At 31.3% G+C, this 115,343-nt stretch carries 118 protein-coding genes, 3 tRNA genes, 1 other RNA gene and 2 pseudogenes (2 of these 124 cut by a window edge); 51 read left to right on the top strand and 73 right to left on the bottom strand.

The features are described 5' to 3' along the window. The 3 genes in view from AAH949_RS02955 to AAH949_RS02945 are tightly spaced (at most 10 nt apart) and all read right to left on the bottom strand, a layout consistent with a single transcriptional unit that may run on beyond the window. A protein-coding gene (locus tag AAH949_RS02955) for an ArsS family sensor histidine kinase (RefSeq protein ID WP_348518933.1) crosses the window boundary here: on the bottom strand, positions 1-120 show its start. 1,125 nt of this gene lie to the left of the window's left edge; the window shows 120 of its 1,245 coding nt (coding positions 1-120); the start codon lies at positions 118-120; its stop codon lies off the left edge, out of view. Beyond that, positions 117-791, bottom strand: coding sequence for a response regulator transcription factor (locus tag AAH949_RS02950; protein ID WP_134238408.1), 675 nt, complete (start codon positions 789-791; stop codon positions 117-119). Before AAH949_RS02950 ends, AAH949_RS02955 begins: the two co-directional genes overlap by 4 nt. Before the next feature lie 10 nt (positions 792-801). Continuing rightward, complete coding sequence (locus AAH949_RS02945; protein ID WP_348518932.1) at positions 802-2,220, bottom strand: DegQ family serine endoprotease; 1,419 nt, start codon at positions 2,218-2,220, stop codon at positions 802-804. 185 nt (positions 2,221-2,405) lie between these two features. On the opposite strand from AAH949_RS02945, the gene AAH949_RS02940 reads away from it, so the two are divergent. Genes AAH949_RS02940 through AAH949_RS02900 form a run of 9 tightly spaced genes read left to right on the top strand, consistent with a single transcriptional unit; the run spans position 2,406 to position 11,538 of the window. Then, positions 2,406-3,302, top strand: a complete 897-nt coding sequence (locus tag AAH949_RS02940) for a J domain-containing protein (protein ID WP_348518931.1) — start codon at positions 2,406-2,408, stop codon at positions 3,300-3,302. Positions 3,303-3,313: 11 nt separating this feature from the next. Beyond that, positions 3,314-3,682, top strand: a complete 369-nt coding sequence (locus tag AAH949_RS02935) for a helix-turn-helix transcriptional regulator (protein WP_134238411.1) — start codon at positions 3,314-3,316, stop codon at positions 3,680-3,682. 3 nt (positions 3,683-3,685) lie between these two features. Next, positions 3,686-5,308, top strand: coding sequence for a cation:proton antiporter (locus AAH949_RS02930; protein ID WP_348518930.1), 1,623 nt, complete (start codon positions 3,686-3,688; stop codon positions 5,306-5,308). Positions 5,309-5,316: 8 nt separating this feature from the next. After that, positions 5,317-6,768, top strand: coding sequence for a potassium/proton antiporter (locus tag AAH949_RS02925; protein WP_348518929.1), 1,452 nt, complete (start codon positions 5,317-5,319; stop codon positions 6,766-6,768). Beyond that, entirely contained in the window at positions 6,755-7,093 is a 339-nt protein-coding gene (locus AAH949_RS02920) for a hypothetical protein (protein ID WP_134238414.1), read from the top strand. The genes AAH949_RS02925 and AAH949_RS02920 overlap by 14 nt, the downstream gene beginning before the upstream one ends. Continuing rightward, positions 7,086-7,706 carry an HAD family hydrolase gene (locus tag AAH949_RS02915; RefSeq protein ID WP_134238415.1) on the top strand — a complete coding sequence of 207 codons (621 nt, stop codon included), beginning with the start codon at positions 7,086-7,088 and terminating at the stop codon, positions 7,704-7,706. The genes AAH949_RS02920 and AAH949_RS02915 overlap by 8 nt, the downstream gene beginning before the upstream one ends. Before the next feature lie 57 nt (positions 7,707-7,763). Next, positions 7,764-9,764, top strand: a complete 2,001-nt coding sequence (glyS, locus tag AAH949_RS02910) for a glycine--tRNA ligase subunit beta (protein WP_134238416.1) — start codon at positions 7,764-7,766, stop codon at positions 9,762-9,764. After that, on the top strand, positions 9,761-10,576 hold the full coding sequence (locus tag AAH949_RS02905) for a M23 family metallopeptidase (protein WP_348518928.1): 816 nt from the start codon (positions 9,761-9,763) through the stop codon (positions 10,574-10,576). The genes glyS and AAH949_RS02905 overlap by 4 nt, the downstream gene beginning before the upstream one ends. Next, a complete protein-coding gene (locus AAH949_RS02900; RefSeq protein ID WP_348518927.1) occupies positions 10,576-11,538 on the top strand; it encodes an SAM-dependent methyltransferase in 963 nt (320 codons plus the stop codon). The genes AAH949_RS02905 and AAH949_RS02900 overlap by 1 nt, the downstream gene beginning before the upstream one ends. Here AAH949_RS02900 and AAH949_RS02895 read toward each other — a convergent pair. Beyond that, on the bottom strand, positions 11,519-12,535 hold the full coding sequence (locus tag AAH949_RS02895; RefSeq protein ID WP_134238419.1) for a bifunctional 3,4-dihydroxy-2-butanone 4-phosphate synthase/GTP cyclohydrolase II: 1,017 nt from the start codon (positions 12,533-12,535) through the stop codon (positions 11,519-11,521). The genes AAH949_RS02900 and AAH949_RS02895 overlap by 20 nt on opposite strands. Before the next feature lie 119 nt (positions 12,536-12,654). Here AAH949_RS02895 and AAH949_RS02890 point away from each other — a divergent pair. Together AAH949_RS02890 and AAH949_RS02885 are read left to right on the top strand one after the other, a co-directional pair. Further along, positions 12,655-12,729: transfer RNA gene (locus AAH949_RS02890), tRNA-Gln, on the top strand. A gap of 14 nt (positions 12,730-12,743) precedes the next feature. Then, positions 12,744-12,819: transfer RNA gene (locus AAH949_RS02885), tRNA-Met, on the top strand. A 745-nt stretch (positions 12,820-13,564) separates the two neighbouring features. Here AAH949_RS02885 and pyrF read toward each other — a convergent pair. The 5 genes and pseudogenes from pyrF to AAH949_RS02860 all read right to left on the bottom strand — a co-directional run. After that, a pseudogene (gene pyrF, locus AAH949_RS02880) lies at positions 13,565-14,233 on the bottom strand (orotidine-5'-phosphate decarboxylase); the annotation flags it as partial. After that, positions 14,234-14,632, bottom strand: coding sequence for a transcription antitermination factor NusB (nusB, locus tag AAH949_RS02875; RefSeq protein ID WP_134238422.1), 399 nt, complete (start codon positions 14,630-14,632; stop codon positions 14,234-14,236). Between the two features lie 8 nt (positions 14,633-14,640). Next, positions 14,641-15,105 carry a 6,7-dimethyl-8-ribityllumazine synthase gene (gene ribH / locus AAH949_RS02870; protein WP_134238423.1) on the bottom strand — a complete coding sequence of 155 codons (465 nt, stop codon included), beginning with the start codon at positions 15,103-15,105 and terminating at the stop codon, positions 14,641-14,643. A 12-nt stretch (positions 15,106-15,117) separates the two neighbouring features. Next, positions 15,118-15,924 carry a 3-deoxy-8-phosphooctulonate synthase gene (gene kdsA / locus AAH949_RS02865; RefSeq protein WP_134238424.1) on the bottom strand — a complete coding sequence of 269 codons (807 nt, stop codon included), beginning with the start codon at positions 15,922-15,924 and terminating at the stop codon, positions 15,118-15,120. Beyond that, positions 15,921-16,838 (bottom strand): DMT family transporter, encoded by a 918-nt coding sequence (locus AAH949_RS02860; RefSeq protein WP_134238425.1) that lies wholly within the window; start codon positions 16,836-16,838, stop codon positions 15,921-15,923. Before AAH949_RS02860 ends, kdsA begins: the two co-directional genes overlap by 4 nt. A 102-nt stretch (positions 16,839-16,940) precedes the next feature. On the opposite strand from AAH949_RS02860, the gene der reads away from it, so the two are divergent. From der to AAH949_RS02835, 5 genes are read left to right on the top strand one after another with little or no spacing between them, the layout of a single operon-like run. Further along, entirely contained in the window at positions 16,941-18,320 is a 1,380-nt protein-coding gene (der, locus tag AAH949_RS02855) for a ribosome biogenesis GTPase Der (protein ID WP_348518926.1), read from the top strand. Continuing rightward, positions 18,310-18,804, top strand: coding sequence for a shikimate kinase (locus AAH949_RS02850; protein WP_134238427.1), 495 nt, complete (start codon positions 18,310-18,312; stop codon positions 18,802-18,804). The genes der and AAH949_RS02850 overlap by 11 nt, the downstream gene beginning before the upstream one ends. After that, positions 18,801-19,760 (top strand): tryptophan--tRNA ligase, encoded by a 960-nt coding sequence (gene trpS, locus AAH949_RS02845; protein WP_348518925.1) that lies wholly within the window; start codon positions 18,801-18,803, stop codon positions 19,758-19,760. The genes AAH949_RS02850 and trpS overlap by 4 nt, the downstream gene beginning before the upstream one ends. A gap of 11 nt (positions 19,761-19,771) precedes the next feature. Beyond that, a complete protein-coding gene (gene serS / locus AAH949_RS02840) occupies positions 19,772-21,007 on the top strand; it encodes a serine--tRNA ligase (RefSeq protein ID WP_348518924.1) in 1,236 nt (411 codons plus the stop codon). 9 nt (positions 21,008-21,016) lie between these two features. Then, positions 21,017-23,413, top strand: a complete 2,397-nt coding sequence (locus AAH949_RS02835) for a tetratricopeptide repeat protein (protein WP_134238430.1) — start codon at positions 21,017-21,019, stop codon at positions 23,411-23,413. Positions 23,414-23,454: 41 nt separating this feature from the next. Here the strand turns inward: AAH949_RS02835 and AAH949_RS02830 are convergent, their stop codons facing one another. From AAH949_RS02830 to AAH949_RS02820, 3 genes are all read right to left on the bottom strand, one after another. Then, on the bottom strand, positions 23,455-24,084 hold the full coding sequence (locus tag AAH949_RS02830) for a hypothetical protein (RefSeq protein ID WP_134238431.1): 630 nt from the start codon (positions 24,082-24,084) through the stop codon (positions 23,455-23,457). 136 nt (positions 24,085-24,220) lie between these two features. Next, positions 24,221-24,578: a transfer-messenger RNA gene (gene ssrA, locus AAH949_RS02825) on the bottom strand. A 1-nt stretch (position 24,579) separates the two neighbouring features. Continuing rightward, positions 24,580-24,990: a histidine phosphotransferase gene (locus tag AAH949_RS02820; RefSeq protein WP_348518923.1), complete on the bottom strand. Its 411-nt coding sequence runs from the start codon at positions 24,988-24,990 to the stop codon at positions 24,580-24,582. Positions 24,991-25,079: 89 nt separating this feature from the next. Between AAH949_RS02820 and ruvB the strand changes: the two genes are divergently transcribed. Together ruvB and AAH949_RS02810 are read left to right on the top strand one after the other, a co-directional pair. Continuing rightward, entirely contained in the window at positions 25,080-26,090 is a 1,011-nt protein-coding gene (ruvB, locus tag AAH949_RS02815; RefSeq protein ID WP_134238433.1) for a Holliday junction branch migration DNA helicase RuvB, read from the top strand. A gap of 9 nt (positions 26,091-26,099) precedes the next feature. Further along, positions 26,100-27,143: an AI-2E family transporter gene (locus AAH949_RS02810; RefSeq protein WP_134238434.1), complete on the top strand. Its 1,044-nt coding sequence runs from the start codon at positions 26,100-26,102 to the stop codon at positions 27,141-27,143. Here the strand turns inward: AAH949_RS02810 and AAH949_RS02805 are convergent. From AAH949_RS02805 to lgt, 7 genes are read right to left on the bottom strand one after another with little or no spacing between them, the layout of a single operon-like run. Then, positions 27,135-27,809 carry a tetratricopeptide repeat protein gene (locus tag AAH949_RS02805; protein WP_348518922.1) on the bottom strand — a complete coding sequence of 225 codons (675 nt, stop codon included), beginning with the start codon at positions 27,807-27,809 and terminating at the stop codon, positions 27,135-27,137. The two genes, AAH949_RS02810 and AAH949_RS02805, sit on opposite strands and share 9 nt — an antisense overlap. Then, positions 27,806-29,635, bottom strand: coding sequence for a dynamin family protein (locus AAH949_RS02800; protein WP_348518921.1), 1,830 nt, complete (start codon positions 29,633-29,635; stop codon positions 27,806-27,808). The genes AAH949_RS02805 and AAH949_RS02800 overlap by 4 nt, the downstream gene beginning before the upstream one ends. After that, entirely contained in the window at positions 29,625-31,820 is a 2,196-nt protein-coding gene (locus AAH949_RS02795; protein ID WP_348518920.1) for a dynamin family protein, read from the bottom strand. Before AAH949_RS02795 ends, AAH949_RS02800 begins: the two co-directional genes overlap by 11 nt. Before the next feature lie 33 nt (positions 31,821-31,853). Then, a complete protein-coding gene (locus AAH949_RS02790; protein ID WP_134238437.1) occupies positions 31,854-32,579 on the bottom strand; it encodes a fumarate reductase iron-sulfur subunit in 726 nt (241 codons plus the stop codon). Beyond that, a complete protein-coding gene (locus AAH949_RS02785) occupies positions 32,572-34,563 on the bottom strand; it encodes a fumarate reductase flavoprotein subunit (protein ID WP_134238438.1) in 1,992 nt (663 codons plus the stop codon). Before AAH949_RS02785 ends, AAH949_RS02790 begins: the two co-directional genes overlap by 8 nt. After that, positions 34,544-35,332 (bottom strand): fumarate reductase cytochrome b subunit, encoded by a 789-nt coding sequence (locus tag AAH949_RS02780; protein WP_134238439.1) that lies wholly within the window; start codon positions 35,330-35,332, stop codon positions 34,544-34,546. The genes AAH949_RS02785 and AAH949_RS02780 overlap by 20 nt, the downstream gene beginning before the upstream one ends. A gap of 53 nt (positions 35,333-35,385) precedes the next feature. Next, positions 35,386-36,210 (bottom strand): prolipoprotein diacylglyceryl transferase, encoded by an 825-nt coding sequence (gene lgt, locus AAH949_RS02775; RefSeq protein ID WP_134238543.1) that lies wholly within the window; start codon positions 36,208-36,210, stop codon positions 35,386-35,388. A 102-nt stretch (positions 36,211-36,312) separates the two neighbouring features. Between lgt and AAH949_RS02770 the strand changes: the two genes are divergently transcribed. Beyond that, positions 36,313-37,215, top strand: a complete 903-nt coding sequence (locus AAH949_RS02770; protein ID WP_348518919.1) for a hypothetical protein — start codon at positions 36,313-36,315, stop codon at positions 37,213-37,215. Here the strand turns inward: AAH949_RS02770 and AAH949_RS02765 are convergent, their stop codons facing one another. Genes AAH949_RS02765 through AAH949_RS02740 form a run of 6 tightly spaced genes read right to left on the bottom strand, consistent with a single transcriptional unit; the run spans position 37,216 to position 41,351 of the window. After that, positions 37,216-37,740 carry a hypothetical protein gene (locus AAH949_RS02765; RefSeq protein WP_134238441.1) on the bottom strand — a complete coding sequence of 175 codons (525 nt, stop codon included), beginning with the start codon at positions 37,738-37,740 and terminating at the stop codon, positions 37,216-37,218. It lies immediately after the preceding gene. After that, complete coding sequence (locus AAH949_RS02760; protein WP_348518918.1) at positions 37,730-38,266, bottom strand: hypothetical protein; 537 nt, start codon at positions 38,264-38,266, stop codon at positions 37,730-37,732. The genes AAH949_RS02765 and AAH949_RS02760 overlap by 11 nt, the downstream gene beginning before the upstream one ends. Then, positions 38,263-39,192 (bottom strand): hypothetical protein, encoded by a 930-nt coding sequence (locus AAH949_RS02755; RefSeq protein ID WP_134238443.1) that lies wholly within the window; start codon positions 39,190-39,192, stop codon positions 38,263-38,265. The genes AAH949_RS02760 and AAH949_RS02755 overlap by 4 nt, the downstream gene beginning before the upstream one ends. Positions 39,193-39,194: 2 nt before the next feature. Beyond that, entirely contained in the window at positions 39,195-39,830 is a 636-nt protein-coding gene (locus AAH949_RS02750; protein WP_348518917.1) for a lysophospholipid acyltransferase family protein, read from the bottom strand. Continuing rightward, positions 39,814-41,073 carry a tRNA (N6-isopentenyl adenosine(37)-C2)-methylthiotransferase MiaB gene (miaB, locus tag AAH949_RS02745; protein ID WP_348519178.1) on the bottom strand — a complete coding sequence of 420 codons (1,260 nt, stop codon included), beginning with the start codon at positions 41,071-41,073 and terminating at the stop codon, positions 39,814-39,816. The genes AAH949_RS02750 and miaB overlap by 17 nt, the downstream gene beginning before the upstream one ends. 35 nt (positions 41,074-41,108) lie before the next feature. Next, positions 41,109-41,351 (bottom strand): HP0268 family nuclease, encoded by a 243-nt coding sequence (locus tag AAH949_RS02740; RefSeq protein ID WP_134238446.1) that lies wholly within the window; start codon positions 41,349-41,351, stop codon positions 41,109-41,111. A 133-nt stretch (positions 41,352-41,484) separates the two neighbouring features. Here AAH949_RS02740 and nusA point away from each other — a divergent pair, with 133 nt between their 5' ends. Continuing rightward, entirely contained in the window at positions 41,485-42,576 is a 1,092-nt protein-coding gene (gene nusA / locus AAH949_RS02735; RefSeq protein ID WP_348518916.1) for a transcription termination factor NusA, read from the top strand. Between the two features lie 176 nt (positions 42,577-42,752). Here the strand turns inward: nusA and AAH949_RS02730 are convergent, their stop codons facing one another. The 6 genes from AAH949_RS02730 to msrP all read right to left on the bottom strand — a co-directional run bounded on the left by AAH949_RS02730 (position 42,753) and on the right by msrP (position 46,936). Further along, positions 42,753-43,028: a type II toxin-antitoxin system YafQ family toxin gene (locus AAH949_RS02730; protein WP_348518915.1), complete on the bottom strand. Its 276-nt coding sequence runs from the start codon at positions 43,026-43,028 to the stop codon at positions 42,753-42,755. Further along, the gene (locus AAH949_RS02725) at positions 43,003-43,332 is read right to left on the bottom strand and encodes a hypothetical protein (protein ID WP_348518914.1); all 330 of its coding nucleotides are present in this window, start codon (positions 43,330-43,332) and stop codon (positions 43,003-43,005) included. The genes AAH949_RS02730 and AAH949_RS02725 overlap by 26 nt, the downstream gene beginning before the upstream one ends. Positions 43,333-43,438: 106 nt before the next feature. Beyond that, the gene (locus AAH949_RS02720; RefSeq protein ID WP_348518913.1) at positions 43,439-43,729 is read right to left on the bottom strand and encodes a hypothetical protein; all 291 of its coding nucleotides are present in this window, start codon (positions 43,727-43,729) and stop codon (positions 43,439-43,441) included. Between the two features lie 152 nt (positions 43,730-43,881). Further along, positions 43,882-45,222, bottom strand: a complete 1,341-nt coding sequence (locus AAH949_RS02715) for a major outer membrane protein (RefSeq protein ID WP_348518912.1) — start codon at positions 45,220-45,222, stop codon at positions 43,882-43,884. A 257-nt stretch (positions 45,223-45,479) separates the two neighbouring features. Next, entirely contained in the window at positions 45,480-46,046 is a 567-nt protein-coding gene (locus AAH949_RS02710) for a sulfite oxidase heme-binding subunit YedZ (RefSeq protein WP_348518911.1), read from the bottom strand. Next, positions 46,046-46,936, bottom strand: coding sequence for a protein-methionine-sulfoxide reductase catalytic subunit MsrP (msrP, locus tag AAH949_RS02705; RefSeq protein WP_348518910.1), 891 nt, complete (start codon positions 46,934-46,936; stop codon positions 46,046-46,048). Before msrP ends, AAH949_RS02710 begins: the two co-directional genes overlap by 1 nt. A 45-nt stretch (positions 46,937-46,981) precedes the next feature. On the opposite strand from msrP, the gene AAH949_RS02700 reads away from it, so the two are divergent. Next, on the top strand, positions 46,982-47,320 hold the full coding sequence (locus tag AAH949_RS02700) for a hypothetical protein (protein ID WP_348518909.1): 339 nt from the start codon (positions 46,982-46,984) through the stop codon (positions 47,318-47,320). 333 nt (positions 47,321-47,653) lie between these two features. Here AAH949_RS02700 and AAH949_RS02695 read toward each other — a convergent pair whose 3' ends face one another. From AAH949_RS02695 to gltX, 24 genes are all read right to left on the bottom strand, one after another. Further along, positions 47,654-48,046 carry a hypothetical protein gene (locus AAH949_RS02695; protein WP_348518908.1) on the bottom strand — a complete coding sequence of 131 codons (393 nt, stop codon included), beginning with the start codon at positions 48,044-48,046 and terminating at the stop codon, positions 47,654-47,656. A gap of 107 nt (positions 48,047-48,153) precedes the next feature. After that, the gene (locus tag AAH949_RS02690; protein ID WP_348518907.1) at positions 48,154-48,489 is read right to left on the bottom strand and encodes a hypothetical protein; all 336 of its coding nucleotides are present in this window, start codon (positions 48,487-48,489) and stop codon (positions 48,154-48,156) included. A gap of 29 nt (positions 48,490-48,518) precedes the next feature. Continuing rightward, positions 48,519-48,752 (bottom strand): hypothetical protein, encoded by a 234-nt coding sequence (locus tag AAH949_RS02685; RefSeq protein WP_348518906.1) that lies wholly within the window; start codon positions 48,750-48,752, stop codon positions 48,519-48,521. 335 nt (positions 48,753-49,087) lie between these two features. Beyond that, positions 49,088-49,549: a hypothetical protein gene (locus AAH949_RS02680; protein WP_348518905.1), complete on the bottom strand. Its 462-nt coding sequence runs from the start codon at positions 49,547-49,549 to the stop codon at positions 49,088-49,090. 102 nt (positions 49,550-49,651) lie between these two features. After that, positions 49,652-49,726, bottom strand: a tRNA-Asn gene (locus AAH949_RS02675). Between the two features lie 66 nt (positions 49,727-49,792). Beyond that, positions 49,793-50,707: a radical SAM protein gene (locus AAH949_RS02670; protein ID WP_134238455.1), complete on the bottom strand. Its 915-nt coding sequence runs from the start codon at positions 50,705-50,707 to the stop codon at positions 49,793-49,795. Further along, positions 50,704-51,726, bottom strand: a complete 1,023-nt coding sequence (gene hemE / locus AAH949_RS02665; RefSeq protein WP_348518904.1) for a uroporphyrinogen decarboxylase — start codon at positions 51,724-51,726, stop codon at positions 50,704-50,706. The genes AAH949_RS02670 and hemE overlap by 4 nt, the downstream gene beginning before the upstream one ends. A 9-nt stretch (positions 51,727-51,735) precedes the next feature. Beyond that, positions 51,736-52,242 (bottom strand): YqhA family protein, encoded by a 507-nt coding sequence (locus AAH949_RS02660; protein WP_134238457.1) that lies wholly within the window; start codon positions 52,240-52,242, stop codon positions 51,736-51,738. Between the two features lie 10 nt (positions 52,243-52,252). Next, a complete protein-coding gene (locus AAH949_RS02655) occupies positions 52,253-53,272 on the bottom strand; it encodes an aspartate-semialdehyde dehydrogenase (RefSeq protein ID WP_348518903.1) in 1,020 nt (339 codons plus the stop codon). 10 nt (positions 53,273-53,282) lie between these two features. Then, on the bottom strand, positions 53,283-54,569 hold the full coding sequence (locus tag AAH949_RS02650) for a sigma-54 dependent transcriptional regulator (RefSeq protein ID WP_348518902.1): 1,287 nt from the start codon (positions 54,567-54,569) through the stop codon (positions 53,283-53,285). A 92-nt stretch (positions 54,570-54,661) separates the two neighbouring features. Continuing rightward, complete coding sequence (locus AAH949_RS02645; protein ID WP_134238460.1) at positions 54,662-55,114, bottom strand: hypothetical protein; 453 nt, start codon at positions 55,112-55,114, stop codon at positions 54,662-54,664. Next, the gene (flgP, locus tag AAH949_RS02640; RefSeq protein ID WP_134238461.1) at positions 55,090-55,602 is read right to left on the bottom strand and encodes a flagellar assembly lipoprotein FlgP; all 513 of its coding nucleotides are present in this window, start codon (positions 55,600-55,602) and stop codon (positions 55,090-55,092) included. Before flgP ends, AAH949_RS02645 begins: the two co-directional genes overlap by 25 nt. A 62-nt stretch (positions 55,603-55,664) precedes the next feature. Then, positions 55,665-58,262 (bottom strand): DNA gyrase subunit A, encoded by a 2,598-nt coding sequence (gene gyrA, locus AAH949_RS02635; protein WP_348518901.1) that lies wholly within the window; start codon positions 58,260-58,262, stop codon positions 55,665-55,667. Positions 58,263-58,304: 42 nt separating this feature from the next. Continuing rightward, positions 58,305-58,880 (bottom strand): ComF family protein, encoded by a 576-nt coding sequence (locus AAH949_RS02630; protein WP_348518900.1) that lies wholly within the window; start codon positions 58,878-58,880, stop codon positions 58,305-58,307. Further along, on the bottom strand, positions 58,877-59,515 hold the full coding sequence (gene mapA, locus AAH949_RS02625; protein WP_348518899.1) for an outer membrane lipoprotein MapA: 639 nt from the start codon (positions 59,513-59,515) through the stop codon (positions 58,877-58,879). Before mapA ends, AAH949_RS02630 begins: the two co-directional genes overlap by 4 nt. A gap of 57 nt (positions 59,516-59,572) precedes the next feature. Beyond that, the gene (lpxD, locus tag AAH949_RS02620) at positions 59,573-60,532 is read right to left on the bottom strand and encodes a UDP-3-O-(3-hydroxymyristoyl)glucosamine N-acyltransferase (RefSeq protein ID WP_134238465.1); all 960 of its coding nucleotides are present in this window, start codon (positions 60,530-60,532) and stop codon (positions 59,573-59,575) included. After that, complete coding sequence (gene ilvN / locus AAH949_RS02615) at positions 60,529-60,993, bottom strand: acetolactate synthase small subunit (protein WP_134238466.1); 465 nt, start codon at positions 60,991-60,993, stop codon at positions 60,529-60,531. Before ilvN ends, lpxD begins: the two co-directional genes overlap by 4 nt. Then, positions 60,990-62,693: an acetolactate synthase large subunit gene (locus tag AAH949_RS02610; protein WP_134238467.1), complete on the bottom strand. Its 1,704-nt coding sequence runs from the start codon at positions 62,691-62,693 to the stop codon at positions 60,990-60,992. The genes ilvN and AAH949_RS02610 overlap by 4 nt, the downstream gene beginning before the upstream one ends. A gap of 91 nt (positions 62,694-62,784) precedes the next feature. Beyond that, positions 62,785-64,161 (bottom strand): replicative DNA helicase, encoded by a 1,377-nt coding sequence (locus AAH949_RS02605; RefSeq protein WP_134238468.1) that lies wholly within the window; start codon positions 64,159-64,161, stop codon positions 62,785-62,787. Between the two features lie 118 nt (positions 64,162-64,279). Beyond that, positions 64,280-65,647, bottom strand: a complete 1,368-nt coding sequence (gdhA, locus tag AAH949_RS02600) for an NADP-specific glutamate dehydrogenase (protein WP_348518898.1) — start codon at positions 65,645-65,647, stop codon at positions 64,280-64,282. Between the two features lie 452 nt (positions 65,648-66,099). Then, the gene (locus AAH949_RS02595; protein ID WP_134238470.1) at positions 66,100-66,774 is read right to left on the bottom strand and encodes an MqnA/MqnD/SBP family protein; all 675 of its coding nucleotides are present in this window, start codon (positions 66,772-66,774) and stop codon (positions 66,100-66,102) included. A 9-nt stretch (positions 66,775-66,783) separates the two neighbouring features. Further along, the gene (gene upp / locus AAH949_RS02590; RefSeq protein ID WP_348518897.1) at positions 66,784-67,410 is read right to left on the bottom strand and encodes a uracil phosphoribosyltransferase; all 627 of its coding nucleotides are present in this window, start codon (positions 67,408-67,410) and stop codon (positions 66,784-66,786) included. Next, positions 67,407-68,642: a malic enzyme-like NAD(P)-binding protein gene (locus tag AAH949_RS02585; RefSeq protein WP_348518896.1), complete on the bottom strand. Its 1,236-nt coding sequence runs from the start codon at positions 68,640-68,642 to the stop codon at positions 67,407-67,409. Before AAH949_RS02585 ends, upp begins: the two co-directional genes overlap by 4 nt. Beyond that, positions 68,639-70,033: a glutamate--tRNA ligase gene (gltX, locus tag AAH949_RS02580; protein ID WP_134238473.1), complete on the bottom strand. Its 1,395-nt coding sequence runs from the start codon at positions 70,031-70,033 to the stop codon at positions 68,639-68,641. Before gltX ends, AAH949_RS02585 begins: the two co-directional genes overlap by 4 nt. Positions 70,034-70,097: 64 nt before the next feature. Here gltX and AAH949_RS02575 point away from each other — a divergent pair, with 64 nt between their 5' ends. After that, entirely contained in the window at positions 70,098-70,919 is an 822-nt protein-coding gene (locus AAH949_RS02575; protein ID WP_134238474.1) for a hypothetical protein, read from the top strand. Positions 70,920-70,962: 43 nt separating this feature from the next. Here the strand turns inward: AAH949_RS02575 and AAH949_RS02570 are convergent, their stop codons facing one another. Together AAH949_RS02570 and accB are read right to left on the bottom strand one after the other, a co-directional pair. Beyond that, positions 70,963-72,294 carry an acetyl-CoA carboxylase biotin carboxylase subunit gene (locus AAH949_RS02570; protein WP_134238475.1) on the bottom strand — a complete coding sequence of 444 codons (1,332 nt, stop codon included), beginning with the start codon at positions 72,292-72,294 and terminating at the stop codon, positions 70,963-70,965. A 1-nt stretch (position 72,295) separates the two neighbouring features. Next, positions 72,296-72,748: an acetyl-CoA carboxylase biotin carboxyl carrier protein gene (accB, locus tag AAH949_RS02565; protein WP_348518895.1), complete on the bottom strand. Its 453-nt coding sequence runs from the start codon at positions 72,746-72,748 to the stop codon at positions 72,296-72,298. A 144-nt stretch (positions 72,749-72,892) separates the two neighbouring features. Here accB and dcd point away from each other — a divergent pair, with 144 nt between their 5' ends. From dcd to pseH (AAH949_RS02530), 7 genes are all read left to right on the top strand, one after another. After that, positions 72,893-73,453, top strand: a complete 561-nt coding sequence (gene dcd / locus AAH949_RS02560; protein WP_134238477.1) for a dCTP deaminase — start codon at positions 72,893-72,895, stop codon at positions 73,451-73,453. Between the two features lie 59 nt (positions 73,454-73,512). Beyond that, positions 73,513-74,517, top strand: coding sequence for a UDP-N-acetylglucosamine 4,6-dehydratase (inverting) (pseB, locus tag AAH949_RS02555; protein ID WP_348518894.1), 1,005 nt, complete (start codon positions 73,513-73,515; stop codon positions 74,515-74,517). Next, on the top strand, positions 74,518-75,648 hold the full coding sequence (pseC, locus tag AAH949_RS02550) for a UDP-4-amino-4,6-dideoxy-N-acetyl-beta-L-altrosamine transaminase (protein ID WP_348518893.1): 1,131 nt from the start codon (positions 74,518-74,520) through the stop codon (positions 75,646-75,648). It abuts the gene before it with no gap. Positions 75,649-75,726: 78 nt separating this feature from the next. Further along, a complete protein-coding gene (gene pseF / locus AAH949_RS02545; protein WP_134238482.1) occupies positions 75,727-76,425 on the top strand; it encodes a pseudaminic acid cytidylyltransferase in 699 nt (232 codons plus the stop codon). Then, positions 76,409-77,230, top strand: a complete 822-nt coding sequence (gene pseG / locus AAH949_RS02540; RefSeq protein WP_348518892.1) for a UDP-2,4-diacetamido-2,4,6-trideoxy-beta-L-altropyranose hydrolase — start codon at positions 76,409-76,411, stop codon at positions 77,228-77,230. The genes pseF and pseG overlap by 17 nt, the downstream gene beginning before the upstream one ends. Further along, the gene (pseH, locus tag AAH949_RS02535) at positions 77,227-77,685 is read left to right on the top strand and encodes a UDP-4-amino-4,6-dideoxy-N-acetyl-beta-L-altrosamine N-acetyltransferase (RefSeq protein ID WP_134238484.1); all 459 of its coding nucleotides are present in this window, start codon (positions 77,227-77,229) and stop codon (positions 77,683-77,685) included. The genes pseG and pseH (AAH949_RS02535) overlap by 4 nt, the downstream gene beginning before the upstream one ends. A 36-nt stretch (positions 77,686-77,721) precedes the next feature. Next, on the top strand, positions 77,722-78,867 hold the full coding sequence (gene pseH, locus AAH949_RS02530; protein ID WP_348518891.1) for a UDP-4-amino-4,6-dideoxy-N-acetyl-beta-L-altrosamine N-acetyltransferase: 1,146 nt from the start codon (positions 77,722-77,724) through the stop codon (positions 78,865-78,867). Positions 78,868-78,898: 31 nt separating this feature from the next. On the opposite strand, the gene AAH949_RS02525 is transcribed toward pseH (AAH949_RS02530), so the two are convergent. The 7 genes from AAH949_RS02525 to AAH949_RS02495 are packed head-to-tail and all read right to left on the bottom strand — an operon-like array spanning position 78,899 to position 85,332. Continuing rightward, entirely contained in the window at positions 78,899-79,462 is a 564-nt protein-coding gene (locus AAH949_RS02525) for a prepilin-type N-terminal cleavage/methylation domain-containing protein (RefSeq protein ID WP_348518890.1), read from the bottom strand. Positions 79,463-79,471: 9 nt separating this feature from the next. Continuing rightward, positions 79,472-80,479 (bottom strand): tRNA (adenosine(37)-N6)-threonylcarbamoyltransferase complex transferase subunit TsaD, encoded by a 1,008-nt coding sequence (gene tsaD / locus AAH949_RS02520; RefSeq protein WP_348518889.1) that lies wholly within the window; start codon positions 80,477-80,479, stop codon positions 79,472-79,474. After that, complete coding sequence (locus AAH949_RS02515) at positions 80,476-81,864, bottom strand: M99 family carboxypeptidase catalytic domain-containing protein (protein ID WP_348518888.1); 1,389 nt, start codon at positions 81,862-81,864, stop codon at positions 80,476-80,478. The genes tsaD and AAH949_RS02515 overlap by 4 nt, the downstream gene beginning before the upstream one ends. Before the next feature lies 1 nt (position 81,865). Continuing rightward, the gene (gene dxr, locus AAH949_RS02510) at positions 81,866-82,945 is read right to left on the bottom strand and encodes a 1-deoxy-D-xylulose-5-phosphate reductoisomerase (RefSeq protein WP_348518887.1); all 1,080 of its coding nucleotides are present in this window, start codon (positions 82,943-82,945) and stop codon (positions 81,866-81,868) included. Then, positions 82,942-83,670: a phosphatidate cytidylyltransferase gene (locus AAH949_RS02505; protein WP_348518886.1), complete on the bottom strand. Its 729-nt coding sequence runs from the start codon at positions 83,668-83,670 to the stop codon at positions 82,942-82,944. The genes dxr and AAH949_RS02505 overlap by 4 nt, the downstream gene beginning before the upstream one ends. A 13-nt stretch (positions 83,671-83,683) precedes the next feature. Further along, complete coding sequence (locus AAH949_RS02500) at positions 83,684-84,025, bottom strand: hypothetical protein (protein WP_348518885.1); 342 nt, start codon at positions 84,023-84,025, stop codon at positions 83,684-83,686. Between the two features lie 2 nt (positions 84,026-84,027). Further along, entirely contained in the window at positions 84,028-85,332 is a 1,305-nt protein-coding gene (locus AAH949_RS02495; RefSeq protein ID WP_348518884.1) for an NFACT family protein, read from the bottom strand. Between the two features lie 88 nt (positions 85,333-85,420). Here AAH949_RS02495 and AAH949_RS02490 point away from each other — a divergent pair, with 88 nt between their 5' ends. From AAH949_RS02490 to AAH949_RS02480, 3 genes are read left to right on the top strand one after another with little or no spacing between them, the layout of a single operon-like run. After that, positions 85,421-85,828 carry a hemerythrin family protein gene (locus AAH949_RS02490; protein WP_348518883.1) on the top strand — a complete coding sequence of 136 codons (408 nt, stop codon included), beginning with the start codon at positions 85,421-85,423 and terminating at the stop codon, positions 85,826-85,828. A gap of 4 nt (positions 85,829-85,832) precedes the next feature. Next, entirely contained in the window at positions 85,833-86,399 is a 567-nt protein-coding gene (locus AAH949_RS02485) for a molybdenum cofactor guanylyltransferase (protein WP_348518882.1), read from the top strand. Next, positions 86,396-87,388: a phospholipase A gene (locus AAH949_RS02480; protein WP_134238494.1), complete on the top strand. Its 993-nt coding sequence runs from the start codon at positions 86,396-86,398 to the stop codon at positions 87,386-87,388. The genes AAH949_RS02485 and AAH949_RS02480 overlap by 4 nt, the downstream gene beginning before the upstream one ends. Here AAH949_RS02480 and nrfD read toward each other — a convergent pair. The 6 genes from nrfD to AAH949_RS02450 form a co-directional block, all read right to left on the bottom strand. Beyond that, positions 87,385-88,347, bottom strand: coding sequence for an NrfD/PsrC family molybdoenzyme membrane anchor subunit (gene nrfD / locus AAH949_RS02475; RefSeq protein ID WP_348518881.1), 963 nt, complete (start codon positions 88,345-88,347; stop codon positions 87,385-87,387). The genes AAH949_RS02480 and nrfD overlap by 4 nt on opposite strands. Beyond that, positions 88,344-88,913, bottom strand: a complete 570-nt coding sequence (locus AAH949_RS02470) for a 4Fe-4S dicluster domain-containing protein (RefSeq protein WP_134238496.1) — start codon at positions 88,911-88,913, stop codon at positions 88,344-88,346. The genes nrfD and AAH949_RS02470 overlap by 4 nt, the downstream gene beginning before the upstream one ends. Before the next feature lie 6 nt (positions 88,914-88,919). After that, positions 88,920-91,193, bottom strand: coding sequence for a thiosulfate reductase PhsA (phsA, locus tag AAH949_RS02465; RefSeq protein WP_348518880.1), 2,274 nt, complete (start codon positions 91,191-91,193; stop codon positions 88,920-88,922). A gap of 182 nt (positions 91,194-91,375) precedes the next feature. After that, a complete protein-coding gene (locus AAH949_RS02460; protein WP_208335063.1) occupies positions 91,376-92,068 on the bottom strand; it encodes a potassium channel family protein in 693 nt (230 codons plus the stop codon). Between the two features lie 34 nt (positions 92,069-92,102). Then, positions 92,103-92,387, bottom strand: a complete 285-nt coding sequence (locus AAH949_RS02455) for a hypothetical protein (RefSeq protein WP_348518879.1) — start codon at positions 92,385-92,387, stop codon at positions 92,103-92,105. A gap of 197 nt (positions 92,388-92,584) precedes the next feature. After that, entirely contained in the window at positions 92,585-92,842 is a 258-nt protein-coding gene (locus tag AAH949_RS02450; protein ID WP_348518878.1) for a hypothetical protein, read from the bottom strand. Between the two features lie 562 nt (positions 92,843-93,404). Between AAH949_RS02450 and polA the strand changes: the two genes are divergently transcribed. From polA to motB, 3 genes are read left to right on the top strand one after another with little or no spacing between them, the layout of a single operon-like run. Then, a complete protein-coding gene (polA, locus tag AAH949_RS02445; RefSeq protein ID WP_348518877.1) occupies positions 93,405-96,044 on the top strand; it encodes a DNA polymerase I in 2,640 nt (879 codons plus the stop codon). A gap of 10 nt (positions 96,045-96,054) precedes the next feature. Then, positions 96,055-96,828, top strand: coding sequence for a flagellar motor stator protein MotA (motA, locus tag AAH949_RS02440; RefSeq protein ID WP_348518876.1), 774 nt, complete (start codon positions 96,055-96,057; stop codon positions 96,826-96,828). 9 nt (positions 96,829-96,837) lie between these two features. After that, a complete protein-coding gene (gene motB / locus AAH949_RS02435; protein WP_348518875.1) occupies positions 96,838-97,584 on the top strand; it encodes a flagellar motor protein MotB in 747 nt (248 codons plus the stop codon). A gap of 3 nt (positions 97,585-97,587) precedes the next feature. Here motB and flhB read toward each other — a convergent pair whose 3' ends face one another. Both flhB and AAH949_RS02425 read right to left on the bottom strand, forming a co-directional pair. After that, a complete protein-coding gene (flhB, locus tag AAH949_RS02430) occupies positions 97,588-98,664 on the bottom strand; it encodes a flagellar biosynthesis protein FlhB (protein WP_134238503.1) in 1,077 nt (358 codons plus the stop codon). Between the two features lie 123 nt (positions 98,665-98,787). Then, complete coding sequence (locus AAH949_RS02425) at positions 98,788-99,384, bottom strand: peroxiredoxin (RefSeq protein ID WP_134238504.1); 597 nt, start codon at positions 99,382-99,384, stop codon at positions 98,788-98,790. 285 nt (positions 99,385-99,669) lie between these two features. Here AAH949_RS02425 and AAH949_RS02420 point away from each other — a divergent pair, with 285 nt between their 5' ends. From AAH949_RS02420 to AAH949_RS02345, 16 genes and pseudogenes are all read left to right on the top strand, one after another. Beyond that, on the top strand, positions 99,670-99,954 hold the full coding sequence (locus AAH949_RS02420; RefSeq protein WP_134238505.1) for a 4Fe-4S binding protein: 285 nt from the start codon (positions 99,670-99,672) through the stop codon (positions 99,952-99,954). A gap of 166 nt (positions 99,955-100,120) precedes the next feature. Then, on the top strand, positions 100,121-100,534 hold the full coding sequence (ndk, locus tag AAH949_RS02415; RefSeq protein WP_134238506.1) for a nucleoside-diphosphate kinase: 414 nt from the start codon (positions 100,121-100,123) through the stop codon (positions 100,532-100,534). Continuing rightward, on the top strand, positions 100,534-100,890 hold the full coding sequence (locus AAH949_RS02410) for a hypothetical protein (protein ID WP_134238507.1): 357 nt from the start codon (positions 100,534-100,536) through the stop codon (positions 100,888-100,890). The genes ndk and AAH949_RS02410 overlap by 1 nt, the downstream gene beginning before the upstream one ends. 9 nt (positions 100,891-100,899) lie before the next feature. Then, the gene (rpmF, locus tag AAH949_RS02405; protein ID WP_002858674.1) at positions 100,900-101,046 is read left to right on the top strand and encodes a 50S ribosomal protein L32; all 147 of its coding nucleotides are present in this window, start codon (positions 100,900-100,902) and stop codon (positions 101,044-101,046) included. 6 nt (positions 101,047-101,052) lie between these two features. Then, on the top strand, positions 101,053-102,039 hold the full coding sequence (plsX, locus tag AAH949_RS02400) for a phosphate acyltransferase PlsX (protein ID WP_348518874.1): 987 nt from the start codon (positions 101,053-101,055) through the stop codon (positions 102,037-102,039). Then, positions 102,014-103,021, top strand: a complete 1,008-nt coding sequence (locus tag AAH949_RS02395; protein WP_134238509.1) for a beta-ketoacyl-ACP synthase III — start codon at positions 102,014-102,016, stop codon at positions 103,019-103,021. Before plsX ends, AAH949_RS02395 begins: the two co-directional genes overlap by 26 nt. 77 nt (positions 103,022-103,098) lie before the next feature. Next, positions 103,099-103,311, top strand: coding sequence for a 30S ribosomal protein S21 (gene rpsU / locus AAH949_RS02390; protein WP_009649620.1), 213 nt, complete (start codon positions 103,099-103,101; stop codon positions 103,309-103,311). Between the two features lie 625 nt (positions 103,312-103,936). Then, complete coding sequence (locus AAH949_RS02385; RefSeq protein WP_348518873.1) at positions 103,937-104,539, top strand: UPF0323 family lipoprotein; 603 nt, start codon at positions 103,937-103,939, stop codon at positions 104,537-104,539. 9 nt (positions 104,540-104,548) lie between these two features. Next, positions 104,549-105,715: a glutathionylspermidine synthase family protein gene (locus AAH949_RS02380; protein ID WP_134238511.1), complete on the top strand. Its 1,167-nt coding sequence runs from the start codon at positions 104,549-104,551 to the stop codon at positions 105,713-105,715. A 40-nt stretch (positions 105,716-105,755) separates the two neighbouring features. Then, positions 105,756-106,688, top strand: a complete 933-nt coding sequence (locus AAH949_RS02375) for a D-2-hydroxyacid dehydrogenase (protein WP_134238512.1) — start codon at positions 105,756-105,758, stop codon at positions 106,686-106,688. Beyond that, the gene (locus AAH949_RS02370) at positions 106,678-107,169 is read left to right on the top strand and encodes a YajQ family cyclic di-GMP-binding protein (RefSeq protein ID WP_134238513.1); all 492 of its coding nucleotides are present in this window, start codon (positions 106,678-106,680) and stop codon (positions 107,167-107,169) included. The genes AAH949_RS02375 and AAH949_RS02370 overlap by 11 nt, the downstream gene beginning before the upstream one ends. A gap of 12 nt (positions 107,170-107,181) precedes the next feature. Next, a complete protein-coding gene (locus AAH949_RS02365) occupies positions 107,182-107,655 on the top strand; it encodes a hypothetical protein (protein WP_348518872.1) in 474 nt (157 codons plus the stop codon). A gap of 8 nt (positions 107,656-107,663) precedes the next feature. Then, the gene (locus AAH949_RS02360) at positions 107,664-109,391 is read left to right on the top strand and encodes an ATP-binding protein (protein WP_348518871.1); all 1,728 of its coding nucleotides are present in this window, start codon (positions 107,664-107,666) and stop codon (positions 109,389-109,391) included. Between the two features lie 119 nt (positions 109,392-109,510). Then, the gene (locus AAH949_RS02355; protein WP_348518870.1) at positions 109,511-110,872 is read left to right on the top strand and encodes a DASS family sodium-coupled anion symporter; all 1,362 of its coding nucleotides are present in this window, start codon (positions 109,511-109,513) and stop codon (positions 110,870-110,872) included. Positions 110,873-111,052: 180 nt separating this feature from the next. Next, positions 111,053-111,958 carry a hypothetical protein gene (locus tag AAH949_RS02350; protein WP_348518869.1) on the top strand — a complete coding sequence of 302 codons (906 nt, stop codon included), beginning with the start codon at positions 111,053-111,055 and terminating at the stop codon, positions 111,956-111,958. Next, positions 111,943-113,139 (top strand): annotated as a pseudogene (locus tag AAH949_RS02345) (autotransporter outer membrane beta-barrel domain-containing protein); the annotation flags it as partial. The gene AAH949_RS02350 and the pseudogene AAH949_RS02345, both read left to right, overlap by 16 nt. Positions 113,140-113,756: 617 nt before the next feature. Here AAH949_RS02345 and lepA read toward each other — a convergent pair. Further along, positions 113,757-115,343 carry the 3' portion of a translation elongation factor 4 gene (gene lepA / locus AAH949_RS02340; RefSeq protein ID WP_348518868.1) on the bottom strand. Its footprint extends 204 nt past the window's final position, so 1,587 of the gene's 1,791 nt are visible here — the last part of the coding sequence; its start codon lies off the right edge, out of view — the gene reads right to left on this strand; its stop codon occupies positions 113,757-113,759.

Here is a 115,343-nt window from a genome sequence, read left to right as displayed (position 1 = left end):
TAGCTCTTTGGTGTAATTTTGTTGATCATACTCTATAAGCCATAAAAATGCTAGTATCACACTGACACTAGCAAAAATAAAAATAAAAGTAATGAGATAAAAAATAGAAGATTTATTCATTGAACAAGTTTATAACCTATACCACGAATCGAATGTATATACTTTGGAGTTTTAGGATCGTCGCCCATTTTTTGTCTAATACGGCTAATAATCACATCAATGCTTTTATTGCTTGAATCTTCACTAATAGATGAACAATTATACACAAGTTCCTCGCGACTTACAACCCCACCTTCTTTTTTAATCAAATAACTCAAAATATCAAATTCAGCATTAGTAAGATTGATCTCTTGTCCCTTCATAGTAATAACATGTTTAAACTGATCATAAACCAAGTCTTTTGTTGCTTTTGCTACTGTTGATTTGGTATTTGAAATGCGTCTTAAATGACTCTTAATACGTGCTTGAAGTTCTTTTGGATTATAAGGCTTAGGAAGATAATCATCAGCACCCAGATCCAAAGCATTTACCTTATCTGTAATATCATGCCTAGCACTAGAAATTATAATAGGCGTATCGTATTTTTTTCTAATTTCCTCACACACTTCAAGCCCATCAAGTCCGGGCAAAGAAAGATCTAAGATAATGAGTTGATACTCCTTTAAAGCAAGCTTTGAAAGCCCTATATAAGGCTCATGAGCGATATCTACTTTCATATCAAATTGTTCAAGATATTCACTAATGATTTCTGCTAATTCTAAATCATCTTCTATCATTAAAATATTAACCATAATTTTCCTTTTATTTTAAAATAAGCAATTGGGCATAGCCATCTCTATAAATCCAAATTTTAGCCGGAGTATTTTTAGCAAGTTTATTCAAAGCTTGCTCTAATTCTTTTAAATTTTTAATCTCAGTTTGCTCAACAGCAATGATAAGATCTCCCGCTTTAAAACCAAGCTCAAAGGCTTTAGATTTTTGCGCAACCTCAACCACTACAACCCCATTAATATTAGTTGGAATTTTTAGTCTCGATCTTAAATTCGCATCAAGTTCGTGAAGTTTCAAGCCTTGTATCACATCTTTTACAATACCTGAACTATCTTTATCGCCTTTAAGAACAAAACTTGTCGTATTGATATTTCCATCTCTTTCATAGCTTACAGTAAGTTTTTTATTTGGTTCTAAAGTGCCAATATAATTTTTTAAATCTGTAGGATTTTTAATGGTTTTTTCATTCACTTTAAGCACCAAGTCTCCTCTTTTTAAGCCACCTATATCCGCAGAAGATCCTTTTTCTACGCTAGTAATTAACGCACCTTCTTGATTTTTATATACTTTTTTAGAATCTTTAGATAAAGCAGCAATAGTAACACCTAAAATTCCTCTTTCTACTTTACCCTTTTCTATAAGTTTTTTCGCTATATCTTTTGCCATATTAGAAGGGATAGCAAAGCCTATGCCATTATTTCCTCCCCCGCGAGAAAGAATAGCAGAATTAATCCCCACTAAATATCCCCTACTATCCACTAAAGCACCACCTGAATTCCCAGGATTAATAGAAGCATCAGTTTGGATAAAATTTTCATATTGATTCAAACCAATATTATTTTTATTAAGTGCTGAAATAATCCCGCTTGTAACGCTACTACCGACACCAAAAGGATTTCCCAAAGCAAATACTACATCTCCTTCCATCAACTCATCAGAATCAGCAAAAGTAACCGCTGAAAGATTATTGGCTTCAATTTTAATCACCGCCAAATCTGTCTTTGGATCTGTTCCTATTAATTTTGCTTTATACTCTATGTCGCTATCAGGCAAGCTTACATTAATCACATCAGCATTTTCAACCACATGATTATTGGTAATAATATAACCATTATCAGAAATAACCACACCAGAGCCTAAAGAATTCACAACTTCTTTATTGGGTTTGTTTTGAGGTTGCGGAAAATTAAAACCGAAAAATTGTTTAAAATATGGATCATTAAAAAAATCTTCAATACCTAGCTGATTTGATCTAGTAACCGTTCTTGAAGTAGAAATATTCACAACCGATTTTTTAACATCTTTAATAGCATTATGATAAGATAAAACACCAGAATTTTGTCCATTTGCATCAATGCGTTCCACTTTAGAATCTGCTTCATTAAAAGCAATATTTGCCGCAAAAAGACAACTTGCTATCGTGGTTGATAAAATTATTTTTTTTAACATAATTCATCCCTTTTCAAAATAGTTTTTGAATTAAAAGTATAAAATTTGTAATTTACCAAATTGTAAATGAATTAGATAAAAACTTGAGTGATAAAAATTTATAAAACTTGATTGACTAAGACTAAAGTTTTTAGTATAATACTTCGATCAAAAAACGATAATTTAACTAAAAAAGGTAAAAAAATATGAGTAGTAGTTTATATGAAACCCTAGGAGTTTCAAAAAATGCTAGTGCTGATGAAATAAAAAAAGCCTATAGAAGATTGGCACGCAAATATCATCCAGATATTAACAAAGAAAAAGGTGCAGAAGAAAAATTTAAAGAGATAAATGCCGCTTATGAAATTTTAAGCGATCCGCAAAAAAAAGCCCAATATGATCAATATGGCGACTCTATGTTTGGAGGACAAAGTTTTCATGATTTTTCAAGAAGTGCAGGAGGAGCGGATATTAATGATATTTTAAAAAATCTTTTTGGGGGAGGCTTTGGTGGTTTTAATTCAAGGGGTTTTGGTGGCGGCTTTAAATCTGGCTTTGGGGGTTTTTCAAATTCGGGTTTCGAAAGTGATTTTGAACAAGATTTAAACTTAAATACAAAAATCAAAATTCCTTTCAATACCGCTGTTTTAGGTGGAGAATACAGTTTTTCTTATCAAGGGGAAAATATTAAAATAAGAATCCCACATGGCATCAAAAACGGAGAAAAATTAAGAGCGCGCGGCAAAGGCAAAAAATCTTATGGACAAAGTGGAGATTTAATTATCCAAGTAGAGATTGAAGAAAGTGAAATTTACAAACGAGAAGATGATGATTTATATCAAAAAATAGACATTTCTTTAAAAACCGCACTTTTTGGTGGAAAAATCACAATAAATACCCTTAAAGAAAATAAAAAAGAAGCCACCATAACTGTAGCTCCAAATTCTAGAAATGGACAAAAAATTCGCCTTAAAGGCTATGGGGTGCAAAATAGAAAAAACGATATTTACGGGGATATGTATTTGATTTTAAATATTATTTTGCCTGATATAACAAAACTCGATCCTGAGCTTATTAGAATGCTAGAAAGTAAACTACCTTAAAGGAGTAAAATATGGAACACAATTATGATGAACCTGTGTATTTAATCAGTATAGTTTCTAAGGTTTTAAACATCCATCCTCAAACTCTTAGACAATACGAAAGAGAAGGTTTAATCGAACCAAGTAGAACTGATGGGAAAATAAGACTTTATTCTCAAAGAGATATTGATAAAATCAAACTCATTTTGCGTCTTACTAGAGATATGGGGATTAATTTAGCCGGCGTTGATGTTATTTTAAAACTTAAAAATCAAATCAATGAATTTGAACTTTTGATTGATGAATTACGCCTAGAGCTTGATAAAAGAGATGGCAAAACAAGATCTGTTGTTAAGCATAAAAATAGCTTTGATTTAATTTTTTATGAAGAAAAAAAGTAAAGTATGGAAAATTTTTTACAAGTTTTTTTAGTTGCTACATCTTGTGCTATTATTTTAAATGTTATTTTTAAAAAATTTGAAATTCCTACTATTATTGGTTATATAGTAACCGGAGTCGTGATTTCTTCTTTGTATAATTTTCAAAATAGCACAGAACTTTCACATATTGCTGAATTTGGTATAGTTTTTTTAATGTTTACCATAGGGCTTGAATTTTCTTTTAAACATTTACTTGCTATGAAACAAGAGGTATTTTTAAATGGAAGTTTACAAGTTCTTATTTGTGGATTAGTCTGTTCTTTTGTAGCTTTAGGAATTTTAGGTTTAAATGAAAAAATATCCATTATCATAGGACTAAGCTTGGCTCTTTCTTCAACAGCAGTAGTTTTAAAAATTCTAAATGACAATGGCGATATTAACGAGCAATATGGCAGAAAAGCCTTAGGAATTTTACTTTTTCAAGATATAGCTGTAATTCCATTATTATTGCTTGTAGATATTTTTTCAACTGAAAATAGCGACATTTCACAACTCTTACTTACAACCTTCATCAGTGTTTTATTGCTATTATTATTGCTTTATTTAATCGGAAAATATCTAATCGACAGGGTTTTTCGCTTTGTTATTAAAGCATCATCGCAAGAAATTTTTATTGCAACCATTTTATTTATTGTAATTGGTGCGAGTTTTTTAGCACACTATTTTGGCTTTTCATATTCTTTAGGGGCATTTATTGCGGGCGCTTTGATAGCAGAAACACGGTATAAGCACAAAATAGAAGCAGATTTGGTGCCTTTTAGAGACTTGCTCTTAGGTTTATTTTTTATTACTGTTGGAATGCAGATTAATTTTGAAGTTGTATTTCAAAACTGGTTTTTAATTGGCATTTTAGTTATACTGATTTCTTTTATTAAATTTGGTGTTGTTTATGGCTTATTAATTTTATATACAAAAAAAAGAATAGCATTTAAAACCGCATTTGCTATTTCGCAAATTGGCGAATTTGCATTAGCAATTTTTTCACTTTTACAAGGAAGGGAACTCATAAATTTAGAAACAGCCCAAATTCTCATTGTGGTTTCGATTATCACTATGATTCTAACGCCCTTTATCCTCAACAATATTAAAAAAATCGCTAATGTTGTAGAAGATAAGTCCAATACAGAACTAAACCCTTTATCTTTTTCAAAACCCACCATTAAAGATCACATTGTAATTTTTGGATATGGTCGTTTGGGACAAGAAGTAGTACAAAGGATCAAAAATACAGGTGTGCCTTATTTGGTTTTGGAAAGTGATTTAAATTTGGTTGAATTAGGAATCAGTCGTGGAGAAAATATCTGCTTTGCCAACGCAGCTCAAGAAGAAACGCTTAAAATTGCAAATATCGAGCAATGCTCAGTTGTAGTGATAACTGTTGGAAATGAAGCAAAACTTGATATGCTTTATCAAAGCATTGCAAATTATCCAAAACCTATACAAACCATAGTTTTAACCAGTGGAAATTTAGAAAAAATACTTTTTTCCAATGCCAATAATTTCACTCATATCATAAAAGCCGAACAAGCTTTGGCTAGAACGCTAGTCCAAGAAGCCTTAGAGTGCAGAATTCAAAAAAGTAATTAGGAGAATTTTTGCAAGATTATGTTTTGATTTTATCTGTTTTATTTCTTTTTTGCGTCGCTTTTAGTAAATTTGGCGATAAATATGGCATCCCTGCCTTGCTTATTTTTATTTTTGTAGGTATGTTTGCAGGGAGTGATGGCATAGGTGGAATTTATTTTGATAATGGAAAAATCGCTCAAGATATCAGCATGCTTTGTCTAATCCTTATACTTTTTTCTGGAGGATTTGACACGACTTTTAAATTCATCAAGCCCATCTTAAAAGAAGGTATAATCTTAGCCACTTTAGGTGTTGTATTAACAGCTTTTATCATCAGTTTATTATGCTATTATACTTTAGATTTTAAATTTTATGATGCCTTATTATTGGGTGCGATTATCAGCTCAACTGATGCGGCAGCAGTTTTTGCTATCATGCGTTCTAAAGGCTTGAAACTTAAAAACAATATCACACCCCTGCTCGAGCTAGAAAGCGGAAGTAATGACCCTATGGCGATTTTTCTTACCATTACTATTATTGAAATCATTACTTTGGGCACTTTACCTAGCATAGGAACATTTTTATTTATCTTTTTAAAACAATTTGGCTTGGCTTTGGTATGTGGTTATATTTTTGGCATTAGCATGCCTTTTATTATTAATAAGCTGAAATTTAACTACTGGGGCTTATATCCTGTTTTTACCCTAGCTTGGATTTACCTTACCTTTGTTTTAAGTGAGAAAATAGGTGCTAATGGATACTTAAGTGTTTATTTGCTAGGAATTTTTGCAAATAGCAAAGAATTTGTGTATAAAAAAGGACTTATTGGATTTTTTGAAGGTACAGCTTGGATTGCTCAAGTTGTAGTCTTTTTAACCTTAGGACTTTTGGTTTTTCCTTCTGAGTTGCCAAATGTTGCTTTATTAGGCTGCATCATTGCTTTTTTTATCATGTTTTTTGCAAGACCTATAGCGGTATTTTTATGTCTTGTATTTTTTAAAAAATTTAACTTCAATGAAAAAATTTTCATCTCATGGGTAGGCTTAAGAGGGACTGTGCCTATCATACTTGCCACCTACCCTTTGGCTGCAGGTATAGCAGACTCTCATTTTATTTTCAATATAGTTTTTTTCATCGTTTTAACTTCCATTTTAATTCAAGGAATTACTCTTAATCCACTTGCAAAATTACTTAAAATCATAGAAGAAGAAGAGATAATGCAAGCTAGCAATATACCTATTTCATATAACATTTTAAAACAATACACCCTAAAAGAAAATTCGCCAATTATTGGTAAAAACATAGCTGAACTTGCCTTAGATGAAAATTTCATAATCTTACTTGTAAAAAGAAATGGAGAATATATCAAAGCGAGTGGTTCTTTGATTTTTGAAGATAAAGATTTATTGCTCGTACTTTGTGATGATTTAAATCTTTACAAAAACACCCTAGAAAGTTTTAATGCCCATGAAAAAAAATGAAAAATTTGATCGTGTACGCTATGTAAGAAATTTAGAAAAATTTGCTAATTCTGCAAGCTCTGCGTTAAAAAGAGAAGATTATGATGAAAAACTTTTTCAAGAAAGAATGCTAAAAAACGCACAAAATTTCAACAAAACCCCTGCTGTAGTTTTAAATTCAAGCTATACAAAAGAACTTGAAAATTTTGTTAATGCTTGCTTAGACTTTAAATTCAGCAAAAATGAACTTTTGACAAAAGCTAATAATCTTGATAAACTCAAAAAACAACAAAGCTATAAAAAAGATAAACACAAAAACAAATTTAAGGAAGAAAATTATGATTAATATTATTTTTGATATGGATGGAACGCTAATTGATAGTGCTAATGCTATCACACAAGCAGTGAATGAAATTCGCAATGAGTTGGGTTTGGAGGCTTTAGAAAGATCTTATATTATGAATATAGTTAATACTCCTAATTTAGATTGGGCAAAAATATTGTATGGTTTTAATGAATTTAATCATCAAAGTTTTAAAGAAGGCTATGAAAAATATTTTTTAAAACACTACAAGCAAAGTGTTGTGCTTTTTGAAGGCGTTAAAGATGTGCTTGAATTTTGTAAAAATAAAAACTGTTATCTTGCTATAGCCACTAATGCTCCACAAAGTTCCTTAAACCCTATCTTAGAAAAGCACGAAATCATGCCTTATTTTCACAAAATTCTTGGAGTAAATTTTGACATAGAGCCAAAACCAAGTCCCATGATGGCAAATCTCATAAAAGAACAAGCTTGGTATGAAAAAAGTATTTTCATTGGAGATAGCAAAAAAGATGAAGAATGCGCTCTTAATGCTAAAATGCCTTATTTGCAAGCAAAATGGTATGAAGAAAAAAGCAAAGAAAATGAATTTAGCAACGCTAAAGAGTTAATTGAGCTTATCAAAAATTTAATGTAGGCTTAAAAAAAACTAGTATAGAATAATGCGTTTAATTCCACATATAAAGAGAAAATTATGGATAATAAAACTTTACTCATAGAAATTGGCGTTGAAGAACTTCCTGCTATCCCTTTACTTAAAGAACTTCCAAATATCAAAAACAAATGGCAAGAACTCTTAAAACAATATCATTTAGAAAGCGAATTTGAATTTTTTTATACTCCGAGACGCTTGGTGCTTTTTCATTCTGATTTTAAAGAAAAACAAGATAATAACTTTATTGAAATCATCGGAGCACCAAAAGCCATAGCTTATAAAGATGGAAAACTTACCAATGCTGGACTTAGCTTTTTAGAAAAGGCTGGTATTAGCGAAAATGAGCTTGATTTTAAAGAAATTAAAGGTAAAGAAGTTTTATATCATCAAAAAGAAATCATCGGACTTGCAAGCACTCAAATTTTGGGCGAAATGATAGAAAAATTCATCAAAAGCCTTCATTTTGGCAAAAGTATGCGTTGGGGTGATAAAGACTTTGAATTTATCAGAGCCATAAGATCTTTAGCTTGTATTTTTAGCGATCAATTAGTGGAATTTGAAATTTTTGGGGTTAAAAGCGCCAAAAAGACTTTTGTGCATAGAAGCGTGAGTTATGATTTAATGGAATTTAAAAACACTCAAGATTATTTTGTGCTTTTAGAAAAAAATTATGTTTTATTAGATCCAAAAAAAAGAGAAGAAAAAATTTTAAAAGATTTTAAATTCATCGAAGAAACGCAAAAAATTACCATCGCTCAAGATGATGAATTGCTCGCAGAAGTTGTGGCAATTACTGAATATCCTAAAGCACTTTTAGGCAATTTCGAAAAAGAATTTTTAGAAATTCCAAGCGAAGTTATCATCACTTCAATGAGAGATAATCAACGCTATTTTGCGGTTTTTAACAACAATAATTTAAGCAATCATTTCATTGTTGTTAGTAACGCAGTGTGCGAGGATTACTCAAAAGTCATACATGGCAATGAAAGAGTCTTGCGTGCAAGATTAAGCGATGCTATGTTTTTTTGGCAAAATGATTTAAAACACGGGCTAGAACCAAGCAAACTTTCTAAAATGACTTATTTTGAAGGCTTAGGAAGTATGCAAGATAAAAGTGAACGCGAAAAAGAAGTTGCTAAAATTTTATGTGAAATGTATCGCAACGACAAAAAAGAAGAAATTCTAAAAGCAATAGAATACGCAAAAGCGGACTTAGACACTCAAATGGTTTATGAATTTACAGAACTTCAAGGCATTATGGGCTCTTATTATGCCAAGACTATGGGCTTAAGTTATGAGCTTTGTTTGGCACTTCGCGAACAATATCTTCCAAATTCAGACAAATCAGAACTTCCAAGTACTGAATTTTCAAGCATTGTAGCTTTAGCTAATAAAATCGACACTCTCATGGGTCTTTTTGCTATAGGAAAGATTCCAAGTGGAACAAAAGATCCTTACGCTTTGCGTCGTGCAGCAAATGGAATTATCAAAATCGCTTTAAAGATAAACAAAGCCTTTGAACTTGATTTTCTTTTAAATCATTTAGCAAAAAACTATCCGCGCTTTGATATCAACGCACTAAAAGATTTCATCTTAGAAAGATTATATACATTTTATGATATTAATGCTTCTTTCGTTAAAGCAGTTTTAAGCTCTAAAAATAGTGACTTGGTTTATATTGATAGTTGCATTAAGGCACTTATAGAAATAAGTAAAAAGGATGATTTTGGAGAAAATTTTAGCACCTTTAAGCGCCTAGCCAATATTGCAACACCAAATGAAGCCAAAATCAATGAAAGCTTATTTACCCATAAAGCCGAAAGCGATCTTTATGAAAAATTTAAAACTTGTTTAACACATAATAGAACAAAAGAAATTTTAGAGTCACTATTTGCTTTAAAACCTCAAATTGATGCATTTTTTGATGAAGTTATGATTAATGTTGAAGATGAAAAATTAAAAACAAATCGTCAAGCTTTAATCTATTGCATCTATAAAGAATTTTTAAAAATTGCTGATATTAAAGAGCTTAGCTTATGAGAATTTTTCTTTTACTTTTTGCTTGCACTTTAATTTTTGCACAAGATATTAATTTAACTAAAGGGCAAGCACTTTTTTTAAATTTCGAAAAACAAGATCTTTTAAGCATTCAAAGCAATGGTAAAAAAATTAATTATTTTAATCATCCTAAAGATCAAAATACGGTTACAACCATCATCGCCATACCTTATAAAAGGCCTGAAAATAAAATCATACAAGCAAGGTATAAAAACAATAAAACCATAGAATATAAGATTTTGTACCAAGAAGGCAATTATCAAAAAGAAAGATTGCAAGTTGCTAAAAGCAAGGTCGCTCCGCCAAAATCCGTTCAAGCAAGAATAAAAAAAGAATTTCAGGAAGCAAATAAAATTTATCAAAGCTATACCTCAAAAGCTTTATTTAATGCGGATTTTATCATGCCTTTAAATAGCACCATTACAAGCGATTTTGGCAAGGCTAGAATTTTTAATAATACACTTTCGAGTTATCATAGCGGGACTGATTTTAAAGCTGCGGCAGGAACTCCAATTTATGCTACAAATTCAGGCATAGTCAAAATTGCAAAAGATCGCTATTATGCTGGAAAATCTGTTGTCATAGACCACGGACAAGGAATTTTTTCGCAATATTATCATCTTGAAGAAATCAAAGTCAAAGTTGGTCAAAGCGTTAAAAAAGGCGAACTTATAGGGCTTAGTGGTTCTAGTGGAAGAGTGACTGGACCTCATTTACATTTTGGAATTTTAGTCAACAATACCCAAGTAGATCCTTTAGATTTTATTCAAAAATTTAACACACTTTATCAATAATGTTAAAATTTAGTGAATTTTTTAATCAATGGCTTCATCAAAACTATTATAAAAATGCGGTTTTGGTAGGTAAAAAAGGGGATTTTTACACAACTGTTAGCGTTGGATCTTTATTTGGTGCTTTGCTTGCTAAACATTTTCTAAATTTAATAGATAAAAATTCCATTCATTTGCCTATTAGCATTATAGAAATAGGTGCAAACGAAGGTTTACTTATGAAAGACTTTATCAGTGCTTTACTTATTTTAAGACCTTGTATTTTTAAACACATTGAACTTTTTATCCTAGAACCTCATGAAAAATTGCAAATATTACAAAAAAATACTTTAAAAGATATAGAATTTAAACATATAAAAACACTTCAAAAAAACCAATTCAATAATGCTTTTTTCTTTTGTAATGAACTTTTTGACAGCTTTAATTGTGAATTAATTGATGGCAATAAAATGGCTTTTGTTGATGAAAATTTCCATTTGCATTTTGCCAATGCGGATAAAAAATTAATAGAAAAATGCGAAAAAATAGGACTTGCAAAAGGAGAATTTTCACCTTTTTTGGAAGATTTTTTAAACACCATTAAGCAAAGTACGGAAAAATTTGTTTTTTGTACTTTTGATTATGGAGTTAAAGCTGCTAATTCTTTTAGCTTAAGAATTTATCAAAACCATCAAATTTACAGCCCTTTTGAAGAAAATTTGAAAAACTTTTTTGGAAAAAGCGATATGACTTATGATGTGAATTTTTCGCATTTATTTTACATTTTAAAAGAGCTAAATTTGGAGCTTTTGGAATTTAAAAAACAAAATTTAGCTTTTATTGAATTTGGTCTAGAAGAGCTATTAAACCAAATTCAAAAAGAAAATCCACAAAATTACGCTTATTTTTTACAACAAAGCAAACATTTAATGTTTGGTTTTAATGATAAATTTCATTTTATTGAATTTAAACATTGTAACTATTAATATTCAACCCAAATCCCTTTAGTCCAACAAATTCTTTATCGCAACTTTTAGATAAAAGCTTAATTTCTTCTATATTAAAATACCTTAAAATTTGTGCACCAATACCATAATTTTTAAACTGGATAGAACTTGTTTTTTCACCTTGCATAAAAATAATTATTCCACCATTTTTGTGTAAAAATTCAATATGCTCTAAAAGTTCACTAAATTTTTGCGAAGTTAAAAGCTCAAAATCACTCCCACTAATATGAAATTTCACATTTTCACTCCTTCTTAAATTTCCAAAACAAAAAGCAATATGTTTGACTTGATTATGGTCCTCAAAAATGTATTTTTTAGCATCAAAATTTGCAATTCTTGCATCTGAGCACTCAAGCAAAGTAATCAAACTCTCATGTTTTAAACGATATTCTATAATATCAGATACGGCAATCATATTAAGATTGTGCTTTTGACAAAAAAGCTCTAAATCTGCTCTGCGTGCCATATCTCCATTTTCTTTCACCACTTCACAAATCACACAAGCGGGTTTAAGTCCAGCCAAACGGCACAAATCCACAGTTCCTTCAGTATGACCCGTTCTTTCTAAAACGCCACCTTTTTTTGCTATCAAAGGATTAATATGTCCAGGCCTTACAAAATCATTCGCATTAGCCTTATCATCAGCAAAAATCTTTATTGTCATATTTCTTTCATACGCGCTAACACCTGTTGCAGCATCTTTTGCATCAACTGTAATAGTAAAAGCTGTTTCGTGATTTGAAGTATTTTTTTGCACCATAAGAGGCAATTCAAAATGTTTAGCTAAAGCTTCATCTAAAGCCACACACACAACCCCCCTAGCCTCACTAATAGCAAAATTTACCTTTTCTTGAGTACTAAATTGTGTAGCAAAAATCAAATCTCCTTCATTTTCTCTATCTTCAGCATCAACCATTATTAACATTTTTCCTGCTTTTAAATCCTCTATTGCTTCATCTACACTTATAAAAGCCATTTTTTATCCTTAAATTTGTAATTTTTACCAAATTATAATCAATTATTCTTGACAAAAAAATTAATTTGCACTATAATCACATTTCTAAATTACTTATAATGCGATTAACACAAAATTATTGGGGTATCGCCAAGCGGTAAGGCAACAGGTTTTGGTCCTGTCATTCAGGGGTTCGAATCCCTTTACCCCATCCACATTATCTTATTATCGCGAAGTAGAGCAGTGGTTAGCTCGTCGGGCTCATAACCCGAAGGTCGGGAGTTCAAATCTCCCCTTCGCAACCAATGGACTTATTTTGATTAATTTCAATTTATTCTAACTCTTTTTATTTACCTATAAAATAAGGCTTTGTTAGATACTAGATTATTTTTAATTTATTTTAAATTTACTATACTTAGAAATATTTTTTATTGACTTTATTATTGTTCTTAATAAAATTTACTATTGACCTAAAGGAATAAAAGTGCTAAACGATACCAAAATAAAGGCTTTGAAAGCCAAAGAGAATAAATATTATTTGCTGATTTTGATAATTTACTTCTTTGTGTTTATCCTAGTGGCAAAAAACTTTTATGTTTAATTATAAATGCTCCAAAACTTTAAAATACAAAAGACTAACTCTAGGAGAATACCCCATTCTAAGTCTTACCAACGCTAGAAAGCAAAAAGATAATTTAAAAATTCAGAGATGACTTAAAAATTCTATGTAAAATAGAATCATTTAATGAAAGAAATAGAACACTTAGATATTTTTCGGTCTTGGTATCAGCTCTGCAACAAGCAATATCAAAATAGAAATAAAAAACAAACACAACAATCATATTTCCAGTTTTAACTACTAGTAAAAATACCAATAAGAGTTTTTGTCTTTAGTGGCAATGCTAAAAATACACTTGAGGCAAGTATATAAAAAATCATATCGCATATAAAATATAATTACATCAAAACAAATAAATAAAATTGCTACTTAAATTTAATAAATTTCAAGCGATTTCAAACCAAAATTTTAAAGAGAAACTAAATCAAAGTAAGGATTTTTTGACAAAGCTCTTTAGGATTTTGTGCTCTATAAATAGGTCTTCCAACTACTATAAAATCACTTAAATTTTCTCTAGCTGTTGCTAAATCAGCTACGCGTTTTTGGTCATTGCTTTCTTCGCCAAAAGGACGAATGCCTGGTGTTAGAGTAAGGAAATTTGAATTGGTATTTTCTTTAATTTTTTTACTTTCAAAAACAGAGCAAACCATACCATCAAGTCCATTTTCATAACTCATTTTAGAAAAATGTATCACCGCTTCATCAATATTTTGTTTATAAATACTATAGAAATTTTCTTCATCAAAACTTGTTAAAGCTGAAACCGCCAAAACCAAAGGTCGCTTGGAAAGTTTATTTAACCTATTCATCACTTCTTGCATAGCAACTTTCCCAGCACTTGCATGGATATTAATCATATCAACACCCAATTTTGAAATTTCCTCACAAGCATCAGCCATAGTATTTGGAATGTCATAAATTTTAAGATCGAGAAAAATTTTAAAATCATCGATTTTTTTTAACTCCTCTATGATTTTAAATCCATCCCTTAAATAAGTTCTCAATCCCACTTTTAGCCATAAATCTAAGCCTTTTAAATGCTTTACAAGGTCTAAACATTCCCTAGAACTTGCAAGATCAAGTGCCACACAAAGCTTCATTTATAAATCTTTCTTTAAGGCATCTAAAACGCCATTAATAAATTTAGGTGCATTATCACTACCCAATTCTTTAGCAAGTTCAATGGCTTCATTGATTACAATAGCCTTATCTGTCTGGCTAAACAAAAGCTCATAAGCTCCGAGTCTTAGAATAGATCTTTCTATAATGCCAAGTCTTTGAAGCTCTTTTTCATTTAAATACATACTTAACTTTTTATCAATAGTTTCCAAATTTTCGAAAACTCCTTGATAAAGACTTAAAGTAAAATGCTTTTGCTCGTTACGAATTTTTTTTTCATCTAGAAACTCTTCTACGAAATCTTCACGAGCAGAATGATTTAACTCTTTTGCATAAAGCAGAGAAATTACACTCTGTCTTACCTGATGTCTTGTTGCCATTTTATTCCTTAAAATTTCTTAGTTAAATCAAGCATTTCTATGATAGTAGTCATTGCTTCAAAACCTTTATTTCCTACTTTAGTCCCTGCTCTTTCTATGGCTTGTTCTATAGTATCGGTTGTCAAAACACCAAAACTTACAGGAGTGTTATGATTTAAACTTACATTGGCAATGCCTTTAGTTGTTTCTGCCGAAACATAATCAAAATGCGGAGTTGATCCGCGAATCACCGCACCCACGCAACAAATCGCATCAAATTTTTTACTTTCAATTGCTTTTTTTAAAGCATATGGAAGTTCAAAAGCACCTGGAACTAAAATAAGGCTTAGATTTTCTTCTTTTCCACCATGTCTTAAAAAAGCATCTTTTGCACCTTCTACTAATCTATCTGTAATCAAGTGATTAAATCTTGCATTGATAATAGCGATTTTCTCATCACCCTTTAGTTGTAATTTTCCTTCAATTATAGTCATTATTTTTCCTTTTTATTTTATGATATTTTGAATTTCTAAAAGTGTTTTTACGCAATTTTTAAGGCGTGTAAGATCAAGCATATTAGGTCCATCACATAAAGCCTTGCAAGGATTAATATGTGTTTCAAAGAAAAAGCCATCTACGCCTACTGCAGCTGCGGCTCTTGCCAAAGGCTCTACAAATTCACTTTTTCCGCCACTACTTCCACCTGCAGCTCCAGGCATTTGCACGCTATGCGTCGCATCAAAAATCACAGGTGCAAATTCACGCATTATCACCAACGAACGCATATCTACAACTAAATTTCCATAGCCAAAACTAGCCCCTCTTTCAGCCACAAAAACCCCATTTTTATCTGCTACTTCATAACCCTCTTCTTCTACGCCACGCGTTTGAAGTATTTTTTTAACGCTATATTTAATATCGCTTGGATTTAAAAATTGACCTTTTTTGATATTAACTTTTGCTTTTGTTTTGGCCGCTGCGACTAAAAGGTCTGTTTGGCGACATAAAAAAGCAGGAATTTGCAAGACATCAGCCGCTTCACTTGCAGGAGCTGCTTGAGTGCTTTCATGGATATCAGTTAAGATTTTCATACCAAATTCATCTTTTACGCTTTGTAGAATTTTAAGTCCTTCTTCAAGCCCAGGCCCACGAAAAGAATCAATGCTCGTGCGATTTGCCTTATCAAAACTTGATTTAAAATAAAATTCTATATTTTCATTTTCATTAAATTCTTGCAATTCTTTTGCTACCTTAAAAACCAAATCCTTATTTTCTATCACGCAAGGACCGGCGATTAATATCATTTTTTTCATTTATTTCCTTTATTTCTTACTAAAATTAATCCGCCAAAAACGATGCCTATTATACCTAAAAAAACCATAGCACTTGGTAAATTATCTCCCAAAATTATACCCACCACCAAGCTAAAAACCACATCAAGATAACTCACGCCCGCTACAACTCCTGCTTGCTTGGCTATACCATAAGACTTTGTGATATGAATTTGATAAAGAGTTCCAAGTGCGCCCACAAAAAGCAAAAGTAAACTAGCTTTCAAAGAAGGCATTACAAAAGGTGCTATTAAAAAATCCAATTCTTTTATTTCATAAAAACTTCCGATAATCATCGAAAATAAAGGCATTAAAGTCCCAATAAATATAAAAGAAAAAGCAATGAGTTCTGTAGGATAATATTTTCTTAACTCTCTAACACTAGTAAGTGCTAAAGCAGCAAAAAATCCACTCAAAATTCCTAGTGAAGAGTTTTTTAAATCAAAGCCCGAATGCGTAGAAGTATCTGCCCAAGGTTGAGCGATTAAAAGCACTCCGCTAAATGCAATTAATATTCCCACCCAGCCTTTAAATCCTATATTTTCTTTAAAAATCACAAATGCAATAAGAGTAATAAAAATAGGTGCAGTTTTTTGAAAAGCAAATGCCCCGCCTAAAGAAATATGGGAAATATTATAAAAAAATAAATAAAGCGACAAAGTCCCAGCAACTCCCCTAAAAATCAAAAGCCATAGATGTTTGCCTTCCTTATGAACTTTGCTTTTTCTCATCATAAAAAGCAAAACCATTACCCCAATAATATTTCTAAAAAACATAATTTCAATTGAACTCATTTCTTTGCTTAAAATTTTAGCACAAGCACCCATTAGTGCAAAATCAAGACAAGCTAAAATCATAAAATAAATTCCCAAATTATGCTTAATCACTCTAAGCATCTTTTTTCCTTGATTAAATTCTGGCTAATTCTAGTCTTTTTTTGCTTAATTTTAAGGCAAATTTTATATAATTTTTCTTTAAAAATATAATTTAGGATAAAAATGCAAAGCATTATACTTATAGGCAAACCAAATGTGGGAAAATCAAGCCTTTTTAATAGAATAGCAAAACAAAGAATAGCCATTACAAGTGAAATTTCAGGCACCACAAGAGATACAAATAAAACAGAAGTGCAAATTAATGACAAAAAAGCCTTGCTTATAGATAGTGGCGGACTTGATGAAAGTGATGAGCTTTTTAAAAATGTTAAAAAAAATACTTTAAAAGTCGCCAAAGAAAGCGATATTATCCTTTATTTAGTCGATGGAAAATTAGCTCCCGATGATGAAGATAGACATTTTTTTTATTCTTTAAAAAAATTAGGAAAGCCTATTGCCTTAGTGATTAATAAAGTAGACAACAAAAAAGATGAAGAAAGAGCGTGGGAATTTGCAAATTTTGGAGTAAAAGAGATTTTTAATCTTTCTGTTACGCATAATGTCGGACTTGATGAACTTTATATTTGGCTTGAAAAATTTTTAGATGAGCAGTTTTTAATCGCTGATGAAGAAGAGAATTTAGAAGATTTTTTAGAGCATTATGAAGAAGGAAAAGAATTTAATTTTAAAGAAGTCGATCAAAATCACATAAGAGTAGGTATTGTAGGGCGTGTAAATGTAGGAAAATCGAGCCTTTTAAATGCTTTAGTAAAAGAGGAAAGAAGTGTAGTAAGTAGCATTGCTGGCACAACTATTGATCCTGTAAATGAAAGCATTATCCATAAAGATAAAATGATAGAATTTGTAGATACCGCAGGCATTAGAAAACGCGGTAAAATTCAAGGACTTGAACGCTTTGCACTCAATAGAACAGAAAAAATTTTAGAAAAATCCCAAATCGCACTTTTAGTTTTAGATGCTAATGAAGGTTTTAATGAATTAGACGAAAGAATAGCCGGACTTGTGGCAAAGCATTATTTAGGCGTTATTATTGTGCTTAATAAATGGGATAAAACCGAGTTTGAATTTGACAAAGTAGTAAAAGAATTAAAACTGGATCGTTTTAAATTCCTAGCTTATGCACCTATTATTAGCGTTTCAGCTTTAAGCGGAAAAAGAGTACATGTATTGCTTGATAAAATTTTAGAAGTTTTTGAAAATTTCACGCAAAAAATCCCAACTTCAAAACTTAATGATTTGATAGCCCAAGCTACAAAAGCACATCCTTTACCACATGATTATGGAAAATTAGTAAAAATTTATTATGCAGTACAATATGACTTAGCACCACCAAAAATTGCTCTTATTATGAATCGCCCCAAGGTTTTGCATTTTAGCTATAAAAGATATTTACAAAACCAAATCAGAAAGAAATTTAATTTTGAAGGTGTTCCTTTAATCATTGCTTCACGCAAAAAAGGCAACAAAGATAATGATGAATAAAAATATCATTTTTACAGGCTTTATGGGTAGCGGTAAGAGCACTATTGCAAAGGCTTTTGCTAGAGAAAATGATCTTGTTTTTTTAGATAGCGATGATTTAATTGAAGCTAAATTTAATCAAAAAATTGTAGAAATTTTTAAAGAAAAAGGTGAGGAATTTTTTAGAAAAGAAGAGCAAAAAATGGCAGATTTTTTTTGTTCTTGCAAAGGTGCTTCCATAGCAAGCGGCGGAGGATTTGTAAATGTTTTAGATTTTGAAAAAATAGGCTTTTGTGTGTATTTAAAGGCTTCTTTTTTATATTTGCAAAAACGCTTAAGCAAAGATGAACTTGCTAAAAGACCTTTGTTTAAAGATGAAAATAAAGCAAAAAAATTATATAATGAAAGATTAAAAATTTACGAAAGTAAAGCAAATTTAGTGCTAAATGTAGAAAATAAAAGTATTGATGAACTTATAAAAGAAATAAAAAAGGTAATATCATGAGAGTATTAACAGGACTTCAGCCTAGTGGGGATTTACATATAGGCAATTATTTTGGTGCTATAAAGCAAATGATTGAAGCACAAAATGAAAATGAAATGTTTATGTTTATTGCAAATTATCATGCTATGACTTCAAGTCAAGATGGCGAGAAATTAAAACAAAATTCACTAAAAGCCGCGGCAGCTTTTTTGAGTCTTGGTATAGATCCTAATAAAAGTGTATTTTGGCTTCAAAGCGATGTTAAGGAGATAGTGGAGCTTTACTGGATCTTGTCACAATTTACACCTATGGGTTTATTAGAACGCGCACATAGTTATAAAGATAAAATAGCCAAAGGCCTAAATGCTTCTCATGGACTTTTTTCTTATCCTGTTTTGATGGCGGCTGATATTTTACTTTTTAATACGCAAATTGTTCCGGTTGGAAAAGATCAAATTCAGCATGTTGAAATCGCACGCGATATAGCTTTAAAAGTCAATAATGAATGGGGTGAAATTTTTACCCTACCTCAAGCTAAGGTAAATGAAGAAGTAGCTGTTGTAGTAGGAACTGACGGGGCTAAAATGAGTAAATCTTATCAAAATACCATTGATATTTTTGCCACAGAAAAAATTTTAAAAAAACAAATTTCATCCATAGTAACCAATAGTACTGCTTTAGAAGAGCCAAAAGACTGGCAAAATTGCAATGTATTTAAAATCGCAAAATTATTCTTAAATGAAAGCGAGCAAAAAGCTTTGCAAGATCGTTATGAAAAGGGTGGCGAAGGCTATGGGCATTTTAAAATGTATTTAAATGAATTAATCAGTACCTATTTTAATGATGCTAAAAAAGAATACGAAAGATTACTATCAAATCCTCATGAAATCGATGATGTTTTGCAAATGGGCGCAAAAAAAGCAAAAGAACAAGCACAAAAAACTATGCAAAAAATTTATGATAAAATAGGATTATAAAAGGAGAATTGATGTTGGATTTAAAAAATTTACAAAACAATTTTGAAGAAATTGCAAAAAAATTAAAAACAAAAAAAGTGGATGAAAAATTATTAAAAGAATTGAATGATATTTTTGTTCTTTTAAAAAAAGAAAGAGCTATATTAGAAGAATTTCAAGCCTTTCAAAATAAATTTAGCAAAGAGCTTGCTAGCACAGATGACAAAGAAAGCTTAAAAGCGAAATTAAGCGAAAATAAGATTAAAATCAATGAGCAAAACAAAATAGTGAGTGATTTAGAAAATAAACTAGAAAAAATTGCAAGTACTATTCCAAACATCCCTGATGAGTGTGTTCCTGTGGGCGAAGATGAAGATGAAAATGTTGAAATCAAAAAGGTTTTAACGCCTCCTCAATTTGATTTTACCCCAAAAGAGCATCATGATTTGGGTGAAAGTTTAAATTGGCTTGATTTTGTGCGTGGGGTTAAAATTTCACAAAGTCGTTTTTGCGTACTTAAAAATGAAGGTGCTTTGCTTAGTCGCGCTTTGGTAAATTATATGATTGATTTTAATAGAAGTCGTGGTTTTGAATTTGTCAATGTACCTTTTTTAGTAAATAGCGAAACAATGTTTGGCACTGGACAACTTCCTAAATTTAAAGATGATATGTATAAGGTCAAAGATGAAGATTTATATCTTATCTCCACTTCTGAAATTCCTGTGACAAATCTTTATAGTAGTGAAATCTTAACAAGCGAAAGTTTGCCTATAAAAATGACTTGTTATAGTGCTTGTTTTAGAAAAGAAGCAGGAAGCGCGGGACGCGATACAAGGGGCATTATCCGCCAACACCAATTTGAAAAAGTTGAGCTTGTAAGCATTACAAAACCCGAACAAAGTGATAGCGTTTTTAATGAGATGGTAGAATGCGCGAGTGATTTGCTAAGCTCATTAGGTTTAGCACACAGACATTTGATGCTTTGCACTGGTGATTTAGGCTTTAGTGCAGCAAAAACAATAGACCTTGAAGTATGGATACCATCGCAGAATAAATACCGCGAGATTAGTTCTGTTTCAAATTGTCGTGATTTTCAAGCAAGGCGTGCAAAAATTCGCTATAAAAACGAAAAAGGTAAAAATGAACTCGTGCATACTCTAAACGGCTCTTCTTTAGCAGTTGGTAGAACTTTAGTAGCAATTATGGAAAATTATCAAGACAAAGAAGGTAAAATCACTATCCCCGATGTACTTAAAAAATATCTATAGGTAAAAACCATGGCAGAAGAAATTATTCTCAAAGAAGATGATAGCAAACAAAACGAACAAGAAAACCTCAATCAAACCGTTGAAAATTCAAATCTTGATGAACAAGAAGAAATGTTTGAACTTGGAAAAAACGAAGAAGGTGCTCAAAACAACAACGAAACTCATCAAGCTACTTTTGAGGAGCAAAAAACCAATAATTCGTGGCTTAAAGGGAAAAAATTTATTGTTTTATTAAGCATTTTATGTGTAGTGTTAATAGCATTACTTATTTTTGTTTTCTATCTCTTTTTTGGAAACAAAGAAGAAAGTTCTAAAATTGTCTTAACGACCCCACAAGCCCAAATTCCGAAAGATAATTTTTCTGCCAAATTTGAAATGCAAAAAATCGAAGATATGGTGCAAAAAGCAAACGCCCTTTACCTTAAAGGAGAAATCGAACAAGCTTTAAAAGTATATGAACAAATTGCAGTTTATAGTGAAGCCATTTCAAACTACAATTTAGGTGTTTCTCAAATGAAACAAGCTAATTACGCACTAGCACTTGAAAGCTTTAAAAAAGCCATTGCGAGTAAAGAAAATCAAACTGTGGCAGCCATCAATGCAGCTGTTTGTGCTTTGCATTTAGGTAATGAGAAACTCTTTCAATATTATATTGATTTAGCTTATGTGTATTTATCTAATGAGGGAGATTCTAAGCTTTTTAATTATTATTTAAGTTTAATTAACTATTACAAGGGTTATTATCTAGAGTCTCTACAAATGCTTCAAAAAACACAAGTTGAACCTTACACAGATAATGCTAAATATTTGGGTGCAAAAATTTATGCACAAATAAATTTAGATAAACAAGCTATTGCAAATTTACAAGAACAAGAAAGTTACGAAGCAAGTTTGCCTTTAGGACTTTTATATGCAAGAATGGGTGAATGGGATAAAGCAAAACCAGCTCTTGATCGTGCTACAAAAATCGACGCATTAAGCAATCAAGCTCTAAGTGCACTTTCTTTAGTAGAATTAAAAACCGGAATGTATCAAAATCTTATTACAAAAATAAGTAATAAAAATAAAGCAGAACAAGCACAAATTTTAGGCATTTACAAAATCAAAACTGAACTTAAAAAAGAACTTTTTAATATAAGCATTGCACAAAGTAAATTTACAAAAGACTTCTTAAGTGATTTTCATAACCAAGCCGATCTTTTATTTTATTTTGCTCCTTATCAAGTTTTTGATTCTTCTCAAGCTTTTGACTATATCAACAAAGCTAATGCCACAGCTTTTTTAGAAGATGAGCAAAGTAATAACTCATATTTAAATAAAGGCAATGCCCTATCTTCAATAAATGCAAAACTTGCTAAAATCATTATGCAAGCCTTTAATTATAAACTCAGAGATGCCAATGAAGCTTTTAAAAATTTACTTCAAAATCACAAAGAGCACAGTGTTTTAAATTATAATCTTGCCTTATCCTATGCACAATTAAAAAATTATGATCAAGCGTATAAATACTTTACCACAAGCTATCATTTAGATCCCACAAATTATACCGCTGGTGCATTTGCAATACTGAGTGCAAAAATGATAAAACAAGACTTCACAAAATTGAATAATGAAATTTTAGAAAATATCAATGCTGATTCAAATTTTAATTCTCAAATATCAAGAAATATTATTTTACTCGCAAATAACGACTATGCAGCAACACTACCTTATTTAGATGAAGAAAATCAAAGCAAAAATCCATTAAATTTTATTTTTAGAGCTATTATTGCTAAAAATAATAACTTACACAATCGATCAGACCTTGAAATTGCTAATTTAAAAAAAGCCTTACCAAAAGACATCATAGCAAATATTTTATTCTTTAACTCCCAAAATTCAAATTTAAATATTAAAGAATATGCCAAAAATGCTCAGCTTTATTTCCAGAATAGTTCGCTTGATTATAACGCTTTATTTGGTGGCGCTAGTGTGGTTTTGGAAAACTATGTCACACTCATGCAAATTACCGGACTTTTAAATCAAGAAAGAGAAAAACTCAAACATCAATTAAGTATCAGTAAAGAAAATTCACAAGGTATTACTTTAGCTTTAGCCTATATGGATATTTTTGCAAGACAATTTCAAGAATCTTACGCACTTTATAATATACTTATAGATGAATACCAAATTAAAGATTCCAACACCTTATTTTTAGCTGCCGTAGCCGCAATAGGAGCCAATAATCCAAATTCAGCGGTAGCGCTTTTAGAACTAGCAAAATTACAAAATAATCAAAATCAAGAAGCAAGAGTAGCACTAGGCTTATTGTATCATCAACTTGAAAATTACGAACCCGCTTTATACCAATACGAGCGTATAGAAAATAATTTCAAAAGTAAATTTTTTACCTTCGATATCAAATAAATTCAAACCTAGAAAACTAGGTTTGAAAAGCATTACAAGGATCAAACTTTTACATCAAGAGTTTTTCCACCAAGCTCATCGATTCTAGCACTAACTTTTTCTATAGCTTTAGTGATGGTATCTTGGCTGATTTTTGGAAGCTCGCCACCCCACAATTTTTCGGCTTGCTCAAACCCCATTTTCATACCTTCAAAACCTTTTTGTAATTTTTCAAGATTATCTCCTGCACCTTGAATAACAAAATCAGCTATCCTATTTGCAGTGTTTTCAACTCCAAAAAACCCCTCTTCGCTTACTAAAGCGTTTAATTCATCAGGATTCATAGTGAGTATATCCTTGCCGTTATAGCCAATAGATGAAAAATCAATTCCTTGCAATATCGTACTTGCTTTTTGCATTAAGTTTGCATCAAAAATTCCAGAACTTCCGCTCTGCGCTTTTAAATTACCAAAACTTGCATTAAGCACTTGTTGATTAAATTCCATCAAATAAAGCGTACTAATACCCTTACCGCCTAAAGAATTTAACTCTTCTAAAGTCTTTTTATCAATATTAGAGCTATATTTTGCACTTTGAGTATTAATACTACTTGTACTCTCCTTTTTGGAATTTAGATCTTTATTGCTAACCTGTGTCTGCGTTGCACTATTTGCATAAGTATTTATTTGCATCGCTGCTCCTTTTATTGTGAGGTAAAATTCATATCGGTTATTTGATTATTTTTTTGATATAAGTTTTTTCTTTAAAAAGTGTTATTTTCTAAAAGTAACAAGAATTGAAGATTTCTAAATTGTATTTTAAAAAATATGGTGGAAGCGAGGGGAATTGAACCCCTGTCCAAAAATAACCCCACAAAGACTTCTACATGCTTAGCAAAGGTGAAAATTTCATCTAGCCAAACTCACCTTCCAAAATTTTAAGCTAGACTAAGACTTTAATTTCAACTAAAAGTTGTCAATTTTTAATCTACACTATCAAAAATGACCAAAAATTAAGCTAGATAGTATCACTTAAATTTCGGGCTCAACTGAACTTACGCAGCTTTAGCGTAAGCAGGAGCGAATTTAACGTTGTTTGCGTTTAATTTTATGTGGGCTTTTTACGCTTTGCCCAAAGCGACATGCCATCTAAGCAGACTTACTCCTGTCGAAGCCAAGTCGCTCCCATTATTTGGAAATAATACTTGGAACATTAACAATTAAAGGATTAAAAACAGCTAAAACAAAGTCATCATTTTCGTAAGATTGGCAATACTTTTCAAACTGATCGCTCATCAAAAGCATCCAATCTGTAAATTCATCGCTCGCAGGACCTTCAAAACGATTTGCTTGTGCCATCATTTCTTCACAAAATACACAAAAATCAGTCACTTCTTCAAGATTAAGCCTTCTTGCAGCCCAAGCAGTATTATGTGCTAAAGTTTCAAGCTCTTTTATGGCCTCTTTATAACGCACACTATCACTTCCAAGCTTGATGATTAAAGGTTCAAATCTATCGCACATCGTCCTAAAAAATTGCAAAAATTTTTCTATATCATCAATCTCATAGTCTAATTCTAGTTTTGTTAAAATTCCCATTTTTAAACCATGTTGTTAAAGTTTAATGCAAATTCTAGCAAATTTTGGATAAAATTAAAATTTTTTAAAACAAAAATTGATGGAAAAAAATGGATAGAATTGTAGAAATTGAAAAATATTCTTTTGATGAAACTTATGAAACAAGTCTAAGACCATCTAGTTTTGATGGTTATATAGGTCAAGAAAATATCAAAAAAAATCTAAATATTTTCATAAAAGCCGCAAAAAAAAGAAATGAATGCTTAGATCATATATTATTTAGCGGTCCTGCAGGACTTGGAAAGACAACTCTAGCAAATATCATTTCTTACGAAATGAATTCAAACATCAAAACAACAGCCGCACCTATGATAGAAAAAAGCGGAGATTTAGCTGCAATTTTAACCAATTTACAAGAAGGAGATATTTTATTTATTGATGAAATTCATAGACTTTCTCCTGCAATCGAAGAAGTGCTTTATCCTGCTATGGAAGATTTTCGCCTTGATATTATCATTGGTAGCGGTCCTGCAGCACAAACAATAAAAATTGATTTACCAAAATTCACACTCATAGGCGCTACAACTCGTGCTGGAATGCTTAGCAACCCTTTACGCGATCGCTTTGGCATGCAATTTAGACTTGAATTTTATAAAAATGAAGAATTGGCCATCATCTTAGAAAAAGCCGCGATAAAACTAGGTAAAACTTGTGACAAAAAGGCTTCTTTAGAAATCGCTAAAAGGAGTCGCTCTACACCTAGAATCGCCCTTAGACTTTTAAAAAGAGTTAGAGATTTTGCCGATGTTAATGATGAAGATATAATTAGTGAGAAAAGAGCCAAAGAAGCATTAGATTCATTAGGAGTAAATGAGCTTGGTTTTGATGCGATGGACTTAAGATATTTAGAGCTTTTAACGGATGCAAAAAGAAGACCAATAGGACTTTCAAGCATAGCAGCAGCGCTAAGTGAAGATGAAAATACTATCGAAGATGTAATAGAACCTTACCTGCTTGCTAATGGCTACATAGAACGCACTGCTAAAGGACGCATTGCGAGTAATAAAAGTTACAATGTACTTAAACTCAATTATGAAAAAACTTTATTTAATGACGACTAGGAGAAAATTTTGAAAAATGGAAAAATATTTTTTATTGTTTTTGTTTTAATCGTGCTTTGTTTATTGCTGTATTTGTTTAAAAGCTTTTTGATGGTTATTGCCATTGCGAGCTTAATGGCTGTGGCTACTGCAAACATTAATGCTAAATTTTTAAGCCTTGTTAAAGGACGGAAATTTTTAGCTGCAGGACTTACGACAGCTTGTATGGTTTTGCTTTTCTTTGCCCCTTTTGTTTATGCTATGATAGAAGTGGTTAGGGCTTTAAAAAATTTTGATATCAATATCGTTACCTCAACGCTTGATTATATAAAAAATTATCAATTTACCCTACCAGAGTCTTTAAATTTCTTAGAACCAAAAATTAAAGAATTTTTAGCCAATATTGATTTAAATCAACTCTCCAAACAAGCCTTAACTTATGTTTCAACTTTTACAAAATCAAGTGCAAAATTTTTAGTAGATATGGCATTAATTTGTATTTTCTATTTCTTTGCAAATCTTTACGGAACCGAACTTATCATCTATCTAAAAAGTATCATACCTATAGAAAAACAAGAACTTGATGAAGTTTTAAGCGAAGTGGGCAATGTAATGGCTGTAGTGCTTTATTCTATGGTAATCGTAGCCATCTTACAAGGTGCACTTTTTAGCATTATCGCAGCATTTTATGGCTATGATGCCCTACTTATGGGCGTTATATTTGCGGTAAGTTCGCTTATACCGGCTGTTGGAGGAGGTTTGGTTTATATACCTGTGAGTATTTACGAATTTGCCTCAAATGGTCTAAATTCTGCCTTAGTAATTTTAATTTACTCCATCATTGTCATTTCATTTATTGCAGATACCTTAGTCAAACCATTAATTATCAAATGGATCAACGAAAAACTTGTCAAAACTCCAACAAATATCAATGAACTTTTAATCTTTCTATCAATGATAGCAGGTATTTCAAGCTTTGGATTTTGGGGAATCATTTTAGGTCCTGCAATTTTAACTTTTTTTATTTCTACAATCCGTCTTTATGTAATACTCAAACAAAAAAATTTAATTTAGCAACCTATACGCCGCACAAGCTTGTGTATGTGAGCCATCACAAGCTTTTCCTAAATATCTCTTGGCTAGTTTATCATCTTTTTCTTTGATTTGATAATAACGCCCTAAAATGTAACAAGATTCCAAAAAATCAAATTGGCAAGATTTTTTATAATAACTTAAAGCCAATTTTAAATTTTGTCTTACAATCAAACCTTGCTCATTTAAATTTGCAAGTTTGTAACAAGCAAAAGAATCTTTCAATTTGCATGACTTTTCATAAAAATACAAAGCCATTTCTCCATCTTTTTCCTCTTCATATAAAGAGGCTAAAGCATTGCAAGCTTGTGTGTGAGCTAAATCACAGGCTTTTTTATGAAAAAGTTTAATTTCTCGTTTCCCATCTTGCAAAAGTGCCAAATTAAAACAAGCACTTGAAATTCCTTTATTGCAAGCAAAATTATAGTGCGCCTTTGCCTTTTGCATATCTTGTTTAACCCCATAAGCATTTTCATACATCAAAGCTAAAGAAAAACAGGCTTTTGCATTATTTTTTTCACATAAAGCAGAAAAAATTTCAAAGGCTTCTTGATAGTTTTTTTCTTCGTATTTTTTAAAAGCAGTGGAAAAATCATTAGCTAAACCAAAAACACCTACGCAGCAAAATAACAATATCTTCTTTATCATAAATTTTTAATTTCCTCTTCTAATTTCGAAACTAAATTTAAATGCTTTTCAAAAGCATTTTTGCGTGTTTTTATTAACTCATATTTTTTAGAGATAATTTCTTGAAATTCTTCAAACATTTGTTTATAAATTTTCAACATTATAGGTTTATTGATGAGTAAAACTTCAAACTCATGGACATTAAGCTCGGTTAAAACTCTTTCATAAATTTCACTCATCTTAGGATAAAAAAGAGAAAATTCAGAACTATCAAGCTCATATAACTCCTTACTTTCATTGATTTTGCGGCTGAAAAAACTTAAACTAATTTTAGTGGCATTTTCATAATTTGCCAAAGCTTTCAAATTTAATTTTTCAAAAAACAAATCAAGCTCCAAACATTTCTTAAACAAACACTCTTTAAAATCTTTCAAAAACAACTCATCGCTTGCATTACAAAAGGTTCTAAGCTCTGAAAATTCTATATCGCTTTGCAAGTCATTATCTTTTTGAATATTGGCAAATTCAGATCTAAAAAGCATAATATCTTTTTGAATTTTTTCATAAGCAAGATTTAAATCCTGCTTTAAAATCTCAAAATTTTTAGAAATTTCATTTTTCATTTTTTTAATTTCTTTACTCATAGAATCTGAATTATAAAACATAGCCAAAAAAGCATCATCGCTTGCTATAAACGGGGTTTGATAGTCGTATTTTACATATAAATTTTTAGAAAATATTTTTTGTGATTCTTTATAATAATGCGCCTTTTTTTCTTTCACAGAAGATAAAATTTCTTTTGAAATTCTGTTGCTTAAAGATTTTAAATTCTCTAAAATTTGATGATTTAAAATATTGATTTTTTGCACTAAATTTTCGTTATTTTCTTCAAGCAAATTCTTAAACCGCGAAAAACAAAATTCAAGTTTTTCAAAAATTTTTCCAAACAATTCATACTGAACCCTTAAAATTTCACAAAGCTCTAAAAGTTTTCTTTTTGCAAACTCTTGCTTTAGAATTTTTTTATCCATTTTTTCTAAATATTCTAATAAAAGTGCAAAATTTGAAAGCTCATAAGTTTCTTTTTCCTTGGCTTGTTTGCAAGAAATGGCAATGATTTTTTCAAAATACTTTCCAAACACAGAATTTACATAATTTAAAACATTATCAAGCTCGTCTTGAGTGAGTTTATCTTTTTGATTTAACACGCAAATTGAATGATGCTTTAAAATAGGCAAATGCGCCTTAATCGCATCTTCTTCGCTTTTTTTACCTGCATTATCAATCAAGCTAAGCCAAATCAAAGAATGAGTGTTATAAAGCTCGCTAAGCGTTGTATTGCTATCCATTTCATTGGCATTAAGACCTGGAGTGTCGATTAAAGTTATATCCTTTAAAAGCTCAATAGGAGCAAAGATATGCAAGCTTTTGGTTTGTTTGATATCTTGCCTTTGATCGGTGTATTTTGCAAGTTCTTCTATATCTGCAATCACATCGCTGCCATCTTCAAATTCAACCCTCAAACAATACTCTTTAGCATAACGCAAAAAGGTGGGTTTAAAAGTTACAGGGACAACACCTGTTGGCAAACAATCTTTTTGCAAAATAAGATTTAAAAGACTAGATTTTCCACTTGAAAACTGCCCGACTATTCCTATATTAATAGCTCTATCAAGACTAGAAATGATATTTTGCGATTCTTTTATAAAATAAGAGCTAGGATGCATACTAGGATCGTTTAACTGTGAAATGATTTTTTGAATTTGCCCTTTAAAACTGTCATCATATTCTTTGCAATACGCTTCTTTATAACTTTTAATAAAATCTTGTAAAATACTAATTTGCATTAATCAAATCCATTCTTAAAGCTTCTAAACACTTAATCTTTTCTAAATTTTTTTCATATTTTTCAAAGGTATTTGCATCTTTTGCTTGCGTATTGTTTAAAAGCTCATTAAAATAAGCCATTTTTTGCTCTTGCTCTTGCTCATAGAAAGACATTTTTGAATTTAAAAATTCCAAAAACTGTGAGTTGATATTTAACTCTTTTAAAATCTCATCAATTTTAAAATTTTCAAAAGAAAGATTGATAAATTTTTCAAGTTTTGGCTCAAGAGTGAAAATATCTTTATCATCTTCTAGAATTTTTTGAATTTCTAACTTAAATAAGGCGTATTTATCATCTGCAAAAATATTTTCAATGCTCTTAGAAAGCTTAGTTTTAAACTCTTCAAAACCATTATCAAAATCATCTTTTAAAAAAGCATATTTTGCGCTCAAGGCTTCTTTTGTGCTTTCGATATTTTTAAAATTCTCAAATTTTATCTCTCTTAATACATCATTAATCCCATCTTTAACTGTAATATCAACGATACTCATAAGTCTTGAAAGATTCATTTTTTGCTTTTTAGAATTTGTATATTTTAACTCATCGATCAATCTTTCTTTAAGTTTTTTTGCTAGTAAAATCATAAGTACTTTTACATCATTTGCGCCATTTGTGCTTAATTTAGCAACAAGTTGCGCGGTATCTTTTTTTGCTTCTTCTAAATTTTTCTTTTCTTTTTCATAATTTAAAAATAATTCTTGATTTTGGGCATTTAACTGGTGCTTTAAGGTATTAAATGCTTGGTTTTGCAAGTGATATTTGGTGATTAAATGAGTGATTTCTAAATTCAGTTCTTTTTTATAAGCTTCTAAAGCTAAAGCAACCTTGGCGCCTGAATACAACTCATTAAAAAGATAATTTTCAAGCTCTAAAACACCACTCTCTTTTAAAGAGCTTTCATCTGCCACGCCTTGGTAAAAATCACTTGCTTTTTTTGCACTAATGCTTAAAAAATCTATTTTTTGAATAAAATTCTCATCAAATTCCAAAGCCTTAAGTCTTGATTTTAAAGTTTGTTTAGTGTAGTCTATAACCTCATCTAAATCCTTAGAATTAAGCAAATCGGCCTTTGTCAAAACCACTAAAAGTTTAGAAACTCTTGAATTTAGCAAACAATCAAGCAAAAACTCAGTATCCTTTTGCGTTAAACTTTGAGATACATTCATTAAGTGGATCAAAAAATCACTCTCTTTAATATACTCATTAGTCACTATCTCTCGTTGCACCATCACATCATCAAGACCTGGAGTATCAACAATGCAAATATTATTTTTTAAAAATTCCAAAGATGCGTTGATTTCTATTTTTTTAATTAAAGCTGAAATTTGATTTTTCGCACTAGTAAAATTTTTAAGCTCTAAAAGATCAATTTCCTCACTTAAAGAATCCTCCTTGATATAACTTTGAATATCAAGCTTAGAAGAAAGCTCAGTTACAAACTGCTTCATTTCAGCGCTAAATTTAGAACTCGCTAAAATATTTTCCCACTCTTTAATGCTCCAAAAATAAATTTTCGCCTTATTATTCTCCCCATATTTTAATAGGGTTAAATTTGCAGTTTCTGGGATATTTGAAACACCCAAAAAATCTTTTTTAAGCAAAGCATTTAGCATACTAGATTTTCCCGAATTCATCACTCCAGTTACTGCGATAATAAAATCAAGCTTAGAAAATTTATCTGCCATTAAACGCAATTTATCTTGAGTGCCTTCATCATCGCACAAAGCGCAAAGCTCTGCATTAATATGATTTAAACCGCTAAAACTATTTAAAACTTGTTCTTTTCTATCAATTTGCCCAAGCTCTAAATTCTCCAAAAAAGTCAATAAAATGGAATTATCATTAATAGCGTTTAAAATACTTAAAGCTTTTATTAAATCAGATTTTGAAATATAAGATTTCATTAACAAATTTAAAGAACACACTTGGGCTAATTCTATACCATAAATATCTACTCTTAAATGAATTTTTTTAAATATATTTTGAAATTCTTTTAAGGCTATATATTTTTCATAATTTTCAGAATTCACACTTAAAATGATAGCAATTTCAGCCAAATCTAAAGTATTTTTATCATCAAACTCAGCACTTAAATCTAAAAAAACCAGATTCTCTTGCCATAATTCTTGTAGAAGTTTTAACATATGAAGATCCAAAAAGCCCAAAAAGGGCTTTTTTTATTTATTTTTTTGAGCGACAAGTTGTCTTCTCATATAAGCAATTTTGCTTTGTAAAGGTAGATTTTTAGGACAATTATCTTCACAAGCAAGCAAAGACATACATCCAAACACACCATCATCATCACCCACTAATTCATAAAAATCTTCAACACTTCTATGATCGTGTGGATCTTGCAAATATCTAGCTGTTCTTAAAAGTCCTGTTGCTGCGATGAAATTTGGACGCATAAGTTTTGTTGCACAAGAGGCAACACAAATTCCACATTCTATACAACGATCAAGCTCAAAAGTCTCATCGGCAACTTCTGGTTCGATGCGTTCTTCGATTTTTGAAATATCAGTTTCTTTTTCATTATGCACCCAGCTTTCTACGCGCTTACACATATCTTCAAACCACTCGCCTGTATTTACGCTTAAATCTTTAATGTGTCTAAATGCTGGCATAGGCATAAGCTCAATCACGCCATCAGGATAATCTTTAGTCAAAGTTTTACAAGCCAGTTTTGGCACACCATTAATCATCATAGCGCACGATCCACAAATCCCTGCACGGCACACAAAGTCAAAACTAAGATCGGCATCCATTTTTTCTCTAATTTGTGTTAAACACACAAAAATAGTCATAAAAGGAGTTTCTTCAAGCTCATAAGTCACAAAGTGTGGTTTTGAAATTTTACTTAAAGGATTATATTTAAAAGCCTTTATCGTTAATTTTCTACTCATAATCAACTCCTATTCTTTGGTTTAATGCTTTGTATTTTGGTTGCAACTCATAAGGCATTAAAGCGTGTTGAATTTCATGACGACTCTTGCCTTCTGCCTCCATTTTTTCACGAATCGCATCCACTTCTGCTTGGCGCTTTTCACTTAAAGGATTTTCTATGATATTTCCTTTGGCACCGTATCCGCGGAATGCTGGCGGCATTTCCATTTTCATAATATCTAAATCCGCATACTCAACTCTTGGTAAAGTTTCACCTTCAACCCAATAAGTAAGCGTTCTTTTCATCCAATTTAAATCATCTCTTTTTGGATAATCTTCTCTATAATGTGCCCCACGGCTTTCAGTTCTAAGTAGTGCTCCATAAGCCACACAAAGAGCTATTTTAAGCATTCTTGGAACTCTATAAGCTTCTTCCAATTCTGGATTAGCGCAGTCAAGTTCTTTGCAGTGTACTTTTACATCTTGTGCATCTTTATAAAGTTTTTCAAGCTCATCTACAGCTTCTTTTAAGCCTTCGCCTGTTCTAAAGATAGCCACTTTATCCCACATGATTTCTTTCATTCTGTTTTTGATTTCAAAAACATTATGTTTGCCTTCTTTGTCGGTTAATGATTTTAAATATTGGTATTCTTTTGACAAAAAGTCTTTTACGATATTAGTATCAATGATTTCGCCATTATTTTTACAATAATCTGCAAAATAATCTCCCACTATCATACCTGCAACAACAGTTTCAGCACATGAATTTCCGCCCAAACGATTAAAGCCGTGCATATCCCAGCAAGCTGCTTCACCACAAGCAAAAAGACCATCTAGCCATTGACTTTCGCCCGTTGGTTTTGTTCTGATTCCACCCATAGAATAATGCTGCATAGGTAAAACCGGTGCCCAACCTTTTGGACCTTCATCAGCTGGATCGATACCATTAAAAGTTTTACAAATATCTTGAACATCACGAAGATTTTTTTCTACATGCGCACGACCAAGAATTGAAATATCAAGCCATAAGTGATCTCCATAAGGACTTTTTACACCTTTACCTTTGCGAATATGCTCCATCATTCTACGACTTACGACATCACGGCTTGCAAGTTCTTTTTTCTCTGGTTCATAATCTGGCATAAAACGATATCCATCCACATCACGCAAAATACCACCATCACCACGACAACCTTCAGTAAGTAAAATTCCACTTGGCACAATAGGAGTTGGATGAAACTGCACTGCTTCCATATTTGAAAGTCTGCAAAGTCCTGTCTCAAGAGCAATGGCCGCACCTGTTCCCTCACAAATAACCGCATTAGTGGTTTGTTTATAAATTCTACCATAGCCACCTGTCGCTATCATAGTTCCCCTTGCCACATAAGCAATTAATTGTCCGTTAGTTAAATCCCTTGCAATAACACCTAAACATTTTTTACCATCATGAATGATTCTTACTGCTTCCATTCTATCGATGATTTTTACTTGGTGTTTAATTGCTTCATTTGCCACGCCATAAAGCATACAGTGTCCTGTTGCATCAGCTATAAAACAAGTTCTCCATTTTTTTGTTCCGCCAAAATCACGAGCGTTAATAAGTCCGTGTGCCTCATCTCTTTCTTTAATGGTTGTTTTTTGCGCATTGATTACAACCGTTCTTTCACCTTTTTTTACCCTAGTCCAAGGCACACCCCAAGCTGCAAGCTCACGCACAGCTTTAGGAGCGGTTTGTGCAAACATCCTTGCTACTTCTTGATCACAGCCCCAGTCACTTCCTTTAACTGTATCTGCGAAGTGGAGATCTTCATTATCACCTTCTCCTTTAGCACCATTTCCCAAACTTGCTTGCATACCACCTTGCACCGCAGCTGAGTGAGATCTTTTTACCGGACAAATACTTAAAAGCGTTACACTTTGACCGCTTTTTGCAACCTCAATAGCAGCTCTAAGACCTGCTAAACCGCCACCTATTACTAAAGCATCACTGTATTGTATATTCATAACTTGCTCCATTGTAGTTTTTTATCATTGCAGTTGTTTGATTTTGCTGATTTTGATAATTTTCATAACCAATTTTTGCAAAAGCCGCAAGACTTAATACACCTAGCACTAAGAAAAATACACTGATAACCCATTTAGCAGTTTTAAGTTTTTTACGACTTTCTTTGGCATTTTTACCCTCAAACCAGCCCCATTTTACACAAAGTCTATAAAGCCCAATACTTCCATGTAATTCAACACAAATCAATAAAACCACATAAAACAACCACATAAAATGGCTTACCACTCTCTCGCCTGACATATCACCACTGATTTTATCTGCATTTGTGATGATAAAAATCAAGTGTGCAGATCCCAAGAAAAACATAACAAAACCTGTAAAAGCTTGAACCCACCAAAGTGAAGTATCGCCATGTTTCATAGTTTTACTATGAGTTCTTAAAAGTTGAAATTGACGAAAATTAATAGGAAATTTTCTCATCGCAAGCCCTGCATGAACAATAAAAATAATCAAAACACAGGCGGCCAAAAATGAGGTGATATAGCTCATCACTGGATTATCATAAACAAATTTTAATTCCAAAAAATGCACCACAGAATTAAAAAACTCTTCACTCACCAAAATCGTAGATACAAATATCATATGCACCCACATAAAAAGCCCTAAAAAAAGACCAGAAGCACTCTGGATAAAATCCAGTTTCGCAGGCATCTTGCTTTTTTTGCCTTCAATGCTCTTACCTAGATAACCTTCGATAAGCTCACTCATTACCTCTCCTTTTAAATTAAAAATTTCGATATAGCATTATAATATGAAAGTCTTTATTTTTTTTTAAAAACATTATTTGTCCTTTTTAGGCTTACAAACAACAACAAACTTGCTACAAACATTAGCAAACTCAAAATCTGTCCCATACTCAAACCCAAAACAACAAATCCTATACCAAAATCAGGCTCACGATAAAATTCACATAAAAAGCGTGCTAAAGAATAAGCCATAGCATAAACCGCGATCAATTCTCCTTGTCTTTTTTGTATTTTTCTGAAAAAATATACTATCAAAAATACCACAAAACCCTCTAAAAATGCCTCGTAAAGTTGCGAAGGGTGTCTTAAAATTCCATCTACATAAATTCCCCAAGGCACATCAGTTACGCGTCCAAAAAGTTCTTGATTTAAAAAATTTCCAATTCTTCCAAAAATATAACCAATAGGAACACTTAAAGCTACCAAATCAAGATATTTCCATACATTTTGTTTATATTTTTTGCAAAACAAAAGAGTTGCCACTAAAAAACCCACAATAGCTCCATGATAGCTCATTCCACGAATTCCAACAAATTCTCCGTTAATATAAGGATTAAAAATTTGCCAAGGATGAGTTAAATACCATAAAGTATTTGCATCATAAATTAGAATATAACCAAGTCTTGCTCCTAAAATAACACCTATTTCAACCCAAATAAAGTAATTATCCAACATTGTATTTGAAATATCAAATTGATCTTTTTTTACAAAATATTTTGCTATAAATAAAGCTACAAGTAAGGCCAATACATACATAATTCCATACCAATAGACCTTAAAATCAAACAAAGTAAAAGCCACTACATTAAATTCAGAATAAATATTTTGCCAATTTTGTATCATAAAAAAGTCCTAATTTTGGGTATAAAGAGTAAAAATATATCAAAAAAACTTTAATCTTGCTATAATTAAAATTTTAATTTTCAGTATAAAAGGTCAATGATGAAAAAAATTTTACTTTCAAGCGCTGCCGCATTTTTACTTATATCCTGTAGCAATACAAGCTCACAGTTTATTAATGTTTCTTTGCCTAATTTCAAACCCTTAACACCAACACAAATAACAACACCGCAAAGCAATATCACTATTAATTTTAGCACAATAGAAATAGAGCAAAATAATAATTATTCAGATTATTTCCAAAATTCTATATTAAAAATCAGATTAGACAAAGAAATTGAGCTTCTAAAACAAAATACAGAAGAACAAATTAAAACTATATTGGCACTTAAAGGTTATAAAATAGACAACACTTCAAATGCACCCTATTCTCTAAAAGGTAAAATTATCGTTTTTATACAAGAAGATAATATCGAAAAATCAAGCACCTGGCTCAATGGAGAATCTGTAAATTCAACACTTAGTCTTAGTTTTAAGGCAAAAATAGACTTTGTCGATAACACTAACGCACAAAATTACACAGAATTTAGCTCTAATACTAATTTGGATTCCTCCATACATCTTGTATATCCTATCAAAAGTGGCGAGGGAGTTAATATATTTAAAACAACCATTAGCACCGTTCCAACACAACTAAATAGAGGCTTAGAAAAACCTGCTTTTGAAATTGATAAAACCTTTTTAACCTTTTACAAAAATACACTCGATACCTTATATAATAAAATGCCTCAAGCCACCTCAATGCCAACACCTACACAAACGCTTGATAATAACACAAGTAAAAATTTGGAATTTAATGAATTTACACCTTTGGAATTTAACGAAATTCAAGAGGATAAAACCTTGCAAAATCCTTTAGATTTACAAAAACAAATTCCAGAGAATAACAACAGCACCATTCCACAAATGGATAAAAATACAAGCGATATTTTAATCTTTGAATAATTATTTTTGCGTGGAGTAAATTTTTACCAAAAACTCCACATCAATCTTATTTCCAGAAGCATTTAAAATTATAGGATAACTGATTTTGGCAACATTTTTGTATTGATTTAAATCTTTAAAAAATTTATTAAGCATTTGAGGATTATCAATCGTGGAACTAACATTAAGCTCTTCCACCAAATAAGCCTCTCTTTCAACTCCATGTGCCTTTTTTAAACGCACATCTTGAAAATAATTCTTTAAAAATTCAATAAAATCTTGCTGATTAAAAGCTGTATTAAACTGATTTAAGGTAAAATTGTTCTCCTCTTTTAATATTTCCACTCTTTGTTTACTCACTTGCAATTTCGCCAAAAAATTATCATTCAATTTTTGCTGATTATTTAACTTATAATTAGCCATTTTATAATCTTTTAATGCAGGTAACAACAACAAAACAATCAGTAAAGAACACAATGCTATAAAGCTCAAAACATAAGCAACAAGCTTAACAAAATTTAATTCTTCTAAACTCTTATCTTTCATTATCTAACCTTATAGTTTCTTCATTAACGCTAACAAATCTATACCAACCATTTTTCAAACGATAAAAACTTGTTTTACTCTCATCAAATACACTTTTTAATGGAGTTTCTATCAACAAAGAAAACATTTCTTTAGTGGGAGTAATTCCACTAAGTCTTAAATAATGACGATTGATATTAAGCTCATCAAGTTTAATTCCGTTAGTTTTGACAATCAAATCAAAAAGGTTAGCAATATCATAACGCAATTTTTCATTATCCCCTTCTTTACCATTAATACTTAATGCCAAACCCTTTTGATCACTCAATAAAACAAATAATTTTTCATTCTCATCGATGGAATTTTGTATGGTGATTAATTCTTGTTTTTTTTGCTCTATATTTGATAAGATAAAACTGGTTTTAATATAAATAAATAAATAAATAAATACAATAAATCCCGCTCCAAAGAAAAAAAATACCATCCAAATTCTTAAAAATAAGCTAAAAACTGGTTTAATTTTCGGTTTTACAAAACTATAAGTCATATCTTAAGCTCCTTACGCATAAGCTCATTCATCAACTCTAAAGTATCAACTTTAATCACCTGAGGAGTGAGAAAAATTTCATTTTCTATATATTCTAAAGTGGCTTTTGAAATATTTTCATTATCAAAAATCACAAATTCATCAATAAAATTACTCTTATAGTTAGGATTATTATAAAATTCTTCTATGCTAGAAATAATATAACGACAAACCACCATATCATTTCCAAAATCTTCAAGCTTTTCGTTTTGTTGTTGCTCCTCTAAATGCTCCAACTTATCCTTAAGCATACTATCGAGCTCTTTTACATCATACTCTTCATCAATACTAAATTCTAAGCCTTCTTCTATGGCTTCATTTTTATCATCAGAAATAATTTCTGGAAATTCTTTCATACGAGTTTCAAAAAAACTTCCAAATACCACTTTATTTGCTTTAAAAATAACCACAGCAATACAATCACTATGCTTATAAATACAAAGAGTTATCAAATCTTTATTTAAAATTTTTTCTTTTTTAACACAATAATGCAATAAAGCAAAAGGTGAAAATATAAAATCCACCCCTCCGCCAGTAAATATTTTTTTATACTGTTCTATGCTTTTTAAAGAAGCGTAAATTTGCATATTTTCTATATTTAAATACTGAATATTTTTCATTTCATTTTGCTTATTTGTATTATGAATACTTTCCAAAAATATCCCTTGCGATACATCTGAAAAAAACACAGAAATATAATAAAGCTGCGTATTTTTTATAAGACTTTGAATATAAGCTATTAATCTATCTTGGGAATCAAAAGTTTTTTCATCCATTTCTATAATTTGACCATTTTTGACACTATGGGTGCGGACAATGTTATTTCTTTCTTCCAAAATAACACATATTAATAATTGGTGCATAAATCTTCTTAGAGAAAAAAACATTTTTATTCCTTATTTTTGAAACCATCCATTTGATACATCATATCAAAATTTGTCTGAATTCTTTTTTTAGCCTCGTCAATATCCAAATTTTCCACTTCTATAGGCTCTGAAATTCTATAAACAATCTTACTAAAAGGCTTAGGCAAAATCATCCTATCCCAGCTTTTAAATTCCCAATACGCACTTGCTTCATAATTAAGCAATAAAATCTTCACTTTACATTTTTGCGCTAAAGCAATACAACCATCTGCAATACTATGATAAGGCCCACGAGGACCATCGGGAGTAATAACTACATCGTCTTTTTTATCCAAAACTTTAAAAGCCTCCCTTAAGGCTGAAATAGCTCCTTTTGAAGAGCTTCCTCTGATAGTATTTATTTTAAAAAATTCTATATTTTTTGCAATCAAATCCCCATCTTTATGATGAGAAATCATCACATAAGCTTTTTTACCTTTTTTTTCAAAATACCTAAATGCAAAAGGCATCAAAGCCAATCTACCATGCCAAAATAAAATCACAAAAGGGGTATCATCGAGTTTTTGTCCCAAATACTCTTTCTTGCAAGTTAGAAAAATTAGCCATTGTAAAATATAAATTCCAAAGGCTAAAAATGAATATTTAAATGATTTCCCCATACAGCACCATACGCTTTGCATTTGCAATTTTTACTTTGCAAATTTTACCCAATAATTCCTCACTGCCTTTAACTTGCACTAAAAAATTATTATCCGTTCTACCTGCCACAGCCCCATCAGCACGCAATTCTTCAAACAACACTTCAAATTCTTTACCTTCTTGTTTTGGCATAATTTCATCTAAAATTTGCGTGTGTCTTTCTTGCAAATATGTTAGTCTTAAGGAAGCAATATCATCAGGAATTTGATTTGGCATAGTAGCAGCCTTTGTTAAAGGGCGTTTGGAGTATTTAAAAGAAAAAATTTGCTCAAAACGCACTTTCTCAATCACATCCATTGTATCTTCAAAATCTTTTTCATTTTCACCCGGAAAAGCAACAATGATATCCGTAGAAATGCTTACTTTAGGACATAAAGAACGAAGTTTTAATGCACGATCTAAATACCATTCTTTCGTATAGCCTCTTTTCATAGCCTTTAAAATTTCACTTGATCCGCTTTGTAAAGGCATATGCATTGATTTACAAATTTTAGGATTTTTTGAAAAAACATCTAAAAATTTATCATCCATATGCAAAGGATGTGGACTAGTAAAACGAATGCGTTCTAAGCCTTCTATCTCACTTAAACGCTCCAATAAATCTGAAAAATCCATCTTTTCATGCGAATTTGAAAATCTTTTTCCATAATTATTTACATTTTGCCCAAGTAAAAAAATCTCCTTTGCACCTTTTTCTACGGCTTTTTTAGCCTCATTAAAAATAATACTAAAAGGTATAGAAATTTCATCACCTCTAGTGTGCGGAACTATACAATAAGTGCAGTGCTTATCACAACCTATGGAAATATTAATATAAGTTTTATAAAGACTATTTCTAAAATCCGCAAAAGCAAAATCACTTTCATCATAATCAATATCTACACCCAAGAATTTTGGAGTATGAATGGCCTTTGTTATTTTTGAAATATTACGCGCACCCAAAACAAAATCCACACTTGGTGCACGCTTAAAAATTTCCTTACCTAAATGCGAAGCCGTACAACCGCAAACTCCAATTTTTGCTCCTGCTTTTTTTACCTTATCAAAAGCACCCACTTCAGAAAAAAGCTTATGAACAGGTTTTTCACGCACCGAACAAGTATTGATTAAAATCAAGTCTGCATCTTTAATATCTTGCGTTAAAGAGTAATTTTCTTTTTGAGTAAGCTCTGCAATCATGTGCTCTGAATCCCTTACATTCATCGCACAACCCAAAGTTTGAATAAAAAGTTTCTTGCTCAAAGAATATGCACCTCATACATAAAATCTCCATCATCAAGTCCATATCTAATTGTTCTATGATAAACACACAAACCTTTTTTTTCAAAATGTTCTATTAAAGCAATTAACTGTTTATGCGAATTATCTTTGTCAAAATAAAAAAACTTTTGTCCTTCTTGCTCCACCGCTGCCTCAATTTTATCCAAACCAATACTTTTTGGCTTTTCATTTACTAAAGTTCTTGCTAATTTCAACTCCATGATTTTTCCTTAATATATTAAAATCTGCAATTTTATCAAATTTTACATTTAATTAAACTTATTAAAAGGCTTATTTTATTATAATTTTAGTCTTCAATCTTTGAAAATCCCAAAAACAAAAGGTTTTAATGTTATGGAAAAAATTGCAGATATTATAGAATCTATTGCCAATGAAAAAAATTTACCCTTAGAAAATGTCAAAGAGAAGGTTATCAAAGCTTTGACAAATACGGCAAAAAAAATATATGGAGAAAATTATGATTTTTTTGTCGATCCTAAGAATTTACAACTTTATCAAAAAATTACCGTTATTGATGACAATGATGAAAGATTGCAAAATGAAAACAATGAAAGTTTTATTTCTTTAAGCAAGGCAAAACAAGAAGCAAGCGAGGTTGAAATCGGCGATGAATTAACCTATGAATGCTCTTTAGAAAATTTAGGCAGAACCGCTGCAAATACTTTACATAAAGAACTTGAATATAACATTCAAAAATTACTTGAAGAAACAATTTTTGAAAAATATCAAAAAATGTGTGGAAAAATGGTATTTGGAAGCGTGGTGCGCGTGGATAGCGAAGAAAATACCTTTATAGAAATCGATGAATTGCGTGCCTTTTTACCAAGAAAAAATCGTATCAAAGGTGAAAAATTTAAGGTAGGAGATGTAGTAAAATCAGTCATCAGACGCGTATATAGAGATAAAAACTCGGGTATAAAAATAGAATTAAGCAGGACTAGTCCAAAATTTTTAGAAGCCCTACTTGAATCTGAAGTCCCAGAAATTAAAGATGGTTTTGTCAAAATTTGTGCTAGTGCAAGAATTCCGGGAGAGAGAGCAAAAATCGTCCTAATGAGCAATAATCCCAACATAGATGCCATAGGTTCGACAGTTGGTGTTAAAGGGGTGAGAATAAATGCCGTAAGTGGGGAGCTTCATGGAGAAAATATAGATTGTATTGAGTACTGCAACGAAGATGCTTTGCTTATTTCAAGAGCTCTAGCACCTGCAATCATTAGCTCAGTGCAAATTGAAGATAAAAAAGCCATTGCAACCTTAAACAGCGAACAAAAAAGCAAAGCTATCGGCAAAAATGGTATTAATATTCGCCTAGCTTCGATGCTTACAGGCTATGAAATAGAATTAAACGAAAACAAAATTCAAAGCAGCGATAACTCACAAAATGAAGTCTTTAAGAATTTACAGGATTTGTTTAAAAATTAAATAAATATGACAAACTATATTTATGAGTTCATCTATATGATTAGTTTTTTATTTTATAAAAATGATTTTGTAATACAACTAATCACAGATACAAAAGATTTTAAAAAATTTCAGCGATTAAAAAGAGTCGAAGGAGAGATACAAGATATATCAAAGTAGTTCTTTTTTGATGAAGACTAATAGCCTTTAAATAAGTCCTGATGTCTTCCTATGCGGTAAAGAATTAAATTCTCTTCATCTCTTTGATATATTATAATCAAATCGCCAAAAATATGGCACTCTCTAAAGTCTTTCAAATCGCCTTTTAGTGCGTGGTCTTTGTATTTTTGTGGCAAAATATCTAGCTTTGCTAAATCTTCAATACATTGTTTGATTGCTTCAATATTCCAATTTTGTTTTCTAACTAATTTCAAATCTTTGATGAAATTATTTTGAAAGACTTGATTGCGCATTTTCTACCTTAAGCTCATCATCAACAGCTTTTAATACGCTATCAAAACTAGTATAAGGTGAAGGGTCATTTTTGGCTAAAATTGCTTTTGTTTCTTCTGTTGGCTCATCTTGTATTGCCTTTTCTCCCCTTTTTCTAAGACTAAAAGAGCTTTTTAATTTTGATTGCAAAAATTTAAAACGCTCTTTGTTTTCTTTGGTTTGCAATGCAAGTTTTTCCGCTTTTCTTTCAGTCAAAGCTAAAGCGTGTATGATTTCTTTTTGTGTTGCATTCTCAAATCTTTTTGCAAAATTAGTATCAACCATTTTTAGCTCCTTGTATTTTGATTATACAATTATATCAAACATTGTTTTAATTTTTGTTGGAATCATTCTCTAGTTTGATTTTGATATGAAGAATTTATAGCATTTATCATTTTATGCCATTGTTTTTATCTATGATTGAAAAAAGCTTATCAATAATGGTTTTTTCATTCTCTTTTTGCTGATCGGCTTGAAGTTTTTGGAAAGCATAAGCACTAAAATCGGACTTTATTTTAGAAAGATCTAAGTCTTCGTTGGTTAAAAATGATTTATTATCTTTTTCTTGTTCTTTTTTAATTTCATTTAAAGAAGCTTGAAATTCATCTTTTGAAATGTTTTTTTCTTTGATTTTGGTATTTGAAAATACTGAATTTGAATCTAATTTTTTAATCTCTAACATAAGTTCTCCTTTTGATGTTAAAAAATAAAAGCAAAAATCATTCCATAAATTTAAAACAAAAATTAAAAGATAAGAAGTAAATTTAAAAAATCAGAAATAAAAAAAGGCGTGTTAAAAAACACGCCTTGAAAAATATCTAAGAGTTTAAATTCTTAGAATTTGTAAAGAGCTTGAAGTCTTACAGTATCTTTTGAATTACTTTGATCTATATTTTGACCACCAACAGAATAATCACCATCTACATTAACATAAGAATACCAAGCTTGGAAAGATAATTTTGGAGAGTATTTATAATCTACTCTTGCAACGAATTCATATTTATCTCCACCTTGATGCAAGTTACCTGTTTCAGTTCCACCATATACAAAGTCTCCACCAAGTCTTACAGTTTCATTAAAAGTATAACCTAAAGTTACATAACCAAAGATATTTCTACCAAGATCGCCGCTTAAGTGAGAACCATCAGTGTATTTTAACTCTTGACCTGCAAAAAGATGATCAATATTACCATTATCTTCCAAAGTTGTCATAGTAATTTGTTCTTTATCACCATAGTAAACCCCACCAAGGCTTCCATCCCAACCATAAGCAGCTAAAGTTCCTTTAAGAGCAAAGAAATTACCGTTAGCAACTAGTTTTGGTGCATTTGCAGTGGTATCACCTAAAGTTTCAAATTCATTGTCAACAGAGTTTCCTAAATAAGCACCTTCTAAGCCCCAGTTTACATCACCAAAAATAGTAGTGTTATAAGCTACATCTACAGCATAGAAGAAAGCAGAGTTATTTAGGTATGATAACCATAATTGAGGATTGATAGTTCCACCAAGTGCTTCATAAGAGCCAATTAAAGCAGCACCATAAAGATTGTGCTCATATGGATTGAATCCTGTGCCTCTAAAATCATAAACATCACTTTCACCTGCATAAGCATTGAAGCTATCTACTACAAAAGCAGCTAAAGTTAAACCATCGATGCTATTATTAACAATTTTAAGTCCAGTTCCTACTAAACCATCTACACCATTATCAGTCCAGATAGTGTTTAGTTGTTGTTTACCTGCGATAATGCTTGTAGCATAGTCAGCATTGTTGTATTCTAAATACAATTGTCTTACAGCAATAGTTCCTTTTGTGCTACTTACATTACCTGTAGCTGGATTATTATTGGTTGTATCACCGAAACCACCATCAGTGTTGTTGTATTCTAACTGAACGAAAGCTTTGAAATTATCCGCAATGCTTGCTTTGAAATTTACTTGAGCTCTGAAGTTATGATCTTGTTTTCTAGATATACCAGATCTAACTTTATCTCTAGTATCACTAAAACCATAATCATTATTATTATTATTGCTTACAGTACCAGTATCATATCTGTATCTTAATACTCCAGAAAGATCTACATCTTTAATCGCTTCTTCTAAAGAAACAGCGTTAGCTGCTGAAAAAGCACCCGCAGCAAGAGCTGCAACTAAACTTAGTTTCACTAATTTCATGAGAATTCTCCTTACTAAAATAAAATTAACGAGTGAAATTATAACATAAAAAAAAGATTTAAAGCTTAAATGTAACTTAAAATAATGAATTCAAGGGATAAAATTTTTAAGAATTTTAAAAGCGGTTCCCTAGCAAAGCTAGGATAACCATACTTTAAGGAGTCGTTCTATGAATAAAATAATTAAATATTTTCAAGTAGAAATTATAAATTTGAAAGGTTAATGATAGGTAATAATTTTGAAAAACATTATTATCATTATCTACCTTGAAATTTATTTTTAAATATCTTCTGATAACGCAATGACAAATACACAAAACTTAAAATTAAAGCCAAATACTCCCAAAGTGCTGGAATTTTTGCCGATAAAAAGAAATGAAAACTTGCTATACAAAGACAAATAAAAGCTAATTTTCTAATATTTTGTAATTTCTTAAAAGCTTTAAAGGAACTTAAAAACATCAAAAAAATCATTATAAAAGCCACAAAACCGCTCGCCTCAAAAACTCTTGTAGTGATATCTTCATATAATTTTGTTAAATTTAAATTTTTAGAAAAAACAAAATAAACTAAAAAATGCACAAAAACCCATATCCCTCCACAAAGCCCTAAAATTTTAGGGTAAGATCTTGTGAGTTTAAATTTAAAAAGTGAAAAAAATGCACTTAAATGTAAAAATATAAGAGCAAAAATTCCTGTATAAAAATACAATTCTTTAATGAGATCAAAGCCAAATAAGATATTATCCACCACGCAATAAGTGCTATAAAACACGCTTAAAACAAAGGCTAAATAGGCTAGGAGATCAAAAAATTTAATTTTCATCAAAAATTTACCCTTAAATCTAAACCATCATAAATAGATGCAACTTCTTTTTCATAGCCGTTAAACATCAAAGTGGGCTTAGTAAAAAGCTCCCCTAGTGCCCTTTCGTTTGCTTGAGACCAGCGAGGATGAGAGACTGTAGGATTGACATTAGCATAAAAGCCGTATTCGCTTGGGTTTGCAAGCTCCCAAGTGGTTTGTGGTCTAGTCTTGGTAAATTCAATCTTAACGATGGACTTAATGCTTTTAAAACCGTATTTCCATGGCACAACTAGACGCAATGGGGCACCGTTTTGAGCCTTAAGAGGCTTTTTATACATGCCAAGCGCAATGAGTGTTAAAGGATGCATAGCTTCATCAAGCCTTAAAGCTTCGATATAAGGATAATCAAGAGTTGGAAATAAAGCGTTTTGATCTGGAAACTGACTTTTGTCTAAAAGTGTGGTGAATTTCACGAATTTTGCTTCATTTGTAGGCTTTGCAAATTCAATGAGTTTTCGCAATTCAAAGCCAACCCAAGGCACAATCATAGACCAAGTTTCAACGCAACGGAAGCGATAAATTCTCTCTTCAAGCTGAAATTTTAAAATATCTTGCATGCTTAAGGTTAAAGGCTTTTCAAGCTCTCCGCTTAACTCTATCTTCCAGTTTTGAGTGCTGAAATTTTGGGCATATTTGAGTGCTTCTTTTTTGTTTGTCGAAAATTCATAGAAATTGACATAGCTTGTTGCAAGTTTTTCATCGGTGATTTTATGTTGTGTTTGAGTTGTTGGAATAAAATTTAGAGCATTGAGTTTAGTAGCGATTAGGGCTGGGCTTAGCATTACTGCTGTGCCGAGCTTTAAAAATTCTCTTCTTTTTTTATATAATTTTTCATCAGTTGTATACATAATTTCTCCTTTTGTTTTAGAATTAAAACCAAAAAAAGACAATCATTGATAATTTTACAAAAAAAATCAGTTGGAATTTTAGATGCCAATTTAAGTGAATTTTTGGCTGATTTTGGTGGGATTTTAATAGTGGGATGGTATCAAATTTGTAGAATTTTTTGGGGATGGGGAGGGGATGTTTTGATAAATAAGCTAACTGTGCAACTTACTCCTGTCATTCTAAGCATTAGCGAAGAATCTATGCAAAACTTCTATAAAATAGCGATATTTCGCTACGCTCAACATGACGCTTTGTTTTGTTGTTCTGAGAGTGCAACTTGGAGAATCTCTATTAAAAGACTGCAATTCCCTTACATAGAAATCCTTCACATTCATTCAGAATGACAAAAAGCATTTTACTTAAGATAATAAAGGTTACTTCACTCGTTTAGGATAACAATATTTGTCATGTTGAGCCTTACTCGTCATTCTGAACAAAGCGAAGAATCTTTATTTAATAGACTGAGATTTTAAAAATTGGATTTTAAATTAAGTTAGATATAATTTCAAAAGGTGGAATGCCAAAGCACCACCTTTGACATTCAATTTACCACCTAGAAAGGCGGGTGAATTTGTATGAAACAAAAAATTCTAGTGATTATTATACTCTTATGTATTATAATAGTCAAGGCTTACTAAGCCTTCCCCTTTAAAAAGGGGCTAGAATATGCTTTGGCTTTAATCCCAATAAAACTCCACTTTAATATTTTTAAAAGACTTTTTATAAGTTGATATATTATTTGCTAACATACTTTCTAAATAAGTTATAACTCCATTTGTTGTATGATATCCCTTAAGTTTTATTATTTCATTTGCCTTACAACTCTTATCCATTACTATTAAATCATTACTCGTTATATCTTTACAAAATACTATAGCATTGCGTCCATCATAAATTGCTGTCGCTTCGATAATATAAAATATCTTTTTATTTTTCGGCACTCCAAGATTTGTTATATTGATGTTAAACCCTAAGCTCTGTGTTGTGATTTTTTGATACTTAAATTCCTTAATTCCATTTCCAGTATCAATGCTATACCCCCACCCAGAGCTTAACAACATTGCATTCATTTTTTCTCCTTTATTTTAAATTTAGTTTTGTTTGTTAAAATTTCATCAGCCTTACAAGTCTTTAGCGCACGGCTTATAACCGATGGATAGCGGATAGTAAGGCTATGTTATTTTATTATTCTTGCTTCATTAAATGCGTTAGAATTTTCAAGATTTCCATTTTCAAAATACATTGTTTTAAAAGCAAGTTCATTGTTTTTACTTCTTATCTGTTCTACGATAACATAGTAATTTCCATTAAGTTGTTTTCCGCTAATTAACACATCTCTACCCTCGCTATCTTTTGAAAATGCTTGTATATCGGCATTATCTGCATAATCAATCCATTTTGAGATATCATTTATCATAACTACTTGTTGTTTGCTTTTTCTTACTAAAGCACTTTGTGCTCCGTGTCTAGATATAGTATGATAGATATTATCCCTACTGATAGTCCTACGCACATCATCATAATATTTAAAACCTAAAGCCTTTAAGCCTTTGCTCTTTGTGGGTTTAATTTATCTATGCTGATACTTTTATTGTTCTCTAAAACCCATTTTAGTATCTCATCATTTAAATTTTCTTTGCCTATTGTTATCATATTCTGCCCTTTTTTCGGGGAATTTTCTAACACTTTGATTAAATTTTTAGTATCCACTTTCTTACCTTCTTCTAAAAGCGATATTGTAACATTTTTATCAAGTTCATCTTTATAATCTCGCATAAATTTTTCCCTAGCTTTGATATTATCATCTAGTCTTTGGATTAAGTTTTTTTAGGCTTTTCTTGGGTAGAATTTTCACTAGAGAACGGCACTTGTTTTGTCTCTGAAGATGCCCTAGATGTCGGTAAGGCTCTCGCAGTACTACTATAAATAACTTCAGCATTTTTAAATTTATTTATTATATTGTTTTGTTTTTTGGCGAGTTACTAACAATAGTCAAATGTGTTTCATAATCTTTCCCTATGCTTGTAAAATAGGTTTGATTATTTATATTTTTAACAAATATATAATCATTTTTATCTTTTATGATTACTTGTGGATTTTCCAAAGTTTCTTTATATATGTGGTATGTATTTAATTCTATCTTTCTCGATTAGCTTTAATAAGCTGCCTTTAGTGAGTTTTATATCCTTTCCATTCAAAGCTGTTTTTATTTCATTTGGTAACTTTGGAATATAATCATCATCAATGCTTTTAAGATTAAAAGTTTTCATCCACTCATTACGCACGGTTTTATCAATGATATATTCTTTTCCATTTTTGCCTACAAATTTAAGCTCGTTTTTGCTGATATCTGGCTTATCCATAAAAAAGCCATTACCTTTGATTACTCCTTCTTTTATCAAAGCATTTTTTAATTTAGAATTTTGTTCGTTATTTACTTTGATATATTCATTTAGGGCATTTTTGAAAATCTTACTTTGCCCTTTATCGCTTATTTTTATATTTTTAAGATTTTTAACTACTTCTTTATGTGTTTTAGCTACCCTTACAGCATCTAAAATTTGATTTCTCAAAGCTTGTTCTTTTGCGCTTTTTACTAAAGGAAATAGATGAATTTGAAAAAATAAAATCTTATTTAATTGACTTAAATTTGGTATGAATAATAAATTGAAGAATGGCTCCGGATGTAGGATTCGAACCTACGACCAATCGGTTAACAGCCGACTACTCTACCGCTGAGCTAATCCGGAATAGTGAAAAACAAAATGAGATTATATTTAATTTTATAAACTTTGTCAAGGATTTTTTGAAAAAAATTAAAAATTTTTCACTTTATAAAATTTAACCCCAGCCAGATCAATCATTGTTACTTTAGATTCTTGCAATAATTTTTGTAAATTTCGTTTCGAAACTTGTGTAAATTTTGCCTCCACATCAAACTCACTTTGAGATCTAAGCTTTAGCATTTTTAAAATTTCTTCTTCGCTAAAATTGATTTTAGAGCCACTATAAAAATGCTTAGCAATCACAACAGGAACGCTAGTAATATATTCACTTAACTTTACAAGATCTTCTAAGCTAACAGGTTTAACAGGATATGCAGGCGGTCTATCTATAGTGCTAAAATCAACCCTTAAAGGCTTTATATTTGCAAATGCTTCATTTAATGCAAGCATTTCTTCAGGGGTATCATTTAAATCTTTAACCACCAAAACTTCCATAATTAAATCACCGCTAAATTGTGTTTTAAATTCAATAAATTTTTTTATTAATTCATCTACTTTAATTGTCCTTAATGCTCTATCAATTCTATAAAATGTCTTTTCAATAGCACTATCTAGACTAAATTTAACAACATCAAGCTTCAATAGTGCATTAAAACTTTTAGAATTTAAAACCGCACTACCATTGCTTAAAATTAAAAGTCTTTTATCTTGTTTGAGTTTGTTTAAACGCCAAATCAGCTCATCTAAAAACGGATATAAACTAGGCTCTCCATTTGCGGTTAGCGTAATAAAATCAAACTCAACTCCACTTTGAATGCTTTGTAAAAGTTCTACTATAATCTCATCAACACTTGGATATATTAATGATTTTTCTTGAGGCTTTGCAGCATTTAATTCACAATACACGCAGTCAAAATTGCATTGTTTTTTATCAGGACTTAAATCAAGCCCCAAAGATAGCCCAAATCTTCTTGAACTAATGGGACCAAAAACGATTTTTTTCATTTTGAAGATTTTTCTTGAACAAGTTTTATAAAATATTTTGCATTTCCCACAGGAATATCAGGCAAAATTCCATGACCTAGATTAAAAATATGCGAAGTATCCTTCATGATATCTAAAATTTTTTCAACACCTTCTTTAATAGAATTTTTATCATATAATCTACAAGGCTCCATATTCCCTTGCAGTGTGTATTTTGAAGCTAATTTTTCTTTAGCCAAATTCAAAGGAGTGCTCCAATCCACACCAAAAACATCAAAATTTCCATTAATCTCATCCAAAAATCCACTAATACCTTTAGGAAATAAAATCACAGGAATATGCGGATATTTTTTTTTAATATAATTTGAAATTTCAAGCATATAATTAAACGAAAATTCAAAAAAAGCTTCTTTTTCTAAAGCACTTGCCCAACTATCAAAAATTTGTATAGCATTAGCTCCTGCTTTGATTTGCTCTTCTACATATAATTTTAAAGCAAGAGTAAGTTTAGTTAAAATCTTGTGCAAAAATTCAGGATTTTGATAAAGGATTTTTTTACACTTAGCATAATTTTTGCTTCCACCGCCTTCAATCATATAAGTAGCTATAGTCCAAGGACTACCACAAAATCCTATCAAAGCTTTACTAGGATCTAATTTTTCTCTTGTTAATTTTAAAGCATCATATACATAAGAAAGATTTCTAACGCCCTTTTGTATATCTAAATTCTCTAAATCCTCTTCTGTTTGGATAGGCTTTGGAAAAATCGGCCCTTCGCCTTTTTCAAATTTAAGCTCCAATCCCATTTCTAAAGGCACGACTAAAATATCTGAAAAAATAATAGCCGCATCAACGCCCAATATATCCACAGGTTGCAAGCTTACCTCGCTGGCTTTTTTATAGTCTCTACAAAGGGATAAAAAATCACCCGCACTAGCTCTTACTTGCATATATTCGCTCAAATATCTACCCGCCTGCCTCATCATCCAAACTGGAGTATATGGAGTTTTTTTCTTCAAACAAGCATCAATAAAAATCATTTTTCATCCTTAATGACCGCCTTTATGTAAAAAATAAAGTCCTATACAAAGTGCTAAAATAGAAAGTGCCAAATAAGTCATATCCAAAATGCCGTTAAATTGCATTTGCAAAACTCTTTGAAAAAAATTCACCACTAAAACCATGATGATAACTTTTGCTAATTTATCTTTTAGTTGATCTAAGCTATGCACCTCTAAAACTTTTGATTGTTTTGTTTGTTTAAATTCTTCTATTTCACTAATAAATAATTCATAAATTCCAAAAGAAAAAATAAATAAAACCAAAGCCATAAGATACAAATCAACAGCACCTATGATAAGTCCTACCACATCTTCATGCAAATCAATAGTAGAATTAGGCAAAAAGAAATAATCAAAAACATATAATAATACTTTTACTACATCATAACTTGCTATAAAAAATAAAACAAAAGCCCCAATAAGTCCAAAAATCACCGGTAAAATAGTTACTATACGACTTTTAACCAATAAATTTTCAAAAAATTTTTCTAGCATTTTTTCCTTTCTAATTTAATTCTAGCCATTTTTGTGCAATTCTTACTGCATTTGTAGCAGCTCCTACACGAATTTGATCAGCAACACACCATAAATGTAAGATATTTTTATGATTAATATCGCTTCTAATTCTACCCACATAAGTTTCATTGGTATCACTTGTAAAAAGCGGCATTGGGTATTGTTTATTTTGCGGATCATCAATAACTTTTACACTTGGTGCTTTACTTAAAATCTCTCTTGCTTTTTTTACATCGACATCTTTTTCAAAATGCATAGTAATGGCCTCGCTATGACTTCTTAAAACCGGAACTCTCACACAAGTTGCTGAAACTTCTAGTTTTTTATGTAAAATTTTTTGAGTTTCATTAACCATCTTAAGCTCTTCTTTTGTATAACCATTCTCTGTAAAAACATCAATTTGTGGGATTAAATTTAAAGCCAAGGTATAAGGAAAAGTTTGAGGCTTAAACTCATCAAGTTTAAATGCAAAAAAACTCTGCATTGCAGCAACTAATTCTTCCATGCCTTCTTTACCCGCACCACTAGCTGCTTGATAAGTGCTAACATCTACTCTTTTTAAACCAAATTCATCATCTAAAGGTTTTAATACTTGTACCATTTGTATAGTAGAGCAGTTTGGATTGGCAATGATTCCTGTTTTTTTCCACTCTTTAATATCCTCAGGATTACACTCAGGCACAACTAAAGGTACATTGCTATCCATTCTAAAATGACTGGTATTATCAATCACTACCGCTCCTGCTTCCACTGCAAATTTAGCGTATTTTTCACTAATGCTTCCACCGGCACTAAAAAACGCAATATCAACAGGATTTTCTTTGAAAACATTTTCTGTAAGTTCTTTTACTTTATAAATTTTTCCTCTAAATTCTACATCCAAACCTGCACTTTTCGCACTTGCAAGGGGTAAAATGCTTTCTACTGGAAAATCAAGCTCATTTAAAACATTTAAAATTTCTTCGCCCACAGCACCAGTTGCACCAACTATAGCAATTCTTTTTTTCATTTTTTATCCTTTATAAATTGTATTTTTTCATTTTTTCACAAAAAACTTTTTCACTCATTCCAATAAGCTCAGCAGCTGATTTTACATCTTTTGCTTCCTTTAAACTTTCTAAAATCAGTTCTTTTTCTAAATTTTTAACTTCTTTGCTTTTTCTACTTTCTAAAAATAGATCTTTGGCATTTATTTCATTTGTTTCGCTTAAAATACAGGCCCTTTGTATGATTGATATAAGCTCTCTGATATTACCTGGAAAATCGTAATCTAAAAGCGCAGCCTTAGCTTCTTCATTTAATTCTTTATTTTCTAACTCATACTCCTTGCAAGTATCCAATAAGACTTTTTGTGCAATTTCTAAAATCTCATCTTTTCTAGCTCTTAAAGGAGGAATATTTATAGGAATAGTATTTAATCTATAATACAAATCTTCTCTAAATTCATTTTTGGAAATTTTATCTTCAATATTTGCATTTGTAGCACTCACTATACGCACATCTATTTTTATACTTTTAGTGCTTCCAAGTCTAGTAATCTCTTTTTCTTGCAAGGCTCTTAAAAGCTTTGCTTGAATTTCATAAGGCATTTCACCAATTTCATCTAAAAAAAGCGTCCCTTCATTTGCAAGTTCAAAAAGCCCTATTTTTGTAGCATTTGCATCTGTAAATGCTCCTTTTTCAAAACCAAAAAGCTCACTTTCTATTAAATTTGATGGAATAGCTGCCATATTGATAGCTACAAAAGGCTTAGAGGATCTTTTTGAATTTTTATGGATAAAATTTGCAAACACTTCTTTACCTACACCACTTTCGCCAAACAACACAACACTTGCATCTGTTTTTGCAGCTCTTTTTGCCAAATTTAAACAATCTTCTAAAGCTTTGGAACTACCATAAAAGTCCTTGCTTTCTTCTTTTTTTTGCACTTTTTTAGAATTTTTTTTAGAAGTTTTTTCTTGGATAATCTTAGCTCTTTTTATAGCAGTCACCAAGGTATTAATATCAAAAGGTTTTACCAAAAAATCCTTCACTCCAAGCCTAACGGCTTCAATAGCTCTATTTAAAGTAGCATTGCCTGTGATGATAATAAAATCATATTTATTTTCACATGATTTGACAAATTCAATACCATCAATACCAGGCATATTAATATCAGTAATAATCAAATCCACTTCATCATCTAGTTTTTTTAAGGCCTCTGTAGCAGACTTATAAGATTTTATACTAAATTCTTCATATTCACTCAAAGCAATTTCAAGTGATTTTCTCATATTAATATCATCTTCAACTATTACTAAATTCACAAATATACCTTTATGACTTTGTTTAAAGTTAAAATAATAGCAAAAATCAGCTAAAAATTTTAAAGAATGTTTTAAAATTATGAAGAAATTTATTATTTTTCTTTATGTAGATAATAAATCAATGCAAAATGATTTCCAAATTCAACCATAAAACGCAAAGGTAAAATTTTAATATAAGTTTCGTGATTTGCTAAAGCATTTTCACTTTGAATATAATCATTAATCTTTATTTTAGCTCCTATGAAGCAATTTAATAACTCATCTTTGTGAGAATTTAAAAAATCAAGCTTTATTGTTTTACTCATATCGTCATCTATTAAGCCGAGTTCTGTTTTGGGAAGAATTTTTAAATCATTATCATTATAGGCAATTTCACAAGCTAATTCGCTCTTTACATTTGCACTTCGCGTCATTGCGAGGGATATATTTTGATTTTGATGAAATAAGATAAGATTTTTATTGGAAAATTCTGCCCAAAATATAAACTCATCTTGGGCAAATAATCTAAAAAAAAAGAATATTAATAAGCAAATAATTCTTTCCACTTGTCTGCATCTATTTTAAGTTCTAAATTAACACGATAAAGTCCTTGATTAAAACTTTCATCAACAATATTTGCATTTTTGATTAAACCATTTACTTGTGCTGTAACAGTAGAACTTTTAAGCATAGCATCTTTAACAGTATCCTTACCATTTACTTTCACACCGTATAACTTACTTGCAAGCTGTCTATAAGCATCCGCAATCGCCGCTCTTTTGGCTAATGCAAGAGCTTGAGCTGAAGAAACAGTATTCATAGGGGCAATGCCCTCACCTGTGGCGCCAAAAACTATTTCGTTTTCAGAATTATCCAAGCTCAACATCTTTTCTTGCTGGATAATATCACGAATATCATCTTTATCTACTTTTTGCACTACCACATCATTGCTTGGGGTAGCTTGATTGGCATTTGCATTTGTTTTATTTGCATTTGCAGCAACACAACCACTAAAACCTAAAACCGCAACAAGTGCTAAAACTAATTTTTTCATATTTCAACCTTCAATATATTGTAAAATTAAATTAAACTAGCAATTTCTGTTCCAAATTTACATTATTTTAAATTTAGCTCAGCGCCAAGCTCTTCTTCATCGTCACTTTCTTCTTTAGGACACTTGGCAATGCTTACCACCTCATCATTTTCTACATTAACTACAATCACGCCGCTTGTATTACGTCCTGCTTTTCTAATGCTTTGCATATCCACACGGATCATTTTTCCGCTACTTGTAAGCGCCATTAAATCCATACTTTCATCTACTATAACTATGCTAATTAAATCTTTTGTTTTTGGAGTAAGTTTCATACAAATAACGCCTTTGCCACCCCTACTTTGAAGTCTATATTCTCCCGCATTGGTGCGCTTTCCTATACCTTTGGCACTTATACTTAGAATTTCTTGTTCATCATTTTCTATAACAACTGCACCCACCACCTCATCATTTTTTTCTTTAAATTTAATCGCAGTTACACCACGGCTTACACGGCCAATCTCACGCACCTTTGCAAGTGGGAATTTGATACACATTCCTTTTTTAGTAACCACAAAAAGCATTTTGCCTTTTATATTTTCATTTGCAATTTCTTCATTTTCTGAGTTTTCATCGTCTAAAATTTCAACATCCCCTACTTCATCTTGCACATTTTCATCCGAATTTTTCACAAAAATTTCATCTTCATCTCTTTGAACGATGATAGCGGTTACCAATCCATCATTTTCATCCAAATTAATAGCCTTAACACCCACGCTTCTAATATTTTGATATTCGCTTAAATTAGTGCGTTTAACTATACCATTTTTAGTAAAGAAGCATAAAGATTTATTTTCATCAAAATCGGTTGTAGGAATGATAGCCATAATTTTTTCATCAGCTTGCAAATTGATTAAATTCACCACAGCTTTTCCTTTGGCTGTCCTTGAACCCTCAGGGATTTTATAAACTTTTAGCCAATAAAGTTGACCGCGATCGGTTACAAACATCAAAGTATCATGCGTATTTGCAGTAAAGAAACTTTCGATAAAATCATCATCATAAGTTGTTACCGCAACTTTTCCTTTGCCGCCGCGTTTTTGTTTTTCGTATTGCTTACTTGGCACTCTTTTGATATAGCCACGATGAGTAATGGTTACAACCATATTTTCATTAGGAATTAAATCTTCAATGTCTATATCATCATAATCATCTTCAATTTGAGTAATGCGTGGCACATTGAATTTATTTTTTATCTCTTTTAATTCATTACGGATAAGATTTTCTAGCAAAGTTTCACTTTTTAAAATCTCTTCAAGTCTTATAATTTCTTCCATAAGCTTAGCAAGTTCATTTTCTATCTTTTCTCTTTCAAGTCCAGTTAAACGACCAAGTTTCATATCTAAAATCGCATTGGCTTGAAGCTCACTAAGCCCAAATTTAGCTACTAAAGAATCTCTGGCTGTTGCATTATCTGGGCTATTTTTAATTAGCGCTATAACTTCATCGATATTATCAAGTGCAATTTTAAGACCTTCCAATATATGTGCTCTTGCTCTTGCTTTTTGAAGTTCAAAAATCGTTCTTCTAATAATCACCGTTTTTCTATGATTCAAGAAAACATTTAAAAGCTCAATCAAAGAAAAGATTTTTGGCTCTTTGTTATGAATAGCAAGCATAATCACACCAAAAGTGCTTTCCATCGTGGTGGATTTAAAAAGATTATTTAGCACTATTTCACTCATTGCTTCGCGTTTAAGCTCTATTACGACACGAATTCCTTCTCTATCACTCTCATCTCTAACTTCTGAAATTCCCTCAATCTGCTTTTCTTTTACAAGCTCTGCAATTTGTTCTATAAGTCTTGCTTTATTGGTTTGATAAGGAAGCTCATCAATAACAATAATATCTTTATTAGACTTTTTTTCTATATGAGTTTTTGCTCTTATTTTTACCCTACCTCGTCCCGTGCGATATGCTTCTATAATGCCTTTTTTACCATAAATTATCCCCGCAGTTGGAAAATCAGGACCTTTGATAAATTGCATTATCTCTTCTAAACTAGCATCTTTATTATCAAGTAAATACAAAAGTCCATCTACAAGCTCATTTAAACTATGCGGAGGGATATTTGTCGCCATACCTACGGCAATACCGCTCGATCCATTAAGCAATAAATTTGGTACTCTAGCAGGCAAAACATCAGGCTCTTTTAAAGAATCATCATAATTTGGGACAAAATCAACTGTATCTTTATCAATATCTTGCAAAAGTTCTTCTGCTAAAATTGTCATTCTAGCTTCGGTATAACGCATCGCAGCTGCACCATCACCATCAATAGAGCCAAAGTTTCCTTGCCCATCAACGCTTGGATAACGCATAGAAAAATCTTGAGCCATTCTTACCAAAGCATCATAAACCGCAGTATCGCCGTGTGGATGATACTTACCAATCACATCCCCCACTATACGAGCAGATTTTTTATAAGCACTACGACTTCTAACACCCAAATCATCCATAGCATATAAAATTCTCCTATGAACAGGCTTAAGTCCATCTCTTGCATCAGGTAACGCACGACCTATAATAACACTCATAGAATAATCTAAATAGCTTGATTTGATAGAATTCTCAATATCAATCAACTCAATATCTGAATCTTTTATAAAAATATTTTCCATAAAAATCCTTAAATGTATGAAGCAATTTTATATTTTAACAAATTAATCTTTTGCATCAGCTAAAACTAAAGCAAAAAGCACAGAAATTTGATTTTTTTCCAAAATTTGTTTAGCTTGCATTAAACTAGAACCACTTGTAATAATATCATCCACTAAAATAACAGGGTATTTTGGAATTTTTAAAAGCTCGTAGTTTCTTTTGTTTTTCAAGCGGAAATTCATACTTTTCCCAGAATATTTCAAATGAGATTTAGCATATAAAGTTCTATATAAAGGCTTAATAAAAGGACTTTTCAAATGTCGGGCTAATAAAGCCGAATGAGAATAAAGCCCATTTTCGACTCTATCATCTAGAGGCACAGCATTAATCATGACTTGAGGACTAAAAAATTCATCAAAACGCGCAAAACTTAATTTCGCCAAAGCATTCAAAACAAAATATCCATAAAATTTATGTTTTGAATATAAAAGATGCTTGATCTCGCTGTATTTATAAAAAGAATAAACCTTGAAGCTATTATCAAGAATTCTATGATTAAGACTTAACTCTGCTAATTCCTCTAAGCAACTAGGACAAAAATCAAGCAGAGTAAAGCAGTGACAGTTATAACACCTCAAAGTGAGCTTATAATACTTGCGATTTTATTTGCCATTTGTTTTAAAAGCAAATGAGTATAAAAAGACACTTCTTTTTCATCTTTAAAGCCGACAACATCTTGTCTTGTGCTAACTGCTAAAGTTTTTTGTGTATTGATATTGCGAAGTTTTAAATTTGCCTTTACGCGTGAATGAAGTCCATTATTATCGACCTTAGAATTAAAGTCAGTAAAAGCAAGATCTAATTTTAAATCATAAGGAGAATCGCTTTTTTCCAATACAATAATACCACGATTCTTAAGTTCTGTTTTTAGCATAGAATAAAGAATCACATTAAAGTGCTCATCAAGATAATAGCTTGCATTTTTATTTTTAAAAATCTTTTTTTCTTCTTCCAAATCATAAATACGGTGCAAATAAACCTTTTTTAAAGCCACAGAAGTATCTAAAGTTCTTTTATTGGCGCAACATTTTAATCCCACATCACTCAAATAAATTAAACCTTTGATTTTTGCCTCAAAAGCCTTATTGCTTTCACAAGGCTGACATTGCGTACTATTTGAAATTTGCTCTACTTGCGCTATAGTGCCAGAATTGGTTGCACAAGCACTAAAAACAAATAACATCACTATAAAAATACTTATTTGCTTTAACATTTTTTCTCCTTACTTAAAAAATTCGCTTGAATTTATAAAGCAAATTTCAAGCCATCATCACTCTCTTTCTCTAAAATTCATAGCAATTTTTGCCTGAAGTTTTAACCAATCCTTTTGAAGCATTATAGGAAAACCGCCATAAACCCTACCACCTTCAAGATTTTTACTCACTCCACCTCTTGCAGCTATGGTACTAAAATCTCCTATTTTTAAATGCCCACTTGTTGCACTTTGTCCGCCCATAACTACATTGCGTCCAAGTTCGCTTGATCCTGAAATTCCAGTTTGTGCTACAATAATACAATTTTGCCCTATGTCGCAATTATGTCCTATTTGCACGAGATTATCCACCTTTGTGCCTGCTTTAATGATAGTGCTATCAAATACCGCTCTATCTATAGTTGTACAAGCTCCAATCTCAACAAAGTCTTCTAAAATCACATTCCCATTATGATAAATTTTATAATGCTCGCCGTTTTTATTATGTGCATAGCCAAAACCATCACTTCCTATAACGCAATTTGCAAGCAAATGACATTTTTTCCCTATTTTACTATCATTATAAATGACCACATTAGGATGGATAATGCTTTCATCGCCAATGCTTACATTATCGCCTATATAAGCACCTGCCATAATCACAACATTTTCACCTATGCAAACATTATTTCCTATATAAACATTTGGCATAATTTTTGCACTTTTTGCTATATTTTGAATTTTTTCTTTTGCATTATCAAATAAAGGTTTAGCAAAAAGCTTACTTAAAAAAGCAAAACTTAAGTGCGGATTTTGAGTGATTAAAGCCTTAGTATCCTTTGGCACTAAATTTTCATATTCTTTTGCGACTAAAATCGCTGCTGCGCCGGTATTAGGTATATCTTTAGCATTTTTTTCGCCATCACAATATGTAAGCTCAGTAAAATTTGCTCTTAATAAAGAATTTAAAGCCGTTATTTCGATATCTTCTCCATTATATTCTAAACCTAAAAAATCTGCTATTTCGCTTAATTTCATTTAATCTCCATCAAAACTGATCCACTGCGAACTATATCACTAGGATTATATTTTTTAATTGTTTTTAAAAAATTATCAATTCTAGTTGCATCATCAGCAACCATCAAAAATAAAAAATTTTCATTACTATTTGCAATGACTCCATTATAAGCTTTCAAAACTGCATCCAATCCACCCAAATTCTCATTTAAAGGAATTTTTACAAGAGCCATTTCTTTTTCAATAAATTCCTCACTTTCTATAACCTTATAAGTAGGAATAAGTTTATGAAGCTGCTTGACAATTTGCTCAAAAACGCGTTCATCACCTGAAGTGACTATATTAATGCGCGAAAATTCCCCTCCCGCTAAAGGTGCAACTGTCAAGCTATCAATATTATATCCTCTACCTGAAAAAAGCCCTACGATACGCGATAAAACTCCATGTTCATTTAAAACAATTACCGATAAAACTCTTCTCATTTTTTATCCTTCAATTTTGGCAAAATCATATTATAAATAGCACCGCCTGCTGGCACCATAGGTAAAACATCTTCAAAACGATCAATGGCTACATTTAAAAGAGTGGTTTTTTGCGAATTTAAAGCTCTTTTAAAAGCACTACGAAATTCATCTTTTGTTTTTATATCATATCCCTCACATCCAAAACCTTCAGCAATCTTCACAAAATCAGCTTGCACGCTTAAATCTGTTTGTGAAAAATGCTCATCATAAAACATACTTTGCCATTGACGCACCATACCTAAAAAGGCATTGTTTAAAATAATATTAATCACAACAATACCATACTCATAAGCCGTCATTAACTCTTGGATATTCATCAAAACTGATCCATCGCCAACAAAATTCACCACAACTTCTTTTTCGCCAACTGCAAGTTTTGCACCCAAAGCCGCAGGTAAAGAGTATCCCATCGCTCCTTGTCCACCACTTGTAGCAAGCTGTCTTGGAAAATTAAAAGGATAAAATTGTGCTACCCACATTTGATGCTGTCCCACATCAGTAATTATCCTTGCATCAGGAGCAAGCTTGGCGCATTCTTGTATTACCCATTGAGGTTTTAAAACTTCATCACTATCTTCATAGCTTAAAGGATATAAATTTTGATAACGCTTTAAGGTTTCAAGCCATTCTTGAGTTTGAATTTCAAATTGATCGCGTTTTAGCTCATCTAAAGTTTGAGAAATTACACTTTTAATATCTCCAACTATTGGAAAATGAGCGTTGATAATTTTAGAAATCGAACTTGGGTCAATATCAATATGCACAATTTTAGCTCGCTTGGCAAATTCGCTTGTTTTTCCCGTAATCCTATCATCAAAACGCGCTCCAACACTGATTAGCAAATCACACTCACTCAAAGCCATATTGGCAGCATAGCTTCCATGCATACCTGCCATTTTAAGATTTAAAGCATCATCGCTTCTTAAAGTTCCTAAAGCCATTAAGGTTTCAACGGCGGGAATTTGAGTGATTTTAACAAGCTCTCTTAATTCTTCACTAGCATTAGATGCAACGCAACCTCCACCCAGATAAAATAAAGGTCTTTTAGCTTCTTTTAAAAGCTCAACAAATTTTTTAATCTGCTTTGCATTGCCTTTATAGTTTGGCTTATAAGTCTTCATAGTAATTTCTTGAGGATAATCCCAAATTCCCAAAGCTGCAGTTACATCTTTTGGGATATCAATATGAACAGGCCCTTTTCGACCACTTGTTGCAATATAAAAAGCTTCTTTTAAAATTCTAGGCAATTCTTGAATATTTTTTACTAAATAATTATGTTTCACGCAAGGGCGAGAAATACCCACTGCATCAATTTCTTGAAAGGCATCAGTGCCTATTAAAGAATTTGCAACTTGTGCAGAAATCAAAACCAAAGGTATAGAATCACTATAAGCCGTAGCAAGTCCTGTTATGGTGTTAGTAAAACCAGGTCCGCTTGTAACTATAGCCACACCCACTTCACCACTCATTCTTGCATAAGCATCTGCTGCATGCAAAGCAGCTTGCTCATGACGCACAAGAATGTGTTTAAAATAAGTTTGAGTATAAATTTCATCATAGATATTCAAAGCTGCTCCTCCAGGATAGCCAAAAACAACTTTTACTTTTTCAGCCCTTAAGGCTTCGCATACCATTGTAGAACCGGATATTTCTTTCATCATTTAGCCTTTTTTAAATCATTTATTATACAAAATTTGCTTGAGTTTTAAAATTAAAAATAAATTATTTATATCTTAAAAAAATATTATGTTACTCTTCAAAACTCGTTGCACTAAATTCTTCTTTTATAGGTTCAACAAAACTCGATCTTTCTTTTAAAAATAAAAGATCTACCGTGCCTGTAGGACCATTTCTGTTTTTACCCACAATAAGCTCTGCTTTTTCTTGTATAGGATTTGGGATAAAAATCCTTTGATAGTTTTTGCCTTCAGATTTGGCTTTATTTTCCCTTTCTTTTTCTTCTTGCTCCCTATAAACTTCATCACGATACACAAATAAAATAGTATCTGCATCTTGCTCTATAGCGCCACTTTCACGCAAATCACTTAGCATTGGTCTTTTATTTGCCCTGCTTTCTAAAGAGCGATTAAGCTGAGAAAGTGCGATAATAGGCATATTAAGTTCTCTTGCCAAAAGCTTCAAGCCTCTTGAAATTTCACTGACTTGCAAGTGTCTATCGCTAAAATTAGAATTACTCATCATTAAACCTATATAATCAACCACACAAAGCGATACACTTTCATCTTGAGATTTTACTCTTCTTAAAATCGCACGAATATCCGTAATGCTCGCATATCCACTATCATAGATATATAAATTCTTTTTAGAATATTCATTACAAGCATCACTCACTCTGCCCCATTCTTCATCATTTAAATCTGCAATTAAAAGTTTTTGCAAAGCAATGGAAGTTTTGGCAGCCAAAAGTCTTTGCATAATTTGAGTTGCAGGCATTTCAAGTGAAAAAAATACTACACCCTTGTCTTGTCTTAAAACCTTTTCTATAAAATTTAAGCATATCGTAGTTTTTCCCATACCTGGTCTTGCGGCCACAATCACCAAATCACCTGGCTTAAAACCCTTTATCATTTTATTTAAATCGCTAAAACCTGTATCAAGCCCTAAAATATCTTTATTAATAGCTATTTTTTGCTTTTCAAATTCATCAATTAATTCGGATAAAATAATTTCTATATTCTTAATATCTGCGCTATTAATACGATTAGTGAGATTAAAAATTTCTTTATTTATTTCATCCGAAATTTGCGATACAGGTTTATTTTCATTAATACGCGAAGGAATGGTATGTGCGAAATTTAACAATTTTCTTTTGATGGATTTCTCCCTTAATTCGCTAACATATTTTCCCAAATCAATAATAGAACTCGTAGCAATAACTTCATTTAAAACATTTTCATCAACTTTTTTATATTTTTTTAAAAAACTAAGAGCTATGGGTTCTCCCGCATTAGCACAAGAAACAATAGCATAAAAAATATCCTGATGTGCTTTAAGAGTGAAATCATCAGGTTCAATATCACCACAAATGCTTGCATAAGCATCTTCATTAAAAATACACGAGCTTAAAATTGCTCTTTCTAAATCTAAATCAAAATTTTCTTGCATTAATCAAAACTCTCGTTGGTTATTCAAAGTAGCAATTTTAACAAAGAAAGACTTAAGAATAAAGAATAAAAATCATTGCATCATAAAAGAGTGCCAGTGACTCTTTTATGAGTATAAATTAAATATAGCCTTGATCTATCATTGCATCAGCAACTTTTTTAAATCCTGCAATATTAGCTCCCATCACAAGATTTCCTTCATGACCATATTCTTTTGAAGTTTGATAGGCGTTATGGAAAATATTGCTCATGATTTTATGTAATTTTTGATCCACTTCATCAAAAGTCCAATTTGTCATACTAGCGTTTTGTTGCATTTCAAGCTGCGAAGTTGCCACACCACCTGCATTAGCTGCTTTTGCAGGAGCAAAATAAAAATCTTTTTTCTCTAACATAAAATCAATTGCATCTAAAGTACTTGGCATATTTGCACCCTCAGCTACAAAACGACAACCATTATTATAAAGCGTTTTGATATCTTCTAAATTCAACTCATTTTGAGTAGCACTTGGAAATGCTCCATCGCAAGGCACAGACCAAACACCATTTGTTCCTTCTTTATATGCACTTTTTGGAGTATAAATTGCACCTGCTTTTACCTTAGCATAATCTTCAACTCTACCTCTTTGAACTTCTTTAATTTGTTTTAAAAGCATTAAATCAATACCATCTTTATCATAAACAAAACCATTGCTATCACTTATTGTAACAGCTTTTGCACCAAATTGTTTTAATTTTTCTATGGTATAAATTGCCACATTTCCACTTCCTGAAACCGCACAAGATTTTCCTTCCAAAGAAAGTCCTGCATGCTCTAACATTTCTTTTGCAAAATATACACAGCCATAACCAGTGGCTTCAGTTCTTGCTAAACTTCCGCCCCAAAGAGTGCTTTTACCAGTTAAAGTTCCATCAAACAAACCGCTAATTTTTTTATACGCACCAAACATATAGCCAATCTCTCTACCGCCTACCCCGATATCTCCAGCAGGCACATCTGTATTTGCACCAATGATTTTACTAAGTTCAGCTATAAAAGCTTGGCAAAATCTCATAATTTCAGCTTCGCTTTTGCCTTTTGGATCAAAATTCGCTCCACCTTTAGCTCCGCCGATCATCAGTCCTGTTAAAGAATTCTTAAAAATTTGTTCAAATCCCAAAAATTTCAAAACATCCAAATTTACCGTTGGATGAAATCTAAGCCCACCCTTATAAGGTCCGATCGCTGAATTAAACTGCACACGATATCCAAAATGTGTTCTTGCCTTACCATCATCTCCACAATACACCACTCTAAAAATAGTTGTCTTTTCAGGCATGATGAGTCTTTCTAAAATTGCATGCTCTTCATAAGTTGAATTCGCTGCTAAAATCGGTTCTAAAGACTTCAAAACTTCAGTTGCTGCTTGAAGAAACACGGGCTGATGTGCTGATCTTTGTTGAATATCTTCTAAGATCGAATTAATATAAGCTTTTGCATTAGCCATTTTTCATCCTTAATTTTGAATTTCTGAAAATTTTTTACATTTTTCAGATTTGGTTATTATAATAAATAAATTTAAATATTTTTAAATTTATTTTTATAAGCAAATATAAAAATTTTTGCCATTTATTTTAAAATACCAAAAAATAGAGTTCTTAAAAGAAAACCGATACGCATAAAATCTACACATTATCAATTTTTATAATTTCAACAATACATTTTTAGTAGGAATTTAAAAGTAAAAGATTAAATATAAAAATTTAATTTTAGTATAATTTAAATTGATTATATTTTTAAAAATTTTCACAATATATATTTAAAACTTTAAATTAAAAAATTAGCAAAAATTATAACAAAATACACTATTTATCTGATAATAACTGATAATTTAAGAATTAATTAATATATTTAATGCGAGCAAATTTATCAAAATATAACATTTATCAAGTGCAATATTTAAATTTTAGTATCAAATTTCACTGCTTTTATGAAACGCTTTAGGGCCATTTTTTCTTTGGTTTGAATTTGATAATAAATCACTTCATCTAAATAATATCTTATATCTTTAACGCTTATATCTCTTGTTTTTGCGTATTTTTCTAAGATATAATGAGGAATTTTGATTTTTTTATATGAGAAATTTGTTAAAAGCTTTGTATAAAATGTTTTTTTTGCAATACAAGAAAATCTTGCAAAAACAAAAGGCAAATGCGTTTTTTCATACCATAAAGCACACAAATCAACATAGGCATCTCTATCTTGTAAATAAAGCTTTAAAGCCTTATCTCCAATAATAACTTTATTATTATCTTGTCTTAAAACTCTAGCCAAAGCATTTGAAGTAGCCGAACTTGGATCTTTGGCTTTTTGTGAATTTTTTTCCACCAAAACACTTAAGACTCTTTTATTTGCACAAATTCCAATATTTAAATTTTTGTATTTTTTTCTACTACTTTCTATACTCGAAATAATAGCCGCATCAATTCTTCTGTAAAAAAGCTCTTTATTTAATTTACTTGGAACGCCTTTTTTATATTCCATCGTAGCTTTAAGACCATTTGGCAAAGGATATTTTTTAAGATAAACATGCAAAGGTAAAAGATTAATATAGTCAATTTTTCCAAAAATCATATCATTCACCTATAAGGTATTAAAAACCCTATCTCCTGCATCTCCAAGTCCTGGCACTATATAACCTTTTTCATTCAAGCTTTCATCAATTGAGGCTATATAAACTTCTACATCTTTATGAATTTTTATGAAATTTTCAAGCCCTTGTGGAGTTGCAAGTATAGAAATAAATTTAATCTTTTTTATCCCTTGAGACTTTAAAAAATTACAAGCATCTATGGCTGTTCCCCCTGTTGCAAACATAGGATCAATTACAATAGCCAATCTTTTAGTGGCATCTTTAGGAAGTTTTTGAAAGTAAAAATCAGCTTTTAAGCTTTCTTCATTTCTAGCAAAACCTAAAAACCCTACACTTGCATCAGGAATAAGCTTAAAAACACTTTCAAGCATTCCTAAAGCTGCCCTTAAAATAGGACAAATCATAATTTTTTCATCAAGCTTTTTTACCCTAGCATTAGAAATAGGAGTTTGAATTTGCACTTCCTTTAAATTTAAATCTTTAGTTGCTTCAAAAAGCAAAAAAGCCGAAATTTCATCAATAAGCATTCTAAAATGAAAGGGTTTAGTATACTTATCGCGCAAAATTCCAAGCTTATGTTCAATTAAAGGATGGCTAATACAATAGATGTTTTTCATTTTAAACTTTCAAAATAGGCTTTCTCATCAAAATCTTTAAGCAAAGCCACTCCATCTTCTATGGCTGCTTTAGCCACCGCAGTACTTACCACAGATTTTACCCTTTCATCAAAAGGTTTTGGTATCACATAGTCCCTACCAAAACTCAAATCCTTAACACCATAAGCTTTTTTAACCTCATCGCTTACAGGAAGTTTCGCCAAATCAGCCAAAGCCTTAGCAGCTGCTACTTTCATATTTTCGGTGATTTTTGTAGCTTTAACATCTAAAGCCCCTCTAAAAATAAAAGGAAAGCCTAAAACATTATTAATTTGATTAGGATAATCACTTCTTCCAGTTCCTACAATAGCATCATTTCTAAGCCTTGCCACATCTTCAGGCATTACTTCAGGAACCGGATTTGCCAAAGCAAAAATCACAGGATCTTTTGCCATAGATAAAATCATCTCATCATCTAAAATTTTTGGCGCACTAAGTCCTAAAAACACATCCGCATCCCTCATAGCCTCTTTTAAAGTGCAAGCCTTGGTATCGCTCACAAATTCAAGTTTATATTTGTTTAAATCTGTCCTTTGCTTATTTACTACACCTTTACTATCGACTAAAATGATATTTTTAACGCCTAAATTTCTATACATTCTAGCACTTGCAATCCCCGCAGCCCCTGCTCCGCTTACCACTACTTTAATATCTTCAAATTTTTTACCACTTATCTTCATAGCGTTCATAAGTCCTGCAGTTGAAATGATAGCAGTTCCGTGCTGATCATCATGCATCACAGGAATTCCTAAATCCTGTAAGGCCGCTTCTATCTCAAAACATTTTGGTGCTGAAATATCTTCTAAATTTATGCCACCAAAAGTTGGTGCCATGGCTTTACAAAAAGTAACAATTTCTTCCACACTATGCACATCAATTTCTAAATCATAAGCATTTACATTTGCAAATTTTTTAAACAAACAAGCCTTACCTTCCATAACAGGCTTAGCAGCTTGTGCTCCTATATTTCCAAGTCCCAAAACTGCCGATCCATCACTTACAATAGCTACCAAATTCGCTTTATTTGTATAAGTATAAGCAAGTTCGTTATCTTTTGCTATCTCTATGCAAGGTTCTGCTACCCCTGGACTATAAGCTAACGATAAATCGCGAGCGGTATTCATAGGTTTTGATGAAATTATATCCACTTTACCACCCAAATGATACTTTAAAGCTTCTTCTTTTAAATTCATATTTTTCCTTTAAATTTTAAAAAATTTTCTATTCTTTTCTTGCACTCATCAACCCCTAAAAATTCAAGTACTTCAAAAATACTAGGACTTACCGCACTTCCTGTTAAGGCAATGCGTATAGGTTGAGCCAAGTCTTTTAATTTTGCTTCATTTTTTTGCAAAAATTCATTAGTAAAGTCTTCAAAATCTTTTGCAATTACTTGACTATTTAGCTCGCTAGCGTATTTTTCAAGTAAGGAAAGATTATTATCATTGACGAATTTTTCAATGGCTTTCTCATCATAACTTTGCGGTGCTTCAACAATACTTTTAGCTCCGTTAATGATTTCGAGTAAAGTTTTTGCACGCTCTCTTAACAAATCCAACAAAAATCCCGCTTTTTTATAAGCACTCAAATCAAAACCTAAATCTTTTAATTGCCTATTAAGCTCTTCAAAAGGTAAGGTTTTAATATAATGAGCGTTAAGCCATTCAAGTTTTTTAAAATTATAACAAGAAGCACTTTTATTGATATGGTTTGGATCAAAAAGTTTTTTAAGATCTTCTAAGGAAAAAACCTCTTCATCACCATGACTCCAGCCCAAACGCACTAAAAAATTAAGCAAAGCTTGAGGTAATATACCCATAGCTTTATATTCCATTACATCGGTTGCCCCATGGCGTTTTGAAAGTTTTTTGCCATCTTCGCCATGTATCATAGCCACATGATAAAATTTAGGAATTTTAAAACCAAGTGCCTCATAAAGCACAATTTGCTTAGGTGTATTTGAAAGATGGTCATCACCTCTAATCACATCACTAACACCCATTAGAGCATCATCAATCACAACGGTTAAATTATAAATTGGTGTACCATCACTTCTTGCAATAATAAAATCATCTAAAATATCTTGTGCATTAAATTTTACCTCACCTTTTACTCCATCAATAAAAGAAATCTCTCCACTTTGTGGTGCTTTAATACGCACCACAGGTTCTATACCTTCTGGTGGCGTGCCTTTAAAATCCCTATATCTACCATCATATCTTGGGCGTTCTTTTACTGCTTCTTGTTTGGCGCGAAGAATATCTAGCTCTTCTTTACTCATATAACAATAATAAGCCTTGCCTTCATCTAAAAGTTTTTGAATGTATTTTTTATAAATATCAAAGCGCTCAGATTGATAAGTCACTTCATCATCGTAATCTAAACCACACCATTTAAATGCTTCTATAATAGCCTCTGTAGCTTCTTTTGAATTTCTTTTTAAATCTGTATCTTCGATACGAAGCAAAAATTTGCCATTATTTTTTCTCGCGTATAAATAATTATATAAAGCCGTCCTTAAACCCCCTATGTGTAAATATCCTGTAGGGCTTGGAGCAAAACGCGTTGTTAAATTTTGTATCATTTTTTGCCTTTTCTTAAAATTTAATTGATATAATGCGATATTTACACTTAAATAAAGGTATAAAATGAAAAAAATTTTACTAAGTTTTGCATTTTTTGCAAGCATTGCAAGTGCAGAAGTAATCAATGCAGTTGCGATAGTAGTTGAAAATGAAGCTATTACACTACATGACATTGAAAAAACAATGAAAGATTTAAATATTAACAAAGATCAAGCTAAAGGTATATTGATCAATGATAGGCTTGAAAGAGCACAAATTAAAAAATTTGGAATTTTTGTAAATGAATTTGAACTTAATAAAGAAATAGAAAAAATTCTTCAAATGAATCGCATTGATTTAGATACTCTTAAGCTTTCTTTAAAATCTAAAAACAAAAGTTTTGACGAATTTAAAAATGAATTAAAAAAAGATTTGGAGAAAAAAAGACTTTATGAAGGCATTGCTGCAGGAGCAAAATTAGATCTTAGTACCGAAGGTTTAAAAAACTACTACAACTCACATTTGCAAGATTTTACTTTATATTCTGAATTAGAAGTGAAAATTTATAAAAGCAATGATCCTAAACTTTTAGAACAACTCCGTATAAGTCGCTTAAAGCACCCAAATATTAGAGAAGAAAACGCTCTTTTAAACACAAAAAATGCAGATCCAAGACTCCTAGCTTTGCTTTCAAGAGTTAATAACAATAATTATTCAACAGTTTTAAATTCCCCAAATGGCTATGAAATGTATTATATCAAAACAAAAAATAACCCACAAGCTATAGAATTTGAGCTTATTAAAAATGAAGTGACCAATGCTTATGTAGCGCAACAAAAGCAAGCCTTTATACAAGATTTTTTTGATAAATTACACGCTAAAGCTAAAATAGAATATTTGCGTTAATTTAAAGTTTTTAAAATAATTTTGATTTTACCAAAAGGTAAAATCAATGTCTGCTAAGATAATTTGTATCGTAATTATTATTAATAAAATCAGGATTTTCCATCATAGCAAGATGAAAATCTTTAGTCGTTTTAATCCCACTCACAATCAGTTCATCTAAAGCTACTTTCATTTTTGCAATGGCCTTATTGCGATCAGGTGCCCAAACTACAAGCTTTCCTATCATAGAATCATAATAAGGTGGAACGCTATAATCTTGATAACAATGACTTTCCATTCTCACATTGCGTCCTGCTGGTGGGACATATTTTGCAATTTTACCTGGACTTGGCAAGAAAGTCTTAGGATCTTCAGCCGTAATTCTGCATTCTATAGAATGACCTTTAAGTTTAATCTCTTCTTGAGAAGGTAAAGCACCGCCTTCAGCCACTTTTATCATTAATTCTATAATGTCAATTCCGCTTACCATTTCACTTACACAATGCTCTACTTGTAGACGCGTATTCATTTCTATAAAATAAAAGTCTAAATTTTTATCCACTAAAAATTCAAAAGTTCCCGCTCCTTCATAACCTATAGCTTTAGCCGCTTTAATGGCTGTCTCATGAAGTCTTGCACGCGTTTTTTCATCAAGCAAAATAGCTGGAGATTCTTCTATTAATTTTTGATGGCGTCTTTGCATAGAACAATCTCTCTCACCTATGTGAATCACATTACCAAAACTATCGCCAATCACTTGTACTTCAATATGACGTGGATTTTGTATGTATTTTTCCATATACATAGTCCCATCCCCAAAAGCCGTCATTGCTTCACTTTCAGCAGACCAATATGCTTTTTCAAGATCTTTTTCGCTTTCAACCACGCGCATACCACGACCGCCACCACCTGCAGCTGCTTTTAAGATTACTGGATAACCTATCTCTTTTGCCAATTTTTTTGCTGATTCTACGCCCGATAAAGCTCCATCGCTTCCTGGTATCACAGGTACACCCGCTCTTTGCATCACTTGCTTAGCTTTTGATTTATCACTCATTAAAGCCATAGCTTCAACAGAAGGACCTATGAATTTAATATTATGTTTAGCACAAATTTCAACAAAATTTTGATTTTCACTCAAAAAGCCATAACCAGGAAAAATCGCATCTGCTTCGCTGATTTCAGCCGCAGAAATAATTGCTGGGATATTAAGATAACTTTCAGAACTTCTAGCTTTTCCTATGCAAATGCTTACATCAGCATATTTTAAATACAAAGCATCTTTATCCGCTTCAGAATATACGCAAATTGCTTTCTTTCCCATTTCCTTAATCGTTCTTAAAGCTCGAAGTGCTATTTCACCACGATTTGCAATTAAAACGCTTTTGATTTCCATTTTATAATTTCTCCACTACAAATAAAGCCGTATTAAATTCTACAGGCTGTCCATCTGCAACCAAAACTTCTGTTATCCTGCAATCAAATTCAGCTTCGATTTCATTCATAATTTTCATCGCTTCAATAATAGCTATCGTATCACCTTTTTTCACAGTACTTCCAACTTTTACAAAAGGTGTTGCACCTGGACTTGGTGCTTGATAGAAAGTTCCAACCATAGGACTGTTTAAAGTAGGCTTGTTGGATTTTGCATTAGAACTAGGTTGAGCCTCATTCACCACATTTACATTAATTGGTTGTGGCGCAGGAGGACAAGCAACAGGCGCTGGGACATCACAACACATATCTCTTTCAAGAGCTATTTCAAAACCATCTTGTTCTTTAATTTTTATTTTACTGATATTAGCCTCGGCAAATAATTGTACTAATTCTTTAATTTCTTCTCTAGTCATAAAATCTCCTAAAATTTAAAAAACTTAAGTTGCTATTATATAAAAAAAGTTATAATTTAAGTTTAAAACTCAAATTTTTTAAAATTAAATCCAAAAGATTTTAAGTTATAGTCAAAAATTTATATCATTTTAAGGTAAGAATTTATGGGATTAAAAGCAGATAATTGGATAAGAAAAATGGCGTTAGAACATAAAATGATAGAGCCATTTTGTGAAGCAAATATAGGAAAAGGTGTTGTAAGCTATGGTCTTTCAAGTTACGGTTATGATATACGCGTAGGGCGTGAGTTTAAAATCTTTACTAATGTAAATTCCACCGTAGTGGATCCAAAAAATTTCGTGGAAGAAAATGTAGTGGATTTTGTGGGTGATGTGTGTATAGTCCCTGCAAATTCTTTTGCACTTGCTAGGACAATAGAATATTTTAAAATGCCTGAAGATGTTTTAGCAATCTGTCTTGGAAAAAGCACCTATGCAAGATGTGGGATTATAGTCAATGTAACTCCTTTTGAACCAGGTTTTGAAGGACATATTACTATCGAAATTTCAAATACCACTCCTTTGCCTGCAAAAATTTATGCTAATGAAGGAATTGCACAAGTCTTATTTTTACAAGGCGATGAAAAATGCGATGTAACCTATGCAGATAAAAAAGGTAAATACCAAGCACAAACAGGCATAACTCTACCTAGAATTTTAAAATAATTTTTATGGAACACTTATTGCTGAAACCTAGCTAGATTTTAATGCTAAGGAAGGCAAATATGTTTAATGGAAAAAATATTCTAATTACTGGTGGAACAGGCTCTTTTGGAAAAACTTATACCAAAATTTTATTAGAAAATTATAAGCCAAATAAAATCATTATCTATTCACGTGATGAACAAAAACAATTTGAAATGGCAGGTATTTTCAATGCTTCTTGTATGCGTTATTTTATAGGCGATGTAAGAGATAAAGAGCGCCTAAGCACTGCTATGCGTGATGTGGATTTTGTTATCCATGCAGCTGCTATGAAACATGTACCAATCGCAGAATACAACCCTATGGAATGCATAAAAACCAATATTAATGGCGCTCAAAATGTTATTGATGCTTGTTTTGAAAATAAAGTTAAAAAATGCATAGCCTTAAGCACTGATAAAGCTTGTAACCCCGTAAATTTATATGGTGCAACCAAACTTGCAAGTGATAAGCTTTTTGTTGCAGCAAATAATATAGCTGGTAAAAATCATACTAGATTTAGCGTTACAAGATACGGAAATGTGGTGGGTTCAAGAGGATCTGTTGTGCCATTTTTTAAAAAGCTTATTAGCGAGGGTGCAAAAGAATTGCCAATTACTGATACAAGAATGACTCGTTTTTGGATCAGCCTTGAAGATGGAGTTAAATTTGTGCTTAGCAATTTTGAAAGAATGCATGGTGGAGAAATTTTTATCCCAAAAATTCCATCAATGAAAATCACAGATTTAGCTAAGGCAATGGCACCAAATTTAGATCATAAAATCATAGGCATAAGAGCAGGAGAAAAACTTCATGAGATTATGATTTCAAGTGATGATAGTCATTTAACTTATGAATTTAAAAATTATTATGCCATTAGTCCTAGCATTAAGCTTGTTGATAAAGATAATGATTTTAGCATTAATGCTTTAGGCGAAAAAGGTACAAAAGTAAAAGATGGTTTTTCTTACAGTTCAGACAACAACCCACAATGGGCAAGCGAAGCTGAACTTTTAAATATTATTAATCATACCGAAGGTTTTTAAATGCTAACTTATTCTCATCAAAATATCGATCAAAGTGACATAGAAGCAGTAATAAATGCTTTAAAAGATGAAATTTTAACCGGTGGAGCAAAAATAGAAGAATTTGAAAATGCACTTTGTGATTATGTAGGCGTAAAATATGCTTGTGTATTAAATTCAGCCACTTCAGCACTTCATCTTGCTTATACGGCTTTAAATGTAAAAGAAAAAATCGTTCTAACTACCCCACTTACCTTTGCAGCCACTGCAAATGCAGCTTTAATGGCAGGTGCAAAGGTGGAATTTATAGATATAAAAAGTGATGGCAATATCGATGAAAAAAAGCTTGAAGCTAGACTTGCAAAGGATAGTTCCAACATAGGAGCCATCACTGCGGTTGATTTTGGTGGTAATAGCGTTGAAATGGATGAAATTTTAACTTTGGCTAAGATATATAAAATCCCTTTAATTGATGATGCAAGCCATGCTTTAGGAGCAGAATATAAAGGCAAAAAAGTAGGCGCAATAGCTGATTTAAATATCTTTTCTTTTCATCCTGTTAAACCAATTACCACTTTTGAAGGCGGTGCAGTTCTTAGCAATGATAAAGAATTAATAGATAAAATAAAACTTTTAAGAAGCCATGGCATAGTTAAAAAAAGACTTTGGGATAGCGATATGGTCGAGCTTGGTTACAATTATCGCTTAAGTGATGTCGCTTGTGCTTTGGGGATCAATCAGCTTAAAAAACTTGATTTAAATTTAGAAAAAAGAGAAGAAATAGCTAAATTTTATGATAAAGAATTTGAAAAAAATCCTTATTTTTCAACCATAAAAATCAAAGATTATAAAAAAAGCTCAAGGCATTTGTATCCTATTTTACTTTTTCCTGAATTTTATTGTCAAAAAGAAGAAATTTTTAAAAATTTACTTAAAGCTGGAATCGGCGTGCAAGTGCATTATAAGCCTACTTATGAATTTAGTTTTTATAAAAAACTCTTAGGCGAAATGAAACTAGACAATGCGGATAATTTTTACAAAGCAGAACTTAGCATTCCAGCTCATCAAGAAATGAGCTTAAAAGATGCAAGCTTTGTAAAAGATACTTTATTTAGCATTTTAGAAAAAACAAAAAGGGGATATTGTGGATAAGTTAAATTTATGAAATTATTTGGCTTAAGTGACAAATTTTTTATATTTAAATAAACCATAATTTCCAAAGGAAAAATAATGAAAAATCTTTGTATAATCCCAGCGCGTGGTGGTTCTAAAAGAATTCCAAAGAAAAATATCATTGATTTTTTAGGAAAACCTTTAATTGCTTATAGCATAGAAAATGCTTTAAGTTCTGATATTTTTGATGAAGTAATTATCTCAAGCGATGATGAGGAGATTATAAAAATAGCGTGCAAATACGGCGCAAAAGCTCCTTTTGTTCGTGATAAAAACTTAAGCGATGATTATACTTCTAGCACAGCAGTGATTAAAAATGCTATCGAAATTTTAGCCCAAAAAGGGCAATTTTATGACAATATCTGCGCCCTTTATGCTACCGCCCCATTAATTGATAGTGAAATTCTAAAAAAGGCTTTTGAAAAATTTTTAGACAATAAAAGTGAATTTTTGTTTAGTGCTAGTGAGTTTGATTACCCTATACAAAGGGCTTTTTATTTAGATGAAAAAAATCAAGTTTATATGTTTGATGAGAGTTTTTATAAAAGCCGCTCGCAGGACTTAACTAAGGCCTATCATGATGCTGGAGCTTTTTATTTTGGTAAAAACAAGGCTTGGCTCGAAAATGATTTTTTATTTAAACCCTACTCTAGCGTATATTTACTACCGCGGAATTTGGTTTGCGATATTGATACCTTAGAAGATTTAGAATTTGCAAAGATACTTTATAAGGTGAGTTATGAAAGTTCTTTTTAGAAGTGATAGCTCTAGCCAAATAGGTTTTGGACATATCAAACGCGATCTTGTTTTAGCTAAACAATACGATGATGTAAGCTTTGCCTGTATCGCACTAGAAGGCTCTTTGATTGATGAAATTCCTTATCCTGTTTATGAGCTTATAAGCTCTAGTATATATGAGTTAATCAATCTTATCAAGGCTGAGAAATTTGAACTTTTAATCATCGATCATTATGATATTGGCTATGATGATGAAAAACTCATAAAACTTGAAACTGGTATTAAAATTTTAAGTTTTGATGATACTTTTAAAGCCCACTATTGTGATATTTTACTAAATGTTAATGCTTATGCAAAAGCGAGCGATTATAAAGATTTAGTGCCTTTTAGATGCGAGTTAAGATGCGGATTTTCCTATGCTTTAATTCGTGATGAATTTTACAAAGAAAGTAAGATAAAAAGAGAAAAAATTTGGGACTATTTTATCTGTATTGGTGGTACAGATATTAAAAATTTATCCGCAAAAATCGCTTCTGATTTTAGTGAAGAGAAAAAAATTCTTATTGCAACAAGTAACTCAAATAAAAATTTAAAAAAACTCCAAAAATTTGTTCAAAATCACCCAAATATCACATTAACCATTGATAGCGACAATTTAGCAAAATTAATGAATGAAAGCAAAAAACTTATCATTTCAGCGAGCTCTTTAGTCAACGAAGCTCTAATTTTAAAAGCAAATTTTAAAGCAATTTGCTGTGCCAAAAATCAAGAAAAAATAGCCAAATGGCTTGCACAAAAAGGCTATGAGGTGGATTTTCTATGATTGAGCTTAAAAATTTTACTCAACTTGACGCGCAAGAAATAAAACTTGTTTATGAATGGCGCAATCATGAAAAAATTTCCCAATTTATGAAAAATAAAAATTTTAGTTTTCAAGAACACTTAGATTTTATCAATAAATTAAAAAATGATCTGAGTAAAAAATATTTTTTAGTAAGTCAAAATAGTGATTTTATAGGCGTTATAGATTTTATCAATATCACTCTAAAAACTTGCGAATTTGGGCTTTATTCAAATCCCAATTTAAAAGGTATGGGACAGATTTTGATGAATGAAATTAAAAAATATGCCTTTGAAATTCTAAAAGTGAAAAATCTAAAAGCTTGTGTTTTTAAGGAAAATGAAAGGGCTTTAAATTTATATTTGAAAAATGATTTTACTATAACTAAAAAGGATGAAAATATGTTTTATGTAGAACTTTCACGGGGGGGGGGATAAGATAATTTTTATGTCTCCTTATTTAAAGGCAGCATAATGAAAATTGCTATTTTAACTTCACCCAAACAATGGTTTATCCCTTACGCAAAAGAACTTCAAAAGCTTATTAATGCCGATCTTTTTTATGATCATAAAGAAATTTTTAATTATGAAATTGTCTTTATACTCTCTTATCACAAAATTATCGATAAGAAATTTTTACAACAAAATAAGCATAATATTGTCATTCATGCTTCAAATTTACCTCAAGGAAAAGGTTGGTCACCTTTGTTTCACCAAGTGATTGAAGGTAGAGATGAAATTGTTTTTTCTGTATTTGAAGCTGATGAAAAAGCCGATAATGGTGATATTTACCTACAAAAAACATTGATTTTAAATGGCTTAGAATTATATGAAGAGCTAAGAGAAAAACAAGCCAGATTTTGCCTAGAATTGTGCGTTGATTTTTTGAAACTCTATCCTAACATTAAAGCGCAAAAGCAAAAAGGCAAAGAAAGTTTTTATCCAAAACGCAGCGCAAAAGACAGTGAATTGGATATCAATAAAAGCATCAACGAGCAATTTAATCTTTTAAGAACTACAAGCAATGAAGAATTTCCAGCATTTTTTTACAAAGATGGTAAAAAATTCATACTTAAAATTTATACTCAAAATTCTTTTGATACTTCAGTACAAACAACTGGGGGGGGGGTAAAGATAATTTTAGAAAATTTTATCCATCTTAACAAATATAAAAAAGAACAAATTAGACGCTTAAGAAACCTTCCGCAAATTAAAAAATATCTTTATCATCAACATTTTATTAGTAAAAATGAACACAAAAAATTCATTAAAAGACTAAGAACAACAAATCAAAAAATTTATTTTTGTCTTAGTGTAAAAAATCAAATTCTAGGAAGTATAAATTTTCATTTTAAAGATGCTAGTAGTATAGAATTTGGTTTTTACTCAAATCCTTATTCTAAGGTTAGCGGAATGGGCAGAATTTTAGAACAAATTAGTATTTACTATGCTTTTTATATCTTACAAGCAAAAACACTTTATTTAGAGGCCTTTAGAGAGAACTTGCAGGTAATCAATTTGCATAAAAAATTTGGCTTTGTGGAATTTTATAGCAAAAACGAAAAAATCATAAAAATGCAACTTAAAAAACATTTAATAAGCACAAAAGTAAAAAATTAAATAATTTTACTTTTGTTTGATTATTTTTAAATCAATTTAAAATATAAACCTTACTTGCCAAGTCTTTAAAAGCTTTAGAACCCACAAAACTAACACAAGTTTTATTGCTTGAATTTGCTTTAAAATTTGCATTAGATAATGCTATCATTGCTGAATTCAAAGCATCTTGTTTGCTTTTATTGCTTGGATCGAATAAAGCTTCACTTTGCGCAGCTGCAACATTTTCAATCAAAATCTTACTTTCTTCATCTGCTGAAATTCCCAAAACCACCACATTATCCTTAGGCACAAAAACCAAATTTACGCAAGCTTCCTCGCCAGCTACTTTAAATTTCACACTCGTTGTTGCATTGATATTTCCTAAATCCACGCTTTCAAGATCTGCAACATTGCTTATTACCCTTGTATTTGCCAAACTATCATTTTTCAAAGCATATAAAGTAATATCACCAATAGCGGTTTTTAAATTACTAGCACTTTTGCTAAGCTCGGCATTATCCTTGCTAGAACTTAATTTTGGCAAAGCAATGGCTGCTAAAATCCCTAAAATAACAATCACAAAAATTAATTCTAAAACACTAAAACCTTTTTTCATATTTTTCCTTTATAAAATAGTAAAATTTGTATTTTTGGGACTTAAAATTTCACTTTTAAAATCCGTAAATTCTTCTCTAACATACGCATCACAAGCCGCTCTTGCTATCATTAAAGCATTATCAGAACAATACTCAAGCGGAGCGAGTTTAAGGTCGCAAGAAAATTTAGAACAAAGTTTTTCTATACTTTGACGCAATTTTAAATTTGCACTCGCGCCGCCAACTATACCAAAATTTTGAAAATTATAAATTTTAAAAATTTTTTCAAGTTTATTTAAAATATGCAAAATTGCAACTTCTTCAAAGGCAAAAGCGATTTCACTTTTGATCTCTTCATCTAATTTTTCATACTTTAAAATCTCAAGTCTGACAGCATTTTTAAGCCCTGAAAAACTATAGTTTAACTCCTTAGAATGTAGCATTGGAACACTAAAATGCAAAGATTTTGTTTTAGCTTTTTTTGCAAGATTTTCAATGATTGCGCCACCTGGATAGCCTAGATTCATCATTTTAGCTACTTTATCAAAGCTTTCACCAAAACTATCATCATTTGTTGAAGCTAAAGTATGAATTTTAGCCTTTTCATCCACATACAAAACCATAGTATGACCCCCACTTACAAGCAAAATTCCCATATTCAAACACACTTTTTCTTCTAAAAATAAAGAATAAATATGTCCTTTAAGATGATTGATGCTTATAAGAGGCAATTTAAGACTTAAAGCCAAAGTCTTTGCCATAGTTATACCGCCAATTAAACTCACACTTAAACCTGGCTCATTCGTTACTGCTATGGCGCACAATCTTGGAAAATAATCCTTGCATTCTTCTAAAATTTTTGGCAAAGCCGCCGTATGAAGTCTAGCAGCAAGCTCAGGTACAACGCCTCCATACAAAGAATGTTCACTTTCTTGGGAAATTTTCTTATGAAAAATACAAGCATAAGTATCCTTACAAATAATGGCAATGGAACTATCATCACAAGAACTTTCAATAGCAAGAATTAAATTTTTCATTCAAATTCCACTAAAATAGAACCCAGAAACTTATCTTTTTTTTGAATGATTTCAAGTTCATTTTTAGAAAGCTTAGGAGGATTTTTGATGATTTTTGTAAATTCTTCTTTAACTTTGTTTTGTTTTAAATTTGCATTTCTTAATTCATAAAGTTCTATTCTAAAAATCTTTCCTGCTTCATCTATGGAATATTTTTCCTGCATTTGATTTTTGTTGATTAAAATTTCACTTTCATCAGCCCCTATATCAAGCCCGATAACATTAGCTCTTACGCCTTTAATTCTAGGAATTTTAAAATTGTTTTTCACAACAATTTTACTTGCAAAAGGTACTTTTGTTTTTTCACCATCAATAATCATAGTAATTTTATTTAAAGCATTGCTGAATTCAAAATACTCAGGATAAAGCCTTGTTTGAAAACGATTTCCATATTGAATGAAAAATGATTCTCCTTCCGAAAGAACCGCGGTAATTTCATTACTTGTTTGGTAATTTAAACTTTGATTAATAGGCGTTGGCAAGTAACTCAAACTATCTCTTGGTTTTTTTAAGGTAAGTAAAATTTTATCATTAAAAAGTTTAACTTCAAGCTCTTTATTAATCACTTCATAAACCCCTTGCGGAGTAAGTTCAAAACTTCTTTCAAACTCAATTCCAGCAGTTTTAAGATAAGCTTCAATCGCCAAAAGATGATAATAAGCCCTTAAGTGTACTGGCAAAGATTTACTTGCCTCATTAGCAAAAGCAGCTTTTTTATTTGAAATAACAAAATAAGTCAAAGCTTTTAGCATCTCCGTATCGTCATCTTCTTTTGTATTAGTATTTTTAAGATGATATTGATGTTTTGGATCAACTAAAGCGAGATTAATATTATCAACAGTGTTTTGAGCTATGTGTTCGAGCTGATTATATTTACTTGCATTAATTTCCCTTGTGTCAATAATACTTGAATTTCCCCAACGCTTAGGATTGAGCTCTGAATTGATAAAAGCTGGTCTATAAAAACCACTGCCATCATGAAGATTAATCACCATTCCAACTTCATCTTGTAAAATGAGTTTTTTAATTCTTTCAACCGTATGATAATCAGGATCATTAAAATTAATATCTGCAAATTTGCGATTTAAATCTCCATTTTCACCCCTACCTCTTTTAATAATGCTTTCAAAAGCAAGATTAGGCGCAACGATGATTTTACCTTTAGTAATATTATAATCACTTATAAGTAAACTTGCCGCGTGAAATCCCCCTGGCTCATCGCCTTGCATACCACCAAAAATCACAACCGTATTATTATCATCTAAACTTTTTCCTTTTTGTGTTACAGTAAAATCAAGTCCAAAAAGCGTAATAGCATATACTAAAAAGAAGACTATTTTCCTCATTCTAAACCTTTGCATTGCAAAATTCTCTAACTCTTATATCCAATTCAAAAATTTCTTCCAAGCTTTGTGTTTTTAATGAGCCAAAATGATCCAAAGCCTTAAAAATGCCTCTTGAAATATCTAAAAATCCGCATTCTGAATTTAAAAATCTACGAACTAAAACTTCATTAGCACCATTGATTATAACTCCCAAATCAGGATTTTTTAAAATTTCATTTTTCAAAGAAAATATAGGATATTTCTTAAGATTAATTGAGTGGAATTTTAAACTAGGAAGTTTAACAAAATCAATATTTTGAAGAATTTTTTTATCATAAGTCTCAAAAAGCGCTTGAGAAATAGCAAGTTTCATATCAGGATAAGAAAAATAAGCCGTGCTAGAGCCATCTTCAAATTCACACATTGCGTGCACCAAAGATTTTGGTTCTATCAGTGCATCTATATCCTTAAAACCATAAAGATGGTAGGCTTCAAGAATTTCAAAAAGCTTATTTACCATTGTAGCACTGTCTATGGTGATTTTTGCACCCATAGACCAATTTGGATGCTTTAAAGCCATTTTCGCATCTACTTTTTCTAAGTCAGCAATTTTTAAGCCAAAAGTGGCACCTCCACTTGCTGTAATATAAAGCTTTGAAATGTTATTTTTATGATTTTGAAGTAAAAATTTTAAAGCCGCATGCTCGCTATCAATAGGCCTTATACTCATATTTTGCAAGAATTTACCCGCCACCACGAGGCTTTCTTTATTAGCCAAAGCTAAAGTTTTGCCCAATTCTTTACTTTTTAAACTTGCTCTAAGTCCTGCAAAACCTACAATAGCATTGACAACAAAATCATCTTCGCACTCTTGTAAAATTTTTTCTAAACCATCTTGTCCAACAAAAACTTTTTTATGTTTAACAAGGCTTTTATTTTTATCATTTTTAATGCAAACAAATTGCGGTTTAAACGCTTCAATTTGCTCATTTAATAAAGCGATATTATTCCCGCACGATAAAGCCGAAATTTTAATATTATATTCTTTGGCAAGTTTTAAAGTGTTAACACCTATACTACCTGTACTTCCAAAAACTATCATAATAAAGCAACCATTATAAATGCAGCAATCATCACTGCATCAATCCTATCTAAAATCCCCCCATGTCCTGGTATTAAATCTCCACTATCCTTTACCCCAGCTTCGCGCTTAAAATAACTCTCTAATAAATCTCCAATCACCGCAAAAACACCCACCAAAAAAGAACAAAGCAAGGCTAAGCCAAAATCATACACAAAAACACCCACAATAGTACCAAGAATGCTCGCGCAAATAAGCCCACCAATAACGCCTTCCATAGTTTTATTTGGACTTGTTTGCGAAAAAGGCGTTTTACCTATCATTTTTCCTATAAAATAAGCCCCACTATCACAACTTACTACAATTACAATCAACCAAAACAAAGCAAACATTCCATGGGACAAATAAACCTGCCAAAGTGCTAAAATAGGTAAAACCGGATAAATATAAATTAAAGTGAGTTTTAAATTTGAAGCCTTTTTATAAACCAAATATCCCACAACAAGCAACAAAAACAAAACTCCAATCAATAAAGCCTTGCCAGAAAAAGAACCCAAAATAAAGCAAAGCAGAGCAAACCACACATTAGCATTTTCAAGCCCAAAGAGCTTTTGTGCTTCTTCAAAGGCAAAATACAATAAAGCTCCAAAGATAATAAAATTTACCACAAACTGATCGATTAAAGCAACCACCAGCACCGCAAATACCATAATCACACCCGAAATAATCCTTGTTTTGTTAAACATTAAAATTCCTTTTTTAAATACTGATATCTAAATGATGAAGTTTTTGTGCGCTTTTAAAGGATGCCTCATCTTCACTTTGCTCTTCATCTTCTTGATTTTTTTGCTCTTCATCTTCTTGATTTTCTTTGTGGCGTTTCTTTTCCTCTTCATCAGCCCTTTCTTTTACCTCTTCATTAATCTCATGGCTTTTAGCCACTTTTTCTAACTTATCAACAACTTTTTCTTTTTGAGTAAATTCATTCAAATTTGCAAGTGCTGCAAAACTTTCTTTTGCAAGTTCATTACCCACTTGAGTTGCAGGCAAGGCAGCGTTTTGATTAACAAAATTGAGATTTCCAATAGGCGAAACAGGCATTTTTACTCCTTTAAAACGCTTATGGTTTTGTAATTTATATAATTTACAAAAGCCTTTTCTCTAATTTTAACAAATTTTTTACTGGTATAGTCAACCAAATAATTTCCTTGATTTAAATTCGAAAAATTCACACAAATTTTTGCCCCAAAATTCAAAACCTCATCGCTAACATTTAATTTATTAGAAATGATAAAAACATGAGCACTTGGACGATCTTTTACATGCATCCAGATATCATCCTTTTTGGCTTTTTGCAATAAATACTGATTTGCTTTCTCATTTTTACCCACACAAATTTTAAATTCATTAAAATAAAAACTTACAACACCCATATTTGCTTCTTCTTTTTTAACCGCAAAAGTTTTTTTAGGCAATAAAATTTCTAATTCAAAAATTGACTTTGCTTGTAAAATTAATCCCAAAAGCTCTTGAGTTGTTTTTAATTTTTCTAAAATATTATCCCTTTGAATTTGTATATTTTTAGCTTTTTGTTTTAATTTTTTAGCCATTTTATAAAACTGATTGGCACTATTTTTAGGACTTTGCTCAAGTTTAAATTTCACCATCTTACCTTCAAAATCACACAAGGTAAATTCTCGCTCAAAATCTTTTAGATTATATAAATTCGCAAATAAAACATCTGCCTTTTTTGTATAAGACTTGGCCAATTTGTTTAAATTTTCTTCTTTTTCTAAATCTTGCAAATTTTGCTCCAAATTAGCAATTTTTTTACGAATTTGCGTTGCTTTATTCTCTTTACAAATCATCAAATCTTTAGCATATAATTCCTCAAATTTATTTTTAAAATACACATCAAAATTTTCAATCTTTATAAAATTTTCATCCATTTTAAAAGGCTTTAAAGGAATAAGTTTTTGCCCTACTTTAACCATCCTATAACTTTTATCAATATGCCTTAAAGCTTCAATGATTATATCATCATTATCTGTAATAATAACATTAGTATTTTTGCCCGTAAATTCAAAATAAATTTTACTTGAAAAACTTTTATAAGACTTCTCTATATGAGTGTGAAAAACTAAAATTCTATTATCTTTTACAAGCTCTACTTTGTCAATTTTTGCCCCGCAAAAGTATTTTTTTAACATAAAATCAAAAGGTGCACTATAATTTTTTGCTTGCAAATTTGCGCAAAATATGCTTCCTAAGCCTCTTTTAAGACTAAATATAAATCTTTTTTTATCAAGACAAAGCTCTAAAACATTATCATCAATGCGTTTGATAAAATCGATTTTTTTATAATTTTGTAAATAATTTCCAATTTGTAAAAGTTCAGTATATTTCATAAGTGTTATTATAAGATAAAAATGTAAGTAATATTTTTTTATGGTAAAATATATTAAAAAATTATCTTCAAAATCTTTAAGGAAAACAATGGTTCCTGAGTGGGATAGTGCCTATGCGATTGGCAATAGTTTCATTGATGCACAACATAAAAAATTTTTTGATATGGCAAAAAATGTTGAAGAAGCTTTTTTTGATTCTGTTTCCAGAGAGAAAATAAAGGAATTATTGCAAGAATTATTTGTTTATATGAAAACACATTTTAAAGATGAAGAAGAATTGATGAAAAAAATTCATTATCCTAAATATGATGAGCACATTCTTGCCCACAAAAATATTATTGGAAAAATGGTTAAAACAATTCAAAATGCCAAAAGCACAAACGATCTTAAAGAATCCTTGTATAATATCACGCAAAAATGGCTTTTAAATCATATTTTGGAAGAAGATATGCAAATAGAACAACATATTCAAAATCTCAAAAATAAAATAAAGTAGTTAAATGCTAAAAAATTGTGTTATTTTATGTGGTGGAAAATCAAGTCGTATGGGACAAGATAAAAGTCTTTTAAAAATCGGTTCTAAAAATTTAACCCAAATTCAAGTGGAAAAATTTTCCAATTTTTTTGAGCATGTTTTTGTTAGTGTCAAAAATGATAAATTTAATCAAGAATTTAAAATCATACAAGATGATCCAAATTATCCTTTGCATTCTCCTATGCTTGCGCTTTATTCGATCTTAAAAAATTTCAAAAATGAATTTGTTTTTATCATTAGCGTGGATAGCCCTTGCATTGGTTTAGAAGAAATTTCTAAAATGGCTGAATTTTTAGAACAAGATTATAAAATTATCATAGCAAAAAGTAAAAATTACAAACACTCATTGTGTGGTTTTTATCACAGTGATTTAGCAGATGTTTGCAAAAATTTACTCGATCAAAACGAACAAAAAATTCAACTTTTATTTTCTAAAGTTAAGACTAAATTTGTAGAATTCGAAGATGAAAAGCCTTTTTTGAATCTGAATTTTTACGATGAATTCCAAAAATACAAAAGCGAGTGTGAATGAAAAAAATAATCATAATTTTATCTTGTAATATCATTTTATGGGCAAATGACTATCAAAAAGCCCTAGAATATGAAAAAAATGGCGACTATCAAAAAGCGATGCAAATTTATAAAAAACTTGCTGAAGACAAACTAGGCATTCAAGAAAAAAATGCGATACAAAATAAGCAAATTCAAGACAAAACCGCCTTAACTCAAGAAAAAAACAAAAAGTCTCAAAAAGAAGACTTTACCAAAATTGCTTTAGCAAATTATTTAGGCAAAGATGAGGCTTTTAATCCTTTTGGAATTAGCTCACATCAAATGAACTATTTTATGCCTTTTTCTTATAATTTTTCTAAAGTTGCACCCAATCAAAATAAATCAGAAATCAAATTTCAAATCAGCATAAAAAAACGCCTTTTTGATAATATGCTAAATTTAGGCGAGTCCTATTATATCGCTTACACTCAAACTTCGTGGTGGCAAGCTTATAATCACTCTTCTCCTTTTAGAGAAAATAATTATAAACCAGAATTTTTTGTTAATTTTCCTATGCAGCTTGAAAAACTTCCTTGGATGCAAAATGTAAGGCTTGGAATTTTACACGAATCAAATGGCAAAAGCGATGAGAGCTTAGAATCGCGTTCTTGGAATAGAATTTATCTTAGTTCCGTATTTTTAAAAGATAGATTTTTAATTGCACCAAGAGTTTGGTTGCGAATACCGGAAAATGAAAAAGATGATGATAATCCAGATATTGAAAAGTATTTGGGAAATTTCGATCTTAATATGGCTTATTTAGGAAAAGATTTTTTTATCAATGCTATGGTAAGAAACAATCTTAGAACAAGTTCAAATAAAGGTGCAGTGCAAATTGATATAGGCTATGATTTATTTGATAATGGAATCTTTTGGTATGTGCAGTATTTTAATGGTTATGGCGAGAGTTTGATTGATTATAATAAATATGTCAATAAACTCTCAACCGGTTTTTTAATATCCTATTAAGCTCCCAAATAAAGCTGTCCCGCATAGAGTATATACATTCTTAAAGCAAATACTCCCAGCATAATAGAAATTGAATTTAAGAGTATAAAATTCACCTTATAAGCGTGATTTTTTAAAGCAGTAAGTGCAATCACACTTGGGATCACAACACTAAAACCAACCACACAAACCCAAAAAATCATAGCCCAAGAGCCTTCACTTAAAGCACTAAGTACTACCAATGCTTTATCCCCGCCTTGAAAATAAAGTCCAACAAATAAAGCAAACAAAAGCAAAGATTCAATAGGAATAACCCTTAAATCCATCGTTAAAAGATACTTGGTTTTTTCTTTAGAAACTTCTTCTGAAAATAACAAAATTCCAAAACAAATACAAGCCGCAATTCCGCTTGATAAACCACTGGCTAAAAATAAAATTGGCAAAATCGGACTATTATAAAGCGGATAAGTTTGAATGGCAGAAAGTAAAAAGCCTGTATATACACCAACTCCGCCTGCTAAAGCAAAAACAAGTCTTCCAAACCAAAGCGAATTTTTCTCTAAAAAATCAAGCACTCCGCCAAATAAATTCATCACAGGCCATAAAAAACTTTTAGACAAAGTAAGTCTAAAACGCAAAATTGCATAAATTGCACATAAAGGAGTATAAAAAAGCAAAAGCAAAACACCCAAAGACATTACGGATTTAAGATTATAATGAATTAAAAGTTGATAAAAATTTAAAGGTTTTGTCAAATCAAAAATCAATACAATCAAACCTACAATTATCGTAATAGGTGCGATCAAAACCCCAGCCTTAACAAAAGCATCCCAAGGTGCTTTGCGTTTAGGATTCATCCATTCTACACTTAAAGCCGTCATCATAGCACCTGAAGAAAGTCCCGCCAAAAATAAATAAAGTGCGATAGGCCAATGCCACACAATAGCATTTACGCTTTCATTTCCCCAAATTTCATTCATAGCTTTATTTCCCCTTTCTTATTCGGTATAGTAAAAAGTTTTGGTTTTGTTCCCAAATGTTCTTTTTTCCTTGTGAAATTTTTCTTTGATAGAATTTCATAAATAGGATCATTCATATTATCCAAATCTCCAAAAACCAAAGCATCTGTAGGACAAACACTCACACACGCTGGTTCTCCATGTAATTTTAAATGTGTATCTTTGCAAAAATTGCACTTATCAGGAACTTTAGTTTGCGGATTTAAAAATCTAGCATGATAAGGACAAGCACTGATACAATACAAGCACCCTACGCATTTATTTGCATCAATATCCACAATACCATTTTCATCCATAAAAGAAGCATGAGTTGGACAAACACTAACGCAAGGTGTATTCTCACACATTTGACAAGAAAATCTTTCATAATCAAAAGCCAAATTTGGAAACACGCCTTTAGGACCTTGAATTTTAACTTGGAGTCTATAAAGCCCTTCTGGAACTTTATTTTCGCTGCGACAGGCGATAGAGCAAGATTGACAGCCTATACATTTTTGAGAATTAAAAACCATTGCATATTTCATTATTAGCTCCTATATTTTTTCTATATCAACACCTATGGTATGGACATTATTGCCACTCACAGGAGAAATAATATTTTTTAAAAGATGACTTGCATTCATTCCTTTGCCATAAGAAATTTCTTGCCATTTGCTCGTATGTCCAAAACCAAAATACGCAAACAAAGTATCCTCTCTAATACCGACTGTAGGCAATACTTGTGCAATTTGTTCTCCAACTTCACTTTTAATTTTTATACTATCACCTTTTTTGAGTCCAAGCTTATTTGCAACATTTTGATTGATCCACACGGCATTATTATCCATTAAATCATTAAGCCATGGAACATTAGCTGTATGCCCATTTGTATGCACAGCAACTTTGCCTTGTATAAAATAAAACTGCGAATCGCCTTTTAATTTAGGATCATTGTATTTTAAAGCTCCGCGCCCACAAGCTTGCTCTAAAACCTCATCAAAAAGCTCTATTTTCCCGCTTTTTGTTTTACATTTTAGAATTTCGCTAAATTCTCCATCTTCATCTAAAAATTGTTTAGAATTTGGATATTTTTCTACAAATTTTGCAATACTTTCTTTATCGCGTGCTAAAAGCGGTATGCCATAACTTGTTAAGCCTTTGCTTTTTAGCTCATAAATTTCTTCAGGATATTCATAAGCTTGTTGCATTCTAAAATCTTCAATATCTTTGTAAGGAAATAAGTCACCAAAGCCCATTTTTTGTGCTAATTCTTTATAAATTCTCCACGAAGCTCTTGTATCACCTATAGGCTCTACTACCTTTTGACGCACTTGATAGCCAGGATTTTTGCCGTCATCAGATAAGAAGTGCTCATCCCTTTCTAAATAAGTTGATTCTGGCAAAATAATATCCGCATATTGTGCACTATCACTCATATAAACATCTACGCATACAAACAAATCGAGTTTTTTAAGCGCTTTCACCACTTCATCTGAATTACTTACAGTCATCACTGGATTTGATCTTGTAATCCAAAGCCCGTGTATTGCATAAGGTTTTTCATTCAAAATAGTCTCATAAACCTTACTATAAATTCCTCTGGTTTTTGGAATTTTGCTAAATTCTCCACCTTTAATATCCACTCCATCAATGCGTGGCTCATTTGGCTCGGGCACTTTTGGTAAAATAGAACCCTTAATAATTGGAGCAACCTTTTGACCTGCGATTTTATTATACAAAGCAGCACCCTTAGGAAAATACAAACCGCCTTTAGTTTCTATATTTCCAAGCAAAGCATTAGCAATAGCAATGGCTCTTCTAAATTCTATTTCTTCTGGAGTAAAAGTTGCTCTATGACCAAAATCAATCATACAATGTGGCGCATAAGAAGCACACTCTCTAGTCAAAGAAATGATTTTTTCCGCACTAACATCGCATTCTTTAGCCATACGCTCTGGAGTATAATCCTTAATACTTTCTTTAAGTTTTTCAAAACCTACAGTGTATTTTTGAACGAATTTTTTATCATAAAGCTCTTCAAAAATTAAAGTATGGATAAAAGCCATCATAAACGCAGCATCACTACCTGGGCGAATAGGTATCCACTCATCTGCTTTAGAAGAAAGAACCGAAAAACGAGGATCTAAAGAAATAAGTCTACATCCCTTTTCTAAAGCCTTAGTAACTCCTCTTGCATAAGAGATTACCATACCTTCATAAACATTATGTCCAAAATTTAACATAAATTTACAATCTGCGAAATCTCTACTAAGCGAACCACTACCATAAACACTTGTCAAAGCTGTCGCATAGCCAGAAGGACAGGTGTTGCCGTGATCAAAAATATTTGGTGTACCAAAACCATAGGCAAACTGATTCATAAAAGTTTGATCAGGTCCTGTTTTACTTGCAAAAGCCACACTTTTAGCACCGTGTTTTTCTTTAATTTCTTTGAGCTTAACACTAATGTACTCATAAGCTTCATCCCAGCTTACTTCTTTAAATTTACCCTCACCTCTTTGACCTACACGCATCAAAGGTTTTACTAAACGCTTAGGATCCACAAGCTGACTTACACCCGATCCTCCTCTAGCACAAATTCCACCCTCTGTTGCCTTGGAATAAATATTGCCTTGAATAAAAACCCTATTATTCTCATCAACCCTTGCCTCGATAGGACAACGAGTGCTACACATTTCGCAAATGCTTTTAACAAATTTTTGAGAACCTTTAAGCTTGCCTTCAAAAGCACCAAGCATTCCCGGCATACTTAAAACCGCAGAACTTAGCCCTACACCCTTAAGAAAATCGCGTCTATGAATACCCACACAAACTCCTTTCACTTGCAATAAACTTAATTAAAGTATAGCACTTTTTCAAACTTTGGTAATAAAATCCAAATACTTATTTTATCTTGTTTAAAAAATGTATATTAATGTAACAAAAGAATAATTAAAATTTAAAAAAATATAAATAAGAGTTTTTATATCCTAAAAAATTTAATGAAATATTAAGCAGATTTATTTCTTGCAGTGATTTGATTAACCCAAATTCCCATCGCTACCACAACGATAATTTGCCCTAAAAAGCCTTGCAAAATGCTAAAAAATCTTAACAAACGACTCACAGGAGTAATATCGCCATAACCCACAGTCAACATAGTTACACCGCTAAAATACAAACAATCTAAAAAACCTTCAATTCGATTAACTGACTTTAAACCCAAATTTTCGTCCCATTGCCAAAAATTTCCTATTCCTTTAATAGGCGTTTGAAATTGCACCTTTATGCTTTCTTCTTGTAATTTATCAAATTTTAAAGTCTTATCCGCTTTTAAAATCCTATCGTAATTATCCACATCGCAAGAAAAATAATACAAATTTCCATAAGCAAACCATATCAATACATAAGAACTTAAAATCATTACAAATTTTTCTTTAATGTCAATCTTATGTCCAAATGCAGCCCACATTGTAATGGTTAAAAATATCAACAAAGCAAAAACAACAACAATGGTAAAAATATTTAAAAAAATAAGCAATAAATCAGCACTTAACTTTCCTGTAGCATAAATGGCGATTTGATCGAAAATAAAACTAAAAACCAAAGGAGTTAAAGCAAAACTGATCCATATCAATATAAATTTTTTAGTACTTCTATAATAAATATTTTTATAATGATTGATCAGTCTGTATATAAGCAATTTTAATCCTAAAAATTTAATTTTTCTAATTGTATCAAACTTTTAAATTTTTGAGTAATTCTTTTACATAGTCAATTGCCTTGTTTTTCCTTGCTCTAAAATGTGCTTCACTTTCAGGCTTTCCCATCAAATATCCTTTTTGGATATCCGTAGGACTTTGCAAAACCTCCAAATCCTTTTCCAACATTGCTTTAAGCTTTATAGGATCGCTTTGGTTATGCCTTTTGCTTCTTACTTCACTTAAAATTGCAGAATTGATTTTAGATGGATCGTTGATGCCTTGAATTGCCATAGTTTGCCTAACAGCATTAACAAACATAGCACCACCTAAGAGTTCCACATCTTTTGCACTTACTGCATGAGGCGGTGCTTTTTTGTTTTCTTCTTGGGCATCTTCTAAAATCTCAGAAAAATTTTTATTTTCTTACCGATGATTTGAAATTTCGCTTTTTTGCAAATAAGCATTAGTCAAACAATCATTTGCAATCTTCATAAAACTCTCCACACGCAAGATAATCAAACTTTTATGTCTTGCAAAATTTCAAAAAGAAAATCTTTTGCTTTATTGTTTAGTCTTTGATTTTCTTCTTTTGTCATACCTGGCAATACTGCATTAAAGTTATTGTTTAACGCAAAAATATCTTTATTAATTTCCACCGAAATTTCACTTGGAGTATCTGCTTTAAGTCTTTCTTGTTGAACTCTTTTCATTTTTCCAAAAATATTATCTAAAGAACCGCTTTCTTGATAATCCTCAATTAATGAAGCAGTCAAAAATGCGGCTCCGGTTCTACAAAATACATCAAGATCTATTTTTCCATTTAAATAATCTTCCCAAACTTTATCCCTTACATCTTTATAAGTTGATATTCCATCATCTTCTTTTACATTTTCAGTTTTTTAACGCTTTGATCCACGCCAATATTTTGGCGTGTATAGTAAGCATTATTGTAGCTTGAATTAATTTGCATACTCTCACCTTTCAAATTTTTATATCTTTTAATAAGTCACTTAGATAATCAATAGCCTTATTTTTCTTAGCTCTAAATTCCGCAGCACTAGAAAGAAAAAAGCTTTCAACATTTTCTGGAACAAATTTAGAGCATAGTGATTGATATTTCCACCAGCTATAGTATTTACACCCCGCCCCGTTATGTCTTTAAACATACTTGCTCCTTTGATTTTAAATTATCTATTGCATTATAATCATAAGCAAAAATTATTCCAAATAAACATATTTAACAAGGTAAATAATTTTAATACTAATTTCAAACTATTTAACCTATTTTAAAACTTATCTTTGGAATAATAAAGCAAAAACAAACTCAGAGGAAAAATGAAAACTTTAACAATAATTGATACTTTTGGATTTTTTTTCAGGCTTTTTTATGCCCTTAAAGGACTTAAAAACTCTCAAGGTGAAGCCAGTGGAATGGTGAGTGGTTTTGCTAATTTTATTTATAGTTTAAAAAACGAGCATAAAAGTGATTATATTATTTTTGCGCTTGATTCTAAAGGCAAAACTTTTCGTAGTGAAATTGACCCAAACTATAAGCAAAATCGCACCCCGCCACCACCAGAGCTTTTAGCACAAATTCCGGTCTGTATAGAGATGATAGAAAAAATGGGCTTTATTAGCATTTCACAAGAAGGCTATGAAGCAGATGATATCATCGCTTCTTTTGTAAAAACTTGCAAAGATAAAGAGATTTTTGTTCGTGTAGTAACACAAGATAAGGATCTTTATCAGCTTATAAAAGATGGCAAAGTAAGCATTTATAGTCCTATTTCTAAAAACGACTATGATGAAGTGGCGTGTTTAGAAAAATATGGAGTGAAACCTTGTCAAATTCGTGATTTTTTAGCACTTTGTGGGGATAGTTCGGATAATATCCCAGGAGTTAAAGGTATAGGCGCAAAAGGAGCTAAAACCTTGCTTGATGAATTTGGTAGTATAGAAGGAATTTATGAAAATTTAATGCTGGTACGCAATGAAAGAAGCCGTAATTTGCTTTTAGAAGGTAAAGAAAATGCTTTTTTAAGTAAAAAACTTGCCTCTTTATATGAAGATTTAAATTTTGATAATATGCTTGAAAAATCATCTTACCCAAGCGATGAACCTCTTTTAAAAGTGCTTGAAATTTTAGAGCGTTTTGAACTTAATGCTTTGCTTAAAAAACTCCGTCAAAACCCTGATAATAAAGATAAAAATTTAGGCTTTAAAGCTACTTTGATCCAAGATGAAAATAGGCTTTTTGAAATTTTAAATTCACTCCCTAAAGATAGTATTATAGCTTTTGATACAGAAACTACAGGACTTGACACTAAGAAAGCAAAAATTGTTGGCTTTAGTTTTTGCATGAGTGAAGAAGAAAGCTTTTATGTGCCATTGTCTCATAATTATTTAGGAGTTGGCAAGCAAATTTCACTTAGTAGTGCTAAAAAAGCCATAGAGCTTATATATTCGCACTTTATCGTAGGACATAATCTAAAATATGATTTTAAAATCATAGAAAATAATTTTGGTTTAAAAGTACCTTTAAAATATGCCGATACTATGATTTTAGCGTGGCTTAAAAATCCATCTTTAAGGGTAAATATGGATGATTTGGCTTTAAGGCTTTTTAATTATGAGACTTTACATTTTGAAAGCTTGGTAAAAAAGGGTGAAACTTTTGCAAGTGTAGAACTTGAAAAAGCTTGTAAGTATGCTGCTGAAGATGCTTATATTACTTTAAGATTTTATCTTTATTTTCTTAAAAATCTTGACGCTAATTTGCTAGAACTTGCGAAAAATTGTGAATTTGAGTTTATAAAAGTCATTATGATGATGGAAGAAAATGGTATCAAGATAGATACTAATGCACTAGAAATTTTAATGAAAAAATTTGAAAATGAGATTAAAATTTTAAGCGAAGAAATTTACACGCTTTGCGAAGATAGACTTAATTTAAATTCGCCAAAACAAGTAGGCGATGTGCTTTTTGAAAAACTCAAACTTCCAAGTGGTAAAAAAACCAAAACAGGTTATTCTACCGATGAAAAAGTTTTAAATAATCTTTTAGACAAGCACCCTGTAATTGCTAAATTGCTAGATTATAGAGAGCTTGCTAAGCTTTATTCTACTTATTGTGAGCCTTTGTTAAAGCTTGCTTTAAAAGATGAAAATTCAAGAATTTATTCTAGTTTTTTACAAACTGGCACTGCCACGGGTCGTCTTTCTTCTAAAGATCCAAATTTACAAAATATCCCTGCACATGGACAATATGCAAAAGACTATAAATCCTGCTTTGTAGCTAAAGATGACTTTAGTTTTATAAGTCTTGATTATTCTCAAATCGAGCTTAGAATGCTTGCACATTTTAGTGAAGATGAAAAGCTTTTAGAAGCCTTTAAAAATGATGAAGATATACACGCAAAAACAGCTATTATGATATTTGGAGAGAGTAATTATGAAACAAGAAGTGTGGCAAAAAGTATTAATTTTGGTTTAATTTATGGAATGGGCTATAAAACCTTAAGCCAAAATTTAAAAATCGAAGCAAGTTTAGCTAAAACTTATATAGAAAAATATTTTGAAAATTTTACTAGCATTAAAAACTATTTTGAAAAAGTAAAAAATGAAGCTAAACAAAATGGTTTTATCGCAACCTTAAGCGGACGAAGGCGCTATTTTGACTTTGAAAATGCCAAGCCTATGCAAGTGGCTATGTATGAAAGAGAAAGTATAAATTCTATACTTCAAGGCTCAGCAGCTGATATTATAAAGCTTGCAATGATAGAAATTGCTAAAGATTTAGATGAAAATAAAAAATTAATTTTACAAATTCACGATGAGTTAATTTTTGAAATTAAAGATGAATTATGTGAAAATTTTGTTAAAAAAGCTAGTGATATTATGGAAAATATAGTAAAATTAAAAGTAAAATTAAAAACAAGTTCAAGCATCGCTAAAAAATGGGGCGATTTAAAATAAGGAGAATTTAATGGATCTTTCAACTTTACTCGGAATAGTTCTAGCTACTGTAAGTATTTCCGTTGGTGATATTTTAGAAGGCGGAAATCCTTTGCATGTTATTCATCTAAGCTCCTTTCTTATAGTGATCCCTACCGCAGCCTTTTGTGCTATGACTTCAACTCATAAAAAAATTGTAAAAGCGGCTTATAAAGAATTAAAAATTGTATTTACAGGTGCAAAAGTGAATTTACCAGAACGCATTGCTCAAATGATAGAATTTTCAATCATTGCAAGAAGAGACGGGCTTTTAGCGCTTGAATCAAGAACTAACGAAATTGAAAACGAATTTTTAAGAAATGCTATGATGATGATGGTCGATGGAAAAAATTTTGATGAAATCAAAGAAAGCATGGAAATTCAAACCGAAGAATTAGAAGAATATTACAAAGAATGCGCAGAATACTGGACACGATTTGGCGAAACTTGTCCTACTATGGGGCTTGTTGGAGCGGTTTTAGGACTTATGCTTGCTTTGCAAAAACTTGAAGATCCACAAGCAATGGCGATGGGTATTGCAGGAGCATTTACCGCTACAGTTACAGGAATATTTGGATCTTACGCTCTTTTTGGTCCTTTTGGCTCTAAGCTTAAAGCCAATGGAATGGATTTAGTTAAAGAACAAATTGTTATCATGGAGGCAATCAAAGGCATAGCTGAAGGCGCGAATCCTAGAGATTTAGAAGCAAAATTATTTAATTTCTTAGGAAAAAATGATGTGCGTATTTCTCAATTTGATAAATAAGAGTTTAAGATGAGCAAAAAACGCAAACAACATCAATGTCCAGCTGGAGAAAGATGGGCGGTACCTTATGCAGACTTTTTAAGTTTACTTTTAGCACTTTTTATTGCTCTTTGGGCAATTTCTGAAAGCAATCCTGCGAAAGTTGAAGCATTAAAAACTGAATTTATTAAAATTTTTGACTTCACTCCCTCTCAAACCATAGAACAAGAAACTCAAAACCAAAAACAATATAAAGGTGCAGCAACAAAACCAAAAGATGAACTAGAAGCCCTAAAACTTCTTATAACAACCCAACAAGAAACCATAGCTAAACTTAAAGCTGCTTTAGACCAATCTGAAAATCAAATAGCCCTTAATTTGCCAGCGAGAGTAGAATTTGCCAGAGGCAGTGCTGATATTGTTTCTAATGATGTTAATGATTTCCTTAAAAGAATGGTTGAAGTGACCCTTAAACTTCCCACTCAAGTTCAAATCGAAATTCGTGGATATACAGATAATAGCGATAGTGCGTTAAAAAGTTACAATTTAGCTTATCAAAGAGCACAAAAAGTAGCTGAGTATTTTATCAATGGTGGTGTCAATGTTAAAAATATTAGCCTCAAAAGTTTTGGAGTAAATCAACCTCTAAATAATGATCCACAATCCACGGAAAACAACAGAGTTGAAATTTACTATAAAATAGATACAGAAGATACTCAAACTCAAAAATCTGTACTTGAAATTATTAAAAATTTTAATCAAAAAAACACCGATTAAACATTATTGAAGGCGACTTGCAAATTTTTGGCGATTTGAAGTGTAAACAAAACTTAACACTTCAGCTACAGCCTTAAAAAGCTCCCTAGGGATTAAATCTCCCACATCACAAAGTTTATAAAGCTCTCTTGCTAATGGAGGATTTTCATATACCAAAACATTATTTTGATATGCAATCTCTTTAATGCGAAGTGCTAAAAAATCAACTCCTTTTGCTAATACCTTTGGTGCATTTTCTTTGGTATTATCATAACGAATTGCTACTGCATAATGTGTAGGATTAGTGATCACCACATCAGCCATTGCAACATCTTGCACCATCCTACGCCTTGCAGCTTCCATTTGGAGGCGACGAATTCGAGCTTTAACTTGGGGATCTCCCTCCATTTGTTTATACTCATCCTTAATTTCTTGCTTACTCATACGTAAACTTTTAAAATACTGAAAACGCACTAAAAAAACATCTAAAATGCTGATAATTAAAAATGCAATGATTACAATAGTAGCCAAAATAATCGCCTTATCTCTAAGCCATATCATTTGCGAAGCAATATTGTAAAGTTCGACTTTAGGAAGTTCTTTCATAAATTGTAATAAAAAAATAAAAGCTATAATAAAAACAACTCCAACTTTTAAAGTAATTTTTACAGATTCTATTAATTTTTTCAAGGAAAATAAGTTTTGCAAACCTTTTAAAGGATTAATCTTTCCCAAATTTGGAGTAATAGGCTTTGTGGTAAAGATAAAGCCAAACTGCATTACATTGCCTACAATTCCAGCTATCATAATACTGATAACAATAGGAAAAAGCATAATAATAAGCTCAAACATTGTTTTAATCATTATAGATTGTAAAATTCTTATATCAAATTCAACTCCGATAAAATTTTGATAATACCTATATAAATTTTCAATTCTATTACCCAAAAATCCTATCAAAAACAAAACAACCACAATAGCTACAATCAAAGTTATAACAGCAGCCGCATCTTGACTTTTAGGAACATTGCCTTCTTTTCTAGCATCCTCTATCTTTTTACTCGTGGGCTCTTCTGTTTTTTCTTGATCATCTGCCGCCATTACTATCCTTATATAATTTATATATTAAAAAAATAAATCAGATTATATCATTAATTTTAAAAGTAAGATTAAAAAATACAAATTAAAGAAAGAATGAAAAGCCCAAAAAGGGCTTCTTGAAAATTAAAGTTTAGAAACATTTTGATTTAAATATTCCGCTACACCTTTAGGATTTGCTTTCATACCAGCATCACCTTTATTCCAACCTGCTGGACATACTTCACCATGCTCATTTGTGAAAAGCATAGTATCTACCATTCTAATCATTTCATCGATATTTCTACCAAGTGGTAAGTCATTCACTACTGCATGGCGGATTGTTCCATCAGCATCTAATAAGAACGAACCTCTTAACGCAACAGCTTCGCCAAATAATACATCAAAATTTCTAGCGATTTGTTTTGTTAAATCTGCAACCAATGGGAATTGAACATTACCAATGCCACCTTGATTCACTGGAGTATTTTTCCAAGCAAAATGTGAAAATTCATTATCGCAAGATACACCAATAACTTCAATGCCTCTATTTTTAAATTCTTGGTATCTTTTATCAAAAGCAATAATCTCTGAAGGACAAACAAAAGTAAAATCTTTTGGATAGAAAAATACAACTGCACCTTTTGGGCCTATATTTTTATAAAGATTAAAATCTTCAACTATTTCATTGTTTCCTAATACAGCTGGTGCTGTAAAATCCAAAGCTTTTTTAGTTACTACCATAATTTTCTCCTAAATAATAAATTTTATTAGTAAGGAAATTATATCATTTAAATCTTATAATATATTTAAATTTTTTATATCATTAAAAATTTTTAGTAATTTTATAGCCTCAACTATATTTTAATTAAATATTTAAAAAATGCTAATCAATACTAAAAAATTATATAAAAATATTTTAATATTTATTATCAAAATATATATTTTTTTGATTATCAAAATTTTTAGTTTTTTTAAGAATACTATGTTAAAATATTTTTGACAATATCAAAAATTAAGGAGATTAAGATGGCGGTAAAAATTACAGATATTTGTATAGCCTGTGGTTCTTGTATAGATGAATGTCCTGTGGGTGCTATTGTGGATGATGCAAATAACCCAGAAAATGAAGATAGATATTATGTCTATGCAAACAAATGTGTTGAATGCGTAGGACACAATGATCAACCAGCTTGCGCAAGTGCTTGCCCAACAGATGGCTGTATAGTATGGAGCAATGTAGCTTCAGGACAACCAAGTCGTGATAATATTGATGCAAGTATGAGAAACGGAGATACCCCTGTTTTTGCTTAAAAATTTCTTGCAAATAAAACACAAAATTTTTAGTTATTGACTCATAATACTCAATAACTAAAAATCATTTAACTTTTTTTAAAAAAAAATCAGTATAATTCTAAACTTTAAAAAAATCTAAAAAAGAATTTTAGTTAAATTTCAAAATTTGCAAAAGGAGTAATTTATGGAAAAAACTTTGTCTATAATTAAACCAGACGCTGTTAAAAAAGGTGTTATAGGTAAAATTCTAGATCGTTTTGAAAGCAATGGTTTAAGAATTGCAGCTATGAAAAAAGTTCAGCTTACAAAAGAACAAGCAGAAGGCTTTTACGCTGTGCACAAAGAGAGACCTTTTTTTAAAGATTTAGTTGAATTTATGATTAGCGGACCTGTTGTAATTTCTGTTTTAGAAGGTGAAGGTGCTGTTCTTAAAAATAGAGATTTAATGGGGGCAACTAATCCAAAAGAAGCAAAAGCAGGAACAATCAGAGCAGATTTTGCCCAAAGCATTGATGCAAATGCTGTTCATGGTAGCGATAGTTTAGAAAATGCTAAAATCGAAATTGACTTTTTCTTTAAACCAAATGAAATTTGTTAATGAAAATAGCTTTTTCTAAGATAAATTCAGTAGATTATCCCTTCAAGTTAAATCTTGAAAATGTTATCTTTGAAGGGAAAATTTCAAAAATTAATCCCAAATTGCTTAAAATAAATGCTATAATGTCTGGTTTTGTTTATAGACCTTGTGATAGCTGTGGTGAGGAAATAGAACTTTCACTAAATGAAGACATAGAAGTCTTTGCAAGCGATGGGATATTCAAAGATCAAGAAAATGAGCTTAGCAATACAATAGAATTTTTTGATTCACAAATAGATCTAATAGAAATTGCTATAAGTGAGCTTGAAGCTTATTTGAGTGATTATTTTTATTGTTCAAAATGTAATACAAAATAAGGAGAAAAAATGGCAGTACCTAAGAGAAGAGTAAGTAAAACTCGTGCAGCAAAAAGAAGAACTCATTACAAAGTTAGCCTTCCTATGCCTATAAAAGATAAAGATGGAAGCTATAAAATGCCACATCGTGCCAATCCTACAACTAAGGAATATTAATATCCAATGATAAACATTGCTATTGATGCAATGGGTGGTGATTTTGGAGAAAAACCTATTATAGATGGTGTTATACAAGCTTTACAATCTGAAGAATTTAACGCTATTTTAGTAGGTAACTCTGAAATTTTAAAACCCTTAATACCAAAAGAATTACAAAAATTTATTACCTATGAAGAAGCTAATGAAGTTTTTTCTATGGAAGAAAACGCAACAGATGTTCTAAAACGCAAAGAAACTTCAATATACAAAGCTATTGAACTCATCAAAAATCAACAAGCTCATGCTGTTGTTTCTGCTGGACATAGTGGGGCTAGTATGTCTCTTGCCACTTTAAAAATCGGTAGAATTGAAGGAGTATTAAGACCGGCCATAGCTACATTAATGCCAAACATTAAAGGAAAAACATTGGTTTTGGATGTTGGAGCTAATGTAGATTGCAAAAGCGAACATTTATTGCAATTTGCTCTTATGGGCGAAGCTTATGCGAAAGAAGTAATGGGTATAAGCAAACCGCGTGTTGCCCTACTCTCAAATGGGGAAGAAGAATGCAAGGGTAATGAGCTTACAAAAGAAACCCATCGGCTGTTAAAAAATATGCACAATTTTATCGGAAATGCTGAAGGTAGAGATATTTTTAATGGCAATATTGATGTTTTAGTCTGTGATGGTTTTAGTGGAAATATCATCTTAAAATCTTGCGAAGGCGTAGCAGGAGCCATAGTTAAAATGCTAAAAATAGAAATTAAAAAATCTTTTTTAAGTACACTTGGGGCTTTATTGATGAAAAAAGCATTTATAAATCTTAAAAAACAAATTGATTGGCAAGAATATGGTGGAGCACCCCTATTAGGTGTTGACGGTTGCATGATTATAAGCCACGGAAAGAGTGACGCAAGAGCCATTAAAAATGCCATCTTTCAAGCCATTAAATTCAGTAAATCTAATATAAATAAAGTTATAGAAAATGAAATCAAACAACTCAATTCCTAAAAAAGCTTCTCTTAAGAGTATAGCAGCATATGTGCCCGAAAAAATCTTAAGCAATCAAGATTTAGAAAAACTTGTCGATACAACAGATGAATGGATACAAAGACGCACAGGAATTCAAGAAAGACGCATTGCTCAAGATTATGAAAATGCAAGTGATTTAGGGACAAAAGCCGCCATTAAAGCCTTACAAAGAGCAAATTTGAAACCAAGTGATATTGATGCTATCATTGTAGCAACGCTTAGCCCTGATTATTTCACTATGCCTTCAACCGCATGCAAAATCGCTGCAAATTTGGGACTTAAAAATATTACAGCATTTGACATTTCAGCTGCTTGCTCAGGTTTTATTTATTTGCTTGAATTAGCAAAAGCTATGGTTGAAAGTGGTGCAAAAAAAAATGTTTTAATCGTAGGTGCAGAAAAAGCAAGTTCAATTATGGATTACAGCGATAGAAGCATTTGTATACTCTTTGGAGATGGTGCTGGTGCAGGAGTAGTAAGCCTAGATACTCAAAATCCTATCATCGATGTGCATACAGCAAGTGATGGAAAATTTGGCGATTTATTAATGACAGAACGCTCATCAAGTTCGAATATTTGTTCCAGTCTAGCAATGAAAATGAAGGGCAACGAAGTTTTTAAGGTAGCCGTGCAAACCCTTAGCAATGATGTAGTTGAAATTCTAAGCAAAAATCAAATTTTAGCATCAGATATCGATCTTTTTATCCCACATCAAGCCAATTTACGCATCATTAAAGCCGTACAAGAAAAACTAAATTTAAGTGATGAAAAATGCGTTGTAACTGTACAAAAATATGGCAATACATCAGCAGCTTCCATTCCTATGGCAATGAATGAAGCCTATGAGGAAGGAAGACTTAAAAAAGGCGATTTAATTTTACTTGATGCTTTTGGCGGAGGATTTACTTGGGGCTCAGCCTTATTGAGATTTGGCGGAGAAAATTTTTCATCATTACAATAATCAATTTTTATTTAAATTTAATAAAAATTTGTTAAAATTAAGTCCCAAATTTAAATTAAAGAAAGGTGGTGAGGATAGTGCCAGGAATCAAGGTGCATCCTAACGAGTCTTTTGATGAAGCGTATCGCAAATTCAAAAAACAAGTGGATAGAAATCTAATTGTAACTGAAGTTAGAGCAAGAAGATTTTTTGAGCCTATGACTGAAATTCGCAAAAAACAAAAAATTTCAGCACGCAAAAAAATGCTTAAAAGACTTTATATGCTTAGACGCTACGAGTCAAGACTCTAACCCAAAAGCCCGAAAGGGCTTTTTTATGCCAAATCAAAACTTCACTTTCTAGTCTTTTTACCAATTCATCTTTACCATTACAATATTTTTCTATATCATAAGAATAAAGCTTTGTAAGCTTGATTTTTAAACTTTCATACTCTTTGGCTTTTTCTTTAAAAGTATTAAGATAATCTCCAAAAACAAGATGTCTTATGATATTAACTCATCATCATCTCTAAATATATAAATTTGATGCGTTCTATGAAAATCTCCTTTGCGAAAATATCTTTTATTTTGAATACCAAATTCTCCCATGCACTCATAAGCTAAATTTTCAAATTCACGGTTTTTTCATCGACTTTTTCAAGATCTTTCACTACTATTAAAATATCAATGATGGACTTAGCTTTTATACCTACAATTGCTATGCTTGCTAATATAATAAACTTTACTTAAATTCCATTTTAAAATTTCTTCAAGAAAAGTTTTTTCCAACAAAAACATTCTTTTATAATTATTATCATAATTACACATTTTTATTTCCTGCATCTTTATCTTCTTTTAAATATTTTGAATTTTAAGAGTTAATTGATTATTTTTTGTTAGAATTTTGCAAAAAATCTTTAAATTCTTAGGAAAAACAATGAAAAAAATTAAAAAAATCATTCAAATTGGTATGATAAGCGGAGTAGCAGCAGTTGCAAGCGGTGTGTTAGTAGGCTGTGGTAGCAATGAAAACAACGACACACTAAGTCAAGTAGCCCAAACACAAGGTGCTTTTGTTATTATCGAAGAAACCGCACCAGGACAATATAAAATAAAAGAGCAATTCCCAAGCAACGAAACAAGAGTAGTTTTACAAGATCTCAATGGCACAGAAAGGGTTTTAACTAAAGAAGAAATGGATGCCCTTATTAAAGAAGAGGCTGCAAAAATCGACAATGGAACTTCAAATTTAACCAAAGATAATGCACAAGTTAGTAGTGGAGGTCTTTCTTTGGGTGAAACCTTGCTTGCAAGTGCAGCGGGTGCAATTTTGGGAAGTTGGATAGGTTCTAAACTCTTTAATAATCAAAATTTTGCAAATCAACAACGCGGGGCATTTTCAAACCAAAGCGCCTATCAAAGAAGCGTAAATAGCTTTAACAAAGCAGGAAGCACAACGCCTAGAACAAGCACTACAAAATCAGGCTTTTTTGGTGGCGGTTCTAAAGCTACAAGTTCAAGCTCATCTTTTGGTTCTTAAGGTTTTACAATGAATTTAATACAAGTAGAAAAATTACAAGAAAATTATCTTGAAAGTATAGGTTTTTCATGGCACACAGACAATGATGGTAGTGCTTATGTAAGTGATAAATTAGTCGCTGTAAAAGAAAGCGAAGCTAATGCATACTACGAAGCGGCCAATGAACTTTATGATATGTTTATAGCCGCCGCACAAGAAGTAATTGATAATAATCGCTTTGATGAACTTGGCATTCCTTTTAATCTCGTTGATGCAATTAAAATGAGTTGGGAAAATGAAGTGCATTGGCATTTATATGGGCGTTTTGATTTAGCTGGTGGGCTTGATGGAAAACCTATCAAACTCATAGAATTTAACGCAGATACTCCAACAGCTCTTTTTGAAAGTGCTATTTTACAATGGGCCATTTTAAAACAAAACGGTATGGATGAGAGTGCACAATTTAACAGTATTTATGAAAGCTTGATGGATAATTTTAAAAGATTGATCACGCTAGATGAAAGCATAGAAGATTTTGAAGAACATTATCAAGGTTGGAAAATTCTTTTTTCTAGCGTTGCAGGCAACAAAGAAGAAGAAATGACGACAAAACTACTCGAACACATAGCCAGCGAAGCAGGTTTTGAAACCAATTTTTCTTATGTAGATGAAGTAGAATTTAGTGAAGATGGAATTTTTAAAGATGGGGTTAATTATGAATATTGGTTTAAACTCATTCCTTGGGAAGATATTGCCATAGAAGAAGGTGAACTTGCCATGCTTTTAACGCAAATTATGAACAATCAAAAAGCCATTATTTTAAACCCAGCTTATACACTTTTGTTTCAATCTAAGGGAATTTTGAAAATTTTATGGGAACTTTACCCAAATCATCCTTTACTTTTAGAAACAAGCAATGAGCCTTTAGCAGGTAAAAAATGTGTTAAAAAACCTGTTTTTGGTAGAGAAGGTGCAAATGTTAGCATAATTGAAAACAACACCATAATAGAAGAAAAAATGGGACCTTATGCAAATAATCACTTCATCTATCAAGAATACACAGAATTTAATAAACACGAAAATGAATACTACCAAGCGGGTGTTTTCTTTGCTTATGAAGGTTGTGGTTTAGGGTTTAGAAAAGGGGGTATGATTTTGGATAATTATTCCAAATTTGTAGGACATATTATAAAATAATGTCCTTAGATTTCACAAGAATTTAGCAAAAAGGATAAAAATGAAAATTGTATGCTTAGATGCAGCAACTTTAGGCGGAAGTGACTTATCTGCCTTTTCCACCTTGGGTGAATTTATAAAATATGATTTAACACCAAAAGAAGAAGTGATTTCTAGGATAGGTGATGCAGAAGTTATTATGATCAACAAAATCATCATTGACAAAGAAGTGATTGATGCTTGCAATTTTAAACTCATCCTTGAAACAGGCACTGGAGTAAATAATATCGATGTCGCTTACGCAGAACAAAAAGGCATCATAGTAAAAAATGCTGCTGGATATTCAACTAAAAGCGTTGTGCAACATACCTTTGCTTTGCTTTTTGCCTTTTTAAGTCAAATTCCTTTTTATAAAACTTGGTGCGAGCAAGGACAATGGTGCAATAGTCCTATATTTACAGATTATAGCAGAATTCTTCATACTCTAGCAGGAAAAAAACACGGCATTATAGGGCTTGGCACCATAGGCGAAGAAGTGGCTAAAATTTCTACTATGTTTGGTGCAAATATTTGTTATTACTCCACTTCAGGAAAAAATAACAACTCTACTTTCAAGCAAGTTAGCCTAGAAGAAATGCTTACAACTTGTGATATTATAAGCATTCACGCACCTTTAAACGATAAAACAAAAAATTTACTTACTTTAAAAAAGCTAAAACTCCTAAAAGATAATGCCATTTTAATCAATGTTGGCAGAGGTGGGATCATCAACGAGGCAGATTTGGCTCAAATTTTAGATGAAAAAAACATACGCGTAGGGCTTGATGTTTTAGAATTTGAACCCATGAAAAAAGATCATCCACTCTTAAGCATCAAAAACAAAGAAAACCTTATCATTACTCCGCATGTGGCTTGGGCAAGTGTCGAATCTTTAGAAAATTTAATCGATATTGTATTTAATAATCTTAAAACTTGGATAGAAAATGGCAAATGAACATAGTTTTGATATAAGCGGAGAAATTAATAAACAAGAATTAAAAAATGCCTTAGAACAAGCTAAAAAAGAGCTTGATGGTCGCTACGATCTTAAAGGTATTAAAAATGAAATTGATTTAAATGAAAAGGAAAGTGTATTTAAGCTATGTTCTTCAAGCGAAGGAAAACTTGATGTTTTAAAAGATATTATCATTTCAAAACTCATCAAAAGAGGCATAAATCCTGCAGGCATTAAAGAGCTTTCTCGCGAAAGTGGCGCAATGTTTCGTTTAAATTTAAAAATCAACGATACAATTGATAGCGAAAATGCTAAAAAAATCAATAAAGCCATCAAAGACAGCAAGCTAAAAGTAACTTCAAGTATTCGTGGAGAAGAAATTCGCGTGGTTGCAAAGCAAATTGATGATCTTCAAAGCGTGATGAAGCTTGTCAAAGAGTTAAATTTAGAACTAAATATTAGTTTTAAAAATTTAAAATAAGTTGTTACGAAATTGCGAAAATATTTTGCTTTATTTTTAATATTTTTTTTAAGCGCTTGTGCTATAAAACCTACGCAAACAAAAACCCAGACTGCGCATTTTGCTCTTTTAAGTCCTGAAATTAAAATTGCAGATGCAGGGTTTTTAAAACAAAACAAGCAAGAAATTAAACTTGAGCTTTACAAGCTCGCCCATTTAATCCTTAAACTCAAAATTGATAAAAAAATTTGTGCAAATCAAGCTTGCTATCCTAAGCTTGCATTTAATGCAAAATATTTTAAAAATTATTATTATGAAGATTTTTTAAGCGATATTTTATTAGCCAAACCTCTTTTTAATGGAAAAAATTTAGAAAAAACACATTGCGGTTTTAAACAAAAGATTAATTCTCAAAATTATGAGATTGAATATGAAATATGCGATCTTAAAATATCTTTTTATGAGAAAAAAAATAAAATTAAAATCATTCTAAAAAGAATTAATTAGGAAATATAATGGAAAAATTAAAAGAATTTTTAGACAGCAAAAATATCAAAACAAGCCAAATTTTTAAAGAGTTAGAATGTAATGAAAACGAGGCTTTAATCTTGCAAGAGCTTTGCAAAAATCATGTTGGGGCAAATTATAATGTTAATACCTTTAGCTTGCTGGTAGGAATTTTTGGGCAAGCACAATACAAATATTTAGATCATCTAAAGGACTTAAAACACTTAATAGATCTTGGCTATGTTACACAAAATACAAATATTTTTAAAAATAATGAATTTGGAAAAATGCAGAGCTCTATTTTAAATTTATTGCAAAACGATATTGGCTTAAGCGAGCATTTTTTACAATTTCTAGAAAACAAACCTTTGTTTAATATGTCCAAAACCGGAGCTTATGAAGATTATTTAGATTATTTAAAAGATGAATTTAACCGCATTGAATTATATCAAAAATTAAGTTTTCTAAATTCAAGCAAAACCAATAAAGAATTAAAAAATCAAATCAAAAACTACGAACAACACATTAAAGAAAGATTAAAATCAAGCAAATTTTCCAATGTTTTAACAGAAATTTTCAAAGAAAACAATTTAAATCTTAAAGAACAAATTATCTTTTTAGCACTTTTAAAAGAAGAATACACCATCAGTGGTGAAAATTCAAACGCAAGAGAGATGAATTCTTTGTTGCTTTTGGTGAGTGAAGGCGAATTTGAAAGATTGAAAAATAAAAATTTATTGGATGAAAACTCGAAACTTATTGAAAGAAATTTGGTTGATTATGATGAATATTTAAATCCTTTCGGAGAAATTACTAAAAGTTTTTTTCTAAGTGATGAAGTTTTACAAAGAATTGTTAATTTTAAAGAACCAAAAGAAAACAAAAAAATTCAGCTTAAAAATGCTTTAAAAGAACAAGATATATTTGAACTTATAGAGCCAAACACGGATATTAACGATGTAATAATGCCACAAAAAACAAAAGAACTTTTGCAAAATATTTTAAAACAACAAAACAAACAAGTCTTAGAACGCTTAAGTAAGTGGGGTATTAAAACAAATAAAAATATTGAAGCAAAAATCATTTTTTATGGCCCTGCAGGGACTGGAAAAACAATGTCTGCACTCAGCATGGCAAAATCAATGAAAAAAGCTGTTTTAAGCTTTGATTGTTCCAAAATTTTAAGCAAATATGTAGGCGAGAGCGAGCAAAATGTGCGAAAAATTTTCGACACTTATAAGGAAATTGCACAAAATTGCAAACAAAGTCCTATTTTGCTTTTAAATGAAGCAGATCAATTTTTAAGCACGCGTGTTGAAAGTAGCTCGGGTGCTGATAAAATGCACAATCAAATGCAAAATATTTTTTTAGAACAAATTGAAAAATTCAGTGGAGTAATCATCGCCACTACTAATTTTTTAGAAAGCTTAGATAGTGCTTTTTCAAGGCGTTTTGACTATAAAATAGAATTTAAAAAGCCTAATTTTAAAGAGAGATTATTAATATGGGAAAAAGCTTTACCGAAAAACGCAGAATTTGATAAAAAATTTGATAAAAATATCTTAGCAAATTATGAGTTAAGCGGGGCGCAAATTATTATGGTGGTTAAAAATACAGCCTTAAAAGTAGCCATATCTAAAGATGGAATTTTCAAAATGACTGATTTTTTAGAATTCATACAAAAAGAGTTAAACTCAAGTTTTGATACCGTCAAAACCGTAGGCTTTAATGCATAAAAAAGTTACACTATAAAAATAAAAAGCACAAAAATATCTTCTAAATTTTTGGCACAAAATTGAGATTTTAGATATAATTGTTACTTTTATTAATCAAAATTTTACAAGGAGTTTTACCTATGTCACCTTTTGTTAAGGCAAGTATTGTGATAGTAGATATTGCTATATTCATTGCTCTGCTTCTTTTTTTACCTTTTGAAACAAAAATCAATCAAGCTTTGGCAATTTTGATTTTTGTGGCTATTTTATGGTTAAGCGAAGCTTTGCATGTTACAATTACGGCTTTATTAATCCCTATTTTGGCAGCTTGTATGGGGCTTATGAGCACTTCTAAGGCTTTAAATAGCTTTGCAGATTCAAATATTTTCTTATTTTTTGGTGGCTTTGCTTTAGCTGCAGCTATGCATTATCAAGAATTAGATAAAATCATCGCTAGAAAAGTTTTAGCTTTAGCGCGTGGAAATTTCGCCCTTTCTATACTTTATATTTTCTCTGTAACCGCATTTTTATCAATGTGGATGAGCAATACCGCAACCGCTGCGATGATGCTTCCATTGGCACTTGGAATGCTTTCTAATGTCGATCCAAAAGAAAATCGCAGTACTTATGTTTTTGTTTTACTTGGCGTTGCTTTTAGTGCAAGTATAGGAGGCATCGGAACCTTAGTAGGCACTCCGCCAAATGCTATTGTTGCTACAAATTTAAATATTACTTTTTCTGAATGGCTAAAATACGGCATTCCAATGGTTATCATCTTTATGCCTTTGATGATAGTTACTCTCTATGCTGTTTGCAAACCGAAGCTTAAACAAGAAGTTACTATGCAAATTGAAGATATTCCTATGGATCTGAAAAAATACATTACTTTAGCCATTTTTGCTTTCGTTGCCATTTTATGGATTTTTAGCGCTAAGATCGAGCCTTTTTTAAGCTCACTTTTAAATCTTAAAAAAATTGACAGTTTTGATAGCATTATCGCAATTGGTGCTGCGATTTTAGTGTGTTCTTTTGGTGTTATTAAATGGACAAAAGTACAAGAAAATACCGATTGGGGTGTTTTAATGCTTTTTGGTGGCGGTATTACTTTAAGCGTTATTTTAAAAGACTCTGGAGCAAGCAAACTCTTAGCAGATGGCATTGCAAATTTAATTAAAGATCAAAATGTCTTTTTGATTGCCCTTGTTATTTCTTTCTTTATAGTTTTCTTGACAGAATTTACCTCAAATACTGCTTCAGCTGCACTTTTGGTTCCGCTATTTATCTCCATAGCTCCTGCTTTTGGCGTTCCTGAGCTTGGACTTGCATTAATCATTGCTATCGGTGCTTCATGTGCTTTCATGCTGCCAGTTGCCACCCCGCCAAATGCCATAGTTTTTGGTACAGGTCACATCAAGCAAAGTGAAATGGTTAAAGTAGGAATTTATCTAAATATTGCCTGCTCTTTTATCATCGCAATCGCAGCTTATTATTTTTGGTTATAAATTTCTTGTGCTTTTTAGCACAAGAAATCTTCAAACTTATTTAAAAATTTAATCTTTCAAATTACCATTCGTAAATTATCAATATGTCATTTGCTTTTTTTAATCAACTATACAAAATTTAAGCCTAATTTCACGGGGGGGGGTATAATGAATTTTCAACATTCAATTTAAAGGATAAACATGGTAAAAATTTCACTTTCAGCAAGTAAAGTTTTAGCGGGGATTAGTTTGTTTTGCGTAAATGCTTTAGCACAAAGTATTGATCTTGATAGTAGTAATATTGAAACTTATTTTGATAGCAAAGATAAATATTTTGTTTTAAAAGAAGAGTATAGAAAAGAAAATTTAAATATTAATTTACGCGAAGAACAAGATAATTTATATATCGATATGGGTTCTAACAAGTTAGATATCAAAGCACCTGTCATGATAACATCAATGTATGATTCTTCTTTTAGTGCTAGAGAAATTACTCTAGAAAACATACTTCTTCAATACTCTCAAGCAAATTCTATCAATGGTAATGTCAATTTTAAAGGAGAAGGCGATTTCACTTCAATGAAACAAGGTAATATTATAGACTTATATGAAAACTTAGAAGGTAGCAATCCTTCACTTACTATCAATGGAAATTTAAACTCAGAAGATCTTCAAATTAGCCTTTATGATACTAAAGGTTCTATTATAGTCAATGGCGAAGCGAATTTTAACTCTAATTTAGAGATTGAATACGAAAACGAAGAACTCTTAAAAGAAGATTTGATACTTATTAATGCAACTAAGGGTTTAAATGTCGATCTTAGTCGAGTTTCATTAACAAACTATGGTTATTATAAAGAATTTTATTCTATAGAAAGACTAGAGTCGTCATTCTCTGCTAGAATCCCTACACATTATTCACTTAAACTAACAAATAATCAACTCATTTTATCGCCTAATTTTGAATTTTATCTTGATTCAAAAAACAACAAACAAATTTTAGAAGATAAGATTACAAGTTTAACAAACATGAAAGAAATACTTGAAGACCTTCTAAACTGGACATCAATTAACGAAGCTGAAAAAACGATATACAAAAAACCCTAGCCAAATATAATGATCAAACAGAACAAATCAGTCAAATAACCAACAGTGGACTTGATAGAGTAAGCAATGATATATTTGTTCAAGCTGATGAAAGCATCTCAACTTCCAACAAAGACTTTATTTCTAAGATCTTAGATGGACTTGAAAATTTAAAAGATGCAAAATCTTCTATGGCAATAAAACTTGAACAAGTAGGCGAAAAAGTCGCCAACGATATCAAAAGTTCAGCCAAATCAATCTCAAATTTAAACTCAGCAAGTTCAGGTGTAAATTCAAGCATCAATGTATCTAATGATGTATCGATTAGCTCTCGTGTAGCTATGCTTAATAATCCTTATGGAAACTATGCAAGCAAGCTTTCAAATTTAAGATTTGCAGCCAATGATATTTATGGACAAATGATAGATGATTATAAAAACAGCATTTGGGGAAATGTAATTGGTGGTGCAAATATTATAGATGGCGAAAGTGGAGCATTATATGGTGCTACCATAGGTATGGATAGAAGGATAAATGATGATGTGATCTTAGGAGCATATTTTACTTATGTTGATGCAGAAATTAAAGACAATCTTTTAAATCAAAAATCTGATAACTTTCAATTTGGTGTTTATTCAAACATACGCGTAGCACCTAAAGTGGAAGTCAATGTAAAAGCTTTTGGGCAACTTTCACCAAGCGATCAAGATATTTTCAACTCAGGATTTAATACCATAAACAGTGCAGATTTTACTAGAAAATTCTTTGGCTTAAGTGCTAATGTGGGTTATGTGTTTGATTTTAGTGATAATACTTTATTTATCAAACCTTTTGCGGGAGCAAATTACTACTACGCACACACTCCAAGTTATACAGAAAGTGGCATAGCAGGAAAAGATGTTAAAAGTGCTGGTAATAATTCTTTAAGTTTAGAACTTGGTGCTGAATTTAGAAAATATATGAGTGAAGAATCTTATCTTTTCATCACTCCAAAAATCAAACAGTATGTATTAAATAACGGAGATGATTTTGTGGCAACTTTAGGCGGCGTTGAGCTTCCAAGTGTGAAAAGCGATGAAAAGAAAAAAACCTATGCCCAAGTTGTTATAGGAGGTAATGTAGATGTCAGCGAGAAATTCAGTCTTAATGCAGGTATTGGTGCTAAGCAAATCTTAGCAGGTAAAGTAGATAGTAAAAACTAAACCTATGTAGGTGGTCAAGTTGGGTTTAAATATAAATTCTAAGATTTTTTAAAATTTGCTTGAATTTAGAAAATGATTTAAAGAATTCAAGCAATTTTAAAGCAAGGTAATAAAAACAACCACTTTGCTTTTTTGAAAATGAAAATATTTAAAATATTTTGAGAATTCTTTACAATGAAATTCTTGTTAAAATACAAGAATTTCAAATTTAACTTAAGCTACATATAGTGCTTTGTCGTTGTAAGCATTCTTTGTTATTCTCTCATCATTGTGAGCCATTCGAAGACCTTGCCTAAATCCACCATTTTAAGTTACTCATTTTGTCATTTTAAGTTATTTTGTCATGTGTTGAGCGTAGCGAAACATCTCTATTTAAAACAACTTACTTTGTCATTCTAAGTGAAGTGTAACGAAACAAAGAATCTCTACTCTAAAAACCACGCTCAAGCATAGAAATCCTTCACTGACGCTCAAGATGACCACTACTTTACCATACTAAAGACTTAAGATGATGCAATTTTTTCGGTTGCTGTGTGCGGCTTGGATTAAACGCAAAGATTTTGCCAAAAATTAATTTGGCATTAATCTTACCTTATGAAATTCGCATTTTAGTAAAATCAATCAATTTTAAGCACGCTTAAAAAGGCTTCTTGTGGTAAATTTACCTTGCCTATGGCTTTCATTCTTTTTTTACCTTCTTTTTGCTTTTCTAGTAATTTTCTTTTCCTAGTAATATCTCCGCCATAACATTTAGCGGTTACATTTTTACCCATAGATTTAACCGTTTCTCTTGCAATGATTTTATTACCTATACTTGCTTGAATCGCTACTTCAAAAAGTTGTCTTGGCACGATTTCTTTCATCGCACTTACCAATTCTCTTCCTTTGCTAAGGGCTTTTTCACTTGGCACGATAATGCTTAGCGCATCGACATTCTCACCTGCAACCTTGATATCAAGCTTTACAAGATCGCCTACGCGAAACTCAATAGGTTCATAATCAAAACTTGCATAACCCTTAGTCAAAGACTTTAGCTTATCATAAAAATCCATCACGATTTCATTTAAAGGCACATCGTATTCTAGCAAAACGCGTTCAGGTGTGATATAGTCCATCTTTACTTGCATACCTCTTTTGCGATTTAAAAGAGTGATTAAATTCCCTAAAAACTCACTTGGTGTGATGATAGTGGCTTTTACATAAGGTTCTTTGATATGATCGATTTTATTTACCGGTGGAAGTTCGCTAGGATTTTGAATTTTTATAAGCTCACCATCGGTTTGATAAATTTCATAAGTTACGGTTGGTGCGGTAGCAATTAAGTCAAGATTAAATTCTCTCTCAAGCCGTTCTTTAATCACTTCCATATGTAAAAGCCCTAAAAAGCCAACTCTAAAGCCAAAGCCTAAGGCCAAAGAAGTTTCAGGTTCGTAAGTGATAGAACTATCATTGAGTTTCAATTTATCCAAAGCATCTCTTAAATCTTCAAATTTATCTGTTTCTATAGGATAAAGTCCTGCAAAAACAAAAGCCTTAGCCTTTTCAAAACCGCCTATTGCTTCTTTGGCTTTATTTTTAACTAAAGTGATCGTATCACCCACTTGCACATCACCCACAGTTTTAAGCCCAAGCACTACAACACCCACTTCGCCAGACTTTAGAGCATTGGTTTTAATAGGGTTTAAAGGATGAGGATAGAAAAGATCTTGCACAGTGTGTTTTTTACCTGTACTCATCACTAAAACTTCATCGTTTTTGGCAATTTCACCCTCATAAATTCTAACCAAAGCCAAAGCACCCAAATAATTATCAAACCAAGAATCATAAATCAAAGCCTTAGTTGGTGCTTCGTCATTTGTTTTTGGTGCAGGAATTTTAGTAATAATTGTTTCTATAAGTTCTTTTATGCCCACGCCCGTTTTAGCACTCACACAAATGGCATTTTCACAATCTATACCGATAATATGCTCGATTTCATGTTTCACTTTTTCTACATCGGCGTTTGGTAAATCGATTTTATTGATTACAGGGATGATTTCAAGATTATTTTCAAGTGCTATATAAACATTAGCTATAGTTTGTGCTTCTACTCCTTGAGAGGCATCTACTACAAGTAAAGCCCCTTCGCAACTTGCCAAAGAACGGCTTACTTCATACGAAAAATCCACATGTCCTGGAGTGTCGATGAGATTTAAAACAAAATT

Source organism: Campylobacter sp. CCS1377, from assembly GCF_040008265.1.
Lineage (GTDB): Bacteria > Campylobacterota > Campylobacteria > Campylobacterales > Campylobacteraceae > Campylobacter_D.
The sequence above is the reverse complement of the archived record's forward strand: the minus strand, read 5'-3'. Positions and strand labels throughout refer to the sequence as shown.

Excerpts from the sequence above, each read along its gene's own strand:
- AAH949_RS02950 (WP_134238408.1), bottom strand. The coding sequence starts at position 791 with ATGGTTAATATTTTAATGATAGAAGATGATTTAGAATTAGCAGAAATC.
- AAH949_RS02945 (WP_348518932.1), bottom strand. The coding sequence starts at position 2,220 with ATGTTAAAAAAAATAATTTTATCAACCACGATAGCAAGTTGTCTTTTT.
- AAH949_RS02940 (WP_348518931.1), top strand. The coding sequence starts at position 2,406 with ATGAGTAGTAGTTTATATGAAACCCTAGGAGTTTCAAAAAATGCTAGT.
- AAH949_RS02935 (WP_134238411.1), top strand. The coding sequence starts at position 3,314 with ATGGAACACAATTATGATGAACCTGTGTATTTAATCAGTATAGTTTCT.
- AAH949_RS02930 (WP_348518930.1), top strand. The coding sequence starts at position 3,686 with ATGGAAAATTTTTTACAAGTTTTTTTAGTTGCTACATCTTGTGCTATT.
- AAH949_RS02920 (WP_134238414.1), top strand. The coding sequence starts at position 6,755 with ATGAAAAAAAATGAAAAATTTGATCGTGTACGCTATGTAAGAAATTTA.
- AAH949_RS02915 (WP_134238415.1), top strand. The coding sequence starts at position 7,086 with ATGATTAATATTATTTTTGATATGGATGGAACGCTAATTGATAGTGCT.
- glyS (WP_134238416.1), top strand. The coding sequence starts at position 7,764 with ATGGATAATAAAACTTTACTCATAGAAATTGGCGTTGAAGAACTTCCT.
- AAH949_RS02905 (WP_348518928.1), top strand. The coding sequence starts at position 9,761 with ATGAGAATTTTTCTTTTACTTTTTGCTTGCACTTTAATTTTTGCACAA.
- AAH949_RS02900 (WP_348518927.1), top strand. The coding sequence starts at position 10,576 with ATGTTAAAATTTAGTGAATTTTTTAATCAATGGCTTCATCAAAACTAT.
- AAH949_RS02895 (WP_134238419.1), bottom strand. The coding sequence starts at position 12,535 with ATGGCTTTTATAAGTGTAGATGAAGCAATAGAGGATTTAAAAGCAGGA.
- nusB (WP_134238422.1), bottom strand. The coding sequence starts at position 14,632 with ATGGCAACAAGACATCAGGTAAGACAGAGTGTAATTTCTCTGCTTTAT.
- ribH (WP_134238423.1), bottom strand. The coding sequence starts at position 15,105 with ATGACTATAATTGAAGGAAAATTACAACTAAAGGGTGATGAGAAAATC.
- kdsA (WP_134238424.1), bottom strand. The coding sequence starts at position 15,924 with ATGAAAAAAATGATATTAATCGCCGGTCCTTGCGTGATAGAAAATAAG.
- AAH949_RS02860 (WP_134238425.1), bottom strand. The coding sequence starts at position 16,838 with ATGCTTAGAGTGATTAAGCATAATTTGGGAATTTATTTTATGATTTTA.
- der (WP_348518926.1), top strand. The coding sequence starts at position 16,941 with ATGCAAAGCATTATACTTATAGGCAAACCAAATGTGGGAAAATCAAGC.
- AAH949_RS02850 (WP_134238427.1), top strand. The coding sequence starts at position 18,310 with ATGATGAATAAAAATATCATTTTTACAGGCTTTATGGGTAGCGGTAAG.
- trpS (WP_348518925.1), top strand. The coding sequence starts at position 18,801 with ATGAGAGTATTAACAGGACTTCAGCCTAGTGGGGATTTACATATAGGC.
- serS (WP_348518924.1), top strand. The coding sequence starts at position 19,772 with ATGTTGGATTTAAAAAATTTACAAAACAATTTTGAAGAAATTGCAAAA.
- AAH949_RS02835 (WP_134238430.1), top strand. The coding sequence starts at position 21,017 with ATGGCAGAAGAAATTATTCTCAAAGAAGATGATAGCAAACAAAACGAA.
- AAH949_RS02830 (WP_134238431.1), bottom strand. The coding sequence starts at position 24,084 with ATGCAAATAAATACTTATGCAAATAGTGCAACGCAGACACAGGTTAGC.
- AAH949_RS02820 (WP_348518923.1), bottom strand. The coding sequence starts at position 24,990 with ATGGGAATTTTAACAAAACTAGAATTAGACTATGAGATTGATGATATA.
- ruvB (WP_134238433.1), top strand. The coding sequence starts at position 25,080 with ATGGATAGAATTGTAGAAATTGAAAAATATTCTTTTGATGAAACTTAT.
- AAH949_RS02805 (WP_348518922.1), bottom strand. The coding sequence starts at position 27,809 with ATGATAAAGAAGATATTGTTATTTTGCTGCGTAGGTGTTTTTGGTTTA.
- AAH949_RS02800 (WP_348518921.1), bottom strand. The coding sequence starts at position 29,635 with ATGCAAATTAGTATTTTACAAGATTTTATTAAAAGTTATAAAGAAGCG.
- AAH949_RS02795 (WP_348518920.1), bottom strand. The coding sequence starts at position 31,820 with ATGTTAAAACTTCTACAAGAATTATGGCAAGAGAATCTGGTTTTTTTA.
- AAH949_RS02790 (WP_134238437.1), bottom strand. The coding sequence starts at position 32,579 with ATGAGTAGAAAATTAACGATAAAGGCTTTTAAATATAATCCTTTAAGT.
- AAH949_RS02785 (WP_134238438.1), bottom strand. The coding sequence starts at position 34,563 with ATGAATATACAATACAGTGATGCTTTAGTAATAGGTGGCGGTTTAGCA.
- AAH949_RS02780 (WP_134238439.1), bottom strand. The coding sequence starts at position 35,332 with ATGAGTGAGCTTATCGAAGGTTATCTAGGTAAGAGCATTGAAGGCAAA.
- AAH949_RS02770 (WP_348518919.1), top strand. The coding sequence starts at position 36,313 with ATGAAAAAAATTTTACTTTCAAGCGCTGCCGCATTTTTACTTATATCC.
- AAH949_RS02765 (WP_134238441.1), bottom strand. The coding sequence starts at position 37,740 with ATGAAAGATAAGAGTTTAGAAGAATTAAATTTTGTTAAGCTTGTTGCT.
- AAH949_RS02760 (WP_348518918.1), bottom strand. The coding sequence starts at position 38,266 with ATGACTTATAGTTTTGTAAAACCGAAAATTAAACCAGTTTTTAGCTTA.
- AAH949_RS02755 (WP_134238443.1), bottom strand. The coding sequence starts at position 39,192 with ATGTTTTTTTCTCTAAGAAGATTTATGCACCAATTATTAATATGTGTT.
- AAH949_RS02750 (WP_348518917.1), bottom strand. The coding sequence starts at position 39,830 with ATGGGGAAATCATTTAAATATTCATTTTTAGCCTTTGGAATTTATATT.
- miaB (WP_348519178.1), bottom strand. The coding sequence starts at position 41,073 with ATGAATGTAAGGGATTCAGAGCACATGATTGCAGAGCTTACTCAAAAA.
- AAH949_RS02740 (WP_134238446.1), bottom strand. The coding sequence starts at position 41,351 with ATGGAGTTGAAATTAGCAAGAACTTTAGTAAATGAAAAGCCAAAAAGT.
- nusA (WP_348518916.1), top strand. The coding sequence starts at position 41,485 with ATGGAAAAAATTGCAGATATTATAGAATCTATTGCCAATGAAAAAAAT.
- AAH949_RS02730 (WP_348518915.1), bottom strand. The coding sequence starts at position 43,028 with ATGCGCAATCAAGTCTTTCAAAATAATTTCATCAAAGATTTGAAATTA.
- AAH949_RS02725 (WP_348518914.1), bottom strand. The coding sequence starts at position 43,332 with ATGGTTGATACTAATTTTGCAAAAAGATTTGAGAATGCAACACAAAAA.
- AAH949_RS02720 (WP_348518913.1), bottom strand. The coding sequence starts at position 43,729 with ATGTTAGAGATTAAAAAATTAGATTCAAATTCAGTATTTTCAAATACC.
- AAH949_RS02715 (WP_348518912.1), bottom strand. The coding sequence starts at position 45,222 with ATGAAATTAGTGAAACTAAGTTTAGTTGCAGCTCTTGCTGCGGGTGCT.
- AAH949_RS02710 (WP_348518911.1), bottom strand. The coding sequence starts at position 46,046 with ATGAAAATTAAATTTTTTGATCTCCTAGCCTATTTAGCCTTTGTTTTA.
- msrP (WP_348518910.1), bottom strand. The coding sequence starts at position 46,936 with ATGTATACAACTGATGAAAAATTATATAAAAAAAGAAGAGAATTTTTA.
- AAH949_RS02695 (WP_348518908.1), bottom strand. The coding sequence starts at position 48,046 with ATGAATGCAATGTTGTTAAGCTCTGGGTGGGGGTATAGCATTGATACT.
- AAH949_RS02685 (WP_348518906.1), bottom strand. The coding sequence starts at position 48,752 with ATGCGAGATTATAAAGATGAACTTGATAAAAATGTTACAATATCGCTT.
- AAH949_RS02670 (WP_134238455.1), bottom strand. The coding sequence starts at position 50,707 with ATGAAAAAAATCGTTTTTGGTCCCATTAGTTCAAGAAGATTTGGGCTA.
- hemE (WP_348518904.1), bottom strand. The coding sequence starts at position 51,726 with ATGATTTTTATTGATGCTTGTTTGAAGAAAAAAACTCCATATACTCCA.
- AAH949_RS02660 (WP_134238457.1), bottom strand. The coding sequence starts at position 52,242 with ATGCTAGAAAAATTTTTTGAAAATTTATTGGTTAAAAGTCGTATAGTA.
- AAH949_RS02655 (WP_348518903.1), bottom strand. The coding sequence starts at position 53,272 with ATGAAAAAAAGAATTGCTATAGTTGGTGCAACTGGTGCTGTGGGCGAA.
- flgP (WP_134238461.1), bottom strand. The coding sequence starts at position 55,602 with ATGAAAAAATTAGTTTTAGCACTTGTTGCGGTTTTAGGTTTTAGTGGT.
- gyrA (WP_348518901.1), bottom strand. The coding sequence starts at position 58,262 with ATGGAAAATATTTTTATAAAAGATTCAGATATTGAGTTGATTGATATT.
- mapA (WP_348518899.1), bottom strand. The coding sequence starts at position 59,515 with ATGTTAAAGCAAATAAGTATTTTTATAGTGATGTTATTTGTTTTTAGT.
- lpxD (WP_134238465.1), bottom strand. The coding sequence starts at position 60,532 with ATGAAATTAAGCGAAATAGCAGATTTTTTAGGTTTAGAATATAATGGA.
- ilvN (WP_134238466.1), bottom strand. The coding sequence starts at position 60,993 with ATGAGAAGAGTTTTATCGGTAATTGTTTTAAATGAACATGGAGTTTTA.
- AAH949_RS02610 (WP_134238467.1), bottom strand. The coding sequence starts at position 62,693 with ATGAAAGAAATATCCGGTTCTACAATGGTATGCGAAGCCTTAAGGGCT.
- AAH949_RS02605 (WP_134238468.1), bottom strand. The coding sequence starts at position 64,161 with ATGCAAGAAAATTTTGATTTAGATTTAGAAAGAGCAATTTTAAGCTCG.
- gdhA (WP_348518898.1), bottom strand. The coding sequence starts at position 65,647 with ATGGCTAATGCAAAAGCTTATATTAATTCGATCTTAGAAGATATTCAA.
- AAH949_RS02595 (WP_134238470.1), bottom strand. The coding sequence starts at position 66,774 with ATGATTTTTGGAAAAATTGACTATATTAATCTTTTACCTTTGCATGTT.
- upp (WP_348518897.1), bottom strand. The coding sequence starts at position 67,410 with ATGAAAAACATCTATTGTATTAGCCATCCTTTAATTGAACATAAGCTT.
- AAH949_RS02585 (WP_348518896.1), bottom strand. The coding sequence starts at position 68,642 with ATGAATTTAAAAGAAGAAGCTTTAAAGTATCATTTGGGTGGTAAAGTG.
- gltX (WP_134238473.1), bottom strand. The coding sequence starts at position 70,033 with ATGATACAAAATTTAACAACGCGTTTTGCTCCAAGCCCTACAGGATAT.
- AAH949_RS02575 (WP_134238474.1), top strand. The coding sequence starts at position 70,098 with ATGAAAAAAATTTTACTAAGTTTTGCATTTTTTGCAAGCATTGCAAGT.
- AAH949_RS02570 (WP_134238475.1), bottom strand. The coding sequence starts at position 72,294 with ATGGAAATCAAAAGCGTTTTAATTGCAAATCGTGGTGAAATAGCACTT.
- accB (WP_348518895.1), bottom strand. The coding sequence starts at position 72,748 with ATGACTAGAGAAGAAATTAAAGAATTAGTACAATTATTTGCCGAGGCT.
- dcd (WP_134238477.1), top strand. The coding sequence starts at position 72,893 with ATGGGATTAAAAGCAGATAATTGGATAAGAAAAATGGCGTTAGAACAT.
- pseB (WP_348518894.1), top strand. The coding sequence starts at position 73,513 with ATGTTTAATGGAAAAAATATTCTAATTACTGGTGGAACAGGCTCTTTT.
- pseC (WP_348518893.1), top strand. The coding sequence starts at position 74,518 with ATGCTAACTTATTCTCATCAAAATATCGATCAAAGTGACATAGAAGCA.
- pseF (WP_134238482.1), top strand. The coding sequence starts at position 75,727 with ATGAAAAATCTTTGTATAATCCCAGCGCGTGGTGGTTCTAAAAGAATT.
- pseG (WP_348518892.1), top strand. The coding sequence starts at position 76,409 with ATGAAAGTTCTTTTTAGAAGTGATAGCTCTAGCCAAATAGGTTTTGGA.
- pseH (WP_134238484.1), top strand. The coding sequence starts at position 77,227 with ATGATTGAGCTTAAAAATTTTACTCAACTTGACGCGCAAGAAATAAAA.
- pseH (WP_348518891.1), top strand. The coding sequence starts at position 77,722 with ATGAAAATTGCTATTTTAACTTCACCCAAACAATGGTTTATCCCTTAC.
- AAH949_RS02525 (WP_348518890.1), bottom strand. The coding sequence starts at position 79,462 with ATGAAAAAAGGTTTTAGTGTTTTAGAATTAATTTTTGTGATTGTTATT.
- tsaD (WP_348518889.1), bottom strand. The coding sequence starts at position 80,479 with ATGAAAAATTTAATTCTTGCTATTGAAAGTTCTTGTGATGATAGTTCC.
- AAH949_RS02515 (WP_348518888.1), bottom strand. The coding sequence starts at position 81,864 with ATGAGGAAAATAGTCTTCTTTTTAGTATATGCTATTACGCTTTTTGGA.
- dxr (WP_348518887.1), bottom strand. The coding sequence starts at position 82,945 with ATGATAGTTTTTGGAAGTACAGGTAGTATAGGTGTTAACACTTTAAAA.
- AAH949_RS02505 (WP_348518886.1), bottom strand. The coding sequence starts at position 83,670 with ATGTTTAACAAAACAAGGATTATTTCGGGTGTGATTATGGTATTTGCG.
- AAH949_RS02500 (WP_348518885.1), bottom strand. The coding sequence starts at position 84,025 with ATGCCTGTTTCGCCTATTGGAAATCTCAATTTTGTTAATCAAAACGCT.
- AAH949_RS02495 (WP_348518884.1), bottom strand. The coding sequence starts at position 85,332 with ATGAAATATACTGAACTTTTACAAATTGGAAATTATTTACAAAATTAT.
- AAH949_RS02490 (WP_348518883.1), top strand. The coding sequence starts at position 85,421 with ATGGTTCCTGAGTGGGATAGTGCCTATGCGATTGGCAATAGTTTCATT.
- AAH949_RS02485 (WP_348518882.1), top strand. The coding sequence starts at position 85,833 with ATGCTAAAAAATTGTGTTATTTTATGTGGTGGAAAATCAAGTCGTATG.
- AAH949_RS02480 (WP_134238494.1), top strand. The coding sequence starts at position 86,396 with ATGAAAAAAATAATCATAATTTTATCTTGTAATATCATTTTATGGGCA.
- nrfD (WP_348518881.1), bottom strand. The coding sequence starts at position 88,347 with ATGAATGAAATTTGGGGAAATGAAAGCGTAAATGCTATTGTGTGGCAT.
- AAH949_RS02455 (WP_348518879.1), bottom strand. The coding sequence starts at position 92,387 with ATGTTTGTTAATGCTGTTAGGCAAACTATGGCAATTCAAGGCATCAAC.
- polA (WP_348518877.1), top strand. The coding sequence starts at position 93,405 with ATGAAAACTTTAACAATAATTGATACTTTTGGATTTTTTTTCAGGCTT.
- motA (WP_348518876.1), top strand. The coding sequence starts at position 96,055 with ATGGATCTTTCAACTTTACTCGGAATAGTTCTAGCTACTGTAAGTATT.
- motB (WP_348518875.1), top strand. The coding sequence starts at position 96,838 with ATGAGCAAAAAACGCAAACAACATCAATGTCCAGCTGGAGAAAGATGG.
- flhB (WP_134238503.1), bottom strand. The coding sequence starts at position 98,664 with ATGGCGGCAGATGATCAAGAAAAAACAGAAGAGCCCACGAGTAAAAAG.
- AAH949_RS02425 (WP_134238504.1), bottom strand. The coding sequence starts at position 99,384 with ATGGTAGTAACTAAAAAAGCTTTGGATTTTACAGCACCAGCTGTATTA.
- AAH949_RS02420 (WP_134238505.1), top strand. The coding sequence starts at position 99,670 with ATGGCGGTAAAAATTACAGATATTTGTATAGCCTGTGGTTCTTGTATA.
- ndk (WP_134238506.1), top strand. The coding sequence starts at position 100,121 with ATGGAAAAAACTTTGTCTATAATTAAACCAGACGCTGTTAAAAAAGGT.
- AAH949_RS02410 (WP_134238507.1), top strand. The coding sequence starts at position 100,534 with ATGAAAATAGCTTTTTCTAAGATAAATTCAGTAGATTATCCCTTCAAG.
- rpmF (WP_002858674.1), top strand. The coding sequence starts at position 100,900 with ATGGCAGTACCTAAGAGAAGAGTAAGTAAAACTCGTGCAGCAAAAAGA.
- plsX (WP_348518874.1), top strand. The coding sequence starts at position 101,053 with ATGATAAACATTGCTATTGATGCAATGGGTGGTGATTTTGGAGAAAAA.
- AAH949_RS02395 (WP_134238509.1), top strand. The coding sequence starts at position 102,014 with ATGAAATCAAACAACTCAATTCCTAAAAAAGCTTCTCTTAAGAGTATA.
- AAH949_RS02385 (WP_348518873.1), top strand. The coding sequence starts at position 103,937 with ATGAAAAAAATTAAAAAAATCATTCAAATTGGTATGATAAGCGGAGTA.
- AAH949_RS02380 (WP_134238511.1), top strand. The coding sequence starts at position 104,549 with ATGAATTTAATACAAGTAGAAAAATTACAAGAAAATTATCTTGAAAGT.
- AAH949_RS02375 (WP_134238512.1), top strand. The coding sequence starts at position 105,756 with ATGAAAATTGTATGCTTAGATGCAGCAACTTTAGGCGGAAGTGACTTA.
- AAH949_RS02370 (WP_134238513.1), top strand. The coding sequence starts at position 106,678 with ATGGCAAATGAACATAGTTTTGATATAAGCGGAGAAATTAATAAACAA.
- AAH949_RS02360 (WP_348518871.1), top strand. The coding sequence starts at position 107,664 with ATGGAAAAATTAAAAGAATTTTTAGACAGCAAAAATATCAAAACAAGC.
- AAH949_RS02355 (WP_348518870.1), top strand. The coding sequence starts at position 109,511 with ATGTCACCTTTTGTTAAGGCAAGTATTGTGATAGTAGATATTGCTATA.
- AAH949_RS02350 (WP_348518869.1), top strand. The coding sequence starts at position 111,053 with ATGGTAAAAATTTCACTTTCAGCAAGTAAAGTTTTAGCGGGGATTAGT.